The following is a 112,967-nucleotide window of genomic DNA, read 5'->3' as shown; positions in this document are numbered from 1 at the left end:
CAAGGAAGTGGCCTATCGCTTCCTCGACGTGAAGAAGAAAGGCTTCCTGCAACGTCTGTTCGGGGGTGGTAGCGAATGAACATCTTCGACTTCTTTCGCGATCGGAAGAAGCAGAACAGCGCTTCGATAGCCAAGGAGCGGCTGCAGATCATCGTGGCCCACGAACGCGGTCGCCACGAGCAGCCGGACTATCTGCCGCAATTGCAGAAAGACCTGCTGGAAGTGATCCGCAAGTACGTGCCCATCGAGCAGGACCAGATCCAGGTCGAACTGGAAAATCAGGGCAGCTGCTCGATCCTCGAACTCAACATCACCCTGCCCGACCGCTAAGGCGAGCGCAGCAGGACAGCGGCGGCCCCAGGGCCGCCGTTGGCGTTTAAGCCATGGCGAATCCTCGGCACCTGCTCAGCGCGGTGCCGCGATTCACCACCAGGCCCCCAGGAAGCCCATGCCCCTCTCCAACATCCGCATCATTCACCAGGACGCCGCCCTGCTGGTGGTCGACAAGCCCACCCTGCTGCTGTCGGTCCCCGGTCGCGCCGAAGACAACCGCGACTGCCTGGTGACCCGCCTGCAGGAAAACGGCTATCCCGAGGCGCGCATCGTCCATCGCCTGGACTGGGAGACCTCCGGCGTCATCGTGCTGGCGCGGGACGCCGACAGCCATCGCGAGCTGTCCCGGCAATTCCATGATCGCGAGACGGAAAAGGCCTACACCGCCCTCTGCTGGGGCGAGCCGGAGGCCAACAGCGGCCGCATCGAATTGCCGCTGCGCTACGACCCGCCGACCAAGCCGCGCCATGTGGTGGATCACGAACTGGGACGCCATGCGCTGACCTTCTGGCAGGTGCTGGAGCGTCACGGTCACTACAGCCGGGTGGAGCTCACGCCCATCACCGGTCGCTCCCATCAGCTGCGCGTCCATATGCTGAGCATCGGGCATCCGCTGCTGGGCGATCAGCTCTATGCCGAGGGCGAGGCGCTGGCGGCCCAGCCGCGCCTCTGCCTGCATGCCAGCCTGCTGACGCTGACCCATCCCGTCACGGGCGAGCGGATGAGCTTTACCAGTCCCGCACCGTTCTGAGCCTCGGCGCTGGCATACTGAGGCCCTCGACCAGAGGAGTGCCCGCTTGTCGCACTGGACGTCCTACTACACCGCCACCGCCGCGGGCGGACCGCGCGAGACCTTGCTGCAGGCCCTCTCACTCCGCGCGAATCCGCCGGGATTGGCGCTGGATCTGGGCTGTGGCATCGGCCACGACACCCTCGTCCTGCTGGAACGCGGCTGGCAGGTGCTGGCGGTGGATGCCGAGGCCGAGGCGCTGAGCACCCTGCGCGAACGCACGCCGGCCCGGCTGCAGACACGCCTGGAAACCCACCAGGCGCGCTTTGAAACGGTCGAAATTCCCCCCTGCGAGCTGGTCAATTCCAGCTTCGCCCTGCCCTTTTGCGCGCCTGAGCGCTTCCCGCTGCTCTGGACCGCGATCACCGCGGCGGTGCGCCCGGGTGGCCTGTTCTGCGGCCAGCTGTTCGGCGAGCGGGACAGCTGGGCCAGCAAGGGCGTGACGGTCGTCGACGCCGCGGCCCTGCAGCAGCTGCTCCGGGACTGGGACGTCCTCCTGCATCGGGAAGAGCAGGAGGACGGCCATACCGCGGTCGGGCGGCCCAAGCACTGGCACATCCATCACCTGGTGCTGCAGCGCCGCTGAGCCCTGAGGTGCCGCCCGGCCTGGGCGCTACGCTCGACTCCCCTCGGTCCAGAACCTAGACTGGACGCCTTGTCGTCCGGAGTCGTCCATGCGTACCGATCAGATCCAAGGCCTCATCGATTTCCTCTCCAGTTCGCCCACGCCCTTCCACGCCACCGCGACCCTCGCCCACCGTCTCGAAGCCGCCGGCTACCAGCGCCTGGACGAGCGCGAGAGCTGGTCCGTGCAGCCGGGTGGACGCTACTACGTCACCCGCAACGAGTCCTCGCTGATTGCCGTGCGCCTGGGTGCCCAACCGCTGGAGCGCGGCCTGCGCCTGGTCGGTGCCCATACCGACAGCCCCTGCCTCAAGGTCAAGCCGCAGCCGGAGCTGCAGCGGCAGGGCTTCTGGCAACTGGGCGTCGAGGTCTATGGCGGCATGCTGATGGCGCCCTGGTTCGACCGCGACCTGTCGCTGGCGGGCCGGGTGACCTATCGCGCCGAGGGCCGGGTGCAGAGTCGGCTGATCGACTTCCGCAAGCCGCTGGCGATCATTCCCAACCTGGCCATCCACCTCAATCGCGAAGCCAACCAGGGCTGGGCCATCAACGCCCAGAACGAGCTGCCGCCGATTCTCGCCCAGGTGCCGGCCGGCGAGCGGCGCGACTTTCGCGCCCTGCTGGCCGCGCGCCTGAAACGGGAACACGGCATCGGCGACGCCGAGGTGCTGGATTTCGAACTGAGCTTCTATGATGTCCAGCCCGCCGCCCTGATCGGGCTGGATGACGACTTCATCGCCGCCGCCCGCCTGGACAACCTGCTGTCCTGCTATGCCGGCCTGGAAGCCCTGCTGGCCGACGAGGGCGACGAGAACGCCGTGCTGGTCTGCACCGATCACGAGGAAGTGGGCTCTACCTCCTGCTGCGGCGCCGACGGTCCCTTCCTCGAACAGGTGCTGCAACGCCTGCTGCCCGCCGGGGATGCCTTTACCCGCACCCTGCAGCGCTCGCTGCTGATCTCAGCCGACAACGCCCATGGCGTGCACCCCAACTATGCCGACAAGCACGACGGCAACCACGGCCCGAAACTGAACGGCGGTCCGGTGATCAAGGTGAACGCCAACCAGCGCTACGCCACCAGCAGCGAAACCGCGGCCTTCTTCCGCGACCTCTGCCAGCGCGAAGGCGTGCCGGTACAGAGCTTCGTGGTGCGCAGCGACATGGGGTGCGGTTCCACCATCGGCCCCATCACCGCCGGGCAACTGGGGGTGCGCACCGTGGACATCGGCCTGCCCACCTTCGCCATGCACTCCATCCGCGAACTGGCCGGCAGCCACGACCTGGGCCATCTGATCAAGGTGCTGACGGCCTTCTATTCGAGCAGCGAACTGCCGCTCTGAAGCCGGACTAGTCCGGCACCTCGACCCTGACCTGGATGGCGTCGTGCCGCCAGAACTCCAGGTCGCAATCGATCAGTCGCCCCTGCTGGTCGTGGTTGATGCGGGTGATGTGCAGCGCCGGACTGCCCTGGGCCACCCGCAGCGCCTGGGCCGCCTCCGGCAGCAGCGCCGTGGGCAGGATCTCGAAGCGCACCTCGCCGTAGCGAATGCCGTAGCGGTCGCGATACAACTCGGTGAGGGAGCGCTGCAGGTCGTGCTCCAGCAAGCCCGGGAAATAGGCGGCATTGAGGTAGTGCTCGACATAGAGCACCAGCCGGCCGTCCACCCGGCGGACCCGGCGGATCTGGTAGACGCTGGACAGCGCCGGCAACTCCAGCAGACGACAGATCTCCGCGGATGCCAGCATCTGCCGCGCCGCCACCACCTCGGTCGCCGGCACCCGTCCCTGGGCTTCCACCATGGCGTGGAAATGGGTCCGCGCCAGAGGGTTGTAGGCCAGCCGCGGCGGCGCGACGAACCAGCCACGTCGCTCTTCGCGATAGATCAGCCCCAGCGCCTCCAGCTGCAGCAGGGCTTCGCGCAGGGTGATCCGGGTGGTGGCGAACAACTCGCTGAGCTGGCGCTCGGAAGGCAGCCGCTCCATCGCCGGCAGCAGGCCATGGGCGATCTGCTCCTGCAGCGCCTGGCGGATGGCACCGGCACCCGGTGCACTTCTTTGGACTAGACCAGTTTCGGATTGGTGCACCCGTAACGCCTCGACTAGGGTTTGTTGGGAGACTAAGACGGCCAGATGACCGCTTGGTGACGATTGCAGCGCCCGTGCCAGCGGTGAAACAGGGCGCATTGCCATCAAATCGTCATACCCCGGTCCTAGATTGGCCTATGTCTTGCTGACCTAGACCAAGCCCTAACACCTGGAGCACCCGTATGACCCGTCTGCTTGCTTCCTTGTTGGCCACTGCCGTTGCGCTACAGGCCGGTACCGCCTTCGCCGATACCGCCGATCTCAAATCCCTCGAAGCCGCCGCCCGCAAGGAAGGCGAGGTGAACAGCGTCGGCATGCCCGATACCTGGGCGAACTGGAAAGGCACCTGGCAGGACCTTGAGCAGAAATACGGGCTCAAGCACCAGGATACCGACATGAGCTCCGCCCAGGAGATCGCCAAGTTCGCCGCCGAAGGCGAGAACGCCTCCGCCGACATCGGTGACGTCGGTGCTTCCTTCGGCCCCATCGCCGTACAGAAGGGCGTTACCCAGCCCTACAAGCCGAGCACCTGGGACCAGGTACCGAGCTGGGCCAAGGACAGCGACGGTCACTGGGCGCTGGCCTATACCGGCACCATCGCCTTCATCGTCAACAAGCAGACCGTCAAGGACGTCCCCCACTCCTGGGCCGACCTGCTCAAGGGCAACTACAAGGTCACCATCGGCGACGTCAGCGCCGCCTCCCAGGCGGTGAGCGGCGTACTGGCAGCGGCCTATGCCAACGGCGGCGACGAGAAGAACATCAAGCCGGCGCTGGACTTCTTCGCCAAGCTGGCCAAGCAGGGGCGCCTGGCCTTCACCAACCCGGTGGTGGCCAACCTCGAGAAGGGTGAAGTGGAAGTCGGGGTGGTGTGGGACTTCAACGCCCTGAGCTATCGCGACCAGATCGATCGCTCGCGCTTCGAGGTGCTGATCCCCTCCGATGGCTCGGTGACCTCCGGCTACACCACCATCATCAACAAGTACGCCAAGCACCCCAACGCCGCCAAGCTGGCCCGCGAGTACATCTTCTCCGACGCCGGCCAAATCAACCTGGCCCAGGGTTATGCCCGGCCGATCCGCGCCGAGCACCTGACCCTGCCGGCCGATGTCCAGGCCAAGCTGCTGCCCCAGGCGCAATACGCCAAGGCCCGGCCCATCGCCGACGCCAAGGCCTGGGAGGAAACCTCCAAGCGCCTGCCGCGACTCTGGCAGGAACACGTTCTGATCAACATGCAGCAGTGACGCCATGAAGGTCATCCTGGTCGTGCTGGACGGACTCGCGCTGAGGGTCGCCGAACACGGACTCGGCTTTCTCCAGGCGCTCTGCCTGGCTGGCCGGGGTCGCCTCTACCGGTTGGAGTGCGAGTTGCCCTCGCTCTCCCGTCCGCTCTACGAATGCCTGCTCACCGGGGTGCCCCCGGTGAGCAGCGGCATCGTCCACAATGGCGTGGATCGGCTGTCCAACCAGATCAGCCTCTTCCATCTGGCCCAGGCCGCCGGCCTCACCACGGCCGCGGCGGCCTATCACTGGGTCAGCGAACTCTACAACCGCAGTCCCTTCGATCGGGCGCGGGACCGGCACGTCAGCAACCCCGCCCTGCCGATCCAGCACGGTCACTTCTATTACGCCGACCACTACCCGGATTCCCATCTGTTCGACGACGCCGAGCACCTGCGCCTGACCCAGGCGCCGGACATCCTGCTGGTGCATCCGATGAACATCGACGATGCCGGTCACCGGCACGGCCTCTCCAGCCCCGAATACCGCAATGCCGCGCGCCGCGCCGACGGCCTGCTGTCCCACTACCTGCCCGCCTGGCTGGACGCCGGCTACCAGGTGCTGGTGACCGCCGACCACGGCATGAACGACGACCGCAGCCACGGCGGGACGCTTCCGGAAGAACGCGAGGTGCCCCTGTTCGTCTTCGGCGCGGGCTTCTCCCTGGGCGAGGCCACACCGCGCCAGGTGGAGCTCTGCGGCACCGTCTGCACGCTGCTGGGCCTCGCCCACGACAAGCCCCTGTGCCGGGAGTTGCTGGCATGAAGCGGCCCTGGCTCGCCCTGCTGCTGATCCTGCCTTTCCTGCTGGTGTTCGGCGCCTTCCAGCTGGCGCCTCTGGCCTGGATCGCCTTCAACAGCTTCAATTCCAGCGAGAGCGGCTGGGGCCTCGGCAACTACGCCGAGATCCTCGGCTCGCCCTTCTACCTGCAGGCCATCCGCTTCTCCCTGGAGATCTCGCTCTGGTCCAGCGTCTGCGGGCTGCTCATCGCCCTGCTCGGCGCCTATTCGCTGACCCGCGTCGATTCGCGGTTGCGCAGCTTCGTGGTGGCCTTCACCAACATGACCAGCAACTTCGCCGGGGTACCGCTGGCCTTCGCCTTCATCATCCTGCTGGGCATCAACGGCTGCCTGACCCTGGCGCTCAAGCAATTCGGACTGATCGAAGGGTTCAACCTCTATACCAAGGGCGGCCTGATCCTCATCTACACCTACTTCCAGATTCCCCTGGGGGTGTTGCTGCTGTTCCCCGCCTTCGAAGCCCTCAAGCAGGACTGGCGCGACGCGGCGGCGCTGCTCGGCGCCGGCACCTGGCAGTACTGGCGGCACATCGGCCTGCCGGTGCTCAGCCCGGCGCTGGTTGGTACCTTCATCATCCTGCTGGCCAACGCCCTGGGCGCCTACGCCACCGTGTATGCCCTTACCGTCGGCAATTTCAACGTGGTGCCGGTGCGCATCGCCGCCCTGGTGTCCGGCGACATCTATCTGGAGCCCAACCTGGCCGCGGCGCTGGCCATGCTGCTGGTGGCCTTCATGACCCTGATCACCCTCGTCCATCAGTGGCTGCTACGGCGGAGTCGGCATGTCCAGAACTGAGCGCCTCTATCACCGGACAGTGGTCTGGATCCTGTTCCTGATCCTGCTCACGCCCCTGGCCGCGACCCTCGTCTATTCCCTGTCCACCCAATGGTCGGCGACCCTGCTGCCGGCGGGCTTCACCTTCAAGTGGTACCTGCAGCTGTGGAGCGAGCCGCGCTTTCTCGCCGCCTTCGGTCGCTCCCTGGCGATCTGCTTTGGCGCCCTGGCGCTGTCCTGCGTGCTGATCCTGCCGGCCATGTTCGCCGTCGCCTATCACTTTCCGCGACTGGATGCGCTGATGAACGTGCTGATCCTGCTGCCCTTCGCCGTACCGCCGGTGGTCTCGGCGGTCGGTCTGTTGCAGCTCTACGCGAGCGGTCCGCTGCCGCTGACCGGCACGCCCTGGATCCTGGTGTTCTGCTACTTCACCATCGCCCTGCCCTTCATGTATCGCGCCATCAGCAATAACCTCCAGGCGCTGAATCTGCGCGACCTGATGGACGCCGCCCACCTGCTCGGCGCCAGCTCCTGGCGCGCCGCCCTGCTGGTGGTGCTGCCCAATCTGCGCACCGGACTGATGGTGGCGCTGTTCCTGTCCTTCTCCTTTCTCATCGGCGAATTCGTCTTCGCCAACCTGCTGGTGGGAACGCGCTACGAGACGCTGCAGATCTATCTCTACAACCTGCGCAACGGCAGCGGCCACCTGACCAGCGCCCTGGTGATCTCCTACTTCCTCGCGGTCCTGCTGCTGACCTGGATCGCCAATCGCCTGAATCGGGAGCGGACATGAGCTATCTCGCGGTCAAGGGACTGCACAAGCGCTACGGCGCCAACACCCTGTTCACCGACATCGACTTCCATGCCGAACAGGGCGAACTGGTGACCCTGCTCGGCCCCTCGGGCTGCGGCAAGTCCACCCTGCTGCGCTGCCTGGCCGGACTCACCGAGGTCGACCGCGGCAGCATCGTGCTGGCCGGCCAGGACATCACCCGGCTGCCACCGCAGCGCCGCGGCATCGCCATGGTGTTCCAGAGCTACGCGCTGTTTCCCAACATGACGGTGGAGCAGAACGTCGCCTTCGGCCTGCGCATGCAGCGCCTGGCACGGGACGAGGTGCAGCAGCGCGTGCAGGAGGTCCTGACCCTGGTGGAACTGCAGGGCTTCGCCACGCGCTATCCACACCAGCTCTCCGGTGGCCAGTGCCAGCGGGTGGCCCTGGCCCGCTCGCTGATCGTGCGGCCGCGGCTGCTGCTGCTGGACGAACCCCTCTCGGCGCTGGATGCCCGCATCCGTCGCCACCTGCGCGAGCAGATTCGCGCCATCCAGCAGGAGCTGGGCCTGACCACGGTATTCGTCACCCACGACCAGGAAGAAGCCCTCACCCTGTCCGATCGCATCGTGCTGATGCGCGAGGGGCGCATCGTCCAGAGCGGCGATGCCGAGACCCTCTACACCGCGCCGGTGGATGCCTTCGCCGCCGGCTTCATCGGCAACTACAACCTGCTCAGCGCCGACCAGGCCAGCCGGCTGTTCGGCCAGACCTTCCAGGGACAGGTGGCGATTCGACCCGAGGCCATAAGGCTTGGCGTCGCCGGTGGTTTCAGTGGCCGTATCGTCGGCCACAGCCTGCTGGGCAACGTGATCCGCTACCGGATCGCCACCGAAGCCTGCGAACTCAATGTCGACGTTCTCAACCATGGCCCTTCGGCCTTGCAGGCGAACGGCACAGCCGTCACCCTGGCCGTCGATTCCGACAGCCTGAGAGAAGTGGCATGACCCTGGCGATTTTCGATCTCGACGAAACCCTTATCGACGGTGACTGTTCCAGCCTCTGGAGCCAGCAGATGGGCGTGCTCGGCTGGGTCGACCGCGAGTCCTTCGTGCGGCGCGACAGCGAGCTGATGGCGGCCTACGCCCAGGGCGAACTGGCCATGGAAGACTACATGGCCTTCCACCTCGAACCCCTGGTGGGCCGTAGGCCCGAAGAGGTGGATTTCGAGGTCGGTCCCTGGGTCGAGGACGTCATCGAACCGCTGATCTTCAGCGACGCCATGAAATGCATCGCCGCCCACCGCGCCGCTGGTGACCGGGTGATCATCGTCTCGGCCTCCGGGGTGCATCTGGTGGAGCCCATCGCCGAACGCCTGGGCGTGGAAGAGGTGCTGGCCATCGACCTGCAGGTCAGCCACGGCGTCTACAGCGGCCAGGTGGAAGGTGTCATGACCTTTCGCGAAGGCAAGCTGACCCGGCTGCTGGAACTGCTCGGCGGCGACCGTAGCCTGCTGGCTACCGCCAGCTTCTACTCCGATTCGCGCAACGACCTGCCGCTGCTCGAAGCGGTGGGCAAGCCGCACGCGGTCAACCCGGATCCGGTACTGCGCGAACGCGCGGCACAGGCCGGTTGGCCGATCCTGAGCTGGCGCTAACTCGCATCGCGGCCACTCCTCAGGTTGCCGCCGTCTTCGTAGGTTAGGTTGAGACGGCTCCATCGTCGAAGCCCAACGTCGCCGGCTCGAGGCGACACCTGTTGGGCTTCGCTGCGCTCAACCCAACCTACGACCGTTCCTATGGGTTGCCGGCGTCTTCGTAGGTTGGGTTGAGACGGCTCCATCGTCGAAGCCCAACGTCGCCGGCTCCGAGCGAGCGCTGTTGGGCTTCGCTGCGCTCAGCCCAACCTACGGCCGTTCCTCCGGGTTGCCGGCGTCTTCGTAGGTTGGGTTGAGACGGCTTTATCATCGTCGAAGCCCAACAATGCCGGCTCCGAGCGAGCCCTGTTGGGCTTCGCTGCGCTCAAGCCAACCTACGAACGCGCCCACAGGTTGCCGCCGTCCTCGTAGGTTGGGTTGAGACGGCTTTATCGTCGAAGCCCAACAATGTCGGCTCCAGGCAACACCTGTTGGGCTTCGCTGCGCTCAACCCAACCTACGGCGGACCGTACGAGCGGCCGCAGTAGCCGCGGTATCGATGCCTAGAAGGTCACTCCAGCCCCTCGTCCAGCACCAGCACCACCTTGCCATTCACCTCATTGCTTTCCAGGGCGGCAAAGGCGGCTTCGGCGTTCTGGGCGGCGAAGCGGCGTTCCAGATTGACGTTCAGCTTGCCTTCGGCAAACAGCGGCCAGACCCTGGCTTCCAGGGATCTCATGGTCTTCGCCTTGAATTCCACGGATCGGTTGCGCAGGGTCGAGCCGATGATGCGGATGCGCTTGCCCAGCACCTTGCCCAGATCCATCTCGGCCTGACGACCGCCCATGAGGCCGATCAGCACCCAGCGTCCATCCTGGCCCAGCAGGTCCAGGTTGAGCGACGCATAATTCGCCCCCACCGGATCGAGGATGACGTGGAAGGGAGCGAAATCGCGCAGGCCTTCCAGATCGGTCTTGCGCAGCACCCCGCCCTCGGCGCCGAGGCGCTCGCAATGCGCCAGGCGATCCTGGGAACCGACACTGACCCAGCAGGGATTGCCGAAGGCCTTGCACAGCTGGATGGCGGCCGAACCGACACCGCTGGCACCAGCATGCAGCAGCACCTTTTCGCCCGGCTGCAGCGCCGCCAGATCGAACAGGTTGCTCCAGGCGGTCGCCCAGACCTCGGGCAGCGCCGCGGCCTCGATCAGCGACAGCCCTTCCGGCACGGAAGCGGCCTGGCGCCCATCCACCACCACCTCGCTGGCCATCCCGCCGCCGGCCAGCAGTGCGCAGACGCGATCACCCACCTGCCAGCGCGAATCCGCGGTGGTCTCGCTGACCACCCCGGCGCATTCGAGGCCCAGGGTCGCCGGCGCGCCGGGTGGCGGCGGATAGTTGCCGGCCAGTTGCAGCAGGTCGGCACGATTGAGACCGGCGGCCGCCACCTTGATGCGAATTTCCCCGGGCGCCAGAGCGCGAGCGCTCAGTGACTGCCATTCCAGTTGCCCTTCGATACCTTGCAATGCGTTCACGGTGCCTCCATAGTGGCTCAGGCTTTGACGAAAAGCGCCTGCGCCGGCGGGTTCTGCGGGAGTCGAGCGGACCGGAAGACGCGGGGCTGTCACAGCCTTCCCCTCCGATCGCCGCTACCCTTCAGACCGCCGTCAGACGACTTTCGTCAGCGCCCGTCATACTTCCCCTGGCCGCGGAACCGCCCGGGCCGGGAAGGGCCTATAGCCTATTCCTTTCCGTGCATTAGTCGAATACACATGAAGCAGCTCTTGTCCCGTACCGCCCTCGTTGTCCTGCTTGGCGTCAGCGCAACGCCCCTCTTCGCCAAGCCCAACGCGCCGGTAGGCGCCGAGAAACTGCAACCCGACCGCGACCAGGTCATCGCCAGCCTCAACATCGTCGAACTGCTCAAGCGGCACCACTACAGCAAGCCGCCGCTCAACGATGCCCAGTCGATCAAGATCTACGACAGCTATCTGAAGATGCTTGATCCCGGCCGGCTGTATTTCAATGCCGCCGACATCCGCGAATTCGATGCCTCGCGCACCCGTTTCGACGACTACCTCAAGCAGGGCAATCTCGAACCGGGCTTCGCCATCTACCGCCGTTATGCCCAGCGCATGACCGAGCGGCTGAACTACGGCATTGGCCTGCTCAACGCCGGCATCGGCAAGCTCGACTTCAGTGTCGACGAGTCCTTCAACACCAATCGCGAGAAGGCGGCCTGGCCGGCGGACACCGCCGCGCTGGACGATCTCTGGCATCGCAAGCTCAAGGACGAGGTGCTGCGCCTGCGGCTGTCCGGCAAGACCGACCAGCAGATCCAGCAGCAGCTGACCAAGAGGTACAAGAATCAGCTGGCGCGCCTCAACCAGACCCGTGGCGAAGACGTCTTCCAGACCTACATCAACGCCTTCGCCGAGTCCTACGACCCGCACACCCAGTATCTCTCGCCGGAAAGCGCGGAGAACTTCGACATCAACATGAGCCTGTCGCTGGAAGGCATCGGTGCGGTGCTGCAGAACGACAACGACTACGTGCAGATCCTGCGCCTGGTCCCGGCCGGCCCTGCCGACAAGTCCAAGCAGATCGCTCCGGCCGACAAGATCGTCGGCGTCGCCCAGGGTGACGGCGAAATGGTCGATGTCATCGGCTGGCGCCTCGACGAGGTGGTCAAGCTGATCCGCGGGCCCAAGAACTCCAAGGTGCGCCTGGAGATCATCCCGGCGAGCAATGCGCCGAACGACCAGAAGACCAAGATCGTCACCATCACCCGCGAAGCGGTCAAGCTCGAAGAGCAGGCGGCGCAGAAGCACGTGATCGACGTGCCCCACGAGGGCAAGCACTACAAGCTCGGCGTGATCGACGTGCCGGCGTTCTACCTGGACTTCAAGGCCTATCGCGCGGGCGATCCGAACTACAAGAGCACCACGCGTGACGTGAAGAAGCTCATCGGCGAGCTGCAGAAGGAAAAGGTCGACGGCATCGTCCTCGACCTGCGCAACAACGGTGGTGGCTCGCTGCAGGAAGCCACCGAGCTGACCGGGCTGTTCATCGATCAGGGTCCCACCGTGCTGGTGCGCAATGGTGACGGCAAGGTCGAGGTGCTGGCCGACGACGAAGGCGGCGCCTTCTACAAGGGCCCCCTGACCGTGCTGGTCAATCGCCTGTCCGCTTCGGCCTCGGAGATCTTCGCCGGCGCCATGCAGGACTATCACCGCGCGCTGATCGTCGGCGGCCAGACCTTCGGCAAGGGCACCGTGCAGACCATCCAGCCGCTGAACCATGGCGAGCTGAAGCTGACCATCGCCAAGTTCTATCGCGTCTCCGGCCAGAGCACCCAGCATCAGGGCGTACTGCCGGACATCGATTACCCGGCGGTGGTGGACACCAAGCAGATCGGCGAGAGCGCCCTGCCCGACTCCATGCCCTGGGACACCATCGCCCCGGCGGTGACCGGCCTGAGCAATCCCTTCGCCAACTACCTGCCGGAACTGGTCAAGCGCCATGACGTGCGGGTGCAGAAGGATCCCGACTTCATCTTCGCTCGCGAGCGCCTGAAGCTGGCCCAGGAGCTGGCGGCGGACACCACCGTCAGCCTCAACGAGCAGAAGCGCCGGGCCGAGCAGACCGCCCTGGACAATCGCCAGCTGGCCATGGAAAACCAGCGGCGCCAGGGCAAGGGTGAAGCCCCGCTCAAGGAGCTGAAGAAGATCGACGAGGACAACCCGGCGATCGACGACGACAAGACCAAGCCGCAGGACGACGCCTACCTGATGGAGTCGGGTCATGTGCTGCTGGACTATCTCGACCTGAGCCAGACGCCACCCAAGCGCTGACATCAAAGCGTCATATCTCTGTCGTGAAATGCCCGGGGGTCGCCAAGTGCGACCCCCGGGCATTTTCGTTTCTGGGTTCCTGCAGGCTAACCATGACGCTTAACGACCAGGCTGGGGTGTTGGATCGCATTCTCGCCAACCGCGAGTTGCATTCGCTCTTTCAGCCCATCGTTTCGCTGAGCGAGCGACGCATCCTGGGCTACGAGGCGCTCATTCGTGGCGCCTCCAATACTCCGCTGCAATCCCCGCTGCCCCTCTATGCCACCGCGCGCCAGGCCGGTCGGCTGTCCGAACTGGAAATCGCCGCCCGCCAGCAGTCCTGCCAGACCTTTCGCGAACTGGCCCTGGATGGCCTGCTGTTTCTCAATGTCTGCCCGGAAACACTGCTGGAGCCGGCGCATCAGTCGGGCCAGACCCTCAAGCTGCTGCAGCGTCTGGGGCTCTCGCCGGCCCAGGTGGTGATCGAACTGACCGAACAGGCGCCCATCGATGACTTCGCGCTGCTGGCCACCGCCCTGCACCACTACCGTGCCATGGGCTTCTCCATCGCCCTCGACGATCTGGGCGCAGGCTATTCCAGCCTCCGGCGCTGGTCGGAGTTGCGCCCGGATTTCGTCAAGATCGATCGGCACTTCATCGAATCCATCCACCGCGATGCGGTGAAACGCGAATTCGTCGGCTCCATCCTGAAGATGGCCGAAGCCTCCCGGGCCCAGGTGATCGCCGAGGGCATCGAGACCCACGAAGAGCTGTCGACCCTGGCGAGCATGGGCGTCGATCTGGTACAGGGCTATCTGCTGGGCCGCCCGACGGCGGCCCCACCGCGCGAGATCCAGACCCTGCTGCCGGTGATAACCACCCGCAGCTCCGACTTCGCCGAGGAAGCGACCACCGTCGCCAGCCTCAGGGTCGAGCAGGTCGCGGTCGGCCAGGACATGCTGATCCCCGAGGTGCTGGAGCGCTTCCGCCTGCAACCCAGCCTCAATACCCTGGCGGTGGTGGACGAGGACGATCGCCCGGTGGGCATCGTTCATCATCACGAGCTGAGTTCGGCGCTGCTCAAGCCTTTCGCCCACGAGGTGTTCGCGCGCAAGCCCATCGCCCGGCTGATGAGCCAGGATTTCCTGGCCACCGAAACCAACCAGTCGCTGCAGCAGGTCAGCCGCCTGCTCACCGCGCGGGCACGCCAGCGCATCGAAGAGGATTTCATCATCACCGAGGGCGGCCGCTATGTCGGGGTCGGTCGGGTGATGGATGTCCTGCGGCTGATCACCGAGCAGCGCATCCAGCAGGCCAAGCACGCCAACCCCCTCACCCAGCTGCCCGGCAACGTGCCCATCCAGCAGTGCCTCACGCGCCTGCTGGATCAGCAGCGCGAAGCCGTGGTGTGCTACGTCGACATCGATGGCTTCAAGCCCTTCAACGATCTCTATGGCTACGCCAAGGGCGACGAGGTGTTGCTCTCCCTGGCGCAGACCCTCTCCGAACGCCTGGATCCGCAACAGGACTTCGTCGGCCATATCGGTGGCGACGACTTTCTGGTGGTGCTGGGTTCCGCGGACTGGCGCCAGCGACTCAACGGCCTGATGGCAGGCTTCCAAGAGCGCTGCCGGCACTTCTATCGCAGCGAGCACCTGGAAGCCGGCTGCTTTCTCGCCTACGACAGAGACGGCCGCCGCCGCGAGTATCCGCTGCTGTCGCTGTCATTGGGGGTCGTGGAGCTGGACAAGGAGGCCGGCAAGCGGGTGGATGCCAGCGGCCTGGCCGGCCTCGCCTCGGAAGCCAAGCGCAATGCCAAGAGGGTACCCGGCTACAGCCTGCATCTGATGCGGGCCTGAATCCTATTCGAGGCGATGGTCGGGATAGCGGTGGTCGAACACCCGGGTCACCTCGGCCGCGTGCCAGCTGACTGCATCGCTCACCGGCGGCGAGCCGTCCAGGACACCCAGGCGCAGGGCGCAGTCGAAGAAACCTTCACGAGGGATGCGCGTACCGCTCTGGCTCACCACCAGGGCACTGCGCAGCGGCCGGCCCTCGCGACGATCAAGGGCCGCCAGGTACTCCAACGCCGTGGTCAGGGTCACCATCGCCGGCTGGGGCAGTCCCAGCCGTTCGATCACCGAACGATAGGTCAGCAGGCTGCGGCTGCGCCGCGCACTTTCCAGTTCATCCAGCAAGGCCAGCCAGTGCTGGCGACTGATGCGTACGCTCAAGCCGTTCAGTCCCGCAGCTGATCGAGGGCGACACCCGCCGCCGGCCGTTCGTGCCGGTCGGGCAGCGCGGCCAGGGCCGCCTGCTGACTCGCGGTACGGTTGGCGCGCCAGGCCCGGAAGCCGTCCAGCTCGTCGCTGCAGGCCTTGCCGACCCAGGCCAGGACCGCGAGGTCGTCGAGCAGACCGAACATGGGTACCCAGTCGGGAATGAGGTCGATGGGCAGGAGGAAATAGACCAGGCCGCCGGCCACGGTCAGCAGCGTCTTGCGGCTGACCCCGCGGTACTCGCCACGCCACCAGGCCAGCAGCAACTGATGGAACAGCCCCAGGGTCTCACGGGCCTCGCCCAGCTTGAGTCCACGCTTGCTGGTCTTGCGCGCGACGCCGAGCAGCAGCGCCGGCAGGCGACCGCGGATCAGCAGGCGCTGGGCGATACCAAGATAGCGATCAAAATTCTTCGGCGGCTTCATGGACACCTCGAGCAATGGAGAACGATGGGCAGCGCCCCCTTTGGCACAGGGCTTTGCATCCCAGCTTTGATCGCACCGCTGCGTCAGGGTTTCCCGCCGCGCAACGTAAAACGCCCTGCAAGGCAGGGCGTCTGGTACAGCGGGAGCGGCTTACTTCTTGGCCGGGGCCTTTTCGGCAGCGGCCGGCGCATCGGCAGCCGGAGCGACCGGGGCGTCTTCGGCGTCCGCGGCAGCGGCGTCCTTGATGCTGAGCAGTTCCAGATCGAACACCAGCACAGAGTTGGCCGGGATCGCCGGGCTCGGGCTCTGGGCGCCGTAGGCCAGCTCGGAGGGGATGTACAGCTTGATCTTCTCGCCGACGTGCATCAGTTGCAGCGCCTCGACCCAACCCGGAATCACGCCGTTGACCGGCAGGTCGATCGGGGTGCCACGCTTGATGGAGCTGTCGAACACGGTGCCGTCGACCAGCTTGCCCTCGTAGTGCACGGTGACCACGTCGGTGGGCTTGGGCTGCGGGCCGTCGGCCTTCTTGACCACTTCGTACTGCAGGCCGGAAGCGGTGGTGATCACGCCAGGCTTCTTGCCGTTCTCTTCGAGAAACTTCTTGCCCGCCTTGGCGTTGTCTTCGCTGACCTTGGTCATCTTCTCTTCGGCGCGCTTCTGCAGGGCGGCGAAGGCTTCGGTCAGCTGCTGATCGGTCAGCTTCTGGTCCTTCTTGCCAACGGCGTCCTCGATACCCAGGGCAACAGCCTTGGGATCCAGGTCATCGATGCCTTCCTGGGCCAGACTTTTGCCCATGTTCAGGCCGATGCCGTAGGACGCCTTCTGGGCCGGGCTTTCCAGCTCGACCTTGGGCTTGGAGTCGCAGCCGCTCAGAACCAGACCCACCAGGGCCACCGCTGCTGCCAACCGATACTGTTTCATGTTGATTCCTTATCCGTGCGCATTATGCGCGTTCAAATAACTGATCGAGCTTACAAGGAGACCTGCTCGCTTGCCATCGTCAGGCCTCTAAATGGCTGCAAAGGATAAGATTTCAAGCTTAGGTCTGCCTGAACATCGCGTGAACGAGCGGCGGGCCGCCCCTGCGACGTCTTGTCCGGGGTGCCCGAGCAGTGGCGACCGACGCGAGTCCAGGCGCTAGACTAGCGCCTCCTTCAGTGCCTGCCAGAGACCTCCATGTTCGAGCCCAACGATCTGAATCGCCCGCCCCTCGACCTCGCCCGCGAATCGCGCAAGGTCGCCGGCTATGGCCTGCTGTACTCGGTGCTGCTGGCGATCGGCATCCTGCTCTATCATCACTGGGTGCCCAGCGCCTTCCCTGGCAGCCTCCTGGAAATGTCCCTGGCGCTGCCCATCATCCTGTTCGCCGGCAGCGCCGTGTACTACCTGAACATGGTGCGCAAGTGCGAGCGCCTGCAGCGCGAGGAAGACGAAAAAGCCGGCCAGGGCAAAACCAAGCGCCGCTAGCCGCGCTGAACGTCGCCGCCCGCGCCCGGTCGATTGCAGACCACGACCGGCGCTGGAGGCGCGATGCTAACCATCACCGATCTGCACAAGAGTTACCCGACGCCCCAGGGGCCGCTGCCGGTCCTGCGCGGCGTGGACCTCAGCCTGGCGCGGGGCGCGAGTCTGGCGCTCATGGGCGAATCCGGCAGTGGCAAGAGCACCCTGCTGCACCTGGTCGCCGGTCTCGACCGGCCTGACCGAGGCGATATCCAGGCCGCGGGCCGGGCACTCGCCAGCCTCAACGAGCGCGCTCTGGCCACCTGGCGCCGCGAGGGCATCGGGCTGATCTTCCAGCAATTCAATCTGATCGCCAGTCTGACGGTGGCCGACAATCTCGCCTTCCAGGCGCGACTGGCCGGGCGCCATGATCCGCGCTGGCAAGCCGAGCTGGCCGAACGCCTGGGCCTGACCGCCCTGCTGGAACGCTATCCAGAACAGCTGTCCGGCGGCCAGCAGCAGCGCGTGGCCCTCGGCCGGGCGCTCGCCTCCCGGCCACCCCTGCTGCTCGCCGATGAACCCACTGGCAATCTCGACGAAGCCAGCGGTGACCAGGCCCTCGCCTTGCTGCTGGAGCTGGTAGCCGAGACCGGCAGCAGCCTGCTGATGGTCACCCACAGCGCGCGCATCGCCAGTCATCTCGATCGTACCCTGCGACTGGAACGCGGACGTCTCGGCGGCGCGGCCGTGGGCCAGCCATGAGGCTGCTCTATTGGAGTCTGCGCAGCCTGGTCAGTCACTGGCGGCGCCATCCGCTGCAACTCGCCGGCCTGGTCGCCGGCCTGTGGCTGGCGACCGCGCTGCTGACCGGCGTGCTGGCGCTCAATGCCCAGGCCCGCCAGAGCTATGCCCAGGCCAGCGCCCTCTTCGGCGCCGACCAGTCGGGTCTTGAAGCCCCCGACGGCAAGCATTTTCCCCAGTCGCTGTTCGTCGAACTGCGCCGCCAGGGCTGGCCGGTGTCGCCCGTCCTGCAGGGGCGCCTGACCCTGGCCGAGCGCGAGGGCGCCCTGCCACTGCTGGGCATCGAACCGGTCAGTCTGCCCACCGATCGGGGCGTGGCGGCCAGCGCACCGCCCGAGGCCCTGTTCGACTTCCTTAGTCCGACCGGGACCACCTGGATCGCGCCGGAAACGCTGCGTGAATGGCGGCTGCAGGCCGGCGAGGTGCTGCATCGCGCCGATGGCCTGGCGCTGCCACCGTTGCAGCCGCGTCCCGGCCTGGCGCCCGGCACCCTGGTGCTGGACATCGGCCAGGCCCAGCGTCTGCTGGATGCGCCAGACCAGCTTTCCCGGCTGATCCTGCCAAAGACCTTCCAGCGTGCCCTGCCCACCCTGGACGGGGTCAATCTGCAACGGGTGGAGAACGACCAGGGCGCCGAACTGGACCGCCTGACCGACAGCTTCCACCTCAACCTCCTGGCGCTCGGCCTGCTGGCCTTCGCCGTCGGCCTGTTCATCGTCCATGCCGCGACCGGGCTGGCGCTGGAACAGCGCCGGGCCCTGCTGCGGACCCTGCGCGCCTGTGGCCTGTCGGCCGCGACCCTGGTGCTGGCGCTGACCCTGGAGCTGGCGCTGATCGCCCTGGTGGCAGGTGCCCTGGGGGTTGCCAGCGGCTATCTTCTGGCCGCCCTGTTGCTGCCCGACGTGGCGGCCAGCCTGCGGGGCCTCTACGGCGCCGAGATCGCCGGCAGCCTGACCCTGAGTCCGGCCTGGTGGCTGGCCGGCCTCGGCCTCAGCCTCGGGGGTGTTCTGCTGGCCGGTGCCGATGGTCTATGGCGCGCGGCGCGGCTACCGCTGCTGGCCCTGGCCCAGGGCGAGGCCTGGCGCGCCGCCCATGGCCGCTGGCTGCGTCGCCAGGCGCTGGGTGCCCTGCTGGTGGGCCTGGCGGCGCTGGTCCTGTGGCTGGGCGGCAACAGCCTGGCCAGCGGCCTGGCCCTGCTTGGTTGCCTGCTGCTGGCTGCCGCGCTGGCGTTGCCGCCGCTGCTGAGCGCCTTGCTGGATCTCTTGCTGAAGCGGGCAAGGCGGCCACTTTCGCGCTGGTTTCTGGCCGACGCCCGGCAGCAGTTGCCCGGACTGTCCCAGGCGCTGATGGCGTTGTTGCTGGCCCTGGCGGCCAATGTCGGCGCCGGCAGCATGACCGAGGGTTTTCGCCGCACCTTCGATGGCTGGCTCGACCAGCGCCTGGCCGCCGAACTCTATCTGCGCCCGCAGGACGCCGCCCAGGCGGCGACCCTGCTCGACTGGCTGCCCCGACAGCCCAGCGTACGCGCGGTACTGCCGGTGTACGAACGGGAGACAGGGATTCAAGGCCAGCCGTCCACCCTGAGCGGTATCCTCGACGCCGATCTCTATCGGCGACACTGGCCGCTGCTCGATGCCGGCGACGAGGCCTGGACGCCGTTCTTCGCCGGTGACGGCCTGATGGTCAGCGAGCAACTGGCCCGCCGCCTGGGGGTGGTCAAAGGGCAACGGGTGGAGCTGCAGGGTAGCCAGGGTCGCTGGTCCGCCCCGGTGCTCGCCACCTATGCCGACTATGGCAATCCGCGTGGCCACCTGCTGCTGCCCCAGGCCCGGCTGCGGGCGCTGTGGCCGGATGCCGTCCTGGTGCGCATCGTCATCCGCATGGCGCCGGCGCAGGTGGAGGCCCTGCGCAGCCAGCTGCAGCAGCGCTTCGGACTGGACGCCAGTCATTCCATCGACCAGGGTCAGCTGCGGCGCTATGCCGACCAGGTCTTCGAGCGCACCTTCAGCGCTACTGCGGCGCTCAATGCCCTGACCCTGGCGGTGGCCGGTCTCGCCCTGTTCATCGCCCTGCTCGGCCAGGCGCAACGCCGTCTCGGCCAGCTCGCGCCGCTCTGGGCGCTGGGCATCGAGCGTCCGCGGCTGATCCTGCTCAGCCTGGGCCAGTTGCTGGGGCTGGCCCTGCTGACCCTGGCGCTGGCCATCCCGTTGGGCATCCTGCTCGCCTGGTGCCTGGTGGCGGTGGTGAATGTCCAGGCTTTCGGCTGGCGATTGCCACTGCAGGTCTTTCCGGGCCAGTTGCTGGCGCTCTCCGCCATTGCCCTGCTGGCGACCCTGCTCGCGGCCGCCTGGCCCCTGCTTCGGCTGCAGCGCAGTCAACCGCTGGATCTGCTGCGAGAACTCGGTAATGAACGCTAAGGTCCTGCTGGTCGCATTCCTGCTGCTCACCGGTTGCGACGAGCAGCCGCCGTCCGCGGGCTTCGCCGGCCTCGGCCAGGGCAGCGAGAACTTCGCCGCGGTGGTGCCGGGCAAGGTCTTCAGCTTTCCGGCCGATCACGGCGCCCACCCGGATTTCCGCATCGAATGGTGGTACGTCACCGCCAATCTCAGCGATGCCCAGGGCCATCAATACGGCGTGCAATGGACGCTGTTCCGCAGTGCCCTGCGCCCAGGCGCCGACCAGCCCGGCTGGAGCAACGGCAACCTCTGGCTGGGCCATGCCGGTCTTACCAGCGAAACTCGCCAGTTCTCCGCCCAGACCCAGGGCCGCGGCGGCATCGGCCAGGCCGGGGTGACCGCCGCACCCTTTTCCGCCTGGATCGACGACTGGCGGCTGAGCGGAGACCTGAGCGGACGTGCCGAGGTTCAGGCCCAGGGTCCGGGCTTCGCCTATCGGCTGGAACTCGCCGCCACCGGTCCGCTGGTGCTCCAGGGCGAAGGCGGGGTGAGTCGCAAATCCACCAGCGGCCAGGCGTCCTACTACTACAGCCAGCCCTTCCTCCAGGCCGAAGGCGAGCTACAGATCGAAGGCCGGCGCGTGCCGGTCAAGGGCCTGGCCTGGCTGGACCGCGAATGGAGCAGCCAGCACCTGGCTGCGGACCAGCTCGGCTGGGACTGGTTTTCCCTGCATCTGGACGACGGTCGCCAACTGATGCTCTATCGCCTGCGCCAGGCCGACGGCCAATACTATCTGTTCGGCAACCTGATCAGCGCCGACGGCCACAACCAGCCCCTGCAACCCGGCGATATCCGCCTGGCACCGGAGTCCACTCACAGCGTCGCCGGACGCGAGGTGCCGGTACGCTGGTCCATCGCCCTGCCGGGGCGGCAGCTCGATCTGCATATCGCGGCGATCAACCGCGATGCCTGGATGGCCCTGGGCACGCCCTACTGGGAAGGTCCGGTCAGGGTGGAGGGCAGCGCCAAGGGGGTGGGCTATCTGGAAATGACGGGGTACTGATAAAAGCTGCGAAACGCGCCCTGGCCGCATCTCGCATCGGAACTCCCACCCCTGCTCCCGCCTCGAATCCTTACCTACCCCTGCCGTCGCGCAGGGCTCGTTAGCGTGATAACCGAGGTGTGTCGATGAATGTCAAAGAGCTGAATCAGCAGGTCAAGGCCGGCGCGGTCAAGGAAGTCAATCTGGTGTCCATGGAAGGCGGCTCCTACGTCATCCATGCCCTGGTGGAAGGCACCTCGGTACCGGTCGCCGACGACAAGGGCGCGACCCTGCACGTGGCCTCGGTGGAAGAAGCCCGGCGTATCCTCGACGACGTCAAGGAGGTGCGCCTGTTCATCGCCCAGCCAGCGGTCTATGAAGAGATGGTCGGCCAGCCGGTGAGCCAGACCGACTCCCGCGAAGAGATCCCGCTGCGCTCGAAGATCGAGAATCGCTGAGCCGCACTCCTCTGCCGTCGCCGGCTGCCGACGGCGACGCCTCCCCGTCATGACAAAGACCTCCCCGACCGGCGTCATTCCCTAGCGATCTGGCCATGCCACGTACCCGTCCAAGGCCTATTGTTATATTATAACAATTTTACGCTCGCTTGAGGATAACGCCATGTCCGTTGCTAGTCCTGCCCATGCGCCTGCCCGCTCCAACGAAGAGATCGCCTGCCTCGCCGGGGCCAAGGCTGCGCTGCACACCTGGGCGGCGACCGTCGCCACCCGCGATGTGGAAGCGATTCTTGCGCTCTATGCGCCCGACGCCATCCTGGTGCCGACGCTTTCCAACGAGGTGCGGGACAGCGAGGACAGCCGGCGCGAATATTTCCGCAATTTCCTCGCCAACGAGGGGCTGGTGTGCGACGTGGAGATCTTCAAGAAGAGGGTCAGCAGCAAACTCAGCACCGTGGTGGTCGGCGGCCTCTATGTCTTCCACTATCGCGATGGCGAGCAGGTCATCAGTGTGCCCGCACGCTTTCTCTTCACCTTCGAGCAGATCGACGGCCGCTGGCTGATCACCGGCCACCATTCCTCCCGAGAGGCCTGATCCAGAGCGGTTGCATTTTGTAAAACTGCATTCCTTGCCGAATGTGCGCGAGTTCGAAATCCTGTCCTGGTGACCCGGGCCCCTCTGACGGTATGTGCCGCCATGTCGAGTCATAGTCTTGAAACTTGACTAAGGAGGGGCTCATGAACGCCCTGCATGCATTCTTCTTCGCCGACTTCCTCGGCACCGCCACCTGGATGTGGCTGACCTTCTTCGCCGTCGTCATCGCCCTGCTGGCCTTCGATCTGGGTGTCCTCCACAAGGAGAACAAGCCCATCGAGGTCAAGGAGAGCCTGCTGCTGTCCGCAGGCTACATCACCGCGGGCCTGCTGTTCGCCCTCTTCGTCTGGCAGCTCAAGGGCGCCGACGCCAGTCTCGACTACGTCACCGGCTTCCTGATCGAGAAGTCGCTGTCCATGGATAACGTCTTCCTCATGGCGGTGATCTTCGGCTTCTTCGCCATCCCGCGGGAATACCAGCACCGGGTGCTGTTCTGGGGCATTCTCGGGGTGATCGTGCTGCGCGCCATCATGATCGGCCTGGGCGCCGCCCTGATCCACCAGTTCGACTGGATCCTCTATATCTTTGGCGCCTTCCTGGTGATCACCGGGGTCAAGATGCTGTTCGCCAAGGTGGACGAAGAGCCCAAGCTCGACGACAACTTCTTCATCAAATTCCTGCGCAAGAAGCTGCGGGTGACCGACGAGCTGCACGGCCAGCATTTCTTCGTGCGCCAGCCCGATGCCAGCGGCAAGACGGTGCTCTGGGTGACGCCGATGTTCCTGGCGCTGATCGTGATCGAGTGCGCCGACCTGGTGTTCGCGGTGGACAGCGTGCCGGCGATCTTCGCCATCACCCAGGATCCCTTCATCGTCTACACCTCCAACGTCTTCGCCATCCTCGGCCTGCGCGCTCTGTACTTCGCCCTGGCGGCGATGATCCATCGCTTCGCCTATCTCAAGTACGCCCTGGCGCTGGTGCTGGTGTTCATCGGCTGCAAGATCTTCCTGGTGGGCATCATCGGCAAGATCCCCCCGGCGATCTCCCTGAGCGTGACCCTGGGCCTGCTGGCCGGTGGCGTGCTGGTGTCGCTGTACAAGACCCGCAGCGAGGCCAAGCCCACCGCTGTGGGTCATGAACCGCGCGACTCCCTGAACAAGCCTTCGTGAAGGAGCGGACGATCATGACTACCAGAGCCATCCTCGGACTCGCCGGCATCCTCCTGCTACTCGGTCTCGGCGGTTGCGACAGTGCCGAGAAGGCCGCGGACAATTTCGCCACCAAGGTGGAAGAAGCCGCCCGTGAACAGGCGCGGGAAACCCTCGGCGGCACCCTCGACGAGCTGAACAGGAAGGTCGACGAGGCCCAAAATCAGGGCCGCGCCTGGCTGGATCAGCATCGGCCGAAGCAGGAAACGGAAGAGGCGGCACCGCCCAGGGCCAACCGGCCGGTGGAGGGCGTCGAAGCCTGAGCCTTCAGCAATGCCCGCAGGTTGGGTTGAGACGGCTCCATCGTCGAAGCCCAACAGGGGCCGCACCGACGCTAGGCTGTTGGGCTTCGCTGACGCTCAACCCAACCTACGACGGGTCATCCAGCGGATGATCGTAGGTTGGGCTGAGACAGCTCCATCGTCGAAGCCCAACAGGAGCCGCACCGACGCTAGGCTGTTGGGCTTCGCTGACGCTCAACCCAACCTACGACGGGTCATCCAGCGGATGATCGTAGGTTGGGCTGAGACAGCTCCCTCGTCGAAGCCCAACAGGGGCCGCACCGAAGCTAGGCTGTTGGGCTTCGCTGACGCTCAACCCAACCTACGACAGGTCATCCAGAGGCGAGGATCTTAGGTTGGGTTGAGACGGCTCCATTGTCGAAGCCCAACAGGCCCGTACCAGGGCGGAAGGTATTGGGCTGAGGCTCAGAATACCGCCAGGATCTCCTGCCTGTGCATCTTGCCTTCCACGGTCACCGCCACCTCATCGCCCTCCTCCCGCCCGAGCAATGCCTGACCCAGGGGTGCGCGGGGCGAGATCACCAGGACATCGTGGCCATCCAGCCTGACCTTGAGTCCTGCCGCATCCGGACCGAGGAACAGCCAGCGACTGGCCGTCGCGGTGGTCAGCTCGATCAGGGCGCCGACGCGAATGCCGTCGCTCATGGCCACGGGTGTCAGCGCCCGGTAGGCGGCCAGGGCCAGCTCGATCTCGTGCAGACGGCGGCGTTGACCATCGGCCAGGTAGGCCGCTTCCAGACCGCGGGTGTCGTACTTGTTCTCGGCCTTGCTTTCGCTGTGGGTGGCCGCCTCGTGGCTGGCCGCCAGCTGCTGGCTGATGACGTCACGGTCGGCTTCCAGGGCCTGAAGAATGAGGGGAAGCAGTCGAGCTTTATCCATGAAACGGTCGCCGGGGCAAAGGGTGCGAGCCGAAGCTCGGTACGAAAAGTCGCCGAGCGACGGTCAGGCGAGGCCTAGGCGGCCCCACGAAAAAGCTGAGGAAGCGGACCGGGCTCGCGACCGAGTTTACGAGTGGTAGATGAGCATTCCGAAGCCTTTTTCAACGAAGCGTCACCGAGCGCAGGCATTTTTCGCAACGAGCCTAAGGCCTAACGCCGCGTCCCGCCAGCACCCCGGTGCGCCTGTCCGCCCACCAGAACCCGCGCGCGGGCCGCCGGTCAGTACAAGGCACGATGTAACAGGACATAACAGATGCGCACCCGTACCGGACTCACCCTTCTGGCCCGCGGCGGCTATGCCGCCCGCGGTCTCGTCTACCTCATCATCGGCGTCCTGGCGCTGCTGGCCGCTCGCGGCTCCGGCCAACCGGCGGACAGCCACGACAGCCTGGAGGCCCTGCTCGCCCAGCCCTTCGGGCATTTCCTGGTCGGCCTGGTGGTGGTCGGACTGGTCGCCTTCGCCGCCTGGCGCATCCTCCAGGCTATCCGCGATGTCGACGATCATGGCAGCAAGCCCAAGGGGCTGGTGATCCGCGCCGGCCTGCTGGTGGGCGGCATCACCTACGGCGCCCTGGCCTTCTTCGCCCTGGGCCTGCTTATCAGCGGTCTGCGCCAGAGCGGTAGCTCAGGTGGGGAAACCAACGACCTGCTGCAGACGATCCTCGGCTGGCGCTATTCCAATCTGCTGGTCTACGTCGCCGCACTGATCCCCCTGGGCGTAGGCCTCGCCCATTTCGTGAAAGGCTGGAAGGCCAGCTTCGAGCGTTATCTGGAAGCCAGTCCGGAACAGCTGCGACTGATCCGGCCCATCGGTCGCTTCGGCCTGATCGCTCGGGGCGTGGCGTTCGTCGAGATCGCCGTCCTGCTGGTAGTCAGCGGCTCGCGCTACCAGGCGCTGCACCCGCCGGGCATGAAGGACGCCCTGAACGGCCTGCAGAATCTGCCCTTCGGCGGACTGGTCCTGTCGGTGGTAGGCCTGGGCCTGATCGCCTTTGCCCTCTACAGCTTCGCGGAAGCCTGGTGGCGGCGCATCGAGATGGACCTGCCGGATGTGGGCGGATCGCTGCGCCAGGTGCTGCCGCGCTAGACCCGCGCCAGACGTTCATACAGCGCGCGCCAGTGGCTGGGTGGCTGCCCGTCCGCAACACGTGGTAGTCGTCCGGACAGTGAACGAAAGACGGTTGGCGAGCGCCAATCCACACCGGGAGACGCTCAGCCGCGCGCCCAGCGGCAACATCTCATTGCCGACCAGACAGCGCGGCCCAGCGGTTTACGGAAGGTCGCTCGAACATTTTCCAGGTGGCGCCGCCGATGGATGGCCGCTAGGCCTCCACCAGACTCCACTGCTTGTTCAGTCGCTTGTCCGATACCGGCATGCGCGTGCCCAGCTGCTGGGCCCAGAGCGATACCCGATACTCTTCCAGCATCCAGCGATAGAGCTCCAGGTTGGCGTCGCGCTTGCCCTCCTGGCCATGCTTGGCAGCGCGAGCGCGGTACTGCTCCCAGAGTCCGGCCAGCTCGCCACTCCAGACGCGATCGCGCTGTACCTGGCCGCCGAGCTTGTCGAAACGCTGCTCGATGGCCTTGAGGTAGCGTGGGTATTCCTTGAGCCATTCCAGCGGCGTATCGCGGACGAAACCGGGATAGACCAGGCTGGCCAGTTGCGCCTTGATATCGTTCAAGGCCACCGCCTGGGCCAGGTCGATGCGGCCCTTGAACTTTTTCTGCAGGCCATGCCAGAGCTTGAGGATCTCCAGGGTCAAGCGCGCGATCCGTTCGGCCTGCTCGGTCCAGCCCGCCTTGCGCCGTTCGGCCAGCGAGGCCAGGCCGGCGCCATCGCGCGGCAGCTCAGCGTCATCGGCGAGGATGGCCGCATCCAGGCTGGCCAGCAGGATGTCTTCCACCAGGGCTTCCGGTCGTCCCAGTTCGCGGTGCAGCAGGCCCAGCTCGGTGAGCCCCGGTAACTTGCCGCGCAGGAACTTGGCCTGTTCCGCCAGTTGCTGCAGCAGCAATCGCTGCAGGGCGCGGCGGTGCTGGTAACGGGCTTCGGCCTGGGTGGCGAAGCGGCCTTCGCGCACCGTGCCCTGCTCATCCACCAGAGCCGGATAGACCGTCATCGACAGCCCCGCCACCTGCTGCTGGGTCTTGGCCGCCACCTCGGCGAAGGCCCTGGCCTCCACCGGACGCTGCTCCTGGCGCTTCTGCGTCGGCAGCGCCAGGGCCGCCTGGCTTTCCTGGGCGAAGCGCGCCGTCACCTCGGCCAGATCGCGGCCTTCACCCAGCGGCTTGCCCTGGGCATCGACCACCTCGAGATTCATGCGCAGGTGCGGATCCAGGCCGGCTTCGGCCTCCGGCCAGGCGTCGTCGGGAATACGGGCGCCGGTCATGCGCTGCAATTCTCGCCCCAGGGCCTCGTGCAACGAGCCCTCGCCGAAGGGGATCTTGTCCAGCGCCGCGCGAACGAAATCCGGCACCGGCACGAAGTTCTTGCGCAGCGCCTTGGGCAGGTTGCGCACCAGGGCCACGCAGCGGTCATACAGCAACCCCGGCACCAGCCAATCGAGGCGCTGGGGCGGCAGCTGTGGCAATAGCGGCGCCGGCACCCGCAGGGTGACGCCGTCACGCGGATGGGTCGGATCGAATTCGTAGGACAGCGGCAGGGTCAACTCGCCCAGGCGCAGGGTGTCCGGATACTGGGCAGCCGTGACCTCGCTGGCTTCCCGGGCGAGAACGTCTTCCTCGCGCATGATCAGCAGATCGGGCTGCCTGGCGCTTTCGCGGCGGTACCAGCTGTCGAAGGTGGCGGTCTGGTAGACGTCCGCCGGCAGACGCGCGGCATAGTAGTCGAATAGCGTTTCCTCGTCGGCGAGGATATCACGGCGGCGGGCCTTGGCTTCCAGTTCGTCCAGTCGCTCCAGCAGCGCCCGGTTGGCGGCCAGGCACTTGGCGCGGCTGTTGATCTCGCCGCGTACCAGGCCTTCGCGGATGAACAGCTCGCGGGCGGCAGGCGGATCGATGGGACCGAAATGCACCGGGCGACGGCCGACCACGATCAGGCCATAGAGGGTGACCTGCTCATAGGCCACCACCTGGCCGCGCTTCTTCTCCCAGTGGGGTTCGAGGTGGGTCTTCTTGACCAGATGGCCCGCCACCGGCTCGATCCAGTCCGGCTCGATCTTGGCCACCATGCGGGCGAACAGCTTGGTGGTCTCCACCAGCTCCGCGGCCATGATCCAGGTGGGTTTCTTGCGGCCGATGACGCTGCTGGGATGGATCCAGAAGCGCCGCTGGCGCGCACCCAGGTAATCGCCGTCCTCGCTCTTCTGGCCGATCTGGCTGAGCAGGCCGGCGAGAATGGCCTTGTGCAGCGCCGCGTAACCGCGGGCACGCACCGCCGCCTCGCTGGCCTCGGCCTGTTGCTGGGCCTTGGCGTTGACGTGCTTGTCGGTGGTCGGCGCGGGTTTGTGGGTGCCCTCCGCGGCGGCTGGCGCGGCACTTTCGGCCTTGCGCACCTGGAGCCCCAGTTCGCGGCACAGCAGGGTCAGCTGGCGATGGGCATCGCGCCATTCGCGCAGCCGCAGGTAGTTGAGGAAGTGCTTGCGGCACCAGCTGCGCAGGGCGTTGGAACCCAGCGCCTGGCGCTGCTCTTCGAAGCCGTGCCAGAGATTGACCAGGGCGGCGAAGTCCGAATCCGGGTCCTTCCACTGGGCATGGGCCTGATCGGCCTGGGTCTGGCGATCGGCCGGGCGCTCGCGCGGGTCCTGCACGGACAGGGCGCTGGTGACGATCAGCACCTCGGCGAGACTGCCCTGCTCGGTCGCCTCCAGCAGCATGCGCCCCAGACGCGGATCGACGGGCAGGCGCGCCAGTTGCCGCCCCAGGGGCAGCAGGCGGCCTTCGACATCGACCGCCGAGAGTTCCTGCAACAGGGTGAAGCCGTCCTTGATCGCCTTGCCATCCGGCGGCTCGATGAAGGGGAAATCCTCGATGCGCCCCAGGCGCAGATGCAGCATCTGCAGGATCACCGCCGCCAGATTGGTGCGCAGGATCTCCGGATCGGTAAAGGTCGGTCGACCGAGGAAGTCCTCTTCACTGAAGAGGCGAATGCAGATGCCTGGCTCGACCCGGCCGCAACGCCCCTTGCGCTGGTTGGCGCTGGCCTGGGAGATGGCTTCGATGGGCAGTCGCTGGACCTTGGCACGGTAGCTGTAGCGACTGATGCGCGCCGTACCGCTATCGATCACGTAGCGGATGCCCGGCACGGTCAGCGAGGTCTCGGCGACGTTGGTGGCCAGCACGATCTTGCGCCCGGGAAGCGGCTGGAAGATCTTCTGCTGCTCGGCCGGTGTCAGTCGCGCATAGAGCGGCAGCACCTCGGTGAATTTCAGCTGGGCCTTGCGCAGGACCTCGGCGCAGTCGCGGATCTCGCGCTCGCCGGGGAGAAACACCAGCACATCGCCCGGGCGCTGACCGACGCTGCGCTCGTGCGCCTCGATCTCGTCCAGCGCCTGGAGGATGCCCTGGTCCACCGAGAGGTCGTCCACCAGCCGTTCGCCGTCTTCATCCACCTCGGCGCTGAGCGGGCGGTACCAGGTCTCCACGGGATAGGTCCGCCCGGACACCTCGACGATGGGGGCACCGTCGAAGTGCCGGGAGAAGCGCTCCAGGTCGATGGTGGCCGAGGTGATGATCAGCTTGAGATCGGGACGCCGCGGCAGCAGGGTCTTGAGAAAGCCCAGCAGGAAGTCGATGTTGAGACTGCGCTCGTGGGCCTCGTCGACGATGATCGTGTCGTAGCGCTCGAGAAAGCGGTCGTGCTGGGTTTCGGCCAGCAGGATGCCATCGGTCATCAGCTTGATCAGGGTGGCATCGGTGCTCTGATCCTCGAACCGCACCTGATAGCCGACCAGTTCGCCCAGCGGCGAACCCAGTTCCTCCGCCACCCGGGCGCCCACGCTGCGCGCCGCCAGGCGGCGCGGCTGGGTGTGGCCGATCAGCCCCTGCACACCCCTGCCCAGTTCCAGACAGATCTTGGGCAGCTGGGTGGTCTTGCCGGAACCGGTCTCGCCGGCGATCACCACCACCTGATGGCCGGCGATGGCGCGCTTGATCTCCTCGCGTTTGGCGGCGATCGGCAGGGCGTCGTCGTAGCGGATGCGCGGCACGCTGGCACGCCGCGCCTCGACTTTGGCGCAGGACGCCTGGAAACGCTCCAGCCACTGGGCTTCGCGGACGGGATCAGGTTGTTTCTGCAGGGCCTGGAGCTGGCGCCGCAGGCGATGGCGATCGGCGTTGAAGGCCTGATCCAGGTTGGCGGCGAGACGGGCAACGGAGGGGGTATCGGTCATGAAACTCTTTCGACGGCGGTCGCTTGGACCGGTAAGTGTAAAAGAGTTGGGGGGTACGGCGGGGCTTTACAAGAACGGCGGGTGGAAAACCGCCGGGTTGCCCGCCCCTGTGCGACGTCTGGTCGCGCAGGGGCAACACGGGGTCAGAGGCTGTTCAAAGGCTAGCGAGCTAGAGACAAACAAGGCGAAAGTGGCTGAGGAAGCGGAGTCTACAATCAGTAGATGAGCATTCCGAAGCCACTTTCAACGCCGTTTGGCCGACGCGCAGCAGTCTTTGAGCAGTCTCTCAGCGCTTGGCCTGGACGCTGGCTACGTTCAGCTTGGCCGGCGGCGTGCGCAGGGCCATGTCCAGGGACTGCAGGGCCTTCCAGGCGTCCTGTTGCAGATCGGCGGGGTCGGCGTGATCGAACTTGATCTTTTCGCCGGCGGCCGGCAGCGGCGGACGGGTGCCGTAGATCAGCGCATAGAAGACCGAGGCGGTCAGGTAGGTGCCGGTAAAGGACGGGTGGCTGCCGTCGGGCAGGAACAGCCCGGGCTGCGGCTGATCGGCCAGGGCCTTCTGCCAGGCCTGGCCCACCGGGGCCAGCAGTGCGCTGGTCTCCTTGGCCAGGGGGGTGTAGACGCTGTCCAGCTGCGCCTGCATGGTGGGGTTGTTCTGCCGGGCCCAGGTCAGGTAGAGGATCGGCTGGGCGCCGTCCTTGCGCGCCAGGTCGGCGATCAGGCGTACGTACTGACGGGTGAGGTCCGGATTCTTCACCGGCATCATGCTGTGATCCTGGATCACCACGTAGTCGTAGTTGGCCTTGGCCAGCTCGTCCTGCACGTCGTGGCGCTTCCAGTGTTCCTCGAGGCTGGCGCCGCTGAAGGTCACATGCTTGACGTCCAGCGGGCGCGACTGACCGGCCTCGACGGACATTTGACGGACCATTGCCGGCAGATCGTTGACGAAGGTGTAGCTGTTGCCCACGAACAGGACGCGGATGGGTTCACCGGCCTGGACCTGACCGAGCACGCTGGAGCCCAGCAGGAAAAGGCTCAGCACGGCCTGGCGTACGCTAATTCGCATGGTGTGTCCTCAAGGAAAGAGGTCGGAGAGATGACGGCAAAATGCCGCCTGCGGTTTATACCCGAACCTCTTGCGAAAACCATGCTTGGAAGCCGGCGGCACCGCTACCAGTCGACGAGAGGTAGCGACGCAGGGGACGTAGTGGCGTCCTGTTACGCCTTCTTGAGTTCGGCGTCACGCAGTTCGCGACGCAGGATCTTGCCGACGTTGGTGGTCGGCAGGCTGTCGCGGAATTCCACCAGCTTGGGTCGCTTGTAGCCGGTGACGTTGTCGTGCATGTGCTTGAGCACCTGCTCGGTGGTGAGGGACGCACCGGGCTTGGGCACCACGAACACCTTGATCTTCTCCCCCGCCACCTCGTCGGGGATGCCGATGGCGGCGCACTGCAGCACCCCGGGCAGCTGGGAGAGCACCTCTTCCAGCTCGTTGGGATAGACGTTGAAGCCGGACACCAGGATCATGTCCTTCTTGCGATCGACAATGCGCAGATAGCCGTCCGGCTCGATCACCGCGATATCGCCGGTACGCAGCCAGCGCTCGGCATCGAGCACCTCGGCAGTGGCCTCGGGGCGCAGCCAGTAGCCCTTCATGACCTGGGGGCCCTTGACGCACAACTCGCCGGGGGTGTCGAAGCCCTGGGCCACGCCATCGGCATCCACCACCTTGCAGTCGGTGCCCGGCACCGGCATACCGATGGTACCCAGCCGACGACGCTCCAGCGGATTGAAGCTCACCACCGGACTGGTCTCGGTCATGCCGTAGCCTTCGCAGATGCCGCAGCCGGTGACCTCTTCCCAGCGCAGGGCTACGGATTGCTGCAGCGCCATGCCACCGGAGAAGGTCACCTTGAGCTGGGAGAAATCCAGCTGGCGGAAGTCCTCGCTGTTGCACAGGGCGGCGAACAGGGTGTTGAGACCAACGAAGCCGTTGAAGCGCCACTGCCTGAGTTCCTTGACCAGCGCCGGCAGATCGCGCGGATTGGTGATCAGGACGTTGTGGTTGCCCTGGATCAGCATGGCCATGCAGTGAATGGTGAAGGCATAGATGTGGTAGAGCGGCAGCGGCGCGATCATGACCTGGGCGCCGCCGCCCAGGTACTTGGTCATCAGCACCTGGCACTGCAGCATGTTGGCCACCAGATTGCGGTGGGTCAGCATGGCGCCCTTGGCGATGCCGGTGGTGCCGCCGGTGTACTGCAGCACGGCGACGTCTTCCGCCGCCGGGTCGGCGTCGACAAAATCGACGTGCTCGCCCTTGGTCATGGCATCGACGAAGCGGATGGAATGGGGAATGCGATAGGCCGGCACCATCTTCTTGACATGGCGGACCACGGTATTGACCAGCAGACGCTTGAAGGTCGGCAGCAGGTCGCCGACCTCGGTGATGATGACGTGCCGGATATCGGTTTGCGGCAGCACCTGTTCGGCCAGGTGCGCCATGTTGGCCAGGCAGACCAGGGCCCGGGCACCGGAATCCTTGAACTGGTGCTGCATCTCGCGGGCGGTGTACAACGGGTTGGTGTTGACCACCACCAGGCCGGCGCGCATGGCGCCAAAGACCACCACCGGGTACTGCAGCACGTTGGGCATCTGCACGGCGATGCGATCGCCTGGCTGCAGGTCGGTGTGCTTTTGCAGGTAGGCGGCGAACTGGCCGGACAATTCATAGAGTTCGCGGTAGCTCAGCGTGCGACCCAGATTGCTGAACGCCGGGCGCTCGGCGTAGGTCTGGCAGGCCTCGCGGAACACCGCCAGGACGTTGCGATAACGGTCCAGGTCTATGTCTGTCTGGATGCCCTCGGGATATTTGTCACTCCAGAAATTCGGCATCATGCAGCCCGCTCCCGCTCTATGGTTATTGTTCGTTGGCGTGCCGTGATCAGCGCTGAACCGGCCCTGCGAGCCTAGCAGCTTTGCCTAGCCCGCAACAGCATCAATATCCGCCCTGAACGTCACCTAATGACCAAATAGTCATTTATGGTCACTCTCTCCGCCGGCTTTTCCGGGAGGCGATTAGCCTCCGGCGGCGAGGCTGGGTAGAATGCCCGGCTTCGCGGCGTCCGCCGCCCTGTCACAGCTGCCGGAGCGCTTCATGAGCCTGACCGAAAACATCCCTTATGAAGCCCTCGAAATCGGCCAGAAGGTGACCGTGACCCGCACCATCGAGGAGCGCGATGTGCTGCTGTTCGCCGCCGTCTCCGGCGACTGCAACCCGCTGCACCTGGACGCCGATTTCGCCGCCAAGACGCTGTTTCGCGAGCCCATCGCCCACGGCATGCTCAGTGGCGCCCTGATCAGCGCCGCGGTGGCCTGCAACCTGCCGGGACCAGGCACCCTCTATGTCGACCAGACCATGACCTTCGAAAAGCCGGTCAAGCTGGGCGATACCCTGACGGTGGAAATCGAGGTGCTGGAAAAGCTGCCGAAGTTTCGCGTGAATCTGGCTACCCGGGTGTTCAACCAGCACGGTGACAAGGTCGTCGACGGCGTCGCCAAGGTGGTCGCGCCGCGCAAGCCGGTGCAGGTGCAACAGGTGGAACTGCCCCCCGTCACCGTCGGCTGATGTTCAGCAACGATCTGCTGCGCGTCGGCCTAACTGCGTTAAAAACGCCTTCGGAATGCTCATTTACCATTTGTAAACTCCGCTTCCTCAGGCGTTTTTGCCTTGTTTGGCTCTAGCTCGCTAGATCGTAAAACATAGCTTAGCAACACCACCTCAACTCAGATCGGCCAGGCCTCGTTGCAGCGGGGCTTGCAGACTGAACTCGCTGAACGCCACTTCCATGCCGCCCCGCTCCGGGGTGCCACAGACCGGGCCGACCCGGTATTCCGCGGCGGCTGGCAGGCTGGCCAGGCGTAGCAGCGGCCAGCGCTGACCGTCGAACGAGGCCTGGACGCGCAGGGTACCCTGGGTCAGGGTGACCCTCAGCCACACCTCCTCGCGCTCACCCAGGGCGGCGCCCACGGCCAGATCCGAGCGTCCCAGGGTCAGGACGCTGAGCAGCTGAGGGGTGTCGTCGAAGTAGCCGATGCCGACGCGCAGCCACTGCCGCTCAGCGATCCGCACCATCAGCCCGGCGTGGTCGCCCTGGTTCTTGCAGCGCGCCGCCACCCGCAGCTGGGCGGTGAAGCCACTGGTGACCCGGGCGCCGAAGAAGTGGCCGCTGTGGCGCTCGGCGCCGTCGTGGGTCTGACGCCAGAAGTCACTGTGACGATCGGTAATGACCCGGAGCCGCTCGGGCTCGGCCAGCCAGGTCTCGGGTTCATTGATCCATTGGCAGATGTCGAACATGGGGCTCTCCTCGCGTGCTCGCGCTTGGAGTCCCGCCCGCCCCGCAAGTTCGTCTAGACCCCACCTTTGAGAATGGCGGCGGCGATCTGGCCGAGGCCGATTTCCTGCTCCACCGCGCCGAGCTTCATGGCTTCCTTGGGCATGCCGTAGACCACGCAGCTGTCCTCGTCCTGGCCGAGGGTACGGCCGCCGACGTCACGCAACTCCTTGAGGCCGCGAGCGCCGTCGTCGCCCATGCCGGTCATGATGATACCGAGGGCATTGCTGCCGGCGGCCCGCGCCACCGAGCGGAACAGCACATCCACCGAGGGGCGATGACGACTCACCGGCGGACCGTCGACCACGTCCACCTGATACTGGGCGCCACTGCGCTTGAGCAGCATGTGGCGACCGCCCGGGGCGATCAGCACCCGCCCCGGCAGGACCCGATCGCCATGCCGGGCTTCGCGCACCTCCAGCTCGCAGAGGCGATCCAGACGCTCGGCGAAGGCGGCGGTGAAGCGCTCGGGCATGTGCTGGACCACCACGATGCCCGGACAGACCCGCGGCAGCGAGGTCAGCACCGCTTCCAGGGCCTGGGTCCCGCCGGTGGAGGTACCCAGGGCGACGATGCGCTCGGTGGTGCGCGCCATGGCCGGACTGCCGCCGGCCGGCAGGATAGCGTCGGCGCTGAGCTTGGGCGTCGGCACCACCGGCATGCCGCGGGGCGCCAGGCGCTTGAGATTGGCCCGGGCGGCGGCCTTGACCGCGCTGGTGAGGTCGTCCGAGGCATCCTTGAGGAACTGCTTGAGATTGGCTTGGGGCTTGGTGACGATGCTGACCGCCCCGGCGGCCATGGCCTGCAGGGTGGTAGCGGCGCCCTTCTCGGTCAGGGTCGAGCAGATCACCACCGGGGTCGGGCGCTCGGCCATGATCTTCTTGAGAAAGGTGATGCCGTCCATGCGCGGCATCTCCACGTCCAGCACGATGACGTCGGGCCACTGCTTGCGCATCTTGTCCTGGGCGAACACCGGGTCCGCGGCGACCCCCAGCACCTCGATGGCCGGATCCTCCGCGAGACTCTGGGCGAGCACCTGCCGCACCACGGCGGAATCGTCGACGATAAGGACCTTGATCTTGTTCATGGAGTAAGTCTCGTAAGCGGCGGAACGTAGGGTAGCTCCACCTGTTGCATGAGCACCCGGCCGTCGACGAGGTCCAGGGACAGTTTGCGATGGCCGGTGCCGCGGACATGGGTCCGCACCGCGTGGATACCGGCCTGTTTCAGCTGCGCCAGCGCCGCCTCGACGTTGACGTCGCCGATGTTGCGGACGCGCTCGCGCAGGAGCTGGGGAAACATGTTGCCGCCGCCGTAGAGGTGCACCTGGTAACCGGGCAGATCGCCGCCATGGCGGGCGATCGCCCCCAGCAGCAACTGCAGGGATTCGTCGACATAGTGGCCGTCGGCGGGCGCGCCGGGCGCGGCGCGCTGGCGCGTAGGCAACAGCGCATGGGTCATGCCGCCGAGACGGCGCCGCGGGTGCCAGAAGACGAAGGACACGCAGGAGCCCAGGATGGTCCGGATCCGCACCTCGCCCTGGCCGAAATACCATTCGCCTGGACGCAGAAACAGCTCCGGCGCGGCTGCCATGGCTAGAGCGGACGTTGATAGATGGAAGGACTGACCATTTTCAGGGCGTCGGTCACCCCGTTGAGGCTCTCGGAATGACTGACGAAGAAGTAGCCCCCGGGTCGCAGGTGGCGGACCAGGCGGGCCACCACCTGGCGCTTGGTGGGCACGTCGAAGTAGATCATCACGTTGCGCAGGAAGATGATGTCGAAGGTGCCCAGCTCCGGCAGAGAATTGTTCAGATTGATCTGGCGGAAGGCGATCCGCGCGGTCAGGCGCGGATCCACCAGAAAGGTGCCGTCGTTGTCGCCCACGCCCTTGAAGCAATAGCGCCGCAACAGCGCCGGCGGGATGTTCTCGGCCTCGGCGAGCGGATACTGGGCGTTGCGCGCCTTGGCCAGCACCCGGGTGCTGAGGTCGGAGGCGACGATCTCCCAGGGCCGCTCGCCCAGTCCTTCGGCCAGGGTCATGGCCAGCGTATAGGGCTCCTCACCCGAGGAGCAGGCGCCGCTCCACAGCCGCAGCGGCTGGCGTCTGTCCCAGTTCGGCAGCACCTGCTCGCGCAGGAAGTCGAAGTGCTTGGGCTCGCGAAAGAAGTAGGTCTCGTTGGTGGTCAGCAGATCGACCGCCATCTGGCATTCCGCCTGGTCGCGCTGGATCAGCTGGAAATAGGCGTCGTAGCTGGGCGTGCCACGCTGGCGCACGCGCTTGGCCAGGCGCCCGCTCACCAGCGGGCGCTTGGCATCGGACATGCTGATGCCGGCGACCCGGAAGATGAAGCTGCGAAACTGGCGGAATTCGCTGTCGGTCAGCGCGGGAAGTTCCATGCTCCGCGACTCAGGCAGCCGTCATGGCGGCGAGCTGGGCGAGATCGTCTGCGCCCAGAACCCGATCCATGTCGAGCAGGATGACGAAACCGGCCCCCTGCTTGGCCATGCCGAGCATGAAATCGGTGCGGATCGAGGCGCCGAAGCGCGGCGCCGGCTCGATGCCGTCGGCGCCGATCTCCAGCACCTCGCAGACCGCGTCCACCACGATGCCGAACACCTGGGGCCCGCCGTCGACCTGGATCTCCAGCACCACGATGCAGCTGCGGCGGGAGGTCTCGGTCACCTCGTTGCGAAAGCGCACGCCGAGGTCCATGACCGGCACGGCGGCGCCGCGCAGGTTGATGACGCCCCGGATGGCCGGCGGCAGCATGGGCACCGTGGTGACCGCGCCGTATTCGATGATCTCGCGCACGCAGCCGGTGTTCACGCCGTAGAGATCACCGGCGAGCTGAAAGGTCAGAAACTGGCGCAATAGCATCAGGCGTGCTCCTCGAAACGGGCGAAACCGGCCGGCACGCTGCCACGGGGCGCGCGACGGGGCGAGTCGATCAGCGCCGAGGTGCGCTCGGCCAGGCTCGGACCCGAGCGCTTGGGACCGGGACGGGCGACCTGCTGCGCCACCGGCGAACCGCTCAGGGTGAAGTATTCCATCATCTGCTGGAGCTGCTCGGCCTGGCCGCTCATCTCTTCCGCGGTGGCGGCCAGCTCTTCGGACGCCGAGGCGTTCTGCTGGGTGATCTGGCTCAGTTGCAGCATGGCGCCATTGATCTGCTCGACCCCGGCGCTCTGCTCTTCGGAGGCCGCGGTGATTTCCTGCACCAGGTCGGAGGTCTTGTTGATGGAGGGCACCATCTCGCCCAGCAGCGATCCGGCGCGCTCGGCCAGGGCCACGCTGCTCTTGGCCACGGTGCCGATTTCCTGGGCGGCGACCTGGCTGCGCTCGGCCAGCTTGCGCACCTCGGCGGCCACCACGGCGAAGCCCTTGCCGTGCTCGCCGGCGCGGGCGGCCTCGATGGCGGCATTGAGGGCCAGCAGGTTGGTCTGGTAGGCGATGTCGTCGACGATGCCGATCTTCTCGGCGATGGTCTTCATGGCCACCAGCGTCTCGCGCACGGCCTGGCCGCCCTCGTCCGCCTCCCGCGCGGCCTTGCCGGCCATGCCGTCGGTGACCTTGGCGTTCTCGGTGTTCTGGGCGATGGAAGCCGACATCTGTTCGATGCTGGCGCTGGTTTCCTCGACCGAGGCCGCCTGCTCGGTGCTGGCCTGGCTCATGCTCTGGGCGGTGGCGGAGACCTCTTCCGAGGCGCTGGCCAGGCCATCGGCCGAGCTGCGCACGTCGCTGATGATCTGCGCCAGGGTGGTGGTCATGGTGCGCACGGAGGCCAGCATGCTGGTGGTGTCGCCCTCGCGGGTCGCCACCTCGACGCTCAGATCGCCGCGGGCGACGCGCTGCACCACCTCGGCGGCATAGGCCGGCTCGCCACCCAGCTGCCGGATCAGGCTGCGGGCGATCAGGTAGCCGAGCAGGATGGACACGAATACCGCGATGACCCCGATCACTATCATCAGGTTGCGGGCGTCCAGATAAGCGGCGGTGGCTTCTTCACCCGAGGAGACCATGCGCTGGGCCTGATGCTCATTCAGGGCGCTGGCGGCGGCAACGAGTTCGTTGTTGTTAGGCGCGAAGACATTGAGCAGGAAGTCCCGGGCCTGGGTACGATCCGTTTCCAGAAGCCGGAAGAACTCGCCGTACTTGTCCTGCAGGCGCTGACGGCTCTCGACAATGGCATTCAGCTTGCGCTTGCCTTCATCGCTCTGCACTCGACGGCCCAGGTCAGCCAGGATTTCCGCGTTTTCCGCGCGAACCCGCTTGATGTCTTCCAGGGTCTTGGCGCGCGCCTCGACGGTGTCCTGCAGCAGCAGATTACGCATCAGCCGGCCGGAGTCCAGGGTGTTCCGCGACAGGGTATTGGCCAGCACGGTGAGAGGGAAGTTGCGCTGGGACATGGTGTCAGCAGCTTCCTTCATTTTATCCATGTTCAGGATCGCCACGCCGATCGTCAGCAAGAGCATGAAGATGGCAGCCCCGAAGCCGATCGCCAGCTTGGTCGAGACGCGAAGTGTATTCAGCATGGTGGAAGCGCCTCCGGCGCCGGTTAGAACTGCTTCGTTTAAGAGGCGCCGGTTAGCGTCGCCCATGGCAATGCGGGGTCTTTCAGCTGGCGGCCTGGGCCAGGTTCGCCAGCTCCTGTACGTCCAGTACCTGGGCCACGTCGAGCAGGGTCAGGAAGCCGTCTTCGGACTTGACCATGCCGGCGATGAAGTGCGGCGCCAGGCGACTGCCAAAGGTCGGCGCCGGACGGATGTCCGCCGCGGCAATTTCCAGCACCTCGCTCACCGCATCCACCACCACGCCCAGCACCTGGGTGTCTTCGTCGGCGCAGACTTCCAGGATCACGATGCAGGTCCGCGGGCCGACCCGGGTCGGTCGGCCGCCGAAGCGGGCTTCCAGATCCACCACCGGGACCACCGCGCCGCGCAGGTTGATCACGCCGCGAATGCAGGCCGGCATCAGCGGGACCTGGGTCAGCTGGCCGAACTCGATGATCTCGCGCACCGCGAGGGTATCCACCGCATAGGTCTCGCCGTCGACCACGAAGGTCAGGTGCTGATGGCCGAGGTGTTCGTGGGCGATGTCGCCAAGGGTCAGGGCAGTCATGAAGCCATTACTCCGGGAAGCGGACGTAACCGTCCGGCAGGCCGCCCGCGGCCATCTGGGGACGACGCAGGGTCGGCTGGGCCGCGCGACTCGCGGCCGGGCGCGTCTGCTCGATGGCACGCTCCAGGTCCTGGACCGCACGCCCGTCGCCGGTGTGGAAGAAGCCCATCAGGCGCTGCAGCTGCTCGGCCTGACCGCTCATTTCTTCGGCGGTCGCGGCCAGCTCTTCCGAGGCCGAGGCGTTTTGCTGGGTGATCTGGTTGAGTTGCAGCATGGCGCTATTGATCTGAGTGACTCCGCTACTCTGTTCTTCGGACGCCGCGGCGATTTCCTGTACCAGATCGGAGGTCTTGCTGATGGACGGTACCATTTCGTCGAGCAGTGACCCGGCGCGCTCGGCCAGGGCCACGCTGCTCTTGGCCACGGTGCCGATTTCCTGGGCAGCGACCTGGCTGCGTTCGGCCAGCTTACGCACCTCGGCGGCCACCACGGCGAAACCCTTGCCGTGCTCGCCGGCGCGGGCCGCTTCGATGGCGGCGTTGAGCGCCAGCAGGTTGGTCTGGTAGGCGATGTCGTCGACGATGCCGATCTTCTCGGCGATGGTCTTCATGGCCACCAGCGTCTCACCCACCGCTTCGCCGCCTTCGTTGGCCTCGCGCGCGGCCTTGCCGGCCATGCCGTCGGTAACCTTGGCGTTCTCGGTGTTCTGGGCGATGGAGGCGGACATCTGTTCGACGCTGGCGCTGGTCTCCTCGACCGAGGCGGCCTGCTCGGTGCTGGCCTGGCTCATGCTTTGGGCGGTGGCGGAGATCTCTTCCGAGGCGCTGGCCAGGGCATCGGCCGACAGGCGCACGTCGCCGATGATCTGGTTCAGCTTGCCGACGGTGCCGTTGATCGACTCCTTGAGCTCCAGCAACTGCCCCTGGTAGTCACCGCGCACGGTACGGCTGAGGTCGCCCTGGGAGAGCCCGGCCATGACACCCATGGCTTCGTTGACCGGGGCGACGATGGCGTCGAGGGTGCCATTGATACCGGCGACGATACGGCGGAAATCGCCCTGGTGGGCACTGGCATCGGCGCGGGTATCGAGACGACCGGCCATGGCGGCCTGGCTCAGCTGGTTGGCGTCTTCGACCAGGCGCTGGATGTTGCCGCGGACCTGTTCGAGGTTGTCGTTGATGACCGCCTTCTGGCCGGGGAAGCGCTCCAGCGTCACCGACAGATCACCTTCACCGAAGCTCTTGACGCAGGCCATGGCCTTGGCAGAATCGCTCAGGTGGCCGGCGACCATGCCGTTGACCCCTTCGGCCATGTTGCGATACGCGCCCTGGAAGCGCTCGGCCGGGATGCGTACCACGGTTTCGCCGCGGTCGTGGGCAGCGGACATGCTGCTCATTTCGCCGATCAGGCCGCGCAGGGTGGTGACCATGTTCTGCATGGCCGCCATCAGGCTGGTCTTGTCGTCGCCGCGCAGCCTGATGTCGTCGGGCAGATCGCCAGCGGCCACGCGGCCGGCCAGGGTCGCCACGGCCGCGGGCTCACCGCCCAGCTGACGCAGCAGGTTGCGGGTGATGAAGAAGCCCAGCAGAGCCACCGCCAGCAGGGTCGCCAGGGCGATGGACAGGGCCAGCCAGGTGGCCTCGACCTTGGTCTTCTGGGCGACCTGCACGCCTTGCGTTGCCAGGGTCTGGTTGTAGGCGACGTGCTCATCGAGGGCCTTGTTGATGGCCAGCATCACGTCGGTGCGGCTGCGCATCAGGGTCTGGGCATCGTCGTTGCGATTCTGCCGCGACAGGGCGATGACCTGGTCGCCGAGGCTGAACAGCGCATTGAAGGCGGCGCGATCGGCGGCCAGCAGCCCACGATCACGGTCGTCCGAGACCAGCGCTTCGTACTTGCCGAGATTCTGGCCGATACGCTCCTTGGCCGCGGCCAGGTCCTGCTCCACCGTGGTCATCGCCTCGGGACTGGTCGACAGCACGTGGCGATAGATGCCCACCACGTAGTCGGAGCGGCTGTCATTGACCTCGCCGAGCGCCTTGAGGCTGGGGACGGTGTTGTCGTTGCCGTAGTTGGCCGCCTGGAACACCTGGTCGATCTCGTATTGCCCGGTGCCGGCCAGCACCAGGATGCCCAATAGCGCGGACAGCACCAGCAGCAGCATTTTCTTGATGACGGTCATGTCGATGATCTCAAAAAGGCCACCCGCAGGTGGCCGTTGGATAGGGGTCAGGATTCGAAAGGGACGTAGCCGTCAGGCACGCCCGAGGTACCCGTGCGCAGGGCCTTGCCCGGGACCCGGGTGGCCCGGGGCCGCGAAGCCTCCAGCGCACGCTCCAGGTCCTGCACCACCCGGCCTTCACCGGTGTTGAAGAAGCCCATCAGCCGCTGCAGCTGCTCGGCCTGGGTACTCATTTCCTCGGCGGTCGCGGCCAGCTCTTCGGACGCCGAGGCGTTCTGCTGGGTGATCTGGCTCAGTTGCAGCATGGCGCCGTTGATCTGGTTCACCCCGCTGCTCTGCTCTTCGCTGGCGGCGGCGATTTCCTGCACCAGATCGGAGGTCTTGCTGATGGAGGGCACCATCTGGTCCAGCAGGGTGCCGGCGCGCTCGGCCAAGGCCACGCTGCTCTTGGCCACGGTGCCGATTTCCTGGGCGGCGACCTGGCTGCGTTCGGCCAGCTTGCGCACCTCGGCGGCGACCACGGCGAAACCCTTGCCGTGCTCGCCGGCGCGGGCCGCTTCGATGGCGGCGTTGAGCGCCAGCAGGTTGGTCTGGTAGGCGATGTCGTCGACGATGCCGATCTTGTCGGCGATGGTCTTCATGGCCACCAGGGTCTCGCCGACCGCCTGACCGCCCTCGCCGGCTTCACGGGCGGCCTTGCCGGCCATGCCGTCGGTGATCTTGGCGTTCTCGGTGTTCTGGGCGATGGACGACGACATCTGCTCGACGCTGGCGCTGGTCTCCTCGACCGAGGCGGCCTGTTCGGTGCTGGCCTGGCTCATGCTCTGGGCGGTGGCGGAGATCTCTTCCGAGGCGCTGGCCAGGGAGTCGGCCGACAGGCGCACGTCGCCGATGATCTGGTTCAGCTTGCCGACGGTGCCGTTGATCGACTCCTTGAGTTCCAGCAACTGCCCCTGGTAGTCACCGCGCACGGTGCGGCTGAGGTCGCCCTGGGAAAGGCCGGCCATCACGCCCAGGGCCTCGTTGACCGGGGCGACGATGGCGTCGAGGGTGCCGTTGATGCCGGCGACGATACGGCGGAAATCGCCCTGGTGGGCGCTGGCATCGGCGCGGGTATCCAGCCGGCCGGCCATGGCCGCCTGGCTCAGCTGATTGGCGTCTTCGACCAGGCGCTGGATGTTGCCGCGGACCTGTTCGAGGTTGTCGTTGATGACCGCCTTCTGCCCGGGGAAGCGCTCCAGCGCCACCGACAGATCGCCTTCGCCGAAGCGCTTGACGCAGGCCATGGCCTTGGCCGAATCGCTCAGGTGGCCGGCGACCATGGCGTTGACGCCTTCGGCCATGCCACGGAAGGTGCCCTGGAAGCGCTCCACGGGGATGCGGGCGTCGGTGTCGCCTCGATCGTGGGCGGCGGACAGCTGCACCATCTCCGCCACCAGCAGCTGGATGTTGTCGCGGACCTGTTCGAGGTTGTCGTTGATCACCGCCTTCTTGCCGGGGAAACGCTCCAGCGGCGCGGCCAGATCGCCCTCGCCGAAGCTTTTGACGCAGGTCATGGCCTTGGCAGAATCGCTCAGGTGGCCGGCGACCATGGCGTTGACGCCATCGGCGACGTTGCGGAAGGTGCCCTGGAAGCGCTCCAGCGGAATGCGCGCCTCGGTCTCGCCGCGATCGTGCTCGCTGGCCATGGTGCTCATTTCCTGCACCAGACCGCGCAGGGTCACCACCATGCGCTGCATGGCGGCCATCAGGCTGGAATCATCGCCGGGGCGCAGCTGCAGGTCGTCGGGCAGGTCGCCTGCGGCGGTGCGGTTGGCGACCTTGGCCACGTCGGCCGGCTCGCCGCCCAGCTGGCGCAGCAGGTTGCGGGTGATGAAGAAACCAAGCAGGCCGACCACCAGCAGGGTCGCCAGGGCGATGCCGATCGAGAGGACGGTGGCCTGACTCATGGTGTGGCCGGCGATCTGCGCCTGCTCGCTGCCCAGTTTCTGGTTGTAGGCGCGGTGCGCATCGAGGGTATCGCCGACATGGTCGATGACCTTGCGCTTCTCGCCGAGGATGCGTTTGACATCCTCGTCCTGGCTGGCGCGTGACAGCGGCAGCACGATGGCGACGAGATCGTTCAGTTGAGCGATCGCCTGGCGATCGTCCTGGAGCATGCGCCGATCGGTGTCGTCGGAAATGAGCGGCTCATAGTCCTTGAGCGCCTTCTCGGTCAGTTGCTGGGCCTCGGTCAGCTCCTTCTCGGCCTCACGGGTGGCCACGTCGCCATCCGCGGCCAGATGGCGGTAGATGCCGGTGATGATGTCGGCCGAGTGGGCGTCGATGGCATCGATTCCCAGAATCGAAGGGACGGTGTTGTCGTTGCCGTAATTGGCGCGCTCGTACACCTGGCTGAGTTGCTGGTAGGCGATACCAGCGAGGAGGATGATCCCCAGTAATGCGGAGAGGACCAGCAGGGACATACGTTTGGTAACGGTCATGGACTCGAATTCCTTGTCGGTCAGGTCAGCACGGGAGCGTGGACTGGAGCAGTAACGCTGGTAGACGCGGCCTCTCCTATCAGGCCGGGCACGTTGAGGATCAGCGCCACGGCGCCGGTACCCAGGATGGTGAAACCACCCAGGCTGCGGTTGTGGCCGAACAGCGGACCGAGCGGCTTGATCACCGTCTGGAATTCGCCGAGCAACTGATCGACCACCAGACCGGCGCGCTGGCCGGCGTAGCGCACCACCACCACGTTCTGCCGCCGCGGCGGCGCTTCCTCGATGGCGAACAGCTGGCGCAGGCGCAGCACCGGCAGCACCTCGCCGCGCAGGTCGAGGTAGTCGTTGCCGTTGGCCTGGACACTGGCCGCCTCGGTCAGCTCGATGCACTCCTCCACCGCCTCCAGGGGCACCACGTAGGTGGCCTTGCCAACGCCGATGAGGAAGCCGTCGATGATCGCCAGGGTCAGGGGCAGGCGAATGGTCACCGTGGTGCCGCGGCCTTCCTCGCTGGTGAGGTCGACGCTGCCGCGCAGGGCGGTGATGTTCTTTTTCACCACGTCCATGCCGACGCCGCGACCGGACAGGTTGCTGATCTGCTCGGCGGTGGAGAAGCCCGGTTCGAAGATCAGGTTGAACACGTCCTTGTCGGCCAGCACCTGGCCCTCGGCGATCAGGCCGCGCTCGGTCGCCTTGCGCAGGATGCGCTCGCGCGACAGACCGCCGCCGTCGTCGGTGACCTCGATGACGATGCTGCTCGACTCGTGGTAGGCGTTGAGCCCCACGGTGCCCTGGGCCGGCTTGCCCCGCGCCAGGCGCAGCTCGGCGGATTCGATGCCATGGTCCATGGCGTTGCGGATCAGGTGGGTCAGCGGATCGCCGATCTTTTCCACCACGGTCTTGTCCAGCTCGGTCTCGCCGCCGCTGATGCGCAGGGCGATGTCCTTGCCGATTTCCTTGGAGACGTCGCGGACCACGCGCTGGAAACGATTGAAGGTGGTACCGATCTGCACCATGCGCAGGGTCAGGGCGGTGTCGCGGACCTCTTCCACCAGGCGCGACAGCACCCCGGTGGATTCCACCAGAGCCGCCAGACCGCTCTGCTGGGCGATCAGCTGGGTCCCAGCACCGGCGATGATCAGCTCGCCGATGAGATCGATCAGCTGGTCGAGCTTGGTCGCGTCGATACGGATCAGCTGGCCTTCGCCGGCCGGCGCGCGCTGCTCCTTGATCTTGCGCTGCTTGTTCAGGGCCGCATCCACCACCGGCGGATTGACCAGCTGGGCCTCCACCAGGGCTTCGCCGATGGGCTGGCGCGGCGTGGCCGGATCGGCCTGGCGACGCAGCACCTCGTCCAGTTCGGTGGCGGTCAGGGTGCCGCAACGCACCAGGATCTCGCCCAGGCGGAGGTCTTCCTCGGCCAAGTCGTCGATCAGCTGGCAGTAGTCGCTGCTGCGGCTGTGCGGCGGCAGGATGCGGATCTGGCTGTCCTCGCGGACGAATTCGAAGGCCGCCTCGATGGTCGCCTTGTCGGCGTCGCTGTCGAAGGCGACCTCGAAGCCCAGGTAGCAGGTCTCCGGATCCATCTCCGCCGCGGCCGGGATGGCATCGGTCAGGGTGACGATGTTGACGATGCGGCCAAAGCTGTTGAGGTAACGCACGAAGGCCAGCGGATCCATGCCATTGCGCAGCATGTCCGGACCGAAGCGCAGCGACAGGTGCCAGTGGCCGGCGGCGACGCCATCGACCGGTGCCGTCAGGGTACGGGCGGCGGCGACCGGCTGGGTGGCCTTGGCGCTCGGCTGCAGATAGTGCTCCAGGCGCTGCACCAGCACGGCGCCGGCGGCCTGGAAGTCGGGCTCCGGCTCGCTGCCGGACGATACCCGGGCGATCAGGCCGTTGAGGTGGTCGCAGACCTCCAGGAACAGCGCCGACAGGGTCTCGTCGAAGGCCAGCTCATTGCTGCGGATGCGGTCGAGCACGCTTTCGGCGACATGGGTGAAGGCCACCACATGGTCCAGGCCGAACAGCCCGGCCGAACCCTTGATGGTGTGGGCGGCGCGAAAGATGGCATTGATCAGCTCGACGTCATCCGGCGCCTGCTCGATCTGCAGCAGCGCGGCTTCCATCTGCTGCAGCAATTCCTCGCTCTCGGCGATGAATGTCTTGAGGATCTCGTCCATGTTCATGCGGCAACACCTTCCGCGGCGGCCGCGGTAAAGAAGTCGGCAAGACCTGCCAGCTCCAGCAGTTCGGTGACGGCGGGGCTGGGGTCGACCAGTTCGAGGCTGCCGCCCAGACGCTGCGCCTCGCGGTGGGCCAGCAGCAGCAACTGCAGACCCGCGGAGTCGAATTCATCGACCTCGGCCAGTTCCAGCGCCACGGTGACCCCGGCGGTCAGGGGCTCCATCAGCAGCGGCTTGCTGTCGGCCGCGGTGTAGATGGTCAGCGGCCCGGTAAGGGGCAAGCGGGTACGAACGATGTCGTTCATGGGGGCAGCCTCCGGGGCCATCAGGGCATGATCAGCTTGGAAACCGCCGCCAGCATCTGCGCCGGCTGAAACGGCTTGACCATCCAGGCCTTGGCACCGGCGGCCTGGCCGGCGGCCTTCTTGGCAGCATCGGATTCGGTGGTGAGCATGATCACCGGGGTGAACTTGTAGGCCGGCAGCTTCTTGGCCGCGGTGACGAAGGTGATGCCGTCCATGTTGGGCATGTTCACGTCGCTGATGATCAGGTGCACCTTGCGCCCGTCCAGCTTGGTCAGGGCATCGCGGCCGTCGCAGCCTTCGATGACGTCGTAGCCCGCGCTTTTCAGGGTCATGGACACCACTTGGCGGATGGAGATGGAGTCGTCGACGATCAGAATGGTCTTGTTGCTCATGACAGCTTTCCTTAAAAGAACGTGATATCGGATTCGGCGGGGGCGGCGGCCGGTCGCTTGCCGTGGTGCACGGCGACCTGCTCGGCCATGGTGTAGGTGCGGGCCAGGTCGGCGAGCCAGCCGCGGGTGTCGAGGGTCGGCAGCGGCTGACCGCTGGCGGCCAGGGCGCGACGGTCGATCACCAGGCGCTCGAGGCGGGCCTGGTCGTCACGGATGTGGCCTAGCATCTGGCTGACGCGATCCTGGAATTGCAGGGCGACCAGCACCTCGGCGATGGCGCCGCCCACGGCTGCGGCGTTGTCGGCCAGGGCATCGCTGCGCTCGACCACGTCACGGGTGGTGCCGCCAAAGGTGCCGATGACCTGTTCGATGGTCTCGCCGGACTGGTTCAGGGTGCCGGTGTCGCGCTCGGCGTGGAGCTGCGAAAGCTCCAGGGTGCGGGCGATGGCGCCGTTCACCGTTTCCACGGTTTCGCCGATCTTCTGCCCGGTATCGCCGGACAGGGTGGAGAGCTTGCGCACCTCGTCGGCGACCACCGCGAAACCGCGCCCGGCTTCACCGGCACGGGCGGCCTCGATGGCGGCGTTGAGGGCCAGCAGGTTTGTCTGGCGCGCCACGTCGCCGACGTCCTTGGCCATGCTCTTGAGCTGTTCGGTCAGGCCGGCCAGGCCGTTGATTTCGTTGAGCAGCGCGCCCTTGCTGGACAGCGCCTCGCGCAAGGCCTGGAGGATGCCGTCCAGCTGGTTCTGGCTGCTGGCCATGAGGTTGACCAGGCGGTCGCCGCTGCCGTGATCGGCGCCGGCCACGCTGTGGATGCGGTCGGCCAGTTCGGCGAAGCGACTGGTCAGGCTGACGATTTCCTGTTCGGTGTGGGCCCGCGCGGCTTCGATCTGCTCGGACCAGACCGGCAGTACAGCCACGCAAAGCGCTTCGAGGGCTTCGTCCCGACCGCTGGCGGGGCTCTGGCTCACGGCCTGGGCGGCGACGCGATCGGCCTGGCGCGCCTGGGCGCGACGCAGTTGCCAGAAGCCCAGCCCGGCGGCCAGGACCACCTGGGTGGCACTCAGGGCCAGGGTGGTCGGCGTCACGCCGCCCACGAACAGGATCGCCCCGGTGCCGCATGCACCGAGCAATGCAGGAGTGAAGGTAAGGTCGACGAGCGAGGGCGAAGAAGAGGCGTGTTCCACAGGAGGGTACCGGTCTAGACGCCAGCGAAGGCGGGAAGGTGTGACCGGGTTATCAGCTCTGGAACGCTAAACTTTAGCCGCGGACGCTCAATTTATGCTACTAGCATAATGACATCACAATATTTTACGCCAGATTTTTTTTAGAGCTCATCGCGCCGTCTGGCCCGTGCTAGACGGCCTGCCATGGCGCCAGCCTCCTCCAGAACCTCTCTCACATAGCCCAGATGGCGGCTCGCCGCCTCGCGTGCATTCTCCGCTTCCCCCGCAACAATCGCCTGGTAGAGCGCCCGGTGTTGCTCCAGCAGCCGCTCGCGGGTCTCACCCCGTTGGGCGTGCATCCCGCCGATGTTGGTCACCATGTGATGGCGCAGCAATTCGAACAGGCTGCGGATGCTGTGCAGGTAAACGGCGTTGTGGCTGGCCTCGGCGATGGCCAGGTGAAAGGCGGCATCGGCCTCGCCCTCCTCTTCCCGAGTCAAGGTCTCGCGCCGGCGGTAGCAGTCCTCCAGGCGCTCCCAGGCCAGGGTCAGCCGCGCCAGGTCCGGCTCGGTGGCGCGCTGGGCGGCGTAGTAGGCGCAGGCGCTTTCCAGGGTGTGGCGAAATTCCAGCAGATCGCGACGGGTTTCCTCGCGGCTTTCCAGCAGCGGCAGCAGGGGATCGGTGAAGGCGCTGTTGAGCGCCTCGGTGACATAGGTACCGCCGCCCTGCCGGCTGAGCAGCAGGCCGCGCGCGATCAGCTTCTGGATGGCTTCGCGCAGCGAGGGTCGCGACACCCCGAAGCGCTCGGCCAGCACCCGCTCGGCCGGCAGGCGCTCGCCAGGGCGCAGCGAGCCTTCGGCGATCAGCGCCTCCAGGTGCTTGACGATGTCGTCGGACAGACGACGTTGCTTGACCGGTTCGAACCCCATGAAAAACCTCGAAAAATGCTGCGGACAGCAGCGGCCGTCCGCCAGGCGGAAGAGCTGGGCCGACGAAAGTCGCACATCAAGGGGTTTGACAGGCACAAAGACCCCGCTTAACGTGCGTGAAGTCGCCCTTGTAAATTGGTATTACCAATTTTTGCCACAGGTCGCGATCTTGTGCAACCCCGTCCTGCCGCCTCCCTACAAAAACAATCAAGGAGCACCCGATGGAAACCTGGCAACAGATCTATCTCCCCCTTGGCAGCCTGGGCCTTTCGGCCTTCGTCGCCGCCTTGCCCATTCTGTTCTTTTTCGTCGCCCTCGCCGGTCTGAGACTCAAGGGCCATGTGGCGGGCGCCATCACCCTGGCGATCGCGCTGCTCATCGCCCTGTTCGTCTATCGCATGCCGGTGGACAAGGCGCTGGCCTCGGCCGGCTACGGTTTCCTCTACGGCCTCTGGCCCATCGCCTGGATCATCGTCACGGCGGTGTTCCTCTACAAGCTGACGGTCAAGTGCGGCCAGTTCGACATCATCCGCAGCTCGGTACTGTCCATCACCGACGATCAACGCCTGCAGGTGCTGCTGATCGGCTTCTGCTTCGGCGCCTTCCTGGAGGGTGCGGCCGGTTTCGGCGCGCCGGTGGCCATCACCGCCGCGCTGCTGGTGGGCCTGGGCCACAATCCGCTGAAGGCGGCCGGGCTCTGCCTGATCGCCAACACCGCGCCGGTGGCCTTCGGCGCCCTGGGCATCCCGACCATCGTCGCCGGCCAGGTGACCGGCATCGACGCCTTCAAGATCGGCGCCATGACCGGTCGCCAGCTGCCGCTGCTGTCGCTGCTGGTGCCGCTGTGGCTGATGTTCATGATGGACGGCATGCGCGGCCTGCGGGAAACCTGGAAGCCGGCGCTGATCTGCGGCGGCACCTTTGCCGTGTTCCAGTACCTGACCTCCAACTTCATCGGTCCGGAACTGCCCGACATCACCTCGTCGCTGGCCGCCATGATCGCCCTCACCGGCTATCTCAAGCTGCGCCAGCCGCAGCACGCTACCGCGGGTGCGACTGCAGTGGTCGCTGGCGGTGGCGGCGCCGCCATGCTGGGCGGCGGCGCGGGCTTCGGCAGCGGCGGTCGCCTGCCGCCCGAGCATTCGCTGGGCACCGTGATCAAGGCCTGGTCGCCGTTCCTGATCCTGACCGTGGTGGTGACGATCTGGACCACCAAGGCCTTCAAGGCGCTGTTCGCCAGCGGCGGTGCCCTCTATGCCCTGGTGATCAACGTGCCGGTGCCCTACCTGGACAAGCTGGTGCTCAAGACGCTGCCGATCGTGGCCACCCCGACGCCCATGCCGGCGGTCTACAAGCTCGATCTGCTGTCGGCCTCGGGCACCGCCATCCTGATCTCGGCGCTGATCTCCATGGCCATCTTCCGCATCAAGCCCTCGACCGCCCTGGGCGTGTTCAAGGAAACCCTGGTGGAGTTGCGCAAGCCGATCCTGTCCATCGGACTGGTGCTGGCCTTCGCCTTCGTCGTCAACTACTCGGGGATGTCCACCACCCTGGCCCTGCTGCTGGCCGGTACCGGCGCGCTGTTCCCCTTCTTCTCGCCGCTGCTGGGCTGGCTGGGGGTGTTCCTGACCGGTTCGGATACCTCGTCCAACGCCCTGTTCGGCTCGCTGCAGGCCACCACCGCGCACCAGATCGGTGTTTCCGACACCCTGCTGGTGGCGGCCAACAGCTCCGGCGGCGTGACTGGCAAGATGATCTCCCCGCAATCCATCGCCGTGGCCTGCGCCGCCACCGGCATGGTGGGCAAGGAATCCGACCTGTTCCGCTTCACCGTGCGCCACAGCATCGGCTTCGCCGTGCTGGTCGGGTTGATCACCCTGGCGCAGGCCTATGTGTTCACCGGCATGCTGGTGCACTGATCACGCGGTTCCCGGCGGCGGTTCAGGCCGTCGCCGGTCCTCTTATTACCGGGCCAACCCGGAGTGACGCCTGATGAACGATCTTTTCTACAACGCCGCCCCTAATGCCACCCGCACCGCGCCACCGCTGGCGCCGCCGCGGACCTATCCGCAGCAGAAGCCGACCCAGGTCTATCTGTTCGGCACCTGCGTGGTGGACCTCTTCTATCCCGAAGCCGGCATGGACAGCATCCGCCTGCTGGAGCGCGAAGGCCTGCGCGTGCATTTCCCCCAGGCGCAGAGTTGCTGCGGCCAGCCGGCCTACACCTCGGGCTACACCGAGGAAGCCCGCGCCGTGGCGCGCACCCAGCTGGCGCTGTTCGCCGAGCCCTGGCCGGTGGTGGTGCCTTCCGGCTCCTGCGCCGGCATGCTGCGCCATCACTATGCCGAGCTGTTCGCCGACGAACCCGAGACCCTGCGTCAGGTGCAGGATCTGGCCGAGCGCACCTACGAGCTCGCGGAATTCCTGCTGCACGTCTGCCAGGTCGACTACCAGGATCGCGGCGCCCCGACCAAGGTGGCGCTGCATACCTCGTGCAGCGCCCGCCGCGAGATGCAGACCCACCTGCACGGCCGCGCCCTGCTCGGCCAGCTAGAGGCCGTGGAGCGTGTCGACCATGACCACGAGAGCGAATGCTGCGGCTTTGGCGGCACCTTCTCGGTGCGGATGCCGGACATCTCCGGCGCCATGGTGGCGGACAAGACCCGTGCCCTGCAGGACAGCGGCGCGGCCCAGGTGCTCACCGCCGACTGCGGGTGCCTGATGAACATCAACGGCGCCCTGGAAAAGCAGCGCGCCGCCCTGCGTGGCGAACACCTGGCGAGCTTTCTCTGGCGCCGTATCGGAGGTGCCGCATGAACGAGATGCTGAAGATCCCCCTCACCGACCTCAGCGAAGCGCCTCCCTTCAAGACCCGTGCGCGGCAGGCCCTGGGCGACGACCAGCTCAGGCGCAACTTCCGCACGGCCATGGATTCGCTGATGACCAAGCGCCTGGCCAGCATGAGCGATGCCGACGAGCGCGAGCGCCTGCGCGAACTGGGCAATCGCACTCGTGCCCGGGCGCTGTCCAAGCTGCCGGAGCTGCTGGAACGCCTGGAGGCCAACCTCACGCGCAATGGCGTCCAGGTGCACTGGGCCGAGACCACGGCCGAGGCCAACGCCATCGTCCAGCAGATCGCCGAGCGCCATGCGGCCAAACTGCTGATCAAGGGCAAGTCCATGGTCAGCGAAGAGATGGACATGAACCACGTCCTCGGCGCCCAGGGCATCGACTGCCTGGAGTCGGACATGGGCGAGTACATCATCCAGCTCGCCGGCGAGAAGCCGTCGCACATCATCATGCCGGCCATCCACCTCAACCGGCAGCAGGTCGGCACCCTCTTCCACGAGCATCTGGACGAGCCCTACACCACCGACGTCGACGAACTCATCCAGACCGGTCGGCGGGTGCTGCGGCAGAAATTCTTCGAGGCCGACATCGGCATCTCCGGGGTCAACTTCGCCGTCGCCGAGACCGGCACCCTGCTGCTGGTGGAAAACGAGGGCAATGGGCGAATGTCCACCACGGTGCCGCCGGTGCACATCGCCGTGACCGGCATCGAGAAGGTGGTGGAGAATCTGCGCGACGTGGTGCCGCTGCTGTCGCTGCTGACCCGCTCCGCCCTGGGCCAGCCGATTACCACCTACGTCAACATGATCTCCGGCCCGCGCAAGGCCGATGAACTGGACGGCCCGCGCGAGGTGCACCTGGTGCTGCTGGACAATGGTCGCAGCCAGGCCTTCGCCGACAGCGAATTGCGCCAGACCCTCAACTGCATCCGCTGCGGCGCCTGCATGAATCACTGCCCGGTCTATACCCGCATCGGCGGCCACGCCTATGGCGAGGTCTATCCCGGTCCCATCGGCGCCATCATCACCCCGCACCTGGTCGGCCTGGAGCGCGCACCCGATCATCCCAGCGCCTCCTCGCTGTGCGGCGCCTGCGGCGAGGTCTGCCCGGTCAAGATCCCGATTCCGGCGCTGTTGCGGCGATTGCGCGAAGAGAACGTCAAGGCCCCCGAAGCCGAGCCGCACCTGCTGCGCGGCCAGGGCAGCAAGTTCTCCGCCCGGGAGCGCTGGACCTGGCACGCCTGGCAGAGCCTCTACACCTCGCCGCTGCTCTACCGTGGCTTCAGCTACCTGGCCACCCGCTTCGGCCGCTTCACCCCGGGCCAGCTCGGCCCCTGGACGGAACACCACAGCGCGCCCAGGCCGGCATCCCGCTCGCTGCACGAATTGGCCCGCGAACACCTGGAGAAACGCCCATGAGCGCCCGCGACAACATCCTCGCCAAGCTGCGCGGCAGTCTGCAGGGCACCCAGCCGCTGGCGGACACCTTCGACGAAGCCCTGGTGACCGAACCCTGGCGCTATCCGCCTGAAGAGCGCGTCGCCCGCCTGCGTACCCTGATGGAAACGGTGCATACCGAAACCCATTTGACCACCGCGGCGGACTGGCCGACGCTGGTCGAGCGCATCCTCGCCGAACGGGGGCTGGACCAACTGCTGATCGCCCCCGGCACGCCCCACGGCGCGCGCCTGGTGGAGCGCTGGCAGGGCGACGGCTCACCGCGCTGGAAGGCCTATGATCGCCCCGTGGAAGAATGGAAGGCCGAGCTGTTCAACGACACCCCGGCCAGCCTAACCGGCACCCTGGGCGCCCTGGCCGCCACCGGCAGCCTGGTGCTCTGGCCGGATCGCCAGGAACCGCGCCTGATGAGCCTGGTGCCCCCGCTGCATATCGCCCTGCTCAGGGCCAGCACCGTGGTGGACAACTTCTACGAGTTGCAGCAACGGCACCGCTGGCAGGACGGCATGCCGACCAACGCCCTGCTGATCTCCGGGCCGTCCAAGACCGCCGACATCGAACAGGTGCTGGCCTATGGCGCCCACGGGCCCAAGGATCTGGTGGTGCTGATCGTCGAGGATGAGTGAGGGTTGTGGTCCCCCTCACCCCCTAACCCTCTCCTTCAGTTAACTCGCGTGGAAAACGCTACGCGGTTTTCCACCCTACGGCGGGGGCATGCGTAGGGTGACAACGGCGCAGCCTTGTCCACGAATTCGATCTTCCGCGCGCAGCCGAGCCCAACAATCCGGCCTCACTCCACCTGCCCGATCCGCTGCGGATCCGGCCAGAACAGCGCCGCCTGCCCCCGCCGCGTACCTTCGGGATCGATCAGATTCCACACCACCCCCGCATGGATCTGGAAGGCCTCTCCCGCCTTGTCGACGCGCCAGCCTTCGTAGCCTGAGGCATAGCCCTGGCGCCCCACCGCCTCCATCAGGCGCTGACGCTCGTCGCGGTCCCTGGGCGAGGCGCTGTAACGCGAAGGCATGCCGATGAATTGGGCGCGGGGATAGCCGAAGCAGCTCAGCGCCTGCCGGTTGGCGTAGCAGAACAGCGGATCGCTCTCGGTACCGTGGGCCAGCAGGGCATAGGGTGCCTGCTCGTGCAACCAGGCAGGGACGTCGGCCTCAGGCAAGCCGACAGGACGCGGCAGCGGCTGACCGAGCCAGTGGCGGTAGGAGGCGTCCAGCAGCGGCAGCAGGCTGAGATCGGTGGCGGACAAGGCGGCGGCTCCTGGGTGGGGGGACCCCCGCATTCAAGAGCAAGCCAGCGGAATTGGGAAGCGCGGGGCCACCGCAGCAGGACGCTGCGGCAGCCCAGGCGGCGCGGTTTACTTCACCGCGGAGAGGTCGATGCGCACCACGCTTTCCGGCGCGGTGTTCATGTATTCCTTGTCGAAGGGCGTCTTCACCGTCGCATACAGCGTCTGGCCATCCGGGCTGACCAGCAGGCTGTTGGGATTGGGCTTGAGGTCGTAGGCCTTCTTCTCGGCGTAGGTGGTGGCGTCGAGGATCAGCAAGCGACCGGTCTCGCGCTGGGTGATGTACAGCTCGTTGCGGGTGGTGTTGAGCTTGATGGCCAGGGCGTCGCCCACCGGCAGGCGCTTGATCACCTTGCCGCTGCGAATATCGAAGACCAGCACGGTCTTGGCTTCGGAGTTGTCGGTCACGAACAGCTGGTGGTTCGCGCGATCCTCGGCCAGGTTCAGCAAGAGGTACTTGCCGCCATCGCCCGGCGTCCAGCGGTGCTCGATCTTGCGGGTGCGCGGATTGATCACCAGCACTTCGCCGCTGCCGTTGGCCGCATAGAGGCGCCCGGTGTCCTCGGAGTACAGCAGGCCGGTCACCCACTTGCCGGCATTGGGAATGCGCGCCTTGAGGGTCAGGGTCTTGGCGTCCACCACCCAGATCACGCCCGGATCGCCGACCCCGCCGACATACAGCAAGCCGTCGTGCAGGATGACCTGGCGCGGATTGACCGGATGGCCGTCACGGCCCATCTCGTTGAATTTCAGCCGCTTCTCCACCTTGCCGGTGCGCAGGTCGATACGGCTGAGGCCGCCGTCCAGGGAGTTGGTGACGAACAGCGTCTCGCCACTGGCATCGGTGGTCAGGGCGAAGTTCTTCAGATCGGTGTGGATCTGGCCGGTGATGGCCAGGGTGGCCGGATCCAGCTGATAGATCACCCCACCGGTGACGCCCTTGGTCAACTGGGCGGTCGCCGCATAGACCGACTGCTTGGCCGGGCTGTAGGCCAGCTCATAGACGCCGTAGCCCAGTTCGATGCGCTTGAGTTCGGCCGGTGCCTGGGGCGCGGCCGGTTGCGCAGCGACGGGCGCCGGCGCGGGTGGCGGTGGCGTCGGTGCCTCCGGGCGATTGGAACAGGCTGCCACTGCCAGGGACAGCAGCGCCATGGCGCCCAGCGTCGAGACCTTGTTGAAAGACACCGCCATTTGCTTCTCCTAGGGACGAGGTGCGAGGGATCGAATCGATCCTGAAATGATAAACGTTCGCACTATGCCCAAGGCGCAAAGGTCAGACAAGACCGAAAGAGTTCAAACTCCTATCGGGTTCCGGTCGCCAGCCTCTGCCCGGCCGCTCTGTTCCAGGGCTTTCAGCCGGCCCTGGCGATCCAGGCGAAAGCGCGCGAAATCCTCGGCCAGCTGCAGGTTGCCGCGGTAACAGGCCGCGGCCTCCTGGCGCAGGTCGTCGATGGACGGCGAACGCCCCGCCTCGGCCTGGTAGCGCGGACTGAAATGGGTGAGCAGCAGGGCCGGCAGTCCCTGCGCCTCGGCGAAACGGGCGACGCCCGCCGCGCTGCTGTGGCCCCAGCTCTGCCCGGTCTTGTCGATCTGCGCCTGGGCATAGGTGGCTTCATGGACCAGCAGCTGAGCGCCCTGGCAGGCATCCGTCAGCAAGGCGGGCGCGTCGTTGTCCCCCGCCACCACCAGCCGTCGTTCGCCATGGGCCGCCTGCAGGAAGTCGGCGCTGCGCAGCAGGCGGCCTTCGTGCAGCACATCCTCGCCGCCATGCAGCCGGCCCCACAGCGGGCCACGCGGCACCCCGGCCGCCGCCAGGGCCGCGGGATCGAGACGCTGCGGCCGGCGGGTCTCGCGGAAGCGAAAGGCGTGACTGGGCACCCGATGGGAAAGCGCGAAGGCGTCGATATCCCAGGCCCCAACGGAGACGCCCGCGAAGTCTTCCAGGACGTGGAAGCGCAGCTCGAAGGGCAGGTGCAGCGCGGTCAGCGCCTGGGTGGCGGCGAGCCAGTCCGCCACCGCCTGGGGCGCGACCAGCACCAGCGGCTGGCTGCGCCCGCTCATGGCGGCGCTGGCCAACAGCCCCGGCAGGCCATAGCAGTGGTCGCCATGGACATGGGTGATGCAGATGGCGCGCAGATCCGCGGCCGACAAGGGGGTACGCAGCAGCTGGTGCTGGGTCGCCTCGCCGCAGTCGACGAGAAACCAGTCTTTGCCCTGGTCCTCGATCAGGGCCAGGGCCGAGACATTGCGCCGCTGAGTGGGCACCCCGGCCGAGGTGCCGAGAAACAGGAGGTCCATGGGGGCTCCGGGCAAAAGCTCAGTCTAGCGCGGCCGCCCCACTGTCGCCCGGGCAACAGTGGCCAGGCACTCCTGCTGCTGGCCAGGCAGCCCGGAGCCCGCAAACCCCGAGAAAACGGCCTTTCAGGCCCTGGCAGCGCTCTTGCAAAGCCTCTGGCGTCGACCTTTCAATCGCCGAGGATCACCATGAATCTGCCCGCTCGCCATCTGCCGCCCAGCCCTGCGCCCAGCCCCGACTACGAACAACTGGCCGCCCGCTTCCGTCCGCTCTTTGCGCGCATCGCCGAAGGCGCCCTGGAACGCGAACGCAACCGCACCCTGCCCTATGCGCCCGTCGCCTGGCTCAAGGACGCCGGCTTCGGCGCCGTGCGGGTGCCGGTGGCATTCGGCGGCAGCGGCGCCAGCCTACCGCAACTGGTTCGGCTGCTGATCGAGCTGGCGGCCGCCGACAGCAATCTGCCCCAGGCCCTGCGCGGCCACTTCGCCTTTGTCGAGGACCGCCTCAACGCCCATGCCAGCACCTCCCAGCGGGTCTGGTTCGAGCGCTTCGTCGCCGGCGACCTGGTGGGCAACGCCTGGACCGAGATCGGCACGGTCAAGCTCGGCGAGGTCATCACCCGGGTCAGCCAGCGGGACGGCGAGTGGCGCCTCAACGGCACCAAGTACTACAGCACCGGCAGCCTGTTCGCCGACTGGATCGACGTCTACGCCCAGCGCGACGACACCGGCGGCGACGTCATCGCCGCCATCCGCACCGACCAGCCGGGCGTGCGCCAGTCCGACGACTGGGACGGCTTCGGCCAGCGCACCACCGCCAGCGGCACCTCGGTGTTCGAAGACGTGCGGGTGGCGCCCGAGAATCTCATCGACTTCGCCACCCGCTTCAAGTACCAGACCGCCTTCTACCAGCTGGTGCTGCTGGCCGTGATCACCGGCAGCGGCCAGGCCGCCGTGCGCGAATTCGCTGGCGAAGTGCGCGGGCGCACGCGGGTCTACAGCCATGGCAATGCCAGCGCGGCCAGTGCCGATCCCCAGGTACAGCAGGTGGTGGGCAAGGCCTCGGCCTTCGTCTATGCCGCCGAAGCCGCGACCCTGGCCGCCGCCGCGGCGGCCCAGGCCGCCTTCGAGGCCCGCTATGCCGGGGATGCCGCCGCCGAGCATGAAGCCAACGTGGCGGCGGAGCTGGAATCGGCCCAGGCGCAGTCGGCGGTCGCCGAGCTGGTGCTGCGGGCCACCAGTGACCTGTTCAATGCCTTGGGCGCGTCGGCCACCAGCACCCGCAAGGGGCTCGATCGACACTGGCGCAACGCCCGTACCGCCGCCTCGCACAATCCGCTGATCTACAAGGAGCGCATCGTCGGCGCCTGGGCGATCGACGGCAGCGAACCGCCCTTCGTCTGGCAGATCGGCGGCGGCAGCAAGCAGGGCTGACCACCAGAATGCACAACGGCAACCCTGGGGTTGCCGTTGTGCATTCAGCGCGCCGGATCAGTTCGACAGCTGGCGGGCGAAACGCCCCACGGCGCCGACCACTCGCTGGGCGCCGTCCTGGATCTCCACGATCACCTGGCCGGCCTGCCCCGCCAGTTCCAGGCCCTGCTCGGCCTGGCGCCGACCGTTCTCGATCACCGTCACCGCCTCGCCGGCCAGTTGCTGGTTTTGCTGCACCACTCCGACGATCTCCTCGGTCGCCTTGCTGGTGCGCGAGGCCAATTGCCTGACCTCATCGGCCACCACGGCGAAACCACGACCCTGCTCACCGGCCCGGGCCGCCTCGATGGCCGCGTTGAGCGCCAGCAGGTTGGTCTGTTCGGCGATGCCGCTGATGGTCTTGATGATGGTCCCGATCACCTGGGACTGGTTGTCCAGCGCCTCGATGCCCTTCACCGCTTCCTGCATCTGGGTGGCCAGGGCGCGCATCACTTCCACCGTCTGCTGCGCCACCGCCGCGCCTTTGCGGGCCGTGTCGTCGGTATGCTGGGAGGTCTCGAAGGCCACGCTGGCGGCTTCGGACACCGCCTGCTCCTGCTGGACCTGGTCGGTGATCACGGTGGCGAACTTGACCACCTTGTACAGCCGGTCATGGGCATCGATCACCGGGTTGTAGGAGGCTTCCAGCCAGACATCGCGGCCATGGGCATCCAGGCGCTTGAAGCGATCCACGACGAATTCGCCGCGACGCAGGCGCGCCCAGAATTGCTCGTAGGCCTCGGAATTGGCCTCGGCCGGCTCGCAGAACAGCCGGTGGTGCTTGCCCTTGATCTGCGCCAGGGAATAACCCATGGCCTGCAGGAATCTGTCGTTGGCATCGAGCACCTCGCCCTGGAGGTTGAACTCGATGACGGCCGTGGAACGGCGCAGCGCCTTGAGCAGGCTTTCGTGCTCGCGCGAGGTTTCGATGGTTCTCGTCAAGTTGTTGCAGAACAGTCGGAAACGCGTCACCTGGCCCTGGCTGTCGTGGAACGGGTGCAGGATGCCTCTCAGCCAGGCTTCCCGGCCGTCGCCACGCAGGAGATGCAGGGCCCCGCTATAGGGCTCGCCGCGGGTCAGGCTCTGCTGCAGGCGACGGTTGTACTCCTGGTTCCTGACATGCGCCGGCACCAGATCCGCAAGCGGACGCCCCAGCAGATCCGCGGCGCGCAGGCCCATTTCCTGTTCGAAATTGGCGTTCACCGCGGTCACGCGCCCCTGGCCGTCCAGCTCCAGGCCAATCATCTCGACGTCGAGCTCGGCCTTCAGTCGCTTGAAGGAATCCACCTGCTCGCGGAGACGCTGCAGTTCTTGTTTTAATCCTTTGTTGAACATGACACGCCCCTGGTCGGGAGATTGAGTTAATTCAGTGTCGGCAGCCAATAGTCAGGGCTTAAATGAGATAGCGAAAAAAGATGACCAGGCGGTCGGAATGCAGGATAGGTGGCGCCGCGCCATTAACTAATAACAAAAAAGTATTTCAAATAAGGCTTTGGCTCGCATTACGTTCTAATGCCTGCGAGCCCCTCCCACCGCACGAGTCCCTCATGTCCGATGCCCTGCTGGATCCCCTCATGCCCCTGCTGGAACGCTTTGCCGCCACCGCGGCGGAGCGCGATCGTCAGGGCGGCACGCCCAAACCCGAGCGTGACGCCCTGCGCCAGAGCGGTCTCCTGGCCCTGAGCATTCCCGAGGAGCTGGGCGGCCTCGGCGCCTCCTGGGATCGGACACTGGAGGCGGTGCGGCGGCTGGCCCGGGTCGACAGCTCCCTGGCCCACGTCTTCGGCTTCCATCATCTGCTGCTGGCCACCGCCCAGCTGTTCGGCCAGCCTGCGCAATGGCGACCCTGGCTGGAGGACACCGCGCGCGATGCCCTGTTCTGGGGGAACGCGCTCAACCCCCTGGATCGCCGTACCCTCGCCCGCCGCCACGGCGATGCCTGGCAGGTGGATGGCCAGAAGAGCTTTTGCAGCGGTGCCCTGGACTCCGACCTGTTGCTGCTCTCGGCGCTGGAAAACGAGGACAGCGGACGCCTGCTGATCGCCGTGGTACCCACTGGGCGGGCCGGCATCCAGTTGTTCGACGACTGGGACAACAACGGCCAGCGCCAGACCGACAGTGGCAGCGCGCGCTTCGACGGCGTACGCGTCGAACAGCAGGAATGGCTGCTCGACCCCGGTCCGCTGAGCACGCCCTTCGCCTGCCTGCGGCCGCTGCTGGCCCAGCTGATCTTCGCCAACATCTTTCTCGGGCTGGCCGAAGGCGCCTTCGCCGAGGCGCGCCGCTACACCACCACCCAGGCGCGCCCCTGGTTCAAGTCACCGGCCGCCAGCGCCAGCGAAGACCCCTACGTCCTGCGCCACTACGGCGAGTTCTGGGTGGCCTTGGAGAGCAGCCGGCTGCTGGTGGAGCGCGCCAACGGCGCCTTCGCCCAGGCCTGGCAACAGGGTACGGCGCTCACCGCGGCGGCACGGGGCGAACTGGCCATCGCCATCGCCACGGCCAAGGTCGCCGCCAGTCGTCACGGCCTCGACCTCGCCAGCCGCCTGTTCGAGGTCGGTGGCGCCCGGGCCACTGCCGGTGCACTGCGCCTGGATCGCTACTGGCGCAACCTGCGCACCCAGACCCTGCACGATCCGGTCGACTACAAGTTGCATGAGCTGGGCGATTGGGCCCTCAACGACACCCTGCCCACCCCCAGCTTCTACTCCTGAGGAATCCCCGATGACCCTGCTGACCCTGACGCGCACGCCCGAGGTGCCCCGCTACCGCGCGACCGCCCAGGTGTTCGCCGATCCAAAATCGCGCGACCTGCTCGCCCACCTGGAAAAGATCGCACCAAGCGACGCCAGCGTGCTGGTGATCGGCGAGACCGGTACCGGCAAGGAATTGGTCGCCCGTCATATCCATGCGCTGAGTCACCGCCATGCCGGCCCCTTCGTGGCCGTCAATTGTGGCGCCTTCGCCGAGAGCCTGGTCGAGGCCGAGTTGTTCGGCCATGAGAAAGGCGCCTTCACCGGCGCCCTCGCCGCGCGCGCCGGCTGGTTCGAGGAAGCCAACGGCGGCACCCTGTTTCTCGACGAGATCGGCGATCTGCCGCTGTCGGTGCAGGTCAAGCTGCTGCGCGTCCTGCAGGAGCGCGAGGTGGTGCGGCTGGGCTCTCGCCGCAGCCTGCCGCTGAACGTGCGGATCATCGCCGCCACCAACGTCCCGCTGGAACGGGCAGTGGCCGAAGGCACCTTTCGCGAAGACCTCTGGTACCGCCTCAATGTGGTCAGCCTGCCGCTGTTGCCGCTGCGCCAGCGCCAGGGCGATATCCTGCCGCTGGCCCGGCACTTCCTCCACGCCTATGCCCAGGCGCCGGTCGCCCTGACACCGGCAGCGGAGCAACGCCTGCTGGAGCACCCCTGGCCGGGCAACATCCGCGAACTGGAAAACACCCTGCAGCATGCCCTGCTGCTCAAGCCCCAGGGCCAGCTGGAAGCCAGTGACCTGTCGTTCGTCCAGCGGCCCAGCCTCGTTCCGCCAGCGCCACGTCCGGTCGAAACGGCGCCGGCGGACAGCCTGCTGACCGAGGCCTTTGCCCAGTTGTTCGAGGAGCAACCGGAGGCCCTGCACGAGCGCGTCGAAGATGCCCTGGTGCGCGCGGCCTATCGCTTCTGCCATCGCAACCAGGTCCATACCGCGCGCTTGCTGGGGCTGAGTCGCAACGTCACCCGTGCCCACCTGATCCGTATCGGCGAACTGGTGGTCAATCACCGTCGCCCGCTCGCGGTCCGGCCGGAACGCGAGGTGCGCTTCTCCATCTGAAGGGCGCTCTTCACGCCCGGGGTACCCGCGTGCCGAGGTGCCCCTTACACTGGGGTTTTGCCCCCGCGAGGCCCCCCATGACCGCCCGTACCCTGCTGCACCGCCATCCCGCCCGGCGTGACGACATCGGTGACCTCCAGACCCGCCGCCCGCTGCCGGGTCCCGGCCTGCCGCATCTGGATCCCTTCCTGTTCCTCAACCACCACGGTCCCCAGGTCTATCCGCCGCACAATGCCGGCTTGCCCTTTGGTCCTCATCCCCATCGCGGCTTCGAGACGGTGACCTTCATCCTCGCCGGTTCGCTGGCCCACCGCGACAGCGGCGGCCACGAAAGCGTCATCGAAGCCGGGGGCATCCAGTGGATGACCGCGGGCAGCGGCCTGGTGCATGCCGAGCTGTCGCCCGCCGCCTTCAAGCGCGATGGTGGTGACCTGGAGATCCTGCAGCTGTGGGTCAATCTTCCCGCCCGCCTCAAGTTCACGCCGCCGGCCTACCACGGCGTTTCCGCCGCGGACCTGCCCCTGATCGAGGCCGATAGCGGCCGGGTACGCCTGCACCTGGCATCGGGTAGCCATGAGGGTATCCAGGGCGCCGTGGCCACCCCGACACCCATCACCCTGATGACCGTCGAGATCGCCCCGGGTGGCCGCGTTACCCTGCCCGCCCCGGCCGGCAACTCGGTGTTCTGCTATGGCGTACGCGGCACCGTGCAGATCGCCGGCCAGGACGAAGCGCCATGGCAGCTGTTCGAATTCGCCGATGACGGCGACCACATCGACGTCTCCAGCCGCGACGGCGCCGTGCTGCTCTATGGCCATGCGGCGCCCTTCGCCGAGCCCATCGTCGCCCACGGCCCCTTCGTGATGAACAGCGCCGAAGAAATCCGTCAGGCGATCCGCGACTACCAGGCCGGCCTGTTCGGCGACGTGCCGGAGTGAGCCCGCCATAGGGTCGCGCTCAGGCTAGAATCCGGCTTTTGCCGGGAGCACAGCGATGAATGACGAATTGCGGATCGAGGATCTGGTAGTGGGTGACGGCAAGGCAGTGGTCAAGGGCGCCCTGATCACCACCCACTACGAGGGCTGGCTGGACGACGGCACCTTGTTCGATTCGTCCCGCGCCAAAGGGCGGCCCTTCCAGTGCGTGATCGGCACCGGCCGGGTGATCAAGGGGTGGGACCAGGGGCTGATGGGCATGCGGGTGGGTGGCAAGCGGCGCCTGGAAGTACCGGCGGCGCTCGCCTATGGCGAACGTCAGGTCGGCGCTCTGATCAAGCCGCACTCCAACCTGAGGTTCGAAATCGAGTTGCTGGAAGTCTTGACGCGGGACGATTGATGCCTGACCGAATTCAGTTCGGCGCCTTGGTATTCCGGCGTACCAGCTCGAGCTGGGCTTCGAGCACGCTCAGCCGGGCGAACTGGCGGGTGTAGATGACGAATTGCTCCTGAAAGCTCTGCCGGCTCCGGGCGAGATCCTGTCGATGACTGCGAATCTGCTCTTCGAGAGTCTGCAGCCGCTGCTGAGTGGTTTGAGTCATGGCACCTACTCCTTGTGCTTGGGGTTTCAATTGGACTCTAACCGTGCCCCGACAAATCGAGCTAGAGCCGTTCGTCGTCCCTTAAACCACCGCTACAGAGCCGTTTCGTATCGCTGATGCGCTTCCGTGCTGCATGCAAGGCGCGTTTTTCCTTACCAATCGGTCAAGAAAAAAGGCGACGAACCTCTCGAGGTTCGTCGCCTTCAGGACAGGCCCGGCGAAAGCTAGCGCGGTCCTACCGCCGTGCAGCTGTTGCTGGCATCGACATACTTTTTCAGGGTCGGCCACTGCGGCCGCTCCACGCCATTGACCGGCTCCACCGCCAGCGCGGCAGCTCCCCAGCCCGGACCCGCCGCCCAGTAGGTCAGCGGCATGCAGTTCTGTTGCAGATAGGCCAGCATATTGTCGGTGGCGGTCAGCCAGCGGCTGTCGCCAGCCGGTACGCCGAACTCGGCGATCATGCCCCGCTTGCCATTGCGCTTGAGCCATTCGACGAAGGGCTTGACGCGATTGACCCCCACCTGCGGATCGAAGTTGTTCATGTTCTGCGCGGCGTAGGTGCCACTGCCGTCCTCATCGAGGTAGACGTTGGCCGCGTAGATGATGTTGTTGGCCGGATCCTTCAGATTGAGCAAGGCATTGCTCGCGCTCGGCCAGTTGGCCGCGCTACCCCAGGCATTGCCCTGGACGATCACCGGGTGGGTGCGGTCCATGGTGCGCACCCCGTCGATGCCGGACTGCGCCGTCACCGGCCAGCTGCTGTCGGCGCCATTGGGCTTGCCCATGATGTCATAGCCATAGAGCGCGGCATGGTTGCCCCACTGGTAGGCCAGGCGGTACATCAGGTCCCAGTAGTTGAAGTTGGTGACGGTACCGGTGCCGATCAGGGTGCCCTTGTAGCGCCCGCCGTTGTCCAGCGCCAGGATCACCTTCATGTTGTACTTCTTGGCCAGCTCCAGCACCTGGGTGACCTGCTGGGTGTACGCCCCTTCCAGGCTCCCGAAGAAGCGCGTCTGCAGACGTTCCCAGATCACCGGGAAGCGGATCAGCCGTACGCCCTTGGCGCTCCACTGCTGGAAGTTGGCCTCGCCCGGCATGATATAGTTGACGTTGAGGGCCCCGGGCAGCGTCTGAGGTGCGAAGGCGGCGCCCGAGAAGTTCAGGCCCACCAGATTGAGCTTGGCGCTGTTGGCGGGCGTACCGCTCGCTCCCGTCGGCGTGGCCGCGGAACCGGCTGCCGGCGTGGTGGAGCCCGTGGATCCCGAGCTGCCGGTTCCGGTGGCAGGCTTCGCCTCCACCACCGGCGCCGTCACGGCGGGAGTCGCGCTGCCGGCGTTGCTGCCTGAGCTGGAGTTGCCCGTACTGCCGGTACCGCCCGTCGTGGTCCCGGGCACCGTCGCCGGCGTGCCGGAGGTGGTGGTACCGGTCTTCAGGGTCTTGGGATAGCCATAGGCGTTGCCGTCGAGCTGCGGGCTCTCGATGAAGACGCTCATGTTGCTGCCGACGACCTGGGCATAGGTCACCTTGTAGCTCTTGCCATCGGCTGGCGTGAGTTGCGCGCCCACCTTGAAGGCCCCCACGTTCGCGGCCGACGCCGGAATGGAGAAGCCGGCCGACTTGCGATAGACGCCGTGCAGCCAGTCTTCGTTGGTGAAATCGTTGATCGAGGTAGTCACCCCGGTCGTGGTCGAGCCGCTGGTATTGCCGGTGCCCGCAGGGGTACCGGTGCCCGCGCTGCCACCGCTGCTCGAGCCGCTGTTGCCGCTGCTGGAGCCACCGCTGCTGCCCGTGGAGCCGCTGGAGCCGCCCGTGGCTCCGGTGCCGCTGGCCGGCGTGCTGCCGGCGCCACTGGCAAGCGGGCCGATGGCGGTGCAGCTGCTGTCATCGATGTATTTCTTCAGGGTCGGCCACTGCGGTCGGTCGGCACCGTTGACGGGCTCCACCGACAGGAAGTAGTTGCCCCAGCCCGGACCTGCCGCCCAGTAGGTCGAAGGAATGCAGTTCTGCTTGAGATAGGCCAGCATCCGGTCCATCAGCGGCAGCCAGCGGGGATCGTTATCCGGCACGCCGAATTCGCCGATCATGCCCTTCTTCTTGTTCTTCTTCAGCCACTCGACGAAGGGGCGCACGCGCTCCACGCCGTAGTCCTGGCTCAGCTTGCCGACATCGATGCCGGTGTAGTTGCCACCGGCGCTCTCGTCGAAATAGGAATGCGCCTGGAAGATCAGATTGTCGGACGGATCCTTGAGCGCCAGCAGGGAGTCGTTCCACAGCGGCCAGCGGGTTGCCTCCGACCAGCCATTGCCCTCGATCATGATGGGCTTGGTCTTGTCGACCGCGCGGACCCCGTTGATGCCGTACTGGGCGGCGATCGGCCACTGGGCCATGGAGTCGTGCGGCTCGTTCATGATGTCGTAGGCGTACAGCGACGGCTGACTGCTCCAGCGCTGCGCGATCCGGGTCATGATCTCCTGGTAACGGTCATAGGGAACCGCCGCGCTACCGATCACCGACCCGCGATAGAAGGTGTAGTTGTGCAGGTCGAGGATGATGCGCATGCCGTACTTCTGCGCATTGGCGAAGGTCTGGTCCACCAGCGCCGCATAGGTCGGGTCCAGCGGACCGCCCAGCACCGGTTGCAGGCGCTCCCAGATGACCGGGAAGCGGATCAGCTTGATGCCCTTGCCACTCCACTGCTTGAAGTAGGCCTCGACGGGAAAGATGTAGTGGGTGCCGTTGACGCCCGGTAGTACCTGACCTGCGAAACCGGCCCCGGACAGATTGAGGCCGACCAGATTGACCTGCTCGGCCTTGGCACCGGTAGCCAGGGTCAGGGCGGCAACGAAGGGCAGCATCTGGGCGGCCCTGAGGGAAAACTTCAGGAAGGATGGATTCATCATCACCAACTGCGCTAAATCGACAGCGCGCTCCCTGAACACTGGCCGATATGAAGTGAGAGAAGAGTCGCGCAGTCATGCCTGACGCGACGTTGCCTCCAGGCACCTTGACCTATACAAGCCACATGCCAACTTCATAACCAATGACTATGGCCACCATTTAGACATCATTTATCGCAAATACAAGTAGTTGATTATTAATGATTTTTTGACTCAACCGCTCATCGCTGCCGACAGATGAATCCTTTCACCTCAAGTTGCCAGCACGTCAACGCCTGCTAGCCGTCAAATTTATTTCCTCAACTATCGAGCAACCGACGAAAAGTTCCCGAAGGTGCCAAAAAAAGTAAGTCGCAAATAAACGTGAAATAGATCACATATTAACACGTAAGGAACTGCCCATATCTCGCTCGGGTCATGGCTATAACCCTTGCCGGAGCAGTCCATGCCCTCCCTTACCCTTGCGACCTACAACGTCAACGGCATTCGTGCCCGGCTCCCTATCCTCCTGCAATGGCTGGAGCGGGAGCAGCCCGACATCGTCTGCCTGCAGGAACTGAAGGCGAAGTCTGCCGACTTCCCGCAGGCGGAACTGGAAGCTGCGGGGTATGGTGCGCTGTGGGACGGTCAGCCTTCCTGGAACGGGGTCGCCATCCTGGCGCGCGACGACCAGCCACTGGAGATTCGCCGGGGCCTGCCGGGAATGGCCGACGACCCGCAACGCCGCTATCTGGAGGCGGCGGTGAAAGGCGTGGTGGTGGCCAGCCTCTATCTACCCAACGGCAATCCCTGGCCGGGCCCCAAGTTCGACTACAAGCTGACCTGGTTCGAGCGCTTCATCGAGCATGCCCGGGGGCTGAGCGAAAGTGGCCATCCCGTAGTGCTGGCGGGTGACTACAACGTGGTGCCGACCGATAGGGACATCTACGATCCCAAGTCCTGGCGCAAGGACGCCCTGCTGCAACCCGAGAGTCGTGCCTGTTTCGAACGCCTGCTGGGTCAGGGATGGCTGGACGCCCTGCGTGCCTGCCATCCGGATGAGGCGATCTACACCTACTGGGACTACTTCCGCCAACGCTGGCAGCGCAATTCGGGACTGCGCATCGACCACCTGCTGTTGAGTCCGACGCTGCAGGACGCCTTGCAGGAAGCCGGGGTGCATCGCTGGGTACGCGACCTGGAAAAAACCAGCGACCATGCCCCCACCTGGATTCGCTTCAAGGCACCTCGCTGAGCGCTCAGGTGTCGCGCAGCAGGTCGCTGGCGTTGAGCAGGGCGATGAGGATTTCCGGGCGCTGGTTGAGGCCGCGGCGCACGGCCGCCGGTATCGACTGCTTGAGTTTCCGGCACAGTCCCGGTCGTGGCTGCAGCTCGATGAGCATGCCACGCGCGCTGCGCACCTCCCCGGGTCCCGGCTCGATGTCCAGCCGGATGCCGAGCTGCTCCTGCAGGCGCTGCTGCAGGCGTTGCAAATCGGCAACGCTGGCGACGTTTTCCAGCCGTTCCAGCAGACGCTGCTCTTCCTGGCGATTGAGCAGGAGCGCCCGTGCATCAGCGGCGGGATCCGCCAGCACGGCTTCACGCTCGCAGGTGCAGACGCCAGCGGGACAGGGCGCACGCAGGGAAGGCATTTGAATTCGATTCCTCTTCTTCAGGGCGAAAGCGACCTTTTGGCCGCTCCACACTGGCGATAGTGGCAGTTGTACCCCAGCCTTTGGGCAGACCCGCTGACCAATGCGCGGATTCCTGGGCTTATCGCCGACAAACAAAATCACCTCCCAATGATAACCAAAAGCGCTAAATGCATAGCAAAATCTTATTTTTTGGCATAACCATTCAAAGGCTAGGATGGTGCTTTGACTGCCTGCGACTTAGCCATGCCCACGCTCTCGCCCGACCTCCTAATCGTTCCTGCGGATCAGCAAAGCGCCCTGACCATCCGCGCCAAGGCACTGGCCTTCGCCGATCCGCGCTCCCGAGAGCTGCTCGAACACCTGGATGAGCGGGCGCCGCAGCCCGATCCCGTGGTGCTGGTGGGCGAATGGGGAACCGGTCGTGAGCTGCTGGCACGCCGGCTACACGAGCGCAGCGGCAGGACCGGGCTGTTCAGCAGTCTGAATTGCGCCGCGCTCAGTCGTCGCCATGGGGCTGCCGAACTGTTCGGCTATGTTCCCCGCGCCTATGCCGGCACCTCTGGCAGTCGCGTGGGCTGGTTCGGTACCGCCCATGGAGGCAGCCTCTATCTCGACGAGATCGCCGACCTGCCTGGCGCATTGCAGGACGAGCTGGTGGAGGTGCTACGGGATGGCAGCATCCTGCGCCTGGGCAGTAGCGTGCGCACGCCCGTGGATGTCCGCCTGATCGCCGGCTCCAGTGTGGACCTGGAACGGGCGGTCGAGGCTGGCAACTTCTCTGCGCGCCTCTGGGCGCTTCTCGCGGCGGGCCTGGTGCCCGTGCCGCCACTGCGCGAGCGCCCGGCCGACCTGCTACCCCTGGCCCGGCATTTCCTCCAGCAGCACGCCAACCGCCTTGACCGCACTGCGCCCGAGCTGACCGCCCATGACGAAACGGCGCTGCTCGCCTATCCCTGGCCGGGAAACGTCCGCGAACTTGAACAGGTTCTCCATACCGCCCTGCTAACTGCCTCGACGTCAGGGCTCCAGCTTGGCAAGCTGCTGCCTTCATCCTCCGCGTGGCGCTGAACTCCGCCGACAGACGGCAGTCCTAGCCGCGTACGCCATTTTGCTCGAGTCCTACCATGACCTTCCTGTCCAATCAGTCGATGCCCACTCCGCCATAGCCTGCGGCTGCCACCTTTCTCCGTAAAGGTGACCGGAAACCTCGATTTGTCGCCTCATGCGGCAGGTTTCGGTTCGTGCGGGAAAAGCCCACGGCTTTTCCGTGATCGACTACTTTGGATTACGCCTTCAGCAGAAGGCGTTCAGGCATGGTTTCATGAATATTGTGATCACTGGCCGCTCCGGCCAGGTTTCGCGCGCCTTGCAGCGCGAGTTCGGCAGCACCCATCAATTGACCGTGCTCGGTCAGGCGGATCTGGACCTCGCCCAGACCGGACAACTGCGTGCGGCTTTCGACCGCCTGGAACCCGACCTCATCCTCAACGCCGCCGCCTATACCGCCGTGGATCAGGCTGAAGAGGACAGCGAGCGCGCCGAGGCCATCAACGCCCGCGCGCCGCAGGTCCTGGCCGAGCTGGCGCGCGAGCGGGATATTCCCTTCGTGCACTACTCATCCGACTACGTCTTCGACGGCAGCCGTCGTCGCCCCTATACCGAGGCCTGCAACCCGGCGCCCCTGAGCGCCTATGGTCGTTCCAAGCTGGCGGGTGAAGAGGCGGTGCTGGCAGCCGGAGGTCGCGCGCTGGTGCTGCGCACCTCCTGGGTCTACTCCCATGACGGCCAGTGCTTCTTCAATACCATGCGCCAACTGCTGGCCGAGCGCGATGAACTCCATGTGGTCGAGGATCAGCTCGGCGCCCCCACCTGGGCACCCACCATTGCCACCGCCACGCGCCAGCTGGTCGAACGCCTGCTGGAGCAGGGCGATGTCGGCGGCCTCTATCACCTGACCAATGCCGGCCAGACCTCCTGGTACGGCTTCGCCGCCGCCATCGCCGAGCGCCTGGAGCAACGTGGCGAGCTGCGCGCCCGCCTCTATCCCACGACAACCGAACACTACCCCACGCCGGCCACGCGACCGCTCTATTCCTGCCTGGACTGCCGCAAGGTCGAGGCGGTCCTGCCGGCCGCCTTGCCGCACTGGCAGGCCGACTTCGACCGCTGCTGGGCGTTGTTCGAGCGCGACAGACAGCTGAACTGAGCGTGCAGGACCCCGGCGGATGCTGTCCGCCGGGTCGCCCCCGGTCGAAGATCCGGAGGGGCGCCTTCCCCCACTGTCGCTCCCGTTCGCCACTCTCGCGGGTAGGCTCAGCAACGTCGTCGCTTGTCCCTTCCCGGATGATCCTGGCAGGTCGTGAGGGTGATCCCGCCGTCACCCGTGATGGTCTCCAGGCGGGTCACGTCGGATACAAAGGGGACCGGGCCTGGCTGCGGCCGTTGTCGGGCCTTCGGACGATCCGGCCCGAGATCAGACGGCGCGCCCCACCGCGTCCGCCGACCACCCAGGGCTCCAGCCAATACCTCTTGTCCGTTCAGCGGAAAAAAAAGCTGATCGCGCTATCGATCCCATCCAGACTGTTCATCAGCAGTCGATAAGATCCATGGCGATACTCTCTAACAAGAACAGCAGCCGGAGCCTCCCATGCCAGAAGAATACGAAAGCGCCATCCGTCCCTATTCGAGATCGGCGCGGAAATCCGATTTCAATGAAATGGCCGCCGCCGTTGCCGCCGCCATCTCCGTCTGGGCGCTGGCCACCCTGATCGCCGTCATCGCGGGCTATCACGGCAGTGGGGCGACCAATACCATCAACCTGTCGGTGATGGTCTCGGGGGGTCTGGGATTCGTGGGACGCCGCTGGCAACTGGGGCGTCGATAGCGGCCATTGACCTGCGCCAGGCCCCTGGTGCAGCGCCAACAATCTGCCTACTGATTCTCACACACGGCGGAACTGGTTATCATCGGCGCCCTGAAATCATGGCAGGGATGCTCATGTCTTATCTGGTCCTGACGCGTCGCACCGACGAAATCATCAATCTATCCCTCAAACCGGGAGCCGATGAAGAACAGCTGCTGGATCTGCTGTTCAATGGTGGAATCAACATCCGCATCCTCAAGGTGCAGGGCGATCGCGTGCAGGTAGGCGTCCAGGCGCCTGCCGACATCAGCATCATGCGTCAGGAGTTGCTACCCTTCTAGGTTGCTACCTGGACCAGGGCGAATGGCGATTGCGTACATACTCGAAGCGCCCCTCCAGCCCCCGCCATTCCACACCCTGCCAGAGTTCGGGAGCCAGCGTCCCTTCGGCCTGCAGATCCGCACGGTAGTGGGCAAAGAACGGCTGGCCATTGCGCAGCACGATGACGTTGTGGCGCTCCTCGATCTGGGCGATGAGGTCCAGAACGGCTTCGGACGAGCGTCCGCCGCTCAGGCAATAGCAGCTGCCGTATTGGTGCAGCATGCTTTCGAAGCGGTAACGATAGAGGGTGCAGCGATCGGTTTCGAGGTGAACGCTCTGCCCCTTCGCGTCCTGCAAGGCGTGATGAACGCAGTGGTCGCAATCCTCGAATTCCCGACGCGACTCCACCCACTCACCGAGAAACTGCTTCTTCCACCGCCACACCAGCAGCCCACGATCTTCAGGCCGGGAATACACGCTGACCTTGTAGAACATCGCTCGACTCCTCTTATTGTTATGCGCCGAAGCCATCGTCCAACGGCCGCCGCCTGCTGCTCGGCCATCGGAGATCGCACGCTCTGTGGCGTACGTTTCCAGCATCGCTCCATTTGTCCGAGGCGTCCAGCCATTCCCGGCCGCTGATCCCTACCGCTCGACGGCATGCGGCTGCCACGGACATCGCGGCGTTGGCTGCCGAACCCGCCGCGGCTTCGTCCAACTTCGATACAAGATGCCGGCGGTCCTGCTTCGCAAATAATCCGCGTCAGACCGGAGCAAATCACCGGTCCAGAGCCGAATACAAGGCAGGTACAGCTTTTGCTACCGCCTAGCAGGCGACCCGACCCTGGCCCTGGAACTGGGCTTCTGGCTGGACCGTTTCCAGCGCCTGCACGAATTCTCCGGCCAACGCCCGGCGGATAGGGGTGCGAGCCTCTTGGCCGCCTCGAACAGGAACACGGCTGGCTAGCGGAAATCCGGCCAATAAAAAACCCCGAGGTGCCTGGCACACTCGGGGTTTTCTGTATTTGGCGGAGAGATAGGGATTTGAACCCTAGGAGCCATTGCTGACTCAACGGATTTCGAATCCGTCCCGTTCGACCACTCCGGCATCTCTCCAACGCGGCGCATGATACCAGCGATACGGGCAAAAGCGAACAAGCAATTGCAAAAAAAGCTCTGGTATCAGCGGCTTGCGTTTAGAGCGGGACGCCCAGGCGCTGGGCGACCTCTTCGTAGGCCTCGATCACGCCGCCCAGCCCCTGGCGGAAGCGATCCTTGTCCATCTTCTTCCGGGTTTCCTTGTCCCAGAGGCGGCTGCCGTCCGGGCTGAATTCGTCGCCCAGCACGACCTTGCCGTGGAACAGGCCGAACTCCAGCTTGAAGTCCACCAGCAGCAGGCCGGCATCGTCGAACAGCTGCTTGAGGATGTCGTTGATGCGGAAGGTCAGCGCCTTCATCTCGGCCAGTTGGTCGAGGGTGGCCCAGCCAAAGGCCTGGACGTGGCTTTCGTTGACCATCGGATCGTGCAGCGCATCGTTCTTCAGGAAGAGTTCGAAGGTCGGCGGCGTCAGCTCCAGGCCCTCTTCCACGCCAAGGCGGCGCACCAGGCTGCCGGCGGCGAAGTTGCGCACCACGCACTCCACCGGAATCATCTCGAGCTTCTTGACCAGGCATTCGTTGTCGCCCAGCAGTTGCTCGAACTGGGTGGGGATCCCGGCGGCTTCCAGCTTCTGCATGACGAAGGCATTGAACTTGTTGTTCACCATGCCCTTGCGCTCGAGCTGCTCGATGCGCTCGCCATCGAAGGCAGAGGTGTCGTTGCGGAACAACAGGACCAGGCGATCGGGATCGTCGGTGGTGAATACCGACTTGGCCTTGCCACGGTAGAGTTCTGCGCGTTTTTCCATCTTGGACTCCGGTTCGAATGGCTTGCAGGCTGTGGACGAACGCAGGTGAGGCGACCGGTTCGGAACGAGTACAGCCGGGAAGCGCAGTTTACATAGGATCGTGGATCTTTTGGCCTTGCAGCAGCGCCCGGCCGCCAAAGAAAACCTGGTCAGCGCCTCAGGCGATGGCCTGCCATTCCAGCCCCAGCTGCTGATCGGCGATCTGCAGCCAGTCCGAGTCGCAGCCCAGCACGTTGGTGAAGCAGGCGCGGGCGAGCCAGGGGTTGTTGTTCTTCTCGCTCAGGTGGGCGAGCACCAGATGCTGCAGGCCCGGACAGGCAAGCTCCATCACCAGGTCGGCCGATTGCCGGTTGTTGAGATGCCCGCGCACCCCGCCGACCCGTGCCTTGAGGTGATAGGGATAGGGCCCCGCGGCAAGCATGTTGCTGTCATGGTTGGCTTCGATCACCAGGGCATCCAGGCCGCGGTAATGCGCCAGCACCCCAGGGGTCGCCTCGCCGAGATCGGTGAGCACGCCCAGGCGCTTGCGGCCGTCGTCGAAGACGAACTGGGTCGGCTCCAGGGCGTCGTGGGACACCTGCACCACCGTCACCTCCAGCGCATCCAGCACCAGCCGTTCGCCGTCCGCCAGCAGCCCCTGGGCCGCCACCGGCTTGCGCAGGCCACGCCCGGTACCGGCGCTGTAATAGACCGGCACCCCGTGCTTGCGCGCCAGCAGCTCGACGCCCTGCACGTGATCGGAGTGTTCGTGGGTGACCAGGACGGCGTCCAGCTGGGCAGGTACCACACCCAGCCGGGCCAGGCGACGTTCGGCTTCCCGCAGGGAGAAGCCGCAGTCGATCAGCACATAGCTGTTATGGCTGTGCACCAGGGTCGAGTTGCCCCGACTGCCGCTGCCCAGGATTGCGAAGCGCATATTGCATGCTCGTCTGAAGCTTTTTCAGCACGCCTTCGGCGATGTCCTGGGGTGCTGCGGTGTTGATGGTCTTGTCCAGGGTGACCTGGACGGTGTTGCCCACCGAGGTGAGGCGCACCTGGAAGCGCCGTGCGCGGGCGTCTTCCTCTTCCTTGGTCTCGCCCTTGCCGAACAGGCGGCCGAAGAAGCCCGGCTTGCGGTCTTCCGGCTTCTGCGCGCCTTCGGCGATGTTCACGTAGTAGACGCCCAGGCTGCGATCCATGTCGTCGACACGGATGTCGGCGCCTTCGATGGCGCGACCCACGCTGGACCAGGCGCGATTCAGATCGCTTTCCAGCACCAGCATGGGCACGCCGCTGCCGTCGACCTCGTAGGTCACGCGCTCCGGGGTGTCGTAGCCACCGGCGGCCAGCAGCGAGACCGACCCACTGCCCTGCTCGCTGCGGTCCAGGCCGGCCAGCACCTGATTCAGCAGGGCGTCATCGAGCGCCGAGCTGTTCTGGCTGCTGGACCAGGACGGCTCGCTGGAGCTGCCCTGGCTGCGGGTCTGGGTCTGGATGAAGATCTCGCTGCTGCCCGACTGCACGCCCGGCTCGATGCGCAGGCGGGTGCGCAGCTCGTTGCCCGGTTGCAGGCGGCCGTTGGTGCTCAGGCTGCGCGCCAGCGGCGTCGACAGCTCGGTGGGCGCCTGCCAGGCGGTAATGATCTCACCGGTCTGCGGGCGCTCTTCGGCAATGCGGAAGCCATTGTCCGTCAGGTACTGACGAGCCACCGGCCAGACGTTGGCCGGGACCTTCTGGGCGGCCAGCCAGCGGGCATTGCCGCTGCGCTGCACGCTGAACTGCTCGTTGCCACTGCCCTGGACGGCCAGCGCCTGGGGTTTCGGCACTTCGAAGCCATAGGAGCGATTCTGGGTATCGGCCACATTGGCCGGGATCGGCAACAGCGGATCCATGGGCTTGGCCTGGACATCCGTCGGCACCTGCATGGGGCCGGTCTCGCGGGATTCGAGATAGTCGTTGCCGCGATCGCGGAAATAGCCATGCTCGCCCCACACCCAGCTGCAGCCACTGGCGGTGGCCACGGCCAGACCCAGCGTCGTCAAACCCAGAACACGTTTCATCGACTGCTTCCTAATCACGCCAGCACTCCCGCCTGACGCAGGGCCTGACGTACCACTTCGTGGCAGCGCGAGCTGAGCCAGGTCAGCGGCAGACGGATACCGGCGTCGATCATGCCCATTTCATGCAGGGCCCACTTCACCGGGATCGGATTCGATTCGATGAACAGATTCTTGTGCAGCGGCATCAGCTTTTCGTTGAGCGCGCGTGCGGTGTCGGCATCGCCGCGCATGGCGGCGGCGCAGAGTTCGCTCATGGCGCGCGGCGCGACATTGGCGGTCACCGAGATGTTGCCCTTGCCGCCCAGCAGCATGAGTTCGGCAGCGGTGGCGTCATCGCCCGAGTAGACCAGGAAATCCTTGCTGACCCGGGAGAGGATGTCGCGGGCGCGAGCCAGGTCGCCGGTGGCTTCCTTGATGCCGATGATGTTCGGCACCTTGGCCAGGCGCTCGACGGTCTCGGCCAGCATGTCGCAGGCGGTGCGCCCCGGCACGTTGTAGAGGATCTGCGGAATGGCGACGGTTTCGGCGATCATGCGGAAGTGCTGGTACAGCCCTTCCTGAGTCGGCTTGTTGTAGTAGGGCACGACCAGCAGACAGGCGTCGGCGCCCGCGTCCTTGGCGGCGCGGGTCAGGTCGATGGCCTCACGGGTGGAATTGCCACCGGTGCCTGCGATCACCGGGATGCGGCCCTTGACCTGCTCGACCACATGACGGATCACGGCTACGTGCTCGTCGACGTCGACCGTGGCGGATTCACCCGAGGTGCCCACCGCGACGATGGCGTCGGTGCCTTCGGCGAGATGGAAGTCCACCAGCTTGGTCAGGTTGTCCCAGTCGATACGCCCCTGGGCGTCCATAGGGGTGACCAGCGCCACCATGCTCCCCGCAATCATGCAACCGCTCCTGCCGGAAAAAGAGAGCGGTAATGGTACTGACGCCTCTGCCCCAGCACAAGCAACGTGCCCCCCAACGGGCATTCCCCCCGCGAGCGCTTTTCGCTACCCTTTCGCCTTTGCCAGGTTCTGTACGAAAAGTTGGCGAGCGAAGGTCAGGCGAAGCCTTTTTCAACGAAGCATCACCGAGCGCAGACGCTTTTCCTACAGAACCCAGTCTGTATCTCCCCCTGCCAGGAACCCTAATGTCCGCTACCCCCCCGATTCGCGAACAATTTCTCGTCATCAGTGCGCTGGGCGCCAATCCCATGGAGCTGACCAACGTGCTCTACCGCAGCTGCATGGACAATCGCTGTGCGGTAGTCAGCAGCCGGCTGAGCCGACACGGGGAATACAGCGCGCTGATCCTGCAGGTCTCCGGCAACTGGGACGGCCTGGCGCGCCTCGAAGGCGGCCTCGCCGGCCTTGGCAAGCGCCACGGCTTCACCGTCGGCGTCACCCGCAGCGCCGCCCTGGAGAATCGTCCCCAGGCCCTGCCGTACGTCGTCTATGTCAGCGCCGCCTATCGCCCGGACATCCTTAACGAACTCTGCCAGTTCTTCGCCGACCACAAGATCGAAGTGGAGAACCTGGTCTGCGATTCCTACCAGGCGCCCCAGACCGGCGGCACCATGCTCAACGCCACCATCACCGTGACCCTGCCAGCCGGGACCCAGATCAGCTGGCTGCGCGATCAGTTCCTGGATTTCGCCGACGCCCTCAATCTGGATGCCCTGATCGAGCCCTGGCGGCCGCAGAGCAACTGACAGAACCCGCAAGGAGCTGCCCATGAGCGCGACCCTCGACCAACCGCTTCCGGATTTTCAGGCCCAGGCCACCAGCGGCCTCGAGGTCTCGCCCGCCAGCCTGCGCGGTCGCCAGGCGGTGCTGTACTTCTATCCCAAGGACAACACCCCCGGCTGCACCACCCAGGGCCAGGGCTTTCGCGATCTGCACGAGCAGTTCCAGGCGGCCGATACCCTGATCCTGGGCGTCAGCCGTGACAGCCTGCGCACCCATGAGAACTTCCGCACCAAGCAGGGCTTTCCCTTCGAGCTGATCAGCGACAAGGACGAGACCCTCTGTCAGCTGTTCGACGTGATGCGGCAGAAGAAGCTCTATGGCAGGGACTACATCGGCGTGGATCGCAGTACCTTCCTCATCGACCGGGAAGGCGTGGTACGCCGGATCTGGCGCGGCGTGAAGGTCCCCGGGCATGTCGCCGAGGTGCTGGCCGCCGCCCAGGCACTCAACCAGGCCTGATCAGGCCTTGCGCAGCCAGTAGCGGAAGGTCTCTCCCGCCACCTCTTCGCCCACCAGGGCATGCCCCGACAGCTTGGCGAAGGTGCGGAAGTCGCGTTGCGAGCCGGCATCGGTCGCCACCACGGCCAGTACCTCGCCGGAGGACAGGCGATTGAGTTCCAGCTTCGCCTTGAGCAGCGGCATGGGGCAGCTCAGGCCGCTGGCGTCCAGCTGGGCGGTCACGGTGCCGGTGTAGGGTTGGCTCAGATCGGCCATGGGATTCTCCATTGGGGGCTGCGTCAGTGCCCGGGTTTGCTAGGCACCCAGACGGCGGGCCGCTAAAGTAGCCCTTTTGCGGCCACGAGTCTTGCCATGAACGTCCTGCGCCCCGCCCTGCTGTCCCTGGCGCTGCTCGCCGCGCCCCATCTGGCGCAGGGCGCGAACGATCTGCCGTCGCTGGGCGATGCCAGCTCTTCGATCGTCTCGCCCGAGCAGGAGTTTCAGATGGGCCGCGCCTGGCTGAGCATGCTGCGCGGCCAGGTACCGACCATCAACGATCCGCAGCTCAAGCAATTCGTCGAACAGACCGTCTACAAGCTGGCCGAGACCAGCGACCTGCAGGACCACCGCCTGGTCTTCATCCTGATCAAGGACCCCGAGATCAACGCCTTCGCCGCGCCCGGTGGGGTGATCGGGGTGAATGGTGGGCTGTTCCTCAAATCGGAAACCGAAGCCGAGTACGCGGCGGTCATGGCCCATGAGCTGGGTCACCTGATCCAGCGCCACTTCGCCCGCGGGGTGGAAAACCAGCAACGCATGCAGCTGCCGCTGATGGCGGCCCTGCTCGCCGGGATCGTTGCGGCCGCGGCAGGCGGTGGCGATGTGGGAATCGCCGCCATCGCCTCGACCCAGGCGGCGGCGATCCAGAGCCAGTTGCGCTTTTCCCGACTCAACGAGCAGGAGGCCGACCGCGTCGGCATCGTCAATCTTGAGCGCGCCGGCTACGATCCGCGCGCCATGCCGGAGATGTTCGGTCGGCTCGCCCGCCAGTATCGCTATGACCGTACCCCACCGGAATTTCTGTTGACTCACCCGGTCACGGACAGCCGGATCGCCGATACCCAGGCGCGCGCCGAGCGTTTTCCCAAGGGAGGCGTCGAGGACAGCAAGCGCTTCCAGCTGATGAAGGTGCGCACCCAGATGTACTTCGAGGAGACCGCCGGCCTGCTGGTGAAGCGCTATCGCGCCCAGTTGCAGGAGGCGCCGGACAACGATCCGGTGCGCTATGGCCTGGCCATGGGACTGACCAAGCAGGGCCAGCTCAACGAGGCGCGCGACACCCTCGCGCCGCTGCTGCGCAAGGCGCCGGACGACATCAGCTACAACCTCGCCCAGGTCGATCTGGACATCACCGCCAATCGCCTGCCCGACGCCCAGAAACGCGTGCAGCGACTGCTGGACCTCTATCCGGACGATCTGGCCGTGAGTCTGGCCCAGGTGGACATGCTCGGCCGCACCAAGCAGGCCAAGGCCGCCAGCCAGTTGCTCGACAAACTGATCAAACAGCGGCCGATCGATCCGGATCTGTGGAATCAGGCGGCGGACGTTCGCGGCCAGGCCGGTGATCTGGTCGGGGTGCACCAGGCAAGAGCCGAGTACTTCGCCCTGACCGGTGACTACAACCAGGCGATCCAGCAACTGGGCTTCGCCAAGCAGCGCGCCGCCAGCAACTATCAGCTGGCCGCGCGGATCGACGCCCGCCAGCAGGAAATGATCGCCCAGCGCAAGCTGAGCGAAGAGATCCTGCGCTAGGCGTTACCCTTGGCCTGCAGCTGCAGCGCCTGGGTGAAGTCGAGCATGCGCTTGAGCGGCTTGACCGCACGGGGGATGAGCGCCGGATCGACCAGCACCTCGCCGGAGCCGTCGAGCAGGCAGTTGAGGGTGCGCTCCAGGGTGTTCATCGCCATCCAGGGACAGTGGGCGCAGCTGCGACAGGCGGCGCCGTTGCCGGCGGTGGGTGCCTCGATGAAGGTCTTGTCGGGGCAGGCCTGCTGCATCTTGTAGAAGATGCCGCGATCGGTGGCGACGATGAACTGGCGATTGGGCAGCGTCTGGGCCGCCTTGATCATCTGGCTGGTGGAGCCGACATGGTCGGCCAGCTCGATCACCGCCTCGGGCGACTCCGGATGCACCAGGATGGCCGCTTCCGGGTAGAGCCGCTTGAGGTCTTCCAGCTGGCTGGCCTTGAACTCCTCGTGGACGATGCAGGCGCCTTCCCACAGCAGCATGTCGGCACCGGTTTCGCGCTGGATATAGCGACCCAGGTGGCGATCGGGAGCCCAGAGGATGGTCTCGTCGTTGTCCATCAGGTGCTCGACGATGTCCAGCGCGCAGCCGGACGTCACCACCCAGTCCGCGCGGGCCTTCACTGCGGCCGAGGTGTTGGCGTAGACCACCACGGTGCGCTCGGGATGCTGGTCGCAGAAGGCGGAGAACTCCTCCACCGGGCACCCCAGGTCCAGGGAGCAGGTGGCCTCCAGGGTCGGCATCAGCACGCGCTTTTCCGGGTTGAGGATCTTGGCCGTCTCGCCCATGAACTTGACCCCGGCCACCACCACGGTGGACGCCGGGTGGCGATTGCCGAAGCGGGCCATCTCCAGGGAATCGGCGACGCAACCGCCGGTCTCCTCGGCCAGGGCCTGGATCAGCGGATCGGTGTAGTAATGGGCGAGCAGCACCGCGTTCTGCGCCTTGAGCTCGCGGGCGATGGCGGTCTTGTAGGCGGCGATCTCGTCCGGCCCGAGCGCCTTGGGCTGCTTGGCGGCCAGATGGGCCTGGACCAGGAGACGTTCGGAAATCTGCACCATGGCGGGTACCTGAAAACGGGGGTCGTCAAGGCCGCGCATCATAGCAGCATCCTCGCCGACTCCCTATGGGCGCCAGCGGCCGCCTTCGCGAGGAGTGGCCATCTGCCGCTAATGTCTGGCAACACTTGGCTTTTCACTTCTGCGGCGGCCATGGGTCCGAGACAGGAACGCCCGGTGAGCGTCTCGCCTGGGCCCTCTGCTGGAGATCTCGCGTGCCGCCCCGTTCGACCTCGCGTTCCCGAACCCCCGATCAGGCTCTCGCCACCCTGCTGGATAAACTGCGCGCCCTGCAGGGTGCCCTGGAACAGGCCGCCGCGGAGCCGCGGCTGGATCGGCAGGCGCTCAATCCCGCCTACCGGGCCAGTGCCCGGAATCTGCTCGCCTATCTGGCGCTGCGCGACGGCGATCTGCAGGGCCTGCAGCTGCAACTCTCCGCCCTGGGGCTATCGTCCCTGGGGCGTTCCGAAGCCGCCGTGCTGCCGACCGTGGCGACCCTGATCAACACCCTGGAGCGCCTGCTCGGTGGCAGCCCGGCGACGCGGCCGACGACCAGGGCGGCCAACCCCCTGGCAGACCATGCACGGGCACTGTTCGGCACGCCCGCCTCCGCGCGGGAGGTACGCCATCATGGTCACCTTGCCAAGCGAAGCCGCCGACGATTATGCGCTGGTACGCGACCTGCTGGCGGGACATATGGATTGCGCGCGCATCAACTGCGCCCACGACGAACCGGCCACCTGGACGCGCATGATCGACCACGTGCGGCGGGCCAGCGCGGAGCTGGACCAGCCCTGCAAGGTATTCATGGACCTGCCGGGCCCCAAGTTGCGCACAGGGCCCATCGCCACGGGCATGGCGGTAAAGAAGGTGAAGCCCGAGCGCGACGCCCAGGGCCGCGTCCGCCAGCCGGCGCGGATCTGGCTTACCGGCCGCCGCCGGCCGCGACCGGCGCCCTCCCCGGCGGCTGCCAGCATCCAGGTGGGCGAACGCTGGCTAGCTGGCCTGCAGGCGGGCGAGCGGATCCAGCTGAGGGACACGCGCCAGGCGCAGCGTCGCTGGACGGTCGTCGAGGTCGGAGACCGCGGCTGCTGGGCGGAGGCGACCAAGACCACCTACCTCACGCCCGGCCTGCGCCTGAGCGTCGAGCGCGATGGACGCAGGAGGCACAGCCGCATCGGCGATTTCGCCCCGCAACCGGGCGCCCTGCGGCTGGCCGAGGACGATCTGCTGATCCTGACCGCCGACCAGACGCCCGGTCGGCCCGCCAGCCAGGACAGCGGCGGGCGCCTGCTGACACCCGCCACCCTGGGCTGCACCCTGCCCCAGGTGTTCGCCGACGTCCGTAGCGGCGAGCCGGTCTGGTTCGATGATGGCAAGATCGGCGGGCTGATCGAACGCGCCGATCAGGACGCGCTGCAGATCCGCATCACCCAGGCGCCGGGCGGCGCCAAGCTCAAGGGCGACAAGGGCATCAACTTTCCCCAGAGCACCCTGCGGCTGGCAGCGCTGGGCGAACAGGACCTCGCGGCCCTGGCCTTTGCCGCCGAGCATGCGGACGGTATCGAGATGTCCTTCGTCAACAGCGCGGACGATGTCCGCGCGCTGCTCGCTGAGCTGGCGCGCCTGCGGGCCGAGCACCTGGGCGTGGTGCTGAAGATAGAAACGCGCCGGGGCTTCGACAATCTTCCCGCACTGTTGCTGGCGGGCATGCAGCGCGGCGGATTCGGCGTGATGATCGCCCGCGGCGATCTGGCCGTGGAAGGCGGCTTCGAGCGCCTGGCGGCGCTGCAGGAAGACATTCTCTGTCTGTGCGAAGCGGCCCACGTGCCGGTGATCTGGGCGACCCAGGTGCTGGAAAACCTGGCCAAGAAGGGTTCGCCTTCGCGCGCCGAGATCACCGATGCGGCGACCGGGGTCCGCGCCGAATGCGTGATGCTCAACAAGGGCCCGCACATCCTCAAGGCGGTCGCCACCCTGGATGAACTGCTGGTGCGGATGCAGGGCTACAACAGCAAGAAGCGCCAGCTGCTGTGCAAGCTGGAACTGGCTTCGCCCTGGGCGGACTGACCCGCCCGGGGCTGGGCAGGCCTAGAGCACCTGCAGGCGACCCGCTTCCAGGCGCACGCGAGCGCCATAGGGCCAGGCCTGGTTTTCCGGCCCATGGCCGCTGGGCAGGCCGCGATAGAGGGCGATGCCACGCGGCGCCAGCCACTCGGCGAAGATTTCCTCCAGCGACTGCTCGACGTTACGCGGCGGGCAGTCGGTGAAGGTGCCCAGGCAGACCGCACCGATGCGGTGCTCGGTGAGGTTGCCGAGCAACTGGCAGAGGCTGCGCTCCAGACGATAGAAGGGCTCGCCGACGTCTTCCAGCATGAGGATGGCGCCGTCGTGGGGGCGCAGGGCGGCGGCGGTCCCGACCACGCTGGCCAGGGTGGTCAGGTTGCCGCCGATCAGTTCGCCGGCAGGCACCTGGGCCGGACCGGCCAGGCGCTCCAGCTGCCAGGCCGGACGGCTGCCCGCGCACAGTTCCAGGACCGATTCCAGCGAGCGGGTACGGGCCGCCTGGGTAGCCGGATCCTCGTCACGACGCCCCCAATCCAGGGCGCCCGGGCCGTGGATGGCGGTGAGACCGCGGCGGTGAAAGGCCTCCAGCAGCACCGTCAGGTCGGAATAGCCGATCAGCGGCCGGCCCTTGCTGCTGGACAGCCGCGACCAGTCCAGCCAGGGCAGCAACTGGGCGGATCCGTAACCGCCGCGCAGGCACCAGACCGCATCCACGTCCGCCTGGCTGAAGGCCCAGTGCAGATCCGCGGCGCGCTCCTCGGCGGTACCGGCGAGATAGCGATGGCGCTTGAGCGCCTGCTCGCCCAGGACCGCTTCGATGCCGGCGGCCTGCAGTTGCTCGATCGCCGCCGTGACCAGCTCTTCCTTGACCGCACCTGCCGGACTGACCAGCGCCACACGCCGCACGGGATTCATTCCAGCACCTCCACCGGCATGCCGGCTTCGATGGTGCCGCGCCCCAGGGGGATGACGTTCATGCCGAACAGCATGCGATTGTCCTGGAAGCGATATTCGCGCAAGGCAGTGAGCGGCTGCCGATCCGGGTCCTTTTCACCGGTCACCGGATCCTGGGTGATGACGATGCAGCGCGCGCAGGGACAGGCGACGGCGAAGTCCACCGCGCCGATGCGCAGGCGCTTCCAGCCGTCTTCGGCGTATGCGGGCGTGCCTTCCACCACCAGATTCGGCCGGAAGCGCAGCATCTCCAGCGGCTTGCCTACCCGCGCCACCAGATCGGCCAGCGAGGCCTCGCTGGTCAGCAGCAAGGGGAAGCCGTCGGCGAAATGCACCTTTTGCCCCGGCTCGGCGAAATCGGTGTTGATCTGGCGGGCATGGCTTTCCGTGATGTGCACCAGGCGGCAGCGGCGACCGAGGAAGTCGCTCAGCCAGGCATCCGCCGCGGCGGCGACCGGCGCCTGCAGGGTGTCGCGCCAGATGGTCACGCCCAGTTGTTCGCCGGTGGTATCCGGCACCGTCACGTCGAGCGGCGTCCGGCCGCGCGCGCTCAGGCGCAGCCGGTCGGCAGCCAGCCAGCGCGCCTCGATGTGATTCATCTGCGCCAGCTGGCGCAGGGTCAGGAAGCGGCCGGTGTCGGCATCCACCACCATCCAGCGGCGGTCACCCACCAGGCCCAGGGCATCCACCTCGGCCTGGACGAGGGATTCCACGGCCGTCGACTTGACGGGATAACGATAGAGGGCACTGAGGTGCGACATGGGCGCGGCTTCCTGGCGGCGGACAAGGGCCGCCAGTGTAAGGGAGGCGCCGGAGCGGCGAAACCGCGAGGATCACTCCTCGGCCAGCGCCAGGCGCCGGCGCACTTCCTCGACCAGCTGATCGGGCTGGAACTTGGAGAGGAAGGCGTTGCAGCCCACCTTTTTCACCATGGCTTCGTTGAAGCTGCCCGACAGCGAGGTGTGCAACACCACATAGAGATCGGCGAGACGCGGGTCCTGGCGGATCTCGGTGGTCAGGCGGTAGCCGTCCATTTCCGGCATCTCGGCATCGGTGAGCACCATCAGCAGCTTGTCGGTCAGCACCACGCCCTCGTCGGCCCAGGCCTTGAGCTTGCGCAGCGCCTGCAGGCCATCGGTGGCGACGTGGAATTTCAGGTCCAGCTGCACCAGGGTGTCGCGCAGCTGGCCGATGGCGGTGCTGGAGTCATCCACCAGCAGCACCTCGCGACCGCGGGCCTTGGCCAGCAGCGGATCGGCCAGACGTTCCTGGGAAACCTTGACGTTGTAGGGAGCGATCTCGGCCAGCACCTTTTCCACGTCGATCACCTCCACCAGGCGGTCTTCGATGCGGGTGATGGCGGTCAGGTAGTGCTGGCGTCCGGCGCCGCCGGGCGGGGCCTGGATGCTGTCCCAGTTGAGGTTGATGATGCGATCGACGCTGCCGACCAGGAAAGCCTGCACCGAGCGGTTGTACTCGGTAACGATGATGGTGCTGTTCTCGTCGGGCGTGATGGGTCGCATGCCGATGGCCGCCGCCAGGTCGATCACCGGCAGGGTCTGGCCACGCAGGTGGACGACGCCGCAGATCATCGGATGGCGCTTGGGCATCTGGGTCAGGCGCGGCAGCTTGAGCACCTCCTGCACCTTGAACACGTTGATGGCGAACATCTGCCGGCTGGACAGCTGGAACATGAGAATTTCCAGACGGTTCTCGCCAACCAGCTGGGTGCGTTGATCGACGGTGTCGAGAATGCCGGCCATGGAAAGTCCACTCCAAAGATAAGTCAGTTCACAGGCTATCGGCGGCAGCGGTCGATTCTTGAGGCCCGGAAACAGCGAAGCCGCCCGACAGGCGGCTTCGCTCGAACACCTGCGCTCAGGCGCGTGGCAGGGTCACGCCACGCTGGCCCTGGTACTTGCCACCGCGATCCTTGTAGGAGACCTCGCAGGCCTCGTCGGACTGCAGGAACAGCATCTGCGCCACGCCCTCGTTGGCGTAGATCTTGGCCGGCAGGGTCGTGGTGTTGGAGAACTCCAGGGTCACGTGGCCTTCCCACTCGGGCTCCAGCGGGGTGACGTTGACGATGATGCCGCAGCGGGCATAGGTGCTCTTGCCCAGGCAGATGGTCAGGACGTCGCGCGGGATGCGGAAGTATTCCACGGTGCGCGCCAGGGCGAAGGAGTTCGGCGGAATGATGCAGACATCGCTGACCACGTCGACGAAGCTCTTGTCGTCGAAGTTCTTCGGGTCCACCACCGCCGAATGGATGTTGGTGAACACCTTGAATTCGTTGGCGCAGCGCACGTCGTAGCCGTAGCTGGACACCCCGTAGGAGATCACCCGGCTGTCGTCCGCGCCGCGCATCTGGCGCTCGACGAAGGGCTCGATCATGCCGTGTTCCTGGGCCATGCGGCGAATCCACTTGTCCGATTTGATGCTCATGGCAGGTCTAGCTCCGGGGCGAAAAAATTGACCGCGCATTGTATTGGATAGCCGCGCGGTCTCAAAGGCGAACGAACGAAATCAGTCGTCGCTGACGGTGATGGTCGGCATGCCGCCGCCGGCCTGACCGCCCTGGGCGATACGGGCGCCGACCTTGCGCGCCAGTTCCTGGTAGATCAGCGCGATCTGGCTGTCCGGATCGGCGATGGCGGTGGGCCGTCCGGCGTCGGCCTGCTCGCGGATGGCCATGGCCAGCGGCAGCGAGGCCAGCAGGTCCACGCCGTATTGCTCGGCCAGCTTGCTGCCGCCGCCTTCGCCGAACAGGTGTTCGGCATGGCCGCAGTTGGAGCAGATGTGCACGGCCATGTTCTCCACCACCCCGAGCACCGGGATGTTGACCTTCTGGAACATTTCCACGCCCTTCCTGGCGTCCAGCAGGGCCAGGTCCTGGGGTGTGGTGACGATCACCGCGCCGGCCACCGGTACCTTCTGCGCCAGGGTCAGCTGGATATCGCCAGTACCGGGCGGCATGTCGATCACCAGGTAGTCGAGGTCGTTCCAGGCGGTCTGGGTGATCAGCTGGATCAGGGCGCCGGAGACCATCGGGCCACGCCAGGCCACCGGCGTCTTGTCGTTGGTCAGGAAGGCCATGGACATGACCTCGACGCCATGGGCCTGCAACGGTATAAACCACTTCTCGTCGCGCACCTCGGGACGGGTGCCCTCGGCGAAGCCGAACATGATGCCCTGGCTGGGGCCATAGATGTCGGCGTCCAGCACGCCGACCCGGGCCCCTTCGCGGGCCAGCGCCAGGGCCAGGTTGGCGGCGGTGGTGGACTTGCCCACCCCGCCCTTGCCCGAGGCCACGGCGATGATGTTCTTGACGTTGCCCATGGCCTCCAGCTGCGGCTGGGCGGCGTGAGGCGCGATGGTGCAATCGACCTGGATCTCGGCGGTCTCGACCCCGGGCACGTTCTCCAACGCGGTCTTGAGCACCTGGGCCAGGCCACCCTTGAACAGTCCGGCGGCATAGCCCAGCTCGAAGCGGGCGCGCACCCGGCCACCGTCCAGCGCGAGGTCGCGCAGGGCGCCGGCGCTGAGCAGGTCCTGTTCGAGATAGGGATCGTGATACTGGCGCAGCGCGGCCTCGATGGCCTCGCGAGTCGGAGCGGTCATGCAGACTCCCGGAAACAGCGGATAGGAAAGAGAAGCTGCGGCCTATGCTACCCACTGTCCTTGCTAAAGCCTATCCACGCGGCGCTACACTCCCGGCTTTGCCCTTGCCCGTGGAGCCCTGCGTGAACGCCTCTTCCCTGCACATCAGTTCCACCTTCGACAGCGGCGCCGTCGAGGTGCTGTCCCTGGCCGACCCCACCGACATCCGCCTGCGCATCCGCCCGGACACCGCGTCGCCCTTCACCCAGTGGTTCCATTTCCGTCTCGAAGGCGCCCGCGGCCTGCCCTGCCAGCTGAGCTTCGACAATGCCGGCGAGTGCGCCTACCCCGAAGGTTGGCGCGACTATGGCGTGGTCGCCAGCTATTGCGGCCAGCAGTGGTTCCGCATTCCCAGCCGCTATGACGGCAAGACCCTGAGCTGGACCGTCACCCCGGAACACGACAGCCTGTTCTTCGCCTACTTCGAGCCCTATCCGGAGAGTCGCCACCTGGCCTTCATGGGCGAGGCCCAGCGCCATCCCGCCGTCCGTCTGGAAACCGTCGGCCGCTCGCTGCTCGGGCGCTCGCTGGACCTGCTGCGCATCGGCACGCCGGGCGCCAGCAAGAAGAACATCTGGATCATTGCCCGCCAGCACCCCGGCGAGCCCATGGCCGAGTGGTTCGTCGAAGGCCTGCTGCGCCGACTGCTGGGCCTCGGCGAACAGCAGGGCGATCCGGTCGGCGGCAAGCTGCTGGAGCATGCGGTACTGCACGTGGTGCCAAACATGAATCCCGACGGCTCCGCCCTGGGCAATCTGAGAACCAACGCCGCCGGCGCCAACCTCAACCGCGAATGGCTGGAGCCGGACGAGGAGCGCAGCCCCGAGATTCTGGCGGTACGCCGCGCCATCGCCGCGAGCGGCTGCGATCTGTTCCTCGACATCCACGGCGATGAGGCCCTGCCCTATGTCTTCGTCGACGGCTGCAATGGCCTGCCCAACTTCGGTGAGCGCGAAGAGGCCGAGCAGCAGGCCTTCCTGCAGCGCTTCCAGCGTGCCAGCCCCGACTTCCAGACCCGGTACGGCTATCCCCGTGGTCACTTCGGCAGCGAAACCCTGAAGCTCGCCACCAAGTATGTCGGCCATACCCATGGCTGCCTGGCCCTGACCCTGGAGCTGCCGTTCAAGGACAACGCCAACGATCCCCGCCCCGATGTGGGCTGGAACGGTGCCCGCAGCGCCGCCCTGGGCGCGGCCATGGTCAGCGCCCTGTACTGGCAGCTGGCGGATCTCTGAATGCTCGAAGTCTGCTGCGCGTCGGCCAGACTGCCTTGGAAACTGCCTCAGAATGCTCATTTACCCGTCGTAAACTGTGCTTCCTCGGCAATTTCCGCCTTGCCTGGCGCTAGCCCGCAGGACTTCGCGCTTTTTAACGCCCATCCCCACGGATGAAACCGACCGGCCATTTCGCTATGATGGTCGGTCAACTTATCAGCGCCGCGATCCAGCCAAGACCATGACCGAGCCCCGCAAGATTCTCGTCACCAGCGCCCTGCCCTACGCCAATGGCTCCATCCATCTCGGCCACATGGTCGAGTACATCCAGACCGACATCTGGGCCCGCTTCCAGCGGCTGCGCGGCAACCAGTGCATCTATGTCTGCGCCGACGACGCCCACGGCTCGGCCATCATGCTGCGCGCCGAGCGCGAGGGCATCACGCCCGAACAGCTGATCGACAACGTCAAACGCGAGCACAGCGCCGACTTCGCCGACTTCGGCGTGGCCTTCGACAACTTCCACTCCACCCACGCGGAAGAGAATCGCGAGCTGTCGCGCGCGATCTACCTGAAGCTGCGCGAGAACGGCCACATCGCCACCCGTCCGGTCACCCAGTATTTCGACCCGGACAAGCAGATGTTCCTGGCCGACCGTTTCATCAAGGGCACCTGCCCCAAGTGCGGCAGCGCCGACCAGTACGGCGACAACTGCGAGAAGTGCGGCGCCACCTATGCGCCCACCGAGTTGAAGGATCCCAAGTCGGCCATCTCCGGCGCGACCCCGGTGCTGCGCGAATCCGAGCACTTCTTCTTCAAGCTTCCCGACTTCGCCGAGATGCTCAAGGGCTGGACCCGCAGCGGCGCCCTGCAGGAATCGGTGGCCAACAAGATCGCCGAATGGCTGGACGCCGGGCTGCAGGAATGGGACATCTCCCGTGACGCGCCCTACTTCGGCTTCGAGATCCCCGATGCGCCAGGCAAGTACTTCTATGTCTGGCTGGACGCGCCCATCGGCTACATGGCCAGCTTCAAGAGCCTCTGCGACCGCCGTGACGACCTGGATTTCGACGCCTACTGGAACAAGGACAGCACCGCCGAGCTGTACCACTTCATCGGCAAGGACATCGTCAACTTCCATGCGCTGTTCTGGCCGGCCATGCTCGAAGGCGCCGGCTACCGCAAGCCGACGGCGCTGAGCGTTCATGGCTTCCTCACCGTCGACGGCCAGAAGATGTCCAAGTCCCGCGGCACCTTCATCAAGGCGCGCACCTACCTGGATCACCTGAATCCCGAATACCTGCGCTACTACTTCGCCGCCAAGCTCTCGCGCCACGTCGAGGACATCGACCTGAACCTCGAGGACTTCGTGCAGAAGGTCAATTCCGACCTGGTGGGCAAGGTGGTCAACATCGCCAGCCGCTGCGCCGGCTTCATCCACAAGGGCAACGCCGGCCTGCTGGTGGACGCCCAGGCCGCACCCGAGCTGGAAGCCGCCTTCCGCGCGGCCACGCCCAGCATCGCCGAGGCCTACGAGACCCGTGACTTCGGCCGTGCCATGCGCGAGATCATGGCCCTGGCCGACCGCGCCAACGCCTGGATCGCCGACAAGGCGCCCTGGAGCCTGGCCAAGCAGGACGGCAAGGCCGACGAAGTCCAGGCCATCTGCGCCCAGGGCATCGAGCTGTTCCGCCAGCTGGCGATCCTGCTCAAGCCGGTACTGCCCAACCTGACCGCCGCCGCCGAGGCCTTCCTCAACGTCGCCCCCCTGACCTGGGCCGACCTCGACATCCGCCTGGCCAATCATCAGCTCAACGCCTTCCAGCCCCTGCTCACCCGCATCGAACCCGCCAAGGTGCAGACCATGATCGACGCTTCCAAGGAAGACCTGGCCGCCCAGGCCGCCCCCCAGCCGGCCGGCAATGGCGAACTGAGCAAGGCCCCGCTGGCCGAGACCATCGACTTCGATACCTTCTCCAAGGTCGATCTGCGCATCGCGCTGATCGAGAAAGCCGAATTCGTCGAAGGCGCCGACAAGCTCTTGCGCCTGACCCTGGACATCGGCGATGCCAAGCGCAACGTCTTCTCCGGCATCAAGAGCGCCTACCCCGAGCCGAGCCAGCTCGAAGGCCGCCTGACCCTGTACGTCGCCAACCTGGCGCCGCGCAAGATGAAGTTCGGCGTGTCCGAGGGCATGGTCCTGGCCGCCGGCCCCGGCGGCACCGAGATCCACCTGCTCAGCCCCGACAGCGGCGCCAAGCCCGGCCAGCGGGTGATGTGACAGCGACGGCGCCGAGAGCCTGCTCAAAGGCGAGCGAGTTAGCGACAAACAAGGCGAACATGGCTGAGGAAGCGGAGTTTACAAAGCGTAAATGAGCATTCCGAAGCCATTTTCAACGCAGTTTGGCCGACGCGCAGCCGACTTTGAGCAGGCTCTCAGGGCGCCGTTCCTCCTCCAGCCCCGACCCCGATCATGAACGCTCACGCCACCCTCATCAGCGCCATCGACGCCCTGCTGCCCCAGACCCAGTGCGGCAAGTGCGGCCACCCCGGTTGCCAGCCCTATGCGGCCGGCATCGCCGCGGGTGAAGCGCACAACAAGTGCCCACCGGGCGGTACGGCGACCATCGTCGAGCTTGCTGCCCTGCTGCAGCGCCCGACACTGCCCCTGGACTCGCCTTATCCGGTGACGCCCAGCCAGCGCGCGGTGATCCGCGAAGCCGAGTGCATCGGCTGCACCAAGTGCATCCAGGTCTGCCCCACCGATGCCATCCTGGGCGCGGCCAAGCTGATGCACACGGTGATCGAGAACGAATGCAGCGGTTGCGAGCTGTGCCTGGCGCCCTGCCCGGTGGACTGCATCGATCTGGTGCCGGTACCTGCGCCGATCGACCGCCAGGCGGAGCGCCAGCGCGCGCAGTACTATCGGCGCCGCTTCGATGCCCGCCAGTCACGCCTGCAACGGGACCGCGAACGGCTGGACGCCGAGCGCCAGCGCCGTCAGGCGCCGCCTGTGACCGCCACGGCTGCGGAGCCCCCCGCCACGGCAGAATCCTCGCTCAAGCCGCTGAAGATCGCCGTCGCCATGGCGCGTGTCGCGCTGCAGAAGGCCGAACGGCAATTGGTCCAATACGGTACGCCCGCGCTGGAAACCCAGGTGCAGCAGTTGCGTGAAGCCGCACAACAGGCGCAGACGGCCCTCGACAGGGCGCAGCAGGGGCCCGCCAGCGCCACTGCGCCGGCCCTGGCGCAGCCGGTCGCCGCCCCCGCTGCGCTCAGGCAGGCGCGGATCGCTGCCACCCTGGCACGCGCCCAGCTGACCAAGGCCGAGCGGGCCTTCGGTAGCGAGCCCACATCCACGCAGCGCGGCCAGCTGGAAACCCTGCGCAGCGCCGCTCAGCAGGCGGCTCAGCACCTCACGGCCCTGGAAGAGCGAACCGACCCATGAATGCCGCCAAACGCCTGGAGATCTTTCGCCGGCTGCACGAGGACAATCCCGATCCCAGGACGGAACTGGCCTACGCCTCACCGTTCGAGCTGCTGATAGCGGTGATCCTCTCGGCCCAGGCCACCGACGTCAGCGTCAACAAGGCCACCGCCCGCCTCTATCCGGTGGCCAACACCCCCCAGGCCATCCTGGACCTGGGTGTGGCAGGATTGTCGGAGTACATCAAGACCATCGGGCTCTACAACAGCAAGGCCAAGAACGTCATCGAGACCTGCCGGCTGTTGCTGGAGCGCCATGGCGGCGCGGTACCCGAGACCCGCGAGGAACTGGAGGCCCTGCCCGGCGTGGGGCGCAAGACCGCCAACGTGGTGCTCAACACCGCCTTCCGTCAGCTCGCCATGGCGGTGGATACCCATATCTTCCGGGTCAGCAACAGAACCAATCTGGCACCGGGCAAGAACGTGGTGGAGGTCGAGCTCAAGCTGCTCAAGGTGGTGCCGAAGGATTTCCTGCTGGATGCCCACCACTGGCTGATCCTGCACGGCCGCTATGTCTGCCAGGCGCGCAAGCCCCGCTGCGGCAGCTGCCGCATCGAGGATCTCTGCGAATACAAGGCAAAAACCTCTGACGATTGAAAAAGGGCGCACCAAAGCCCTTTGGCGATTGAAAAAATCTTTTTTACCGGCCCCTGCTTTGTCGCTATAAGGTGCGCGAAAAGGTCCGCAGCCCCGTCGATGACGGGCGTGTGACCCTGTCCAGCCTTGCCGGAGTTACCCATGGCCGAAGACAAAAGCGACATCGATGTGGACGAGGATTTCGAGACCGATGGCGAGACGCCCGAAACCGTCGAGCCTATCGTCGTCAGCAAGACCAATCTGACCAAGCGGCGCCTGATCGACGACATGCTCGAAGAGCGTCGCCTGAAGCGGCAGATCTCCGAGTACGACTTCGATCTGTAGCCCATGAAAAACCCCAGCCGAGGCTGGGGTTTTGCGTTGCATGGCGACCCTTACAGCAGGGTGCGGCCCTTGCCCGCGGCGATGCGCATGCGCAGGGCGTTGAGCTTGATGAAGCCCGCCGCGTCGGCCTGGTTGTAGGCGCCGCCGTCTTCTTCGAAGGTGGCGATGTTGGCATCGAACAGCGACTCGTCGGACTTGCGGCCGACGACCATGACGTTGCCCTTGTACAGCTTCAGGCGTACCACGCCGTTCACGCTGGCCTGGGAGGCGTCGATCATCTTCTGCAGCATCAGCCGCTCGGGGCTCCACCAGTAGCCGGTATAGATCAGGCTGGCGTACTTGGGCATCAGCTCGTCCTTGAGGTGAGCCACCTCGCGGTCGAGGGTGATGGACTCGATGGCGCGGTGGGCCTTGAGCATGATGGTGCCGCCGGGCGTCTCGTAGCAGCCACGGGACTTCATGCCGACGTAGCGGTTCTCGACGATGTCCAGGCGACCGATGCCGTTCTCGCCGCCGATGCGGTTCAGCTCGGCCAGCACGGTGGCCGGGCTCAGCTCCTGGCCGTCGATGGCGACGATGTCACCATTGCGGTAGGTCAGCTCGAGGTAGGTCGGGGTGTCCGGCGCGGCTTCCGGGGACTTGGTCCAGCGCCACATGTCTTCTTCGTGCTCGGTCCAGGTGTCTTCCAGCACGCCGCCCTCGTAGGAGATATGCAGCAGGTTGGCGTCCATGGAGTACGGCGACTTCTTCTTGCCGTGGCGCTCGATCGGGATCTGGTGCTTTTCGGCGTAGTCCATCAGCTTCTCGCGGGACAGCAGGTCCCACTCGCGCCAGGGCGCGATCACCTTGACGCCCGGCTTGAGCGCGTAGGCGCCCAGCTCGAAACGCACCTGGTCGTTGCCCTTGCCGGTGGCGCCGTGGGAGATGGCGTCGGCGCCGGTCTCGTTGGCGATCTCGATCAGGCGTTTGGCGATCAGCGGACGGGCAATGGAGGTACCCAGCAGGTACTCGCCTTCGTAGACGGTGTTGGCACGGAACATCGGGTAGACGAAGTCGCGGACGAACTCTTCGCGCAGGTCGTCGATGTAGATTTCCTTGACGCCCATGGCCTTGGCCTTGGCGCGCGCCGGCTCGACTTCCTCGCCCTGGCCGAGGTCAGCGGTGAAGGTCACCACTTCGCAGTTATAGGTATCCTGCAGCCACTTGAGGATCACCGAGGTGTCCAGGCCGCCGGAATACGCCAGGACTACCTTCTTCACATCCGCCATGCCGTTCGCTCCCGTGTGTTGCGTTGAGTCGGAAAGCGACAATTCTACTGGTCGCCTCGCTGCTTTTACAGGGGCGCGACGCACTCTGATGTCTGGGCGACATGCGGTCGGGGCGGATCAGCCCTTGGGCTTGGCCGGCGGTGCCGGGGTGGGCGCCGGCGGTTCGGCCGGATTGGCCGCGGTGCTGGTGGTTGCCGCAGCCGGGGGCTCGGCGCTCGGCGACACCCGCGAGAACACCAGGGTCACCCGGCGATTGAGCGCGCGATTGGCCTTGTTGCTGTTCGGCGCCACGGGGTACTGCTCGCCAAAGAAGCGCAATTCGATCTGCTCCGCGGCGAAGCCCTTGCTCTTGAGGTACTCCATCACCGCGATGGCGCGCAGCCGTGACTCCTGGCGGTTATCCAGGCGCGTGCCCTGGTTGTCGCTGTAGCCCGAGACGATGACGTGATTGACCGTCGGATCGGCCTTCAGGTACTCGTCGATGAGATCGAGCTTGGCCTTGGCCAGATCGTCGAGGGTATCCCCGCCGCCCGGAAAACTGACCTGGGAATGGCGGATCTGCTCGAAGTTGACCGACAGCAGCTTCTGGGTACAGGCCTGGAATTGCTGGTAGGCCGGTTCGAAGCGCACCGGCAGCAGCCGAACCTCGACCCGGTCGTCCAGGGCGCCCGCGCGACTGACCTGGGGCATGCGCCCTTCCATCAACCCCGCCAGCAGCCGCTGCGCCTGCTGCGCGCTGGTGGCCAGCGCCTGCTCGCCCTCGACGACCTTGACCGAGCCGAGGCTGATATCGCCCAGCCCCGGCTTCCAGGGCACCGCCGCCGCTTTCAGGCTGGCACTGCCCGCCGGCAGCCACTGACCATTGGGTCGCAACTCGAAGACCGTGGACTCGCCCGCGCGGCGCAGGAAGCCGCCACTGCCGAAACGAGGAATGGGCTGCAGCAGGCGACAGGCGAAGATGTCGCCCTCGACCTTCCATTCCACGCTCTCGAGCCGGCTCTGGAAGGTCATCCCCCAGGCCGGCACGGCAAGCAGCAGAGAGGAAAGGAAGAGGTAACGCGGGCGCACGTCGGACTCCGGAAAGAAAAAGTACCTGGGCTTCTTATCGGTCGAAGGCATGGAAAACTTGAGTACGGTCCCGCCGCACGGATGCCGGCCACCCCCTTTTCCGGTAGCATTTCCCCACTTTCCCGCAGCCTGGAATCCCGCATGACCGACCGGATCACCCTTGCCCGTCCCGATGACTGGCACATTCACCTGCGCGACGGCGCCGCCCTGCAGCAGACCGTCGCCGACGCTGCCCGGGAATTCGGTCGCGCCATCGTCATGCCCAACCTGGTGCCACCGGTGCGCAATGCCGAGCAGGCCGCCGCCTACCGCGCGCGTATCCTCGCCGCGCGCCCGGCCGGCAGCCGCTTCGAACCGCTGATGGTGCTCTATCTCACCGATCGCACCAGCCCGGAAGAGGTACGCAGCGCCAAGGCCAGCGGCTTCGTGCACGCCGCCAAGCTCTATCCGGCCGGCGCCACCACCAATTCCGATTCCGGCGTGACCTCGCTGGACAACCTCTTTCCCACGCTGGAAGCCATGGCCGAGATCGGCCTGCCGCTGCTGGTGCACGGCGAGGTCACCCATGCCGAGGTGGACGTCTTCGACCGCGAGAAGAAATTCATCGACGAGCACCTGGTGCGTATCGTCCAGCGCTTCCCGACGCTGAAGGTGGTGTTCGAGCACATCACCACCGGTGATGCCGCTGCCTTCGTCCGCGAGGCCCCGGCCAACGTCGGCGCCACCATCACCGTCCACCACCTGCTGTACAACCGCAACCACATGCTGGTGGGCGGGATCCGGCCGCATTTCTATTGCCTGCCGATCCTCAAGCGCAACACCCACCAGAGCGCCCTGCTGGACGCCGCCACCAGCGGCAGTCCCAAGTTCTTCCTCGGCACCGATTCGGCACCCCATGCCCGCCACGCCAAGGAGGCAGCCTGCGGCTGCGCCGGCTGCTACACCGCCTACGGCGCCCTGGAGCTCTATGCCGAGGCTTTCGAGAGCCGCAATGCCCTCGACCGCCTGGAAGGCTTCGCCAGCCATTTCGGCGCCGATTTCTACGGCCTGCCGCGCAATACCGAGACCGTCACCCTGGTCCGCGAGGACTGGCAGGCCCCCGCCTCCCTGCCCTTCGGTGACCACGAGGTGATTCCGCTGCGCGCCGGCGAGACCCTGCGCTGGCGTCTGGAGGTGGGCGCATGAGCATGGACGAGACCTTCAGCGACGAACTGGACGCCAGCCAGCCGATGTCCGACTCGCGCATCCCCATGGCGCGCCGCTTCCGCGGCTACCTGCCGGTGGTGGTGGATGTCGAGACCGGCGGCTTCAATGCCGCCACCGATGCCCTGCTGGAAATCGCCGCCACCACGGTGGCCATGGACGAGGACGGGGTGCTCTATCCGGACCACACCTACTTCTTCCGCGTCGAACCCTTCGCCGGCGCCAATATCGAGCCGGCGGCGCTGGAGTTCACCGGCATCAAGCTCGACCATCCGCTGCGCATGGCGGTGGGCGAAGAGCAGGCGCTCAGCGAGATCTTCAAGGGCGTGCGCAAGTCGCTCAAGGCCAATGGCTGCAAGAGAGCCATCTTGGTCGGCCACAACAGCAGCTTCGACCTGGGTTTTCTCAATGCCGCGGTGCTGCGCTGCGGCCTGAAGCGCAATCCCTTCCATCCCTTCTCCAGCTTCGATACCGCCACCCTTGCCGGCCTGGCCTATGGTCAGACGGTGCTGGCCAAGGCCTGCCAGGCCGCCGGTATCGAATTCGACAATCGCGAAGCCCACTCGGCCCGCTACGACACCGAGAAGACCGCCGAACTGTTCTGCGGCATCGTCAATCGCTGGCGGGAGATGGGCGGCTGGGTCGATCTGGACTGACCGTCCGTCGCCCGCCCTGCCGTTAATGAGATTTTGCCGCCTACAACTTTGACAATCATTCTCATTGTCATTAGCTTTGGCGGCACCTCCACTCATACAGCAGGCGATCCATGTACGTGTGTCTTTGCCGTGGCGTGACCGACAAGCAGATTCGCGAAGCCATCTATGAAGGCTGCTGCAGTTATCGGGAAGTCCGGGAAAGCACGGGTTGCGCCACCCAGTGCGGCAAGTGCGCCTGCCTCGCCAAACAGGTGGTCAAGGAAACCCTCGGTGAGCTGCACGGCGCCCAGCAGCTCGCCTATGCGCTGGACGTCCCGCGCGCCTGAGCGATACCCCTGCAAAAAAAGCCGGACCTTGCGTCCGGCTTTTTTATTGTCTAATCAAACGCTTACGGAAAGGATGGAAAAGCTTTCGATTACCGTTCGATTTTCGTCGATTTTTCAACAACTTAAGCTTTTGACAAAGGGCCCTCCCACGCTCAGACTGCCGGCAATCCCACCCGATTTGCAGGTCCGGCCATGAAAGGCGATATCACCGTCATCCAGCATTTGAACAAGATCCTCGGCAACGAACTGGTGGCCATCAACCAGTATTTCCTGCACTCGCGGATGTACAACGACTGGGGTATCCGCAAGCTGGGTCATCACGAGTACAAGGAATCCATCGACGAGATGAAGCACGCCGATCGCCTGATCGAGCGCATCCTGTTCCTGGAAGGCCTGCCCAACCTGCAGGACCTGGGCAAGCTGATGATCGGCGAGAATACCCAGGAGATGATCCAGTGCGACCTGCGCCTGGAAATCAGCGCCGTGGCCGATCTGCGTGAAGCCATCACCTACTGCGAGAGCGTGCGGGACTACGTGAGTCGCGACATGCTCAAGAGCATCCTCGAATCCGAGGAAGAGCATATCGACTGGCTGGAGACCCAGCTGAGCCTGATCGCCAGCGTCGGGATCGAGAACTACATCCAGTCGCAGATGCACGACGACGACGATTGATCAGGCAGCCGCCCATAAAAAAAGCCCGCACACTGCGGGCTTTTTTATGAACCAGGGACTCAAGCGTCCTTGGTTTCCACGGCTTGCTTGATCAGGGTCTGCAACTCGCCCTTCTCATACAGCTCGGCCAGGATGTCGCTGCCGCCGACCAGCTCACCGCCGACCCACAGCTGGGGGAACGTCGGCCAGTTGGCGTACTTGGGCAGGTTGGCGCGGATTTCCGGATTCTGCAGGATGTCGACATAGGCGAATTTTTCGCCACAGGCCATCAGCACCTGAGCGGCGCGGGAAGAGAAGCCGCACTGAGGCGCGTTCGGCGAACCCTTCATGTAGAGCAGCACGGGATTGTTGGCAATCTGGTCTTTGATGGTATCGATGATTTCCACGATGCACCTCGCTAATACGGTGGGACGATTGTAACGGAAAGGCCGGTGGAACGCCGGGATTTCCGCGACGTCCAGCCCATGACAGGCGCGGCTCGACCTGCAAATCGACCACGCTCCGGCACCACCGTTCGCCGCCATGACGACGATCCGGCGCGCCGCCGAGCAAACTTTGCGGACGCGGCCGTGGTCAGGTTAAGGGTAGGCGCCGCTCGGTGCGCCTGATCCAAGACCCCAGGAGAACTCCATGAGCCTGTTCAGCACCATCCTATCCAAGCTTGGCATCGGTGAAGCCCACGCGGACACCCCTGCCGCCGCGCCCACTACCGGTGCCACCGAGACCACCACGCCCGCCGGTAGCACCGCTCCCGCAGGTGCTGGCAGCCACATGAGCCAGGTGGACGTCGCCGCCAAGCTGGACGGCCTGGCCGCTCAGAAAGGCGAGCAACTCAACTGGAAGACCTCCATCGTCGACCTGCTCAAGCTCCTCGACCTGGACAGCAGCCTGACCGCACGCCAGGAACTGGCCAAGGAACTGAACTGCCCGGCCGACAAGCTGAGCGACTCCGCCCAGATGAACATGTGGCTGCACAAGGCCGTCCTGCAGAAGCTGGCTGACAACGGCGGCAACGTTCCCGCCGAACTGCTGTAAGGCTACCGCCCGCTGATCCGTCTCAGGCCAGCCGCCCTGCATGAAGGGCCTGGCCTGCGATGGTGGTAAAATGCGACATGAACTTATACCATTTCGCCTTTGGTCTTTCCGCCGTTTGAAACGGCATGCTCTCAGGTTCGCCGCGCCCTCCATGGACGGCCGTTACCGGGACGGGACGCTAGGGTAACGAAATGACGGTTCGCCACTTTCTCTCTTTCATGGACTGTTCCCCCGAGGAACTCCGGCAACTCATCGCACGCGGCATCGAGCTCAAGGCCCTGCGCAACCGGGGCGTCCTGCACGAGCCCCTGCGCAATCGCGTCCTGGGCATGATCTTCGAAAAGGCCTCGACCCGTACCCGCCTCTCCTTCGAGGCCGGCATGATCCAGCTCGGCGGCCAGGCGATCTTCCTCTCGTCCCGTGATACCCAACTCGGTCGCGGCGAACCTGTCCCGGACAGCGCCCGCGTCATGTCGAGCATGCTCGATGGCGTGATGATCCGTACCTATGCCCACGAGATGCTCACCACCTTCGCCGCCAATTCCAGGGTGCCGGTGATCAATGGCCTGTCGGATGATCTGCACCCCTGTCAGCTGCTCGCCGACATGCAGACCTTCTTCGAACACCGGGGCGATATCCGCGGCAAGACCGTGGCCTGGATCGGCGATGGCAACAACATGTGCAACAGCTACATCGAGGCGGCCGAGCAGCTCGACTTCAACCTGCGCATCGCCTGCCCGGAAGGCTATGAGCCCAATCCGCGCTTCCTCGAACGCGCCGGTGACCGCGTGCAGCTGACTCGGGATCCCCGCGAGGCGGTGGCCCAGGCCCACCTGGTCAGCACCGACGTCTGGACCTCCATGGGCCAGGAAGAGGAAACCCGCCTGCGCCTGGCGGCCTTCAAGCCCTACCAGGTCACCGCCGCACTGCTCGATGGCGCCGCGCCCGAAGTGCTGTTCATGCACTGCCTGCCGGCCCATCGCGGGGAAGAGATCAGCCACACCCTGCTGGACGATCCCCGCGCCGTGGTCTGGGACGAAGCCGAAAATCGCCTGCATGCCCAAAAGGCGCTGCTCGAATTCCTCATCAAGCCGCCGCTGCACGCCTGAGTCCGGCAGAAGCCTCGGCTGCGCCAGACAGTCGAGGCCTTTTCGCTACAGCAACAGCTGCCCACGCAGCACCGTCACCGCCCGCCCGGCGATACTGACCCGGTCGCCCTCCAGGCGACACCTGAGCTGCCCGCCCCGGGCCGAAAGCTGCTGGGCAGTGAGCATCCGCTTGGCCAGTCGTCGCGACCAGTAGGGAATCAGGCTGCAATGCGCGGAACCGGTGACGGGATCCTCATCCACGCCCACTGCCGGGGCGAAGAAGCGCGAAACGAAGTCTACCTCCTGCCCCCGCGCGGTCACGATGACGCCTTGCCAGGGGAGCCGGGCGATGGCCGCCAGATCCGGCTTGCAGTCACGCACTGCCTGCTCCGACTCCAGCAGTACCAGCAGCTTGTCCGCCGCCAGGGCATCCACCGGCGAGACCCGCAGGGCCCGTTCCAGCTCGGGAGTCACCCCCTGCTCCGTGGGCACCAGCGCGGGGAAATCCAGCGCCAGGAGTCCATCGGCTTCGCGAAACACGCGCAGGACACCCGCCTGACTGATGAACTCCAGGCGATCACCCACTTCGCCATAGACCTCGAACAGGATGTGCGCTGCAGCCAGGGTGGCATGGCCGCACAGGGGCACCTCGGTCCGCGGCGTAAACCAGCGGATGCGCCAGGTGTCCCCTTCCCACACTACGAAGGCGGTTTCCGAAAGATTGTGCTCGGTGGCGATCCGCTGCAGCAGCTCGTCGGCCGGCCAGCTGTCCAGGCGGTAGACCGCGGCGGGATTGCCACGGAAGGGCTGATCGGTGAAGGCATCGACCTGATGGAATTCTAGGGGCATGCGCGCTACCTGAGCAGAAGAAGAGAAACAGCAAGCATCGACGTCGCACGGGCACCCGGCCTCTGATGATCCCCGGCAGCAATGGCTATACCTTGAGACCTGCCAACCGGCCGGTTGTCGCCAGAAGTCCTATGACCAAAATAGCAGGCGGCGTCGCATCGGCAATGAATTGTCGAACGTCGTCACTGTTTTTGCGCTCAGGAGCTTTGACAGTTTTCATATTTGAAATTAGATTTTCGGTTGCGAACAAATGGCTCTCCGGCCACCTATAAATACAACAACCACGAGGCTCCTCCATGAGTACTCTTCCGGCTCCAACGCTACGCGGTCAATGCATCGCCGAATTCCTCGGCACAGCCCTCCTCATCTTTTTCGGTACCGGTTGCGTGGCGGCCGCGAAGGTCGGCGGCGCTACTCTCGGCCTATGGGAGATCAGTATCATCTGGGGCGTCGGCGTGAGCATGGCGGTCTACCTGTCCGCCGGCGTCTCCGGCGCGCATCTCAGTCCGGCCGTCACCATCGCCCTCTGGCTGTTCGGTGGTTTCGAAAAACGCAAGGTCCCGGCCTACATCCTGGCCCAGGTGGCCGGCGCCTTCTGCGGTGCGGCGCTGGTCTACGGCCTCTACAGCAGCCTGTTTTTCGATTATGAACAGGCCCATAACATGGTCCGCGGCAGCCAGGCGAGCCTGGAGCTGGCCGGCGTCTTCTCCACCTATCCCCATCCGTCCCTGTCGGTTGGCCAGGCCTTCTTGGTCGAAGCCGTCATCACCGCCATCCTGCTGGCCATGATCATGGCCCTCACCGACGACGGCAACGGTCTGCCCCGTGGCCCGCTCGCGCCCCTGCTGATCGGCCTGCTGATCGCCGTGATCGGTGGCTCCATGGGCCCGCTGACCGGCTTCGCCATGAACCCGGCCCGCGATTTCGGACCCAAGCTGATGACCTTCTTCGCCGGCTGGGGCGAGATCGCCTTCACCGGTGGCCGTGACATCCCCTACTTCTTGGTGCCCATCTTCGGCCCCATCGTCGGTGCCTGCCTGGGCGCCGCCGGTTACAAGGCGCTGATCTGCCGCCACCTGCCCGGCCTGGCTTCGGGTGCCTGCGACGTCCCGGCCAAGGCCGAGGACAGTGCCCGCACCGAAGTGACCTCCGCCTCCAAAGCGTCCTGATCGCCGCGAATCACAATAAGGAACAAGACCATGACCGACCAGAACAAGCAGTACATCGTCGCGCTCGACCAGGGCACCACCAGCTCGCGCGCCATCGTGCTGGACCGCAATGCCAACGTGGTGACCATCGCCCAGCGCGAATTCGCGCAGATCTACCCGCAGGCCGGCTGGGTCGAGCATGACCCCATGGAGATCTGGGCCACCCAGAGCGCGGTATTCGTCGAGGCGCTGGCCCAGGCCAGCATCAGCAACGAGCAGATCGCCGCCATCGGCATCACCAACCAGCGCGAAACCGCCATCGTCTGGGACAAGACCACCGGTCGTCCCATCTACAACGCCATCGTCTGGCAGAGCCGCCAGAGCACCGCGATCTGCGACCAGCTCAAGCGCGATGGCATGGAAGACCATATCCGCAAGACCACCGGCCTGGTGATCGATCCCTATTTCTCGGGCACCAAGATCAAGTGGATCCTCGACCATGTCGAAGGCAGCCGTGAACGCGCACGCCGCGGCGAGCTGCTGTTCGGCACCGTCGATACCTGGCTGATCTGGAAGATGACCCAGGGTCAGGCCCACGTGACCGACTACACCAACGCTTCGCGCACCCTGCTGTTCGATATCCACAAGCGCGAGTGGGACGCCACCATGCTCGAGGTGCTGGACATCCCGCGCGAGATGCTGCCAGAAGTGAAGTCCTCCTCCGAGGTCTATGGCCAGGCGCACCTGGGCAGCGGCCAGACCACCGGCATCCCCATCGCCGGTATCGCCGGCGACCAGCAGGCAGCGCTGTTCGGCCAGATGTGCGTGGAGCCCGGCCAGGCCAAGAATACCTACGGCACCGGTTGCTTCCTGCTGATGAACACCGGCGAGAAGGCGGTGCAGTCCCAGCATGGCCTGCTGACCACCATCGCCTGCGGTCCCCGCGGCGAGGTCAACTACGCCCTGGAAGGCGCCATCTTCAACGGTGGCTCCACCGTCCAGTGGCTGCGTGACGAACTCAAGGTGATCAACGATTCCCTGGACTCCGAGTATTTCGCGACCAAGGTAACCGACAGCAACGGCGTCTACCTGGTCCCGGCCTTCACCGGCCTGGGCGCGCCCTACTGGGATCCCTATGCCCGCGGCGCGCTGTTCGGCCTGACCCGTGGTGTCAAGGTGGACCACATCATCCGCGCCACCTTGGAATCCATCGCCTTCCAGACCCGCGATGTGCTGGATGCCATGCAGCAGGACGCCGGCGAAGCCCTGAAGTCCCTGCGGGTGGACGGCGGCGCCACCGCCAACAACTTCCTCATGCAGTTCCAGTCGGACGTGCTCGGCACCCGCGTCGAGCGCCCGGAAATGAAGGAGACCACCGCCCTCGGCGCGGCCTATCTGGCCGGTCTCGCCACCGGCTTCTGGAGCAGCCTGGACGAGTTGCGCAGCAAGAGCACCATCGAACGGGTCTTCGAGCCGGCCTGCGACCCGACCAAGAGAGACACCCTGTACAAGGGCTGGAAAAAGGCCGTCGAGCGTACCCGCGGCTGGGCTCTGGACTGAGTGACTCCGTTCCGCAGGCCGCTGGTGGTTGCTCGGCGGCCTTCCGGACGGCTCCCCCATGAGGCCGGCGTCTTCCGACGCCGGTCTTGCTTTGCGCGACAAGCGCTTTCCACCCGGAAAGACCTACGGCATCCTCTGTGAATTTACTCGATCACCTCAAGGAAGCCGCAATGAGCCTGGCGCCTCGCCAACAGCAGATTCTCGAACTGGTCCGTGAGCGCGGCTACGTCAGCATCGAAGAGCTGGCCCAGCATTTCTCCGTCACCCCGCAGACGATCCGTCGCGACATCAACCAGCTCGCCGAGGCCGGCCTGCTGCGGCGCTACCATGGGGGTGCCGCCCATGACTCCAGCGTGGAGAACACCGAATACAGCATGAGGGCCGGCCAGATGCGCGAGGAAAAGCGCCTGATCGCCGAAGCCGTGGCTGCCGCCGTACCCGATCACGCCTCGCTGTTCATCAACATCGGCACCACCACCGAGGCCATCGCCCATGCCCTGCTCGGGCATCGCAGCCTCAAGGTCATCACCAACAACCTGCACGTGGCCAACATTCTCAGCGCCAAGGACGACTTCGACGTCCTGATCGCCAGCGGCAAGGTGCGCAGCGACGGCGGCGTGGTGGGCCAAGCGACCGCCGACTTCATCAAGCAGTTCAAGGTCGACTTTGCCCTGGTCGGCATCAGCGGCATCGACGAGGATGGCACCCTGCTGGACTTCGACTACCAGGAGGTCTGCGTCTCCCAGGCCATCATCCATAACGCCCGCCAGGTGTTTCTCGCCGCCGATTCCAGCAAGTTCGGCCGCAACGCCATGATCCGCCTGGGCAGCCTGGAACAGATCGACCAGCTCTTCACCGAGCGCGAGCCTTCACCCGCCTTCGCCCGCTGCCTGCAGGAATGGCAGGTCAAGGTGGAAGTGGCGCGCCCGCGCTGACCCTCCGAGGCGACGACCATTCGTCGCCTGCCTTCTCTCTATATTCGTTTTTTTTCGTTTTGGCGGTCTGAAGACACAGGCCTGGCTAGAACCTGAGTTTTTGCTGGGCTATTATGTTCGAAACCGAATAATTATGTTCGTTTCACAGGAGGCACCATGGCCCAGGCACCCACTGCAACTCCCCGGACTTACGATCTCGCCGTCATCGGCGGTGGCATCAACGGCGTAGGCATCGCGGCCGATGCAGCCGGTCGGGGTCTGTCGGTGTTTCTCTGTGAACGCGACGACCTGGCGAGCCATACCTCGTCCGCCAGCAGCAAGCTTATCCACGGCGGCCTGCGCTACCTGGAGCATCATGAATTCCGCCTGGTACGCGAAGCCCTCGCCGAGCGTGAGGTGCTGCTGGCCAAGGCGCCCCATATCGTCAAGCCGATGCGCTTCGTCCTGCCCCACCGCCCGCACCTGCGGCCGGCCTGGATGATCCGTGCCGGCCTCTTCCTCTATGACCACCTGGGCAAGCGGGAAAAGCTGCCGGGCTCCCGTGGTCTCAAGTTCGATGCGCAAGGGCCGCTCAAGGCCGAGATCAAGCGTGGCTTCGAATATTCCGACTGCTGGGTGGACGATGCCCGCCTGGTGGTGCTCAACGCCATGCAGGCGCGTGACAAGGGTGCCGACATCGTGACCCGCACCCGCTGCGTCAGCGCCCGTCGCGTCGAGGGTCACTGGGAGGTCGAGGTCGAAGGTCCCCAGGGTCGCCAGCAGATCCGTGCCAAGGGCCTGGTCAATGCCGCCGGCCCCTGGGTCGCCAGCTTCATTCGCCAGGACCTGCAGCAGAAGTCGCCCTACGGGATCCGCCTGATCCAGGGCAGTCACGTCATCGTGCCCAAGCTGTACGAAGGCGAACAGGCCTACATCATGCAGAACGAAGACCGCCGCATCGTCTTCGCCATTCCCTATCTTGGCCAGTACACCATGGTTGGCACAACGGATCGCGAGTACCAAGGCGATCCGGCCAAGGTGACCATCACCGACCAGGAAATCGACTACGTCCTGGGCGTGGCCAATGCCCACTTCCGCAAGCAACTCAGCCGCGACGATGTCCTGCATACCTTCTCCGGTGTACGCCCGCTGTGCGACGACGAATCGGACAACCCTTCCGCCATCACCCGCGACTACACCCTGTCGCTGGCCGAGGAGCAGGGTGCCCCGTTGCTGTCGGTGTTCGGGGGCAAGCTGACCACCTACCGCAAGCTCGCCGAGTCGGCGATGGCGCAGCTGCAGCCCTTCTTCCCGCAGCTGGGCAACAGCTGGACCGCATCGGCACCGCTGCCCGGGGGCGAGAACATGACCACGCCCCAGGCGCTGACTCGCGAATTGCTGGACAAGGTCAGTGGCCTGACGCCGGCATTGGCGCAGCGTTGGGCGACCACCTATGGCAGCCGGGTCTGGACCCTGCTGGGTGACGGGCGCTCGGTGGAGACGCTGGGCAAGGTGATCGGTGCCGACCTGTACGCGCGGGAAGTCGAATACCTGCAGCGATACGAGTGGGTCACCAGTGCGGATGACGTGCTCTGGCGGCGGACCAAGCTGGGCCTGGTATTCACCACCGCCGAACGGGCTGCGCTGGAAGACTTCCTGGCGCATTCGGAACCGGCCCAGGCCAGCAAGGACAGCAACGCGGCCTGAGAGCGGTGCTGACCTGTTCCCGAGCGGGCAACCTGCTCGGGGACAATCGATTGATCAATCGCATTTGGTTCGGCAATGGCTAGCGTGGCGAAGGATGGTCAGCACCATGAAAAGTCTTCATGATGCGGCTTTATCTCCAGCGTCGGCGCCATGTTCGAACTCCGTCACCTGAAAACCCTGCATGCACTCCGTGAATCCTCCAGCCTGGTGGAAGCGGCGGAACGTCTGCACCTGACCCAATCCGCCCTCTCCCATCAGTTCAAGGAACTGGAGGAGCGCCTGGGTACCCCGCTGTTCATCCGCAAGACCAAGCCCATCCGCTTCACCAGTGCCGGCCTGCGGCTGCTGCAGACCGCCGATGCGGTGTTGCCCCACCTACGCAGTGCCGAGCGGGACCTGGCACGGCTCGTGGGCGGAACGGCGGGACGGCTGCACATGGCCATCGAATGCCACAGCTGTTTCCAGTGGCTGATGCCCACCATCGATCAGTTTCGCGATTCCTGGCCGGAAGTGGAGCTGGACCTGGCCTCCGGTTTCTCCTTCGCCCCCCTGCCGGCCTTGGCCCGAGGCGATCTGGATCTGGTGGTGACAGCCGATCCCGTGGATCTTTCGGGCGTCACCTACGTGCCACTGTTCACCTACGAAGCCCTGCTGGCGGTAGCCAACCAGCATCCGCTAGCGCAGCGGCCCTATATCGTCCCTGCGGACCTCGCCCAGGAAACCCAGATCACCTATCCGGTGGAGCGCGATCGGCTGGACATCTTCACCCGTTTTCTCGATCCGGCCGACGTCGAGCCATTGTCGATTCGCACGGCGGAGATGACGGTGATGATGCTGCAACTGGTGGCCTCGGGGCGTGGCGTCTGCTGCCTGCCCAACTGGGCGATCCACGAATACAGCTCACGCGGCTATGTCACCGCGCGCCGACTGGGCGAGAAAGGCCTCTATGCGACGCTCTATGCGGCGATCCGCGAAGACATGCTGGAGGCGCCCTTCATGCAGGATTTCCTGCTGACCGCCAAGGACACCTCCTTCGCCACCCTCGAAGGGGTCAGCAGCGCGCGCTGAGCCGGCGCGCTGCTCGCGAGGGGCTTACTTGCTGTTGCCACCCGGGAAGCCGGCGAACTTCTTGTTGAAGCTCGAGACGCGGCCCTCGACCTTCATCTGGCGCTGCTCGCCAGTGTAGATCGGGTGCGAGGCACTGGACACGTCGAGGCTGATGTAGGGATAGGTCTCTCCTTCGTATTCCTGGGTGCGATCGCTCTCGGCGGTGGAGCGGATCAGGAAGTAGGTGTCCGAGGTGGTGTCGTGGAACAGCACGGGACGGTAGTTGGGATGGATACCGGGTCTCATGAGGCGTCTCCTGGTCTGGGGCGTCGACGACGACAGGTCATCGCTAGGCCCAATAAAGATACATTATAACATAAGCAAGCCATTTTGACAGCCCCACCTGTGACGGTGGCGGCAGCCACGGGCTTTTCGATGGAACCATCCGCCGCGCCTGGGGCTCGTAACCTGAGGCCCTGACCGGCGGCACCCCACCCTCTCTGAGACCTGCTGCCGGCCAATGCGTGCGTTCAGACCTAGAGCGCCAGACAGACGACCTGTCCGCTCCACGCCTCCCACACGCACAGCGCCCCTGCATTGGCTTCTCAAGGATCGCGAGAAGTCCACACGCATTGGATGCGCACGCCGGGTTCGGGATTGAACTCACCGCGCCGCATCCCAAGGATTCAAGAGGCACAGAACCATGTGCGGCATCGCCGGAGAGCTTCGTTTCGATCAACAACCCGCAGCCATCAGCGTGGTGGAGCGCATTACCCACCGCCTCGAACAGCGCGGACCCGATGCCTGGGGCTTCCATAGCCAGGGACCGGTCGCCCTGGGCCATCGCCGGCTGAAGATCATGGATCTGGCGGAAGCTTCGGGCCAACCCATGATCGAGCCGGAACTGGGTCTTTCCATGGTGTTCAACGGCGCCATCTACAACTATCCGGAACTGCGTACCGAGCTGGAAGCCAAGGGGTATAGCTTTTATTCCGGGGGCGACACCGAGATCCTGCTCAAGGCTTATCACGCCTGGGGCAAGGACATGCTGCCCAAGCTCAATGGCATGTTCGCCTTCGCCATCTGGGAGCGGGACAGCGGCCGGCTGTTCATCGCCCGGGATCGCCTGGGGATCAAGCCGCTGTATCTGTCGTTCACCGACAAGCGCCTGAGATTCGCTTCCAGCCTGCCCGCCCTCCTGGAAGCCGGTGACATCGACACCCGCATCGACCCGGTCGCGCTCAACCACTACCTGAACTTCCATGCCGTGGTACCGGCGCCGCGCACCATCCTGCAGGGCGTGCAGAAGCTGCCGCCGGCGACCTGGATGACCGTGGATGCCTCGGGCCAGCAGCACCAGGAGACCTGGTGGAATCTGGACTACGGCCCCCGTGAAGACGAGCGCCGCTACACCCTGGACGACTGGGCCGAGCGGGTCCTGCATGGCCTCAAGGATGCCGTCGCGATCCGCCAGCGCGCCGCGCGCGAGGTGGGCGTATTGCTGTCGGGTGGCGTGGATTCCAGCCTGCTGGTCGGCCTGCTGCACGATTCGGGGGTCAAGGACCTGCTGACCTTCTCCATCGGCTTCGAGGATGCGGGCGGCGAGCGCGGTGACGAATTCCAGTATTCCGACCTGATCGCCAATCACTACGGCACTCGCCACCATCAACTGCGCATCGCCGAAGACGAAATCATCCAGCAGCTGCCGCGTGCCTTCTCGGCCATGAGCGAGCCCATGGTGAGCCACGATTGCATCGCCTTCTACCTGCTCTCCCGTGAGGTCTCCAAGCACTGCAAGGTGGTCCAGAGCGGTCAGGGCGCGGACGAACTCTTCGCCGGCTACCACTGGTATCCCCAGGTGCATGGCGCCGCCGATCCCTTCGCCGCCTACCGCGCCGCCTTTTTCGACCGCGACTATGCCCAGTACGCCGCCACCGTGCAGGCAGGTGTACGCCTGGAGGAAGATGCCGCCGAAGCCTTCGTCCGTCAGCACTTCGCCAAGCCGGGCGCCAGCGCCGGGGTCGACAAGGCCCTGCGCCTGGACAGCACCGTGATGCTGGTGGATGACCCGGTCAAGCGGGTCGACAACATGACCATGGCCTGGGGCCTGGAAGCCCGGGTGCCCTTCCTCGACTATCGCCTCGCCGAACTCTCGGCGCGCATTCCCGCCGAGTTCAAGTTGGGCGATGGCGGCAAGCGGGTACTCAAGGCCGCCGCGCGCAAGGTCATTCCCCAGGAGGTGATCGACCGGCCCAAGGGGTATTTCCCGGTGCCGGGTCTCAAGCACCTGGAAGGCAATACCCTGACCTGGGTCCGCGAGCTGCTGCTGGACCCCAGCCAGGATCGCGGTCTGTTCGACACCGCCGAGATCGATCGCCTGCTGACCAATCCGGCCGATCGAATCACGCCCCTGCGCGGTTCCAAGCTCTGGCAACTCGCCGCGCTCAACCTCTGGATGAGCGAACACGGACTGTGAGGGTGCACCACCCATGAAAGCGACCAGCTACAACCAGCGCCTCCAGCGTGCCCAGACGCCCTCCTACGAACGGCTGCAGGCGCGCCTGGCGGAAGGCGACCATCCGACTTCCCAGCCGCTCTGCCTCCATTGCGGCTGGGGGCGGCTGCTCGTCGGCCACACCTATCCCGATGCCGCCAGTCTGGCCAAGGAACTGCTCACCGAAACGCCGGGCGAGCGCGACATCGCGCTCTACGTGGCCGCACCGCACCAGGTACTGGCCCAGGCGCCACAACAGCTGTTTCTCGATCCTAGCGATACCCTGCGGGTCTGGTTCAGCGACTATCGCCCGGCTCGCCGGATCTATCGCGGCTTCCGTATCCGCCGCGCCTGCTCCGCGCAAGACTGGAGCGAGATCAACCGGCTCTATCAGCAGCGCCATATGCTGCCCGTCGACACCGAGCGGCTGACGCCGCGGCACAAAGGTGGTCCGGTCTATTGGCTGGCGGAAGACGACGACAGCGGCGCCATCATCGGCTCGGTGATGGGCCTCAATCACGTCAAGGCCTTCCGCGATCCCGACGGCGGCTCCTCGCTGTGGTGCCTGGCGGTCTCGCCCGAGTGCAGCCGGCCCGGTGTCGGCGAGGCGCTGGTTCGCCACCTGATCGAGCACTACGCCAGCCGCGGCCTGGCCTACCTGGACCTGTCGGTGCTGCATGACAACCTGCAGGCAAAGCGACTCTACGACAAGCTGGGTTTCCGTCAGCTGCAGACCTTCGCCATCAAGTGCAAGAACGGCATCAACCAGACGCTGTTCCTCGGCCCCGGTCCTGCCGCCGAGCTGAATCCCTATGCCCGGATCATCGTCGACGAAGCCCTGCGGCGTGGCATCGAGGTGCAGGTGGACGATGCCGAAGGGGGTCTTTTTACCCTGATCCAGGGCAACAGGCGCATTCGTTGCCGCGAATCCCTCACCGATCTCACCTCCGCCGTGACCATGACCCTCTGCGCCGACAAGGTGCTGACCAGTCGCACCCTGGCCCGTGCCGGGCTGAAGGTACCGGAGCAGCAACTGGCTGGCAGCGACGAAGACAACGCCGCCTTTCTGGAGAAGCATGGCGCCCTGGTGGTCAAGCCGGTCAATGGCGAACAGGGCAAGGGCGTGGCCGTGGATATCAGCGACGCCGAACACCTCGCCACCGCCATCCAGGCGGCGCAGCGCCATGACGATCGCGTGCTGCTGGAGAGCTTTCACCAGGGCCTCGACCTGCGGGTGGTGGTCATTGGCTACGAGGTGGTGGCCGCGGCCATTCGCCGGCCGGCGGAAATCGTCGGCGATGGCCAGCACAGCGTCCGGGACCTGATCGAAGCCCAGAGCCGTCGCCGTCAGGCCGCCACCGGCGGCGAGTCGCGCATCCCGGTGGACGAGGAAACCGAACGCGCCATCCGCGGTGCCGGTTACGAGTGGGACAGCGTGCTGCCCGCCGGCACCCACCTGGCCGTGCGCAAGACCGCCAACCTGCACACCGGCGGCATTCTGGAGGACGTCACCGACAGCCTCCATCCGGTGCTGGCCGACGCAGCGGTCCAGGCGGCCCGGGCGCTGGACATCCCGGTCACCGGCATGGACCTGCTGGTGCCCGCCGCCGATTCGCCCGACTACGTCATCATCGAAGCCAACGAGCGACCGGGCCTGGCCAACCACGAGCCACGCCCCACCGCCGAACGCTTCATCGACCTGCTGTTCCCGCTGTCCCGGGAGGTTCCGCTATGAATCGCTTGCCCGAACCCGATCTGGATTACCTGCGCAAGGTCCTGCTGGACATGCTGGCGATCCCCAGCCCCACGGGCTTCACCGACACCATCGTCATGTACGTCGCCGAACGGCTCAACGAACTGGACATCCCCTTCGAACTGACCCGCCGCGGCACCATCCGCGCCACCATCAAGGGCCACAAGGAGAGTCCGGATCGCGCCGTCTCCGCGCACCTGGACACCATTGGCGCCATCGTCCGCGAGATCAAGGACAACGGTCGCCTGGGCCTGGCGGCCGTGGGCCACTGGTCGAGCCGCTTCGCCGAAGGCAGCCGCGTCAGCCTGTTCACCGATGACGGTACCCTGAGAGGCAGCGTGCTGCCGCTGCTGGCCTCCGGCCACGCCTTCAACACCGAGATCGACAAGATGCCGGTGACCTGGGACCACATCGAGCTGCGCCTGGACGCCGTGACCAAGAGTCGCCACGAGACCGAGCAGCTGGGCGTGCAGGTCGGCGACTTCGTCGCCTTCGATCCGCTGCCGGAGTTCACCGACAGCGGCTACATCAGTTCGCGCCATCTGGACGACAAGGCCGGCGTCGCCGCCCTGCTCACCGCCTTGAAGATGCTCAAGGAAACCGGCCAGACCCCGCCGATCGATTGCCACCCGCTGTTCACCATCACCGAGGAGGTGGGCTCGGGCGCCGCCGGTGCCCTGCCCTGGGACGTCAGCGAATTCGTCGGCATCGACATCGCTCCCGTGGCCCCCGGACAGCGATCCGACGAGCACCGCGTGAGCGTCGCCATGCAGGATTCCGCCGGCCCCTACGACTATCACCTGTCGCGGCACCTGCTGCGCCTGGCGCAACGCAACGACATACCGGTGCGCCGCGACCTGTTCCGCTACTACTACAGCGACGCCCACTCGGCGATCAGCTCCGGCCAGGACGTGCGGGTCGCCCTGCTCGCCTTCGGCTGCGATGCCACGCATGGCTACGAGCGCACCCATATCGTCAGCCTGGCGGCGCTCAGCCAGCTGCTGACCGGCTACATGCTCAGCCCCCCGGTGTTCGACAGCGATGCCCAGCCGGCCGACAGCTCACTGGATCGCTTCGGTCACCAGCTGCTGCCGGAAGACACCCAGATGGACAACCAGACGCACCTGCCG

105 protein-coding genes, 1 tRNA gene and 4 pseudogenes (2 of these 110 cut by a window edge) are annotated in these 112,967 nt (G+C 65.8%); 60 read left to right on the top strand and 50 right to left on the bottom strand.

All coding sequences use genetic code 11. From position 1 onward, the window contains the following. The 5 genes from minD to QE393_RS06285 all read left to right on the top strand — a co-directional run. Positions 1-79: the end of a septum site-determining protein MinD gene (gene minD / locus QE393_RS06305; protein WP_133859342.1), read on the top strand. The gene continues 740 nt to the left of window position 1, outside the view; 79 of the gene's 819 nt are visible here — the last part of the coding sequence; the start codon falls outside the window, past its left edge; the stop codon is at positions 77-79. Next, positions 76-330 (top strand): cell division topological specificity factor MinE, encoded by a 255-nt coding sequence (gene minE, locus QE393_RS06300; protein WP_017642793.1) that lies wholly within the window; start codon positions 76-78, stop codon positions 328-330. Before minD ends, minE begins: the two co-directional genes overlap by 4 nt. Before the next feature lie 118 nt (positions 331-448). Beyond that, positions 449-1,084, top strand: a complete 636-nt coding sequence (locus QE393_RS06295; protein WP_183630400.1) for an RluA family pseudouridine synthase — start codon at positions 449-451, stop codon at positions 1,082-1,084. Positions 1,085-1,130: 46 nt separating this feature from the next. After that, positions 1,131-1,709, top strand: coding sequence for a class I SAM-dependent methyltransferase (locus QE393_RS06290; protein ID WP_310042622.1), 579 nt, complete (start codon positions 1,131-1,133; stop codon positions 1,707-1,709). Positions 1,710-1,797: 88 nt separating this feature from the next. After that, positions 1,798-3,087: a M18 family aminopeptidase gene (locus QE393_RS06285; protein WP_273809574.1), complete on the top strand. Its 1,290-nt coding sequence runs from the start codon at positions 1,798-1,800 to the stop codon at positions 3,085-3,087. Positions 3,088-3,094: 7 nt separating this feature from the next. Here the strand turns inward: QE393_RS06285 and QE393_RS06280 are convergent, their stop codons facing one another. Further along, a complete protein-coding gene (locus QE393_RS06280) occupies positions 3,095-3,832 on the bottom strand; it encodes a UTRA domain-containing protein (protein WP_183630403.1) in 738 nt (245 codons plus the stop codon). Positions 3,833-4,014: 182 nt separating this feature from the next. Here QE393_RS06280 and QE393_RS06275 point away from each other — a divergent pair, with 182 nt between their 5' ends. The 6 genes from QE393_RS06275 to QE393_RS06250 are packed head-to-tail and all read left to right on the top strand — an operon-like array spanning position 4,015 to position 9,116. Further along, positions 4,015-5,076, top strand: a complete 1,062-nt coding sequence (locus QE393_RS06275) for an ABC transporter substrate-binding protein (RefSeq protein ID WP_183630404.1) — start codon at positions 4,015-4,017, stop codon at positions 5,074-5,076. 4 nt (positions 5,077-5,080) lie between these two features. After that, the gene (locus tag QE393_RS06270) at positions 5,081-5,878 is read left to right on the top strand and encodes an alkaline phosphatase family protein (RefSeq protein ID WP_273809571.1); all 798 of its coding nucleotides are present in this window, start codon (positions 5,081-5,083) and stop codon (positions 5,876-5,878) included. Then, positions 5,875-6,708: an ABC transporter permease subunit gene (locus QE393_RS06265; RefSeq protein ID WP_183630406.1), complete on the top strand. Its 834-nt coding sequence runs from the start codon at positions 5,875-5,877 to the stop codon at positions 6,706-6,708. Before QE393_RS06270 ends, QE393_RS06265 begins: the two co-directional genes overlap by 4 nt. After that, positions 6,695-7,480 carry an ABC transporter permease gene (locus tag QE393_RS06260; RefSeq protein ID WP_273809568.1) on the top strand — a complete coding sequence of 262 codons (786 nt, stop codon included), beginning with the start codon at positions 6,695-6,697 and terminating at the stop codon, positions 7,478-7,480. Before QE393_RS06265 ends, QE393_RS06260 begins: the two co-directional genes overlap by 14 nt. Then, positions 7,477-8,466 carry an ABC transporter ATP-binding protein gene (locus QE393_RS06255; protein ID WP_183630408.1) on the top strand — a complete coding sequence of 330 codons (990 nt, stop codon included), beginning with the start codon at positions 7,477-7,479 and terminating at the stop codon, positions 8,464-8,466. Before QE393_RS06260 ends, QE393_RS06255 begins: the two co-directional genes overlap by 4 nt. Continuing rightward, entirely contained in the window at positions 8,463-9,116 is a 654-nt protein-coding gene (locus QE393_RS06250; protein WP_273809565.1) for an HAD family phosphatase, read from the top strand. The genes QE393_RS06255 and QE393_RS06250 overlap by 4 nt, the downstream gene beginning before the upstream one ends. A 550-nt stretch (positions 9,117-9,666) precedes the next feature. Here the strand turns inward: QE393_RS06250 and QE393_RS06245 are convergent. Beyond that, the gene (locus QE393_RS06245; protein ID WP_273809564.1) at positions 9,667-10,629 is read right to left on the bottom strand and encodes an NAD(P)H-quinone oxidoreductase; all 963 of its coding nucleotides are present in this window, start codon (positions 10,627-10,629) and stop codon (positions 9,667-9,669) included. A 237-nt stretch (positions 10,630-10,866) separates the two neighbouring features. On the opposite strand from QE393_RS06245, the gene QE393_RS06240 reads away from it, so the two are divergent. Together QE393_RS06240 and QE393_RS06235 are read left to right on the top strand one after the other, a co-directional pair. Beyond that, positions 10,867-12,948: a carboxy terminal-processing peptidase gene (locus QE393_RS06240; protein ID WP_273809563.1), complete on the top strand. Its 2,082-nt coding sequence runs from the start codon at positions 10,867-10,869 to the stop codon at positions 12,946-12,948. A gap of 92 nt (positions 12,949-13,040) precedes the next feature. Further along, the gene (locus QE393_RS06235) at positions 13,041-14,786 is read left to right on the top strand and encodes a bifunctional diguanylate cyclase/phosphodiesterase (RefSeq protein WP_310042614.1); all 1,746 of its coding nucleotides are present in this window, start codon (positions 13,041-13,043) and stop codon (positions 14,784-14,786) included. Between the two features lie 3 nt (positions 14,787-14,789). On the opposite strand, the gene QE393_RS06230 is transcribed toward QE393_RS06235, so the two are convergent. The 3 genes from QE393_RS06230 to QE393_RS06220 form a co-directional block, all read right to left on the bottom strand. After that, entirely contained in the window at positions 14,790-15,161 is a 372-nt protein-coding gene (locus QE393_RS06230) for a hypothetical protein (RefSeq protein WP_273809561.1), read from the bottom strand. 5 nt (positions 15,162-15,166) lie between these two features. Then, complete coding sequence (locus QE393_RS06225) at positions 15,167-15,631, bottom strand: YkvA family protein (RefSeq protein ID WP_133859355.1); 465 nt, start codon at positions 15,629-15,631, stop codon at positions 15,167-15,169. Positions 15,632-15,781: 150 nt separating this feature from the next. Further along, complete coding sequence (locus tag QE393_RS06220) at positions 15,782-16,555, bottom strand: FKBP-type peptidyl-prolyl cis-trans isomerase (protein WP_310042610.1); 774 nt, start codon at positions 16,553-16,555, stop codon at positions 15,782-15,784. A 255-nt stretch (positions 16,556-16,810) separates the two neighbouring features. Between QE393_RS06220 and QE393_RS06215 the strand changes: the two genes are divergently transcribed. The 8 genes from QE393_RS06215 (at position 16,811) to QE393_RS06180 (ending at position 23,840) form a co-directional block, all read left to right on the top strand. Continuing rightward, positions 16,811-17,101 carry a hypothetical protein gene (locus QE393_RS06215; RefSeq protein ID WP_310042608.1) on the top strand — a complete coding sequence of 97 codons (291 nt, stop codon included), beginning with the start codon at positions 16,811-16,813 and terminating at the stop codon, positions 17,099-17,101. A 63-nt stretch (positions 17,102-17,164) separates the two neighbouring features. After that, the gene (locus QE393_RS06210) at positions 17,165-17,839 is read left to right on the top strand and encodes an ABC transporter ATP-binding protein (protein ID WP_310042606.1); all 675 of its coding nucleotides are present in this window, start codon (positions 17,165-17,167) and stop codon (positions 17,837-17,839) included. Next, positions 17,836-20,295 carry an FtsX-like permease family protein gene (locus QE393_RS06205; RefSeq protein ID WP_310042603.1) on the top strand — a complete coding sequence of 820 codons (2,460 nt, stop codon included), beginning with the start codon at positions 17,836-17,838 and terminating at the stop codon, positions 20,293-20,295. The genes QE393_RS06210 and QE393_RS06205 overlap by 4 nt, the downstream gene beginning before the upstream one ends. Further along, positions 20,285-21,337, top strand: a complete 1,053-nt coding sequence (locus QE393_RS06200; protein ID WP_310042601.1) for a lipocalin-like domain-containing protein — start codon at positions 20,285-20,287, stop codon at positions 21,335-21,337. Before QE393_RS06205 ends, QE393_RS06200 begins: the two co-directional genes overlap by 11 nt. Positions 21,338-21,462: 125 nt before the next feature. Next, complete coding sequence (locus tag QE393_RS06195) at positions 21,463-21,774, top strand: DUF6482 family protein (RefSeq protein ID WP_133859361.1); 312 nt, start codon at positions 21,463-21,465, stop codon at positions 21,772-21,774. A 163-nt stretch (positions 21,775-21,937) separates the two neighbouring features. Beyond that, the gene (locus QE393_RS06190) at positions 21,938-22,369 is read left to right on the top strand and encodes an SgcJ/EcaC family oxidoreductase (RefSeq protein WP_133859362.1); all 432 of its coding nucleotides are present in this window, start codon (positions 21,938-21,940) and stop codon (positions 22,367-22,369) included. 143 nt (positions 22,370-22,512) lie between these two features. Continuing rightward, entirely contained in the window at positions 22,513-23,538 is a 1,026-nt protein-coding gene (locus QE393_RS06185; protein ID WP_310042598.1) for a TerC family protein, read from the top strand. Between the two features lie 14 nt (positions 23,539-23,552). Next, entirely contained in the window at positions 23,553-23,840 is a 288-nt protein-coding gene (locus QE393_RS06180) for a hypothetical protein (protein ID WP_310042596.1), read from the top strand. Positions 23,841-24,284: 444 nt separating this feature from the next. Here the strand turns inward: QE393_RS06180 and QE393_RS06175 are convergent, their stop codons facing one another. Further along, positions 24,285-24,758 (bottom strand): GreA/GreB family elongation factor, encoded by a 474-nt coding sequence (locus tag QE393_RS06175; RefSeq protein ID WP_273809548.1) that lies wholly within the window; start codon positions 24,756-24,758, stop codon positions 24,285-24,287. Positions 24,759-25,070: 312 nt separating this feature from the next. Here QE393_RS06175 and QE393_RS06170 point away from each other — a divergent pair, with 312 nt between their 5' ends. Next, positions 25,071-25,904 (top strand): DUF1206 domain-containing protein, encoded by an 834-nt coding sequence (locus QE393_RS06170; RefSeq protein ID WP_310042593.1) that lies wholly within the window; start codon positions 25,071-25,073, stop codon positions 25,902-25,904. Positions 25,905-26,139: 235 nt separating this feature from the next. Here QE393_RS06170 and hrpA read toward each other — a convergent pair whose 3' ends face one another. The 3 genes from hrpA to QE393_RS06155 all read right to left on the bottom strand — a co-directional run bounded on the left by hrpA (position 26,140) and on the right by QE393_RS06155 (position 33,063). Then, a complete protein-coding gene (hrpA, locus tag QE393_RS06165; protein ID WP_310042591.1) occupies positions 26,140-30,165 on the bottom strand; it encodes an ATP-dependent RNA helicase HrpA in 4,026 nt (1,341 codons plus the stop codon). 286 nt (positions 30,166-30,451) lie between these two features. After that, a complete protein-coding gene (locus QE393_RS06160) occupies positions 30,452-31,231 on the bottom strand; it encodes an SGNH/GDSL hydrolase family protein (protein WP_310042589.1) in 780 nt (259 codons plus the stop codon). A 152-nt stretch (positions 31,232-31,383) separates the two neighbouring features. Then, positions 31,384-33,063: a long-chain fatty acid--CoA ligase gene (locus QE393_RS06155; protein WP_310042587.1), complete on the bottom strand. Its 1,680-nt coding sequence runs from the start codon at positions 33,061-33,063 to the stop codon at positions 31,384-31,386. 259 nt (positions 33,064-33,322) lie between these two features. Between QE393_RS06155 and QE393_RS06150 the strand changes: the two genes are divergently transcribed. Next, a complete protein-coding gene (locus QE393_RS06150; protein ID WP_273809539.1) occupies positions 33,323-33,793 on the top strand; it encodes a MaoC family dehydratase in 471 nt (156 codons plus the stop codon). A gap of 153 nt (positions 33,794-33,946) precedes the next feature. On the opposite strand, the gene QE393_RS06145 is transcribed toward QE393_RS06150, so the two are convergent. The 15 genes and pseudogenes from QE393_RS06145 to QE393_RS06080 all read right to left on the bottom strand — a co-directional run bounded on the left by QE393_RS06145 (position 33,947) and on the right by QE393_RS06080 (position 49,326). After that, positions 33,947-34,522, bottom strand: a complete 576-nt coding sequence (locus tag QE393_RS06145) for a DUF1349 domain-containing protein (RefSeq protein WP_310042585.1) — start codon at positions 34,520-34,522, stop codon at positions 33,947-33,949. A 53-nt stretch (positions 34,523-34,575) separates the two neighbouring features. Continuing rightward, positions 34,576-35,646 (bottom strand): chemotaxis response regulator protein-glutamate methylesterase, encoded by a 1,071-nt coding sequence (locus tag QE393_RS06140; RefSeq protein ID WP_310042582.1) that lies wholly within the window; start codon positions 35,644-35,646, stop codon positions 34,576-34,578. Further along, positions 35,643-36,152: a chemotaxis protein CheD gene (locus QE393_RS06135; protein WP_310042581.1), complete on the bottom strand. Its 510-nt coding sequence runs from the start codon at positions 36,150-36,152 to the stop codon at positions 35,643-35,645. Before QE393_RS06135 ends, QE393_RS06140 begins: the two co-directional genes overlap by 4 nt. Positions 36,153-36,154: 2 nt before the next feature. Continuing rightward, on the bottom strand, positions 36,155-36,958 hold the full coding sequence (locus tag QE393_RS06130; RefSeq protein WP_158889950.1) for a protein-glutamate O-methyltransferase CheR: 804 nt from the start codon (positions 36,956-36,958) through the stop codon (positions 36,155-36,157). A gap of 10 nt (positions 36,959-36,968) precedes the next feature. Further along, positions 36,969-37,439: a chemotaxis protein CheW gene (locus tag QE393_RS06125; protein ID WP_310042580.1), complete on the bottom strand. Its 471-nt coding sequence runs from the start codon at positions 37,437-37,439 to the stop codon at positions 36,969-36,971. Continuing rightward, positions 37,439-39,094 carry a methyl-accepting chemotaxis protein gene (locus QE393_RS06120; protein ID WP_273809530.1) on the bottom strand — a complete coding sequence of 552 codons (1,656 nt, stop codon included), beginning with the start codon at positions 39,092-39,094 and terminating at the stop codon, positions 37,439-37,441. Before QE393_RS06120 ends, QE393_RS06125 begins: the two co-directional genes overlap by 1 nt. Positions 39,095-39,176: 82 nt before the next feature. Continuing rightward, positions 39,177-39,680 carry a chemotaxis protein CheW gene (locus tag QE393_RS06115; protein ID WP_310042578.1) on the bottom strand — a complete coding sequence of 168 codons (504 nt, stop codon included), beginning with the start codon at positions 39,678-39,680 and terminating at the stop codon, positions 39,177-39,179. Positions 39,681-39,687: 7 nt separating this feature from the next. Next, on the bottom strand, positions 39,688-41,862 hold the full coding sequence (locus tag QE393_RS06110; protein ID WP_273809528.1) for a methyl-accepting chemotaxis protein: 2,175 nt from the start codon (positions 41,860-41,862) through the stop codon (positions 39,688-39,690). 47 nt (positions 41,863-41,909) lie between these two features. Continuing rightward, positions 41,910-42,767, bottom strand: a pseudogene (locus QE393_RS22465) (methyl-accepting chemotaxis protein); the annotation flags it as partial. 57 nt (positions 42,768-42,824) lie between these two features. Beyond that, positions 42,825-44,345 (bottom strand): annotated as a pseudogene (locus QE393_RS22460) (MCP four helix bundle domain-containing protein); the annotation flags it as partial. Between the two features lie 20 nt (positions 44,346-44,365). Further along, positions 44,366-46,537, bottom strand: coding sequence for a chemotaxis protein CheA (locus QE393_RS06100; protein WP_074584554.1), 2,172 nt, complete (start codon positions 46,535-46,537; stop codon positions 44,366-44,368). Then, complete coding sequence (locus QE393_RS06095) at positions 46,534-46,839, bottom strand: STAS domain-containing protein (RefSeq protein ID WP_027601278.1); 306 nt, start codon at positions 46,837-46,839, stop codon at positions 46,534-46,536. Before QE393_RS06095 ends, QE393_RS06100 begins: the two co-directional genes overlap by 4 nt. Positions 46,840-46,859: 20 nt before the next feature. Beyond that, entirely contained in the window at positions 46,860-47,231 is a 372-nt protein-coding gene (locus QE393_RS06090) for a response regulator (RefSeq protein WP_007162125.1), read from the bottom strand. Between the two features lie 11 nt (positions 47,232-47,242). Next, positions 47,243-47,992, bottom strand: a complete 750-nt coding sequence (locus QE393_RS22455) for a methyl-accepting chemotaxis protein (RefSeq protein WP_237709571.1) — start codon at positions 47,990-47,992, stop codon at positions 47,243-47,245. Between the two features lie 566 nt (positions 47,993-48,558). Next, on the bottom strand, positions 48,559-49,326 hold the full coding sequence (locus QE393_RS06080; protein WP_077173252.1) for an FCD domain-containing protein: 768 nt from the start codon (positions 49,324-49,326) through the stop codon (positions 48,559-48,561). Between the two features lie 221 nt (positions 49,327-49,547). Here QE393_RS06080 and QE393_RS06075 point away from each other — a divergent pair, with 221 nt between their 5' ends. The 4 genes from QE393_RS06075 to QE393_RS06060 all read left to right on the top strand — a co-directional run bounded on the left by QE393_RS06075 (position 49,548) and on the right by QE393_RS06060 (position 54,259). Beyond that, positions 49,548-51,245, top strand: coding sequence for a lactate permease LctP family transporter (locus QE393_RS06075; protein WP_310042570.1), 1,698 nt, complete (start codon positions 49,548-49,550; stop codon positions 51,243-51,245). A 73-nt stretch (positions 51,246-51,318) separates the two neighbouring features. Beyond that, on the top strand, positions 51,319-52,143 hold the full coding sequence (locus QE393_RS06070; protein ID WP_007162121.1) for a (Fe-S)-binding protein: 825 nt from the start codon (positions 51,319-51,321) through the stop codon (positions 52,141-52,143). Then, complete coding sequence (locus QE393_RS06065) at positions 52,140-53,594, top strand: LutB/LldF family L-lactate oxidation iron-sulfur protein (RefSeq protein ID WP_310042567.1); 1,455 nt, start codon at positions 52,140-52,142, stop codon at positions 53,592-53,594. The genes QE393_RS06070 and QE393_RS06065 overlap by 4 nt, the downstream gene beginning before the upstream one ends. Continuing rightward, positions 53,591-54,259, top strand: coding sequence for a lactate utilization protein C (locus QE393_RS06060; protein WP_027601281.1), 669 nt, complete (start codon positions 53,591-53,593; stop codon positions 54,257-54,259). Before QE393_RS06065 ends, QE393_RS06060 begins: the two co-directional genes overlap by 4 nt. A 164-nt stretch (positions 54,260-54,423) precedes the next feature. Here the strand turns inward: QE393_RS06060 and QE393_RS06055 are convergent, their stop codons facing one another. The 3 genes from QE393_RS06055 to QE393_RS06045 all read right to left on the bottom strand — a co-directional run bounded on the left by QE393_RS06055 (position 54,424) and on the right by QE393_RS06045 (position 57,231). Next, on the bottom strand, positions 54,424-54,894 hold the full coding sequence (locus tag QE393_RS06055) for an MEKHLA domain-containing protein (protein ID WP_037007544.1): 471 nt from the start codon (positions 54,892-54,894) through the stop codon (positions 54,424-54,426). A gap of 108 nt (positions 54,895-55,002) precedes the next feature. Further along, positions 55,003-56,124 (bottom strand): YncE family protein, encoded by a 1,122-nt coding sequence (locus tag QE393_RS06050; RefSeq protein WP_007162793.1) that lies wholly within the window; start codon positions 56,122-56,124, stop codon positions 55,003-55,005. A 102-nt stretch (positions 56,125-56,226) separates the two neighbouring features. After that, positions 56,227-57,231: an MBL fold metallo-hydrolase gene (locus QE393_RS06045; RefSeq protein ID WP_310042564.1), complete on the bottom strand. Its 1,005-nt coding sequence runs from the start codon at positions 57,229-57,231 to the stop codon at positions 56,227-56,229. 186 nt (positions 57,232-57,417) lie between these two features. Here QE393_RS06045 and QE393_RS06040 point away from each other — a divergent pair, with 186 nt between their 5' ends. Then, entirely contained in the window at positions 57,418-58,662 is a 1,245-nt protein-coding gene (locus QE393_RS06040; protein ID WP_310042562.1) for an acyl-CoA dehydrogenase family protein, read from the top strand. A 57-nt stretch (positions 58,663-58,719) separates the two neighbouring features. Here QE393_RS06040 and QE393_RS22450 read toward each other — a convergent pair. Together QE393_RS22450 and QE393_RS22445 are read right to left on the bottom strand one after the other, a co-directional pair. Continuing rightward, a pseudogene (locus tag QE393_RS22450) lies at positions 58,720-59,115 on the bottom strand (methyl-accepting chemotaxis protein); the annotation flags it as partial. A gap of 144 nt (positions 59,116-59,259) precedes the next feature. Beyond that, positions 59,260-59,946 (bottom strand): annotated as a pseudogene (locus tag QE393_RS22445) (PAS domain-containing protein); the annotation flags it as partial. A 302-nt stretch (positions 59,947-60,248) separates the two neighbouring features. On the opposite strand from QE393_RS22445, the gene QE393_RS06030 reads away from it, so the two are divergent. From QE393_RS06030 to QE393_RS06015, 4 genes are all read left to right on the top strand, one after another. Beyond that, entirely contained in the window at positions 60,249-61,415 is a 1,167-nt protein-coding gene (locus tag QE393_RS06030) for an acyl-CoA dehydrogenase family protein (RefSeq protein WP_405046233.1), read from the top strand. 10 nt (positions 61,416-61,425) lie between these two features. Beyond that, positions 61,426-62,511: a sigma-54 dependent transcriptional regulator gene (locus tag QE393_RS06025; RefSeq protein WP_310042560.1), complete on the top strand. Its 1,086-nt coding sequence runs from the start codon at positions 61,426-61,428 to the stop codon at positions 62,509-62,511. Positions 62,512-62,588: 77 nt separating this feature from the next. Then, a complete protein-coding gene (locus QE393_RS06020; RefSeq protein WP_310042558.1) occupies positions 62,589-63,449 on the top strand; it encodes a pirin family protein in 861 nt (286 codons plus the stop codon). A 55-nt stretch (positions 63,450-63,504) separates the two neighbouring features. Continuing rightward, a complete protein-coding gene (locus QE393_RS06015) occupies positions 63,505-63,846 on the top strand; it encodes an FKBP-type peptidyl-prolyl cis-trans isomerase (protein ID WP_310042556.1) in 342 nt (113 codons plus the stop codon). Positions 63,847-63,859: 13 nt separating this feature from the next. Here the strand turns inward: QE393_RS06015 and QE393_RS06010 are convergent, their stop codons facing one another. Both QE393_RS06010 and QE393_RS06005 read right to left on the bottom strand, forming a co-directional pair. Further along, complete coding sequence (locus QE393_RS06010) at positions 63,860-64,048, bottom strand: hypothetical protein (protein WP_310042554.1); 189 nt, start codon at positions 64,046-64,048, stop codon at positions 63,860-63,862. A 224-nt stretch (positions 64,049-64,272) separates the two neighbouring features. Next, complete coding sequence (locus QE393_RS06005) at positions 64,273-66,948, bottom strand: cellulase family glycosylhydrolase (RefSeq protein WP_310042553.1); 2,676 nt, start codon at positions 66,946-66,948, stop codon at positions 64,273-64,275. A gap of 442 nt (positions 66,949-67,390) precedes the next feature. On the opposite strand from QE393_RS06005, the gene xth reads away from it, so the two are divergent. Continuing rightward, positions 67,391-68,179: an exodeoxyribonuclease III gene (gene xth / locus QE393_RS06000; protein ID WP_310042550.1), complete on the top strand. Its 789-nt coding sequence runs from the start codon at positions 67,391-67,393 to the stop codon at positions 68,177-68,179. Between the two features lie 4 nt (positions 68,180-68,183). Here the strand turns inward: xth and QE393_RS05995 are convergent, their stop codons facing one another. Further along, positions 68,184-68,576, bottom strand: coding sequence for a hypothetical protein (locus QE393_RS05995; RefSeq protein WP_310042548.1), 393 nt, complete (start codon positions 68,574-68,576; stop codon positions 68,184-68,186). A 246-nt stretch (positions 68,577-68,822) separates the two neighbouring features. On the opposite strand from QE393_RS05995, the gene QE393_RS05990 reads away from it, so the two are divergent. From QE393_RS05990 to QE393_RS05975, 4 genes are all read left to right on the top strand, one after another. Further along, a complete protein-coding gene (locus tag QE393_RS05990) occupies positions 68,823-69,647 on the top strand; it encodes a sigma 54-interacting transcriptional regulator (RefSeq protein ID WP_310042547.1) in 825 nt (274 codons plus the stop codon). Positions 69,648-69,900: 253 nt separating this feature from the next. Continuing rightward, positions 69,901-70,785, top strand: a complete 885-nt coding sequence (rfbD, locus tag QE393_RS05985; protein WP_273809493.1) for a dTDP-4-dehydrorhamnose reductase — start codon at positions 69,901-69,903, stop codon at positions 70,783-70,785. A gap of 441 nt (positions 70,786-71,226) precedes the next feature. Next, positions 71,227-71,463, top strand: coding sequence for a hypothetical protein (locus QE393_RS05980; protein WP_273809491.1), 237 nt, complete (start codon positions 71,227-71,229; stop codon positions 71,461-71,463). Positions 71,464-71,576: 113 nt separating this feature from the next. After that, the gene (locus QE393_RS05975) at positions 71,577-71,783 is read left to right on the top strand and encodes a carbon storage regulator (protein WP_178083868.1); all 207 of its coding nucleotides are present in this window, start codon (positions 71,577-71,579) and stop codon (positions 71,781-71,783) included. A 4-nt stretch (positions 71,784-71,787) separates the two neighbouring features. Here QE393_RS05975 and QE393_RS05970 read toward each other — a convergent pair whose 3' ends face one another. The 6 genes from QE393_RS05970 to dapA form a co-directional block, all read right to left on the bottom strand. Next, positions 71,788-72,258, bottom strand: a complete 471-nt coding sequence (locus QE393_RS05970; protein ID WP_273809488.1) for a hypothetical protein — start codon at positions 72,256-72,258, stop codon at positions 71,788-71,790. Positions 72,259-72,789: 531 nt separating this feature from the next. Beyond that, a tRNA-Ser gene (locus QE393_RS05965) sits at positions 72,790-72,879 on the bottom strand. An 80-nt stretch (positions 72,880-72,959) separates the two neighbouring features. After that, entirely contained in the window at positions 72,960-73,670 is a 711-nt protein-coding gene (purC, locus tag QE393_RS05960) for a phosphoribosylaminoimidazolesuccinocarboxamide synthase (protein WP_007162774.1), read from the bottom strand. Between the two features lie 157 nt (positions 73,671-73,827). Further along, the gene (locus QE393_RS05955) at positions 73,828-74,586 is read right to left on the bottom strand and encodes an MBL fold metallo-hydrolase (RefSeq protein WP_310042542.1); all 759 of its coding nucleotides are present in this window, start codon (positions 74,584-74,586) and stop codon (positions 73,828-73,830) included. Beyond that, positions 74,525-75,709 carry an outer membrane protein assembly factor BamC gene (gene bamC, locus QE393_RS05950; RefSeq protein WP_273809482.1) on the bottom strand — a complete coding sequence of 395 codons (1,185 nt, stop codon included), beginning with the start codon at positions 75,707-75,709 and terminating at the stop codon, positions 74,525-74,527. Before bamC ends, QE393_RS05955 begins: the two co-directional genes overlap by 62 nt. Before the next feature lie 14 nt (positions 75,710-75,723). Next, complete coding sequence (dapA, locus tag QE393_RS05945; RefSeq protein ID WP_017640330.1) at positions 75,724-76,602, bottom strand: 4-hydroxy-tetrahydrodipicolinate synthase; 879 nt, start codon at positions 76,600-76,602, stop codon at positions 75,724-75,726. A 245-nt stretch (positions 76,603-76,847) separates the two neighbouring features. Here dapA and QE393_RS05940 point away from each other — a divergent pair, with 245 nt between their 5' ends. Beyond that, positions 76,848-77,408 carry a glycine cleavage system protein R gene (locus QE393_RS05940; protein ID WP_007162770.1) on the top strand — a complete coding sequence of 187 codons (561 nt, stop codon included), beginning with the start codon at positions 76,848-76,850 and terminating at the stop codon, positions 77,406-77,408. 22 nt (positions 77,409-77,430) lie between these two features. After that, on the top strand, positions 77,431-77,904 hold the full coding sequence (locus tag QE393_RS05935) for a peroxiredoxin (protein ID WP_273809479.1): 474 nt from the start codon (positions 77,431-77,433) through the stop codon (positions 77,902-77,904). Here QE393_RS05935 and QE393_RS05930 read toward each other — a convergent pair whose 3' ends face one another. Continuing rightward, positions 77,905-78,159: a sulfurtransferase TusA family protein gene (locus QE393_RS05930; RefSeq protein WP_310042537.1), complete on the bottom strand. Its 255-nt coding sequence runs from the start codon at positions 78,157-78,159 to the stop codon at positions 77,905-77,907. It abuts the gene before it with no gap. Positions 78,160-78,255: 96 nt separating this feature from the next. On the opposite strand from QE393_RS05930, the gene QE393_RS05925 reads away from it, so the two are divergent. Then, positions 78,256-79,695 (top strand): M48 family metalloprotease, encoded by a 1,440-nt coding sequence (locus QE393_RS05925; protein ID WP_273809477.1) that lies wholly within the window; start codon positions 78,256-78,258, stop codon positions 79,693-79,695. On the opposite strand, the gene nadA is transcribed toward QE393_RS05925, so the two are convergent. Beyond that, positions 79,692-80,750 (bottom strand): quinolinate synthase NadA, encoded by a 1,059-nt coding sequence (nadA, locus tag QE393_RS05920; RefSeq protein WP_273809651.1) that lies wholly within the window; start codon positions 80,748-80,750, stop codon positions 79,692-79,694. The genes QE393_RS05925 and nadA overlap by 4 nt on opposite strands. A 627-nt stretch (positions 80,751-81,377) precedes the next feature. On the opposite strand from nadA, the gene QE393_RS05915 reads away from it, so the two are divergent. Then, a complete protein-coding gene (locus tag QE393_RS05915; RefSeq protein WP_310042535.1) occupies positions 81,378-82,817 on the top strand; it encodes a pyruvate kinase in 1,440 nt (479 codons plus the stop codon). A 21-nt stretch (positions 82,818-82,838) separates the two neighbouring features. Here the strand turns inward: QE393_RS05915 and QE393_RS05910 are convergent, their stop codons facing one another. The 5 genes from QE393_RS05910 to apbC form a co-directional block, all read right to left on the bottom strand. Beyond that, entirely contained in the window at positions 82,839-83,729 is an 891-nt protein-coding gene (locus tag QE393_RS05910) for an LD-carboxypeptidase (protein WP_310042532.1), read from the bottom strand. Further along, positions 83,726-84,529 carry an MOSC domain-containing protein gene (locus tag QE393_RS05905; protein ID WP_273809474.1) on the bottom strand — a complete coding sequence of 268 codons (804 nt, stop codon included), beginning with the start codon at positions 84,527-84,529 and terminating at the stop codon, positions 83,726-83,728. Before QE393_RS05905 ends, QE393_RS05910 begins: the two co-directional genes overlap by 4 nt. 72 nt (positions 84,530-84,601) lie before the next feature. Further along, on the bottom strand, positions 84,602-85,531 hold the full coding sequence (locus tag QE393_RS05900) for a chemotaxis protein CheV (RefSeq protein ID WP_273809473.1): 930 nt from the start codon (positions 85,529-85,531) through the stop codon (positions 84,602-84,604). A 115-nt stretch (positions 85,532-85,646) separates the two neighbouring features. Then, positions 85,647-86,213, bottom strand: coding sequence for a dCTP deaminase (dcd, locus tag QE393_RS05895; RefSeq protein ID WP_007162761.1), 567 nt, complete (start codon positions 86,211-86,213; stop codon positions 85,647-85,649). 81 nt (positions 86,214-86,294) lie between these two features. Beyond that, positions 86,295-87,389 carry an iron-sulfur cluster carrier protein ApbC gene (gene apbC / locus QE393_RS05890; RefSeq protein ID WP_093249286.1) on the bottom strand — a complete coding sequence of 365 codons (1,095 nt, stop codon included), beginning with the start codon at positions 87,387-87,389 and terminating at the stop codon, positions 86,295-86,297. Positions 87,390-87,511: 122 nt separating this feature from the next. On the opposite strand from apbC, the gene QE393_RS05885 reads away from it, so the two are divergent. The 5 genes from QE393_RS05885 to QE393_RS05865 all read left to right on the top strand — a co-directional run bounded on the left by QE393_RS05885 (position 87,512) and on the right by QE393_RS05865 (position 93,049). Beyond that, positions 87,512-88,663 (top strand): M14-type cytosolic carboxypeptidase, encoded by a 1,152-nt coding sequence (locus tag QE393_RS05885; RefSeq protein ID WP_310042528.1) that lies wholly within the window; start codon positions 87,512-87,514, stop codon positions 88,661-88,663. Between the two features lie 220 nt (positions 88,664-88,883). Further along, positions 88,884-90,923, top strand: a complete 2,040-nt coding sequence (gene metG / locus QE393_RS05880) for a methionine--tRNA ligase (protein ID WP_310042527.1) — start codon at positions 88,884-88,886, stop codon at positions 90,921-90,923. 192 nt (positions 90,924-91,115) lie between these two features. Beyond that, positions 91,116-92,090, top strand: coding sequence for an RnfABCDGE type electron transport complex subunit B (locus tag QE393_RS05875; RefSeq protein ID WP_310042526.1), 975 nt, complete (start codon positions 91,116-91,118; stop codon positions 92,088-92,090). Next, positions 92,087-92,725 carry an endonuclease III gene (nth, locus tag QE393_RS05870; protein WP_133859417.1) on the top strand — a complete coding sequence of 213 codons (639 nt, stop codon included), beginning with the start codon at positions 92,087-92,089 and terminating at the stop codon, positions 92,723-92,725. Before QE393_RS05875 ends, nth begins: the two co-directional genes overlap by 4 nt. A gap of 141 nt (positions 92,726-92,866) precedes the next feature. Next, positions 92,867-93,049, top strand: a complete 183-nt coding sequence (locus QE393_RS05865) for a PA3496 family putative envelope integrity protein (protein ID WP_273809468.1) — start codon at positions 92,867-92,869, stop codon at positions 93,047-93,049. A 50-nt stretch (positions 93,050-93,099) separates the two neighbouring features. On the opposite strand, the gene QE393_RS05860 is transcribed toward QE393_RS05865, so the two are convergent. After that, positions 93,100-94,317 carry an argininosuccinate synthase gene (locus QE393_RS05860; protein ID WP_273809466.1) on the bottom strand — a complete coding sequence of 406 codons (1,218 nt, stop codon included), beginning with the start codon at positions 94,315-94,317 and terminating at the stop codon, positions 93,100-93,102. A 117-nt stretch (positions 94,318-94,434) separates the two neighbouring features. After that, positions 94,435-95,385: an OmpA family protein gene (locus tag QE393_RS05855; RefSeq protein WP_273809464.1), complete on the bottom strand. Its 951-nt coding sequence runs from the start codon at positions 95,383-95,385 to the stop codon at positions 94,435-94,437. 141 nt (positions 95,386-95,526) lie between these two features. Between QE393_RS05855 and pyrC the strand changes: the two genes are divergently transcribed. From pyrC to bfr, 4 genes are all read left to right on the top strand, one after another. Then, positions 95,527-96,570: a dihydroorotase gene (gene pyrC / locus QE393_RS05850; RefSeq protein ID WP_273809462.1), complete on the top strand. Its 1,044-nt coding sequence runs from the start codon at positions 95,527-95,529 to the stop codon at positions 96,568-96,570. 2 nt (positions 96,571-96,572) lie between these two features. After that, positions 96,573-97,244, top strand: coding sequence for a ribonuclease T (gene rnt, locus QE393_RS05845; protein WP_405046278.1), 672 nt, complete (start codon positions 96,573-96,575; stop codon positions 97,242-97,244). Between the two features lie 110 nt (positions 97,245-97,354). Then, positions 97,355-97,570 carry a bacterioferritin-associated ferredoxin gene (locus QE393_RS05840; protein WP_007162750.1) on the top strand — a complete coding sequence of 72 codons (216 nt, stop codon included), beginning with the start codon at positions 97,355-97,357 and terminating at the stop codon, positions 97,568-97,570. A 192-nt stretch (positions 97,571-97,762) separates the two neighbouring features. After that, a complete protein-coding gene (bfr, locus tag QE393_RS05835; protein WP_133859422.1) occupies positions 97,763-98,242 on the top strand; it encodes a bacterioferritin in 480 nt (159 codons plus the stop codon). A 59-nt stretch (positions 98,243-98,301) separates the two neighbouring features. On the opposite strand, the gene grxD is transcribed toward bfr, so the two are convergent. Beyond that, entirely contained in the window at positions 98,302-98,628 is a 327-nt protein-coding gene (gene grxD / locus QE393_RS05830) for a Grx4 family monothiol glutaredoxin (RefSeq protein ID WP_017640308.1), read from the bottom strand. A gap of 244 nt (positions 98,629-98,872) precedes the next feature. Here grxD and QE393_RS05825 point away from each other — a divergent pair, with 244 nt between their 5' ends. Together QE393_RS05825 and argF are read left to right on the top strand one after the other, a co-directional pair. Beyond that, positions 98,873-99,277 (top strand): DUF3597 domain-containing protein, encoded by a 405-nt coding sequence (locus tag QE393_RS05825; RefSeq protein WP_273809460.1) that lies wholly within the window; start codon positions 98,873-98,875, stop codon positions 99,275-99,277. A gap of 191 nt (positions 99,278-99,468) precedes the next feature. Next, positions 99,469-100,386 carry an ornithine carbamoyltransferase gene (gene argF / locus QE393_RS05820; RefSeq protein WP_273809458.1) on the top strand — a complete coding sequence of 306 codons (918 nt, stop codon included), beginning with the start codon at positions 99,469-99,471 and terminating at the stop codon, positions 100,384-100,386. Positions 100,387-100,431: 45 nt separating this feature from the next. Here the strand turns inward: argF and QE393_RS05815 are convergent, their stop codons facing one another. Further along, a complete protein-coding gene (locus QE393_RS05815) occupies positions 100,432-101,214 on the bottom strand; it encodes a PhzF family phenazine biosynthesis protein (RefSeq protein WP_183630479.1) in 783 nt (260 codons plus the stop codon). Between the two features lie 296 nt (positions 101,215-101,510). Here QE393_RS05815 and QE393_RS05810 point away from each other — a divergent pair, with 296 nt between their 5' ends. From QE393_RS05810 to metR, 5 genes are all read left to right on the top strand, one after another. After that, positions 101,511-102,383, top strand: coding sequence for an MIP/aquaporin family protein (locus QE393_RS05810; protein ID WP_273809456.1), 873 nt, complete (start codon positions 101,511-101,513; stop codon positions 102,381-102,383). Between the two features lie 30 nt (positions 102,384-102,413). Further along, positions 102,414-103,922 (top strand): glycerol kinase GlpK, encoded by a 1,509-nt coding sequence (gene glpK, locus QE393_RS05805; RefSeq protein ID WP_027597604.1) that lies wholly within the window; start codon positions 102,414-102,416, stop codon positions 103,920-103,922. 170 nt (positions 103,923-104,092) lie between these two features. After that, a complete protein-coding gene (locus tag QE393_RS05800) occupies positions 104,093-104,857 on the top strand; it encodes a DeoR/GlpR family DNA-binding transcription regulator (protein ID WP_273809455.1) in 765 nt (254 codons plus the stop codon). A gap of 156 nt (positions 104,858-105,013) precedes the next feature. After that, positions 105,014-106,543 (top strand): glycerol-3-phosphate dehydrogenase, encoded by a 1,530-nt coding sequence (gene glpD / locus QE393_RS05795; protein WP_310042522.1) that lies wholly within the window; start codon positions 105,014-105,016, stop codon positions 106,541-106,543. 150 nt (positions 106,544-106,693) lie between these two features. Next, complete coding sequence (gene metR, locus QE393_RS05790; RefSeq protein ID WP_273809453.1) at positions 106,694-107,611, top strand: transcriptional regulator MetR; 918 nt, start codon at positions 106,694-106,696, stop codon at positions 107,609-107,611. Positions 107,612-107,635: 24 nt separating this feature from the next. Here the strand turns inward: metR and QE393_RS05785 are convergent, their stop codons facing one another. After that, positions 107,636-107,896, bottom strand: a complete 261-nt coding sequence (locus tag QE393_RS05785; RefSeq protein ID WP_133859431.1) for a type B 50S ribosomal protein L31 — start codon at positions 107,894-107,896, stop codon at positions 107,636-107,638. A 397-nt stretch (positions 107,897-108,293) separates the two neighbouring features. Here QE393_RS05785 and QE393_RS05780 point away from each other — a divergent pair, with 397 nt between their 5' ends. The 3 genes in view from QE393_RS05780 to QE393_RS05770 are tightly spaced (at most 13 nt apart) and all read left to right on the top strand, a layout consistent with a single transcriptional unit that may run on beyond the window. Further along, complete coding sequence (locus tag QE393_RS05780; RefSeq protein WP_310042519.1) at positions 108,294-110,066, top strand: N-acetylglutaminylglutamine amidotransferase; 1,773 nt, start codon at positions 108,294-108,296, stop codon at positions 110,064-110,066. A gap of 13 nt (positions 110,067-110,079) precedes the next feature. Continuing rightward, complete coding sequence (ngg, locus tag QE393_RS05775; protein WP_273809448.1) at positions 110,080-111,819, top strand: N-acetylglutaminylglutamine synthetase; 1,740 nt, start codon at positions 110,080-110,082, stop codon at positions 111,817-111,819. Continuing rightward, positions 111,816-112,967, top strand: partial view of an osmoprotectant NAGGN system M42 family peptidase gene (locus QE393_RS05770; RefSeq protein ID WP_017640298.1) — the 5' portion only. 36 nt of this gene lie beyond the right edge of the window; the window shows 1,152 of its 1,188 coding nt (coding positions 1-1,152); it begins with the start codon at positions 111,816-111,818; the stop codon falls past the right edge of the window. Before ngg ends, QE393_RS05770 begins: the two co-directional genes overlap by 4 nt.

The sequence above is a fragment of the Pseudomonas sp. SORGH_AS_0211 genome (genome assembly GCF_031453455.1).
Lineage (GTDB): Bacteria > Pseudomonadota > Gammaproteobacteria > Pseudomonadales > Pseudomonadaceae > Chryseomonas > Chryseomonas aestiva.
Note: the sequence above shows the minus strand (reverse complement) of the source record. Positions and strands in the feature narration are given on the sequence as shown.

Coding starts and splice junctions, on each gene's coding strand:
- minE (WP_017642793.1), top strand. CDS start 76: ATGAACATCTTCGACTTCTTTCGCGATCGGAAGAAGCAGAACAGCGCT.
- QE393_RS06295 (WP_183630400.1), top strand. CDS start 449: ATGCCCCTCTCCAACATCCGCATCATTCACCAGGACGCCGCCCTGCTG.
- QE393_RS06285 (WP_273809574.1), top strand. CDS start 1,798: ATGCGTACCGATCAGATCCAAGGCCTCATCGATTTCCTCTCCAGTTCG.
- QE393_RS06275 (WP_183630404.1), top strand. CDS start 4,015: ATGACCCGTCTGCTTGCTTCCTTGTTGGCCACTGCCGTTGCGCTACAG.
- QE393_RS06270 (WP_273809571.1), top strand. CDS start 5,081: ATGAAGGTCATCCTGGTCGTGCTGGACGGACTCGCGCTGAGGGTCGCC.
- QE393_RS06265 (WP_183630406.1), top strand. CDS start 5,875: ATGAAGCGGCCCTGGCTCGCCCTGCTGCTGATCCTGCCTTTCCTGCTG.
- QE393_RS06260 (WP_273809568.1), top strand. CDS start 6,695: ATGTCCAGAACTGAGCGCCTCTATCACCGGACAGTGGTCTGGATCCTG.
- QE393_RS06255 (WP_183630408.1), top strand. CDS start 7,477: ATGAGCTATCTCGCGGTCAAGGGACTGCACAAGCGCTACGGCGCCAAC.
- QE393_RS06250 (WP_273809565.1), top strand. CDS start 8,463: ATGACCCTGGCGATTTTCGATCTCGACGAAACCCTTATCGACGGTGAC.
- QE393_RS06240 (WP_273809563.1), top strand. CDS start 10,867: ATGAAGCAGCTCTTGTCCCGTACCGCCCTCGTTGTCCTGCTTGGCGTC.
- QE393_RS06235 (WP_310042614.1), top strand. CDS start 13,041: ATGACGCTTAACGACCAGGCTGGGGTGTTGGATCGCATTCTCGCCAAC.
- QE393_RS06225 (WP_133859355.1), bottom strand. CDS start 15,631: ATGAAGCCGCCGAAGAATTTTGATCGCTATCTTGGTATCGCCCAGCGC.
- QE393_RS06220 (WP_310042610.1), bottom strand. CDS start 16,555: ATGAAACAGTATCGGTTGGCAGCAGCGGTGGCCCTGGTGGGTCTGGTT.
- QE393_RS06215 (WP_310042608.1), top strand. CDS start 16,811: ATGTTCGAGCCCAACGATCTGAATCGCCCGCCCCTCGACCTCGCCCGC.
- QE393_RS06210 (WP_310042606.1), top strand. CDS start 17,165: ATGCTAACCATCACCGATCTGCACAAGAGTTACCCGACGCCCCAGGGG.
- QE393_RS06205 (WP_310042603.1), top strand. CDS start 17,836: ATGAGGCTGCTCTATTGGAGTCTGCGCAGCCTGGTCAGTCACTGGCGG.
- QE393_RS06200 (WP_310042601.1), top strand. CDS start 20,285: ATGAACGCTAAGGTCCTGCTGGTCGCATTCCTGCTGCTCACCGGTTGC.
- QE393_RS06195 (WP_133859361.1), top strand. CDS start 21,463: ATGAATGTCAAAGAGCTGAATCAGCAGGTCAAGGCCGGCGCGGTCAAG.
- QE393_RS06190 (WP_133859362.1), top strand. CDS start 21,938: ATGTCCGTTGCTAGTCCTGCCCATGCGCCTGCCCGCTCCAACGAAGAG.
- QE393_RS06185 (WP_310042598.1), top strand. CDS start 22,513: ATGAACGCCCTGCATGCATTCTTCTTCGCCGACTTCCTCGGCACCGCC.
- QE393_RS06180 (WP_310042596.1), top strand. CDS start 23,553: ATGACTACCAGAGCCATCCTCGGACTCGCCGGCATCCTCCTGCTACTC.
- QE393_RS06175 (WP_273809548.1), bottom strand. CDS start 24,758: ATGGATAAAGCTCGACTGCTTCCCCTCATTCTTCAGGCCCTGGAAGCC.
- QE393_RS06170 (WP_310042593.1), top strand. CDS start 25,071: ATGCGCACCCGTACCGGACTCACCCTTCTGGCCCGCGGCGGCTATGCC.
- hrpA (WP_310042591.1), bottom strand. CDS start 30,165: ATGACCGATACCCCCTCCGTTGCCCGTCTCGCCGCCAACCTGGATCAG.
- QE393_RS06160 (WP_310042589.1), bottom strand. CDS start 31,231: ATGCGAATTAGCGTACGCCAGGCCGTGCTGAGCCTTTTCCTGCTGGGC.
- QE393_RS06155 (WP_310042587.1), bottom strand. CDS start 33,063: ATGATGCCGAATTTCTGGAGTGACAAATATCCCGAGGGCATCCAGACA.
- QE393_RS06150 (WP_273809539.1), top strand. CDS start 33,323: ATGAGCCTGACCGAAAACATCCCTTATGAAGCCCTCGAAATCGGCCAG.
- QE393_RS06145 (WP_310042585.1), bottom strand. CDS start 34,522: ATGTTCGACATCTGCCAATGGATCAATGAACCCGAGACCTGGCTGGCC.
- QE393_RS06140 (WP_310042582.1), bottom strand. CDS start 35,646: ATGAACAAGATCAAGGTCCTTATCGTCGACGATTCCGCCGTGGTGCGG.
- QE393_RS06135 (WP_310042581.1), bottom strand. CDS start 36,152: ATGGCAGCCGCGCCGGAGCTGTTTCTGCGTCCAGGCGAATGGTATTTC.
- QE393_RS06130 (WP_158889950.1), bottom strand. CDS start 36,958: ATGGAACTTCCCGCGCTGACCGACAGCGAATTCCGCCAGTTTCGCAGC.
- QE393_RS06125 (WP_310042580.1), bottom strand. CDS start 37,439: ATGCTATTGCGCCAGTTTCTGACCTTTCAGCTCGCCGGTGATCTCTAC.
- QE393_RS06120 (WP_273809530.1), bottom strand. CDS start 39,094: ATGCTGAATACACTTCGCGTCTCGACCAAGCTGGCGATCGGCTTCGGG.
- QE393_RS06115 (WP_310042578.1), bottom strand. CDS start 39,680: ATGACTGCCCTGACCCTTGGCGACATCGCCCACGAACACCTCGGCCAT.
- QE393_RS06110 (WP_273809528.1), bottom strand. CDS start 41,862: ATGACCGTCATCAAGAAAATGCTGCTGCTGGTGCTGTCCGCGCTATTG.
- QE393_RS06100 (WP_074584554.1), bottom strand. CDS start 46,537: ATGAACATGGACGAGATCCTCAAGACATTCATCGCCGAGAGCGAGGAA.
- QE393_RS06095 (WP_027601278.1), bottom strand. CDS start 46,839: ATGAACGACATCGTTCGTACCCGCTTGCCCCTTACCGGGCCGCTGACC.
- QE393_RS06090 (WP_007162125.1), bottom strand. CDS start 47,231: ATGAGCAACAAGACCATTCTGATCGTCGACGACTCCATCTCCATCCGC.
- QE393_RS22455 (WP_237709571.1), bottom strand. CDS start 47,992: ATGGCCAGCAGCCAGAACCAGCTGGACGGCATCCTCCAGGCCTTGCGC.
- QE393_RS06080 (WP_077173252.1), bottom strand. CDS start 49,326: ATGGGGTTCGAACCGGTCAAGCAACGTCGTCTGTCCGACGACATCGTC.
- QE393_RS06075 (WP_310042570.1), top strand. CDS start 49,548: ATGGAAACCTGGCAACAGATCTATCTCCCCCTTGGCAGCCTGGGCCTT.
- QE393_RS06070 (WP_007162121.1), top strand. CDS start 51,319: ATGAACGATCTTTTCTACAACGCCGCCCCTAATGCCACCCGCACCGCG.
- QE393_RS06065 (WP_310042567.1), top strand. CDS start 52,140: ATGAACGAGATGCTGAAGATCCCCCTCACCGACCTCAGCGAAGCGCCT.
- QE393_RS06060 (WP_027601281.1), top strand. CDS start 53,591: ATGAGCGCCCGCGACAACATCCTCGCCAAGCTGCGCGGCAGTCTGCAG.
- QE393_RS06050 (WP_007162793.1), bottom strand. CDS start 56,124: ATGGCGGTGTCTTTCAACAAGGTCTCGACGCTGGGCGCCATGGCGCTG.
- QE393_RS06045 (WP_310042564.1), bottom strand. CDS start 57,231: ATGGACCTCCTGTTTCTCGGCACCTCGGCCGGGGTGCCCACTCAGCGG.
- QE393_RS06040 (WP_310042562.1), top strand. CDS start 57,418: ATGAATCTGCCCGCTCGCCATCTGCCGCCCAGCCCTGCGCCCAGCCCC.
- QE393_RS06030 (WP_405046233.1), top strand. CDS start 60,249: ATGTCCGATGCCCTGCTGGATCCCCTCATGCCCCTGCTGGAACGCTTT.
- QE393_RS06025 (WP_310042560.1), top strand. CDS start 61,426: ATGACCCTGCTGACCCTGACGCGCACGCCCGAGGTGCCCCGCTACCGC.
- QE393_RS06020 (WP_310042558.1), top strand. CDS start 62,589: ATGACCGCCCGTACCCTGCTGCACCGCCATCCCGCCCGGCGTGACGAC.
- QE393_RS06015 (WP_310042556.1), top strand. CDS start 63,505: ATGAATGACGAATTGCGGATCGAGGATCTGGTAGTGGGTGACGGCAAG.
- QE393_RS06010 (WP_310042554.1), bottom strand. CDS start 64,048: ATGACTCAAACCACTCAGCAGCGGCTGCAGACTCTCGAAGAGCAGATT.
- QE393_RS06005 (WP_310042553.1), bottom strand. CDS start 66,948: ATGATGAATCCATCCTTCCTGAAGTTTTCCCTCAGGGCCGCCCAGATG.
- xth (WP_310042550.1), top strand. CDS start 67,391: ATGCCCTCCCTTACCCTTGCGACCTACAACGTCAACGGCATTCGTGCC.
- QE393_RS05995 (WP_310042548.1), bottom strand. CDS start 68,576: ATGCCTTCCCTGCGTGCGCCCTGTCCCGCTGGCGTCTGCACCTGCGAG.
- QE393_RS05990 (WP_310042547.1), top strand. CDS start 68,823: ATGCCCACGCTCTCGCCCGACCTCCTAATCGTTCCTGCGGATCAGCAA.
- rfbD (WP_273809493.1), top strand. CDS start 69,901: ATGAATATTGTGATCACTGGCCGCTCCGGCCAGGTTTCGCGCGCCTTG.
- QE393_RS05980 (WP_273809491.1), top strand. CDS start 71,227: ATGCCAGAAGAATACGAAAGCGCCATCCGTCCCTATTCGAGATCGGCG.
- QE393_RS05975 (WP_178083868.1), top strand. CDS start 71,577: ATGTCTTATCTGGTCCTGACGCGTCGCACCGACGAAATCATCAATCTA.
- QE393_RS05970 (WP_273809488.1), bottom strand. CDS start 72,258: ATGTTCTACAAGGTCAGCGTGTATTCCCGGCCTGAAGATCGTGGGCTG.
- purC (WP_007162774.1), bottom strand. CDS start 73,670: ATGGAAAAACGCGCAGAACTCTACCGTGGCAAGGCCAAGTCGGTATTC.
- QE393_RS05955 (WP_310042542.1), bottom strand. CDS start 74,586: ATGCGCTTCGCAATCCTGGGCAGCGGCAGTCGGGGCAACTCGACCCTG.
- bamC (WP_273809482.1), bottom strand. CDS start 75,709: ATGAAACGTGTTCTGGGTTTGACGACGCTGGGTCTGGCCGTGGCCACC.
- dapA (WP_017640330.1), bottom strand. CDS start 76,602: ATGATTGCGGGGAGCATGGTGGCGCTGGTCACCCCTATGGACGCCCAG.
- QE393_RS05940 (WP_007162770.1), top strand. CDS start 76,848: ATGTCCGCTACCCCCCCGATTCGCGAACAATTTCTCGTCATCAGTGCG.
- QE393_RS05935 (WP_273809479.1), top strand. CDS start 77,431: ATGAGCGCGACCCTCGACCAACCGCTTCCGGATTTTCAGGCCCAGGCC.
- QE393_RS05930 (WP_310042537.1), bottom strand. CDS start 78,159: ATGGCCGATCTGAGCCAACCCTACACCGGCACCGTGACCGCCCAGCTG.
- QE393_RS05925 (WP_273809477.1), top strand. CDS start 78,256: ATGAACGTCCTGCGCCCCGCCCTGCTGTCCCTGGCGCTGCTCGCCGCG.
- nadA (WP_273809651.1), bottom strand. CDS start 80,750: ATGGTGCAGATTTCCGAACGTCTCCTGGTCCAGGCCCATCTGGCCGCC.
- QE393_RS05915 (WP_310042535.1), top strand. CDS start 81,378: ATGGTCACCTTGCCAAGCGAAGCCGCCGACGATTATGCGCTGGTACGC.
- QE393_RS05910 (WP_310042532.1), bottom strand. CDS start 83,729: ATGAATCCCGTGCGGCGTGTGGCGCTGGTCAGTCCGGCAGGTGCGGTC.
- QE393_RS05905 (WP_273809474.1), bottom strand. CDS start 84,529: ATGTCGCACCTCAGTGCCCTCTATCGTTATCCCGTCAAGTCGACGGCC.
- QE393_RS05900 (WP_273809473.1), bottom strand. CDS start 85,531: ATGGCCGGCATTCTCGACACCGTCGATCAACGCACCCAGCTGGTTGGC.
- dcd (WP_007162761.1), bottom strand. CDS start 86,213: ATGAGCATCAAATCGGACAAGTGGATTCGCCGCATGGCCCAGGAACAC.
- apbC (WP_093249286.1), bottom strand. CDS start 87,389: ATGACCGCTCCGACTCGCGAGGCCATCGAGGCCGCGCTGCGCCAGTAT.
- metG (WP_310042527.1), top strand. CDS start 88,884: ATGACCGAGCCCCGCAAGATTCTCGTCACCAGCGCCCTGCCCTACGCC.
- QE393_RS05875 (WP_310042526.1), top strand. CDS start 91,116: ATGAACGCTCACGCCACCCTCATCAGCGCCATCGACGCCCTGCTGCCC.
- nth (WP_133859417.1), top strand. CDS start 92,087: ATGAATGCCGCCAAACGCCTGGAGATCTTTCGCCGGCTGCACGAGGAC.
- QE393_RS05865 (WP_273809468.1), top strand. CDS start 92,867: ATGGCCGAAGACAAAAGCGACATCGATGTGGACGAGGATTTCGAGACC.
- QE393_RS05860 (WP_273809466.1), bottom strand. CDS start 94,317: ATGGCGGATGTGAAGAAGGTAGTCCTGGCGTATTCCGGCGGCCTGGAC.
- pyrC (WP_273809462.1), top strand. CDS start 95,527: ATGACCGACCGGATCACCCTTGCCCGTCCCGATGACTGGCACATTCAC.
- rnt (WP_405046278.1), top strand. CDS start 96,573: ATGGACGAGACCTTCAGCGACGAACTGGACGCCAGCCAGCCGATGTCC.
- QE393_RS05840 (WP_007162750.1), top strand. CDS start 97,355: ATGTACGTGTGTCTTTGCCGTGGCGTGACCGACAAGCAGATTCGCGAA.
- bfr (WP_133859422.1), top strand. CDS start 97,763: ATGAAAGGCGATATCACCGTCATCCAGCATTTGAACAAGATCCTCGGC.
- QE393_RS05825 (WP_273809460.1), top strand. CDS start 98,873: ATGAGCCTGTTCAGCACCATCCTATCCAAGCTTGGCATCGGTGAAGCC.
- argF (WP_273809458.1), top strand. CDS start 99,469: ATGACGGTTCGCCACTTTCTCTCTTTCATGGACTGTTCCCCCGAGGAA.
- QE393_RS05815 (WP_183630479.1), bottom strand. CDS start 101,214: ATGCCCCTAGAATTCCATCAGGTCGATGCCTTCACCGATCAGCCCTTC.
- QE393_RS05810 (WP_273809456.1), top strand. CDS start 101,511: ATGAGTACTCTTCCGGCTCCAACGCTACGCGGTCAATGCATCGCCGAA.
- glpK (WP_027597604.1), top strand. CDS start 102,414: ATGACCGACCAGAACAAGCAGTACATCGTCGCGCTCGACCAGGGCACC.
- QE393_RS05800 (WP_273809455.1), top strand. CDS start 104,093: ATGAGCCTGGCGCCTCGCCAACAGCAGATTCTCGAACTGGTCCGTGAG.
- glpD (WP_310042522.1), top strand. CDS start 105,014: ATGGCCCAGGCACCCACTGCAACTCCCCGGACTTACGATCTCGCCGTC.
- metR (WP_273809453.1), top strand. CDS start 106,694: ATGTTCGAACTCCGTCACCTGAAAACCCTGCATGCACTCCGTGAATCC.
- QE393_RS05785 (WP_133859431.1), bottom strand. CDS start 107,896: ATGAGACCCGGTATCCATCCCAACTACCGTCCCGTGCTGTTCCACGAC.
- QE393_RS05780 (WP_310042519.1), top strand. CDS start 108,294: ATGTGCGGCATCGCCGGAGAGCTTCGTTTCGATCAACAACCCGCAGCC.
- ngg (WP_273809448.1), top strand. CDS start 110,080: ATGAAAGCGACCAGCTACAACCAGCGCCTCCAGCGTGCCCAGACGCCC.